89 protein-coding genes, 1 tRNA gene and 2 pseudogenes are annotated in these 115343 nt (G+C 60.9%); 50 read left to right on the forward strand and 42 right to left on the reverse strand.

The features are described 5' to 3' along the window. Positions 1–394: 394 nt before the first annotated feature. From aceA to JFT66_RS22200, 10 genes are all read right to left on the reverse strand, one after another. Complete coding sequence (gene aceA / locus JFT66_RS22155; RefSeq protein ID WP_034120253.1) at positions 395–1720, reverse strand: isocitrate lyase; 1326 nt, start codon at positions 1718–1720, stop codon at positions 395–397. A gap of 494 nt (positions 1721–2214) precedes the next feature. After that, positions 2215–2952 carry a secretin N-terminal domain-containing protein gene (locus tag JFT66_RS22160; RefSeq protein WP_153839300.1) on the reverse strand — a complete coding sequence of 246 codons (738 nt, stop codon included), beginning with the start codon at positions 2950–2952 and terminating at the stop codon, positions 2215–2217. Positions 2953–3182: 230 nt separating this feature from the next. Beyond that, positions 3183–3605 (reverse strand): GNAT family N-acetyltransferase, encoded by a 423-nt coding sequence (locus JFT66_RS22165; RefSeq protein ID WP_034120250.1) that lies wholly within the window; start codon positions 3603–3605, stop codon positions 3183–3185. Then, the gene (locus JFT66_RS22170; protein WP_034120248.1) at positions 3598–4764 is read right to left on the reverse strand and encodes a ribosomal protein uL16 3-hydroxylase; all 1167 of its coding nucleotides are present in this window, start codon (positions 4762–4764) and stop codon (positions 3598–3600) included. The genes JFT66_RS22165 and JFT66_RS22170 overlap by 8 nt, the downstream gene beginning before the upstream one ends. Before the next feature lie 83 nt (positions 4765–4847). After that, positions 4848–6218: an adenylosuccinate lyase gene (gene purB / locus JFT66_RS22175; RefSeq protein WP_034120246.1), complete on the reverse strand. Its 1371-nt coding sequence runs from the start codon at positions 6216–6218 to the stop codon at positions 4848–4850. 125 nt (positions 6219–6343) lie between these two features. Beyond that, complete coding sequence (gene hflD, locus JFT66_RS22180) at positions 6344–6967, reverse strand: high frequency lysogenization protein HflD (protein ID WP_017137510.1); 624 nt, start codon at positions 6965–6967, stop codon at positions 6344–6346. Next, the gene (gene mnmA / locus JFT66_RS22185) at positions 6964–8088 is read right to left on the reverse strand and encodes a tRNA 2-thiouridine(34) synthase MnmA (protein WP_198860158.1); all 1125 of its coding nucleotides are present in this window, start codon (positions 8086–8088) and stop codon (positions 6964–6966) included. The genes hflD and mnmA overlap by 4 nt, the downstream gene beginning before the upstream one ends. Before the next feature lie 59 nt (positions 8089–8147). Beyond that, complete coding sequence (locus tag JFT66_RS22190; protein WP_034120244.1) at positions 8148–8594, reverse strand: NUDIX hydrolase; 447 nt, start codon at positions 8592–8594, stop codon at positions 8148–8150. Between the two features lie 70 nt (positions 8595–8664). Further along, positions 8665–9882: a serine hydrolase domain-containing protein gene (locus tag JFT66_RS22195; protein ID WP_233097173.1), complete on the reverse strand. Its 1218-nt coding sequence runs from the start codon at positions 9880–9882 to the stop codon at positions 8665–8667. Between the two features lie 169 nt (positions 9883–10051). Continuing rightward, positions 10052–12277, reverse strand: a complete 2226-nt coding sequence (locus JFT66_RS22200) for an NADP-dependent isocitrate dehydrogenase (RefSeq protein WP_198860159.1) — start codon at positions 12275–12277, stop codon at positions 10052–10054. Between the two features lie 494 nt (positions 12278–12771). Between JFT66_RS22200 and icd the strand changes: the two genes are divergently transcribed. After that, positions 12772–14028, forward strand: a complete 1257-nt coding sequence (gene icd / locus JFT66_RS22205; RefSeq protein ID WP_034120241.1) for an NADP-dependent isocitrate dehydrogenase — start codon at positions 12772–12774, stop codon at positions 14026–14028. Between the two features lie 75 nt (positions 14029–14103). On the opposite strand, the gene cspD is transcribed toward icd, so the two are convergent. Then, positions 14104–14376, reverse strand: a complete 273-nt coding sequence (gene cspD / locus JFT66_RS30050) for a cold shock domain-containing protein CspD (protein ID WP_034120240.1) — start codon at positions 14374–14376, stop codon at positions 14104–14106. 218 nt (positions 14377–14594) lie between these two features. Between cspD and clpS the strand changes: the two genes are divergently transcribed. After that, positions 14595–14963 carry an ATP-dependent Clp protease adapter ClpS gene (gene clpS, locus JFT66_RS22215; RefSeq protein ID WP_005789091.1) on the forward strand — a complete coding sequence of 123 codons (369 nt, stop codon included), beginning with the start codon at positions 14595–14597 and terminating at the stop codon, positions 14961–14963. Between the two features lie 29 nt (positions 14964–14992). Then, entirely contained in the window at positions 14993–17263 is a 2271-nt protein-coding gene (gene clpA, locus JFT66_RS22220) for an ATP-dependent Clp protease ATP-binding subunit ClpA (protein WP_034120239.1), read from the forward strand. A 247-nt stretch (positions 17264–17510) separates the two neighbouring features. Here clpA and infA read toward each other — a convergent pair whose 3' ends face one another. From infA to aat, 3 genes are all read right to left on the reverse strand, one after another. After that, positions 17511–17729: a translation initiation factor IF-1 gene (gene infA / locus JFT66_RS22225; RefSeq protein ID WP_002553999.1), complete on the reverse strand. Its 219-nt coding sequence runs from the start codon at positions 17727–17729 to the stop codon at positions 17511–17513. 100 nt (positions 17730–17829) lie between these two features. Beyond that, positions 17830–18537, reverse strand: coding sequence for an arginyltransferase (locus tag JFT66_RS22230; RefSeq protein ID WP_034120238.1), 708 nt, complete (start codon positions 18535–18537; stop codon positions 17830–17832). A gap of 56 nt (positions 18538–18593) precedes the next feature. Next, positions 18594–19274, reverse strand: coding sequence for a leucyl/phenylalanyl-tRNA--protein transferase (gene aat / locus JFT66_RS22235; protein ID WP_034120237.1), 681 nt, complete (start codon positions 19272–19274; stop codon positions 18594–18596). Between the two features lie 499 nt (positions 19275–19773). Here aat and ftsK point away from each other — a divergent pair, with 499 nt between their 5' ends. From ftsK to cysG, 6 genes are read left to right on the forward strand one after another with little or no spacing between them, the layout of a single operon-like run. After that, positions 19774–22182 (forward strand): DNA translocase FtsK, encoded by a 2409-nt coding sequence (ftsK, locus tag JFT66_RS22240; protein WP_153839306.1) that lies wholly within the window; start codon positions 19774–19776, stop codon positions 22180–22182. Positions 22183–22236: 54 nt separating this feature from the next. Then, the gene (gene lolA, locus JFT66_RS22245) at positions 22237–22860 is read left to right on the forward strand and encodes an outer membrane lipoprotein chaperone LolA (protein WP_153839307.1); all 624 of its coding nucleotides are present in this window, start codon (positions 22237–22239) and stop codon (positions 22858–22860) included. Positions 22861–22883: 23 nt separating this feature from the next. Next, positions 22884–24206 carry a replication-associated recombination protein A gene (locus tag JFT66_RS22250; RefSeq protein WP_034120233.1) on the forward strand — a complete coding sequence of 441 codons (1323 nt, stop codon included), beginning with the start codon at positions 22884–22886 and terminating at the stop codon, positions 24204–24206. Further along, positions 24206–24580 (forward strand): fluoride efflux transporter CrcB, encoded by a 375-nt coding sequence (gene crcB, locus JFT66_RS22255; protein ID WP_034120232.1) that lies wholly within the window; start codon positions 24206–24208, stop codon positions 24578–24580. Before JFT66_RS22250 ends, crcB begins: the two co-directional genes overlap by 1 nt. 16 nt (positions 24581–24596) lie before the next feature. Next, complete coding sequence (gene serS / locus JFT66_RS22260; RefSeq protein ID WP_034120230.1) at positions 24597–25877, forward strand: serine--tRNA ligase; 1281 nt, start codon at positions 24597–24599, stop codon at positions 25875–25877. Continuing rightward, complete coding sequence (cysG, locus tag JFT66_RS22265) at positions 25878–27272, forward strand: siroheme synthase CysG (RefSeq protein WP_153870752.1); 1395 nt, start codon at positions 25878–25880, stop codon at positions 27270–27272. It abuts the gene before it with no gap. Between the two features lie 114 nt (positions 27273–27386). On the opposite strand, the gene JFT66_RS22270 is transcribed toward cysG, so the two are convergent. From JFT66_RS22270 to tusD, 6 genes are all read right to left on the reverse strand, one after another. Then, positions 27387–28382: a glutathione S-transferase family protein gene (locus JFT66_RS22270; protein ID WP_198860161.1), complete on the reverse strand. Its 996-nt coding sequence runs from the start codon at positions 28380–28382 to the stop codon at positions 27387–27389. A gap of 88 nt (positions 28383–28470) precedes the next feature. Beyond that, positions 28471–29472 carry a glycosyl transferase family protein gene (locus tag JFT66_RS22275; protein ID WP_198860162.1) on the reverse strand — a complete coding sequence of 334 codons (1002 nt, stop codon included), beginning with the start codon at positions 29470–29472 and terminating at the stop codon, positions 28471–28473. Further along, a complete protein-coding gene (locus JFT66_RS22280; RefSeq protein ID WP_034120224.1) occupies positions 29469–29804 on the reverse strand; it encodes a TusE/DsrC/DsvC family sulfur relay protein in 336 nt (111 codons plus the stop codon). Before JFT66_RS22280 ends, JFT66_RS22275 begins: the two co-directional genes overlap by 4 nt. Further along, positions 29801–30079 (reverse strand): sulfurtransferase complex subunit TusB, encoded by a 279-nt coding sequence (gene tusB / locus JFT66_RS22285; protein ID WP_034120223.1) that lies wholly within the window; start codon positions 30077–30079, stop codon positions 29801–29803. The genes JFT66_RS22280 and tusB overlap by 4 nt, the downstream gene beginning before the upstream one ends. Next, positions 30079–30429: a sulfurtransferase complex subunit TusC gene (tusC, locus tag JFT66_RS22290; protein ID WP_153870750.1), complete on the reverse strand. Its 351-nt coding sequence runs from the start codon at positions 30427–30429 to the stop codon at positions 30079–30081. The genes tusB and tusC overlap by 1 nt, the downstream gene beginning before the upstream one ends. Position 30430: 1 nt before the next feature. Then, the gene (tusD, locus tag JFT66_RS22295; protein WP_003192069.1) at positions 30431–30823 is read right to left on the reverse strand and encodes a sulfurtransferase complex subunit TusD; all 393 of its coding nucleotides are present in this window, start codon (positions 30821–30823) and stop codon (positions 30431–30433) included. A gap of 157 nt (positions 30824–30980) precedes the next feature. On the opposite strand from tusD, the gene JFT66_RS22300 reads away from it, so the two are divergent. Next, the gene (locus tag JFT66_RS22300; RefSeq protein ID WP_198860163.1) at positions 30981–32156 is read left to right on the forward strand and encodes a CaiB/BaiF CoA transferase family protein; all 1176 of its coding nucleotides are present in this window, start codon (positions 30981–30983) and stop codon (positions 32154–32156) included. 92 nt (positions 32157–32248) lie between these two features. Here the strand turns inward: JFT66_RS22300 and JFT66_RS22305 are convergent, their stop codons facing one another. Together JFT66_RS22305 and JFT66_RS22310 are read right to left on the reverse strand one after the other, a co-directional pair. After that, the gene (locus JFT66_RS22305) at positions 32249–32743 is read right to left on the reverse strand and encodes a SprT family zinc-dependent metalloprotease (RefSeq protein ID WP_153870748.1); all 495 of its coding nucleotides are present in this window, start codon (positions 32741–32743) and stop codon (positions 32249–32251) included. Between the two features lie 128 nt (positions 32744–32871). Further along, complete coding sequence (locus JFT66_RS22310; protein WP_005789070.1) at positions 32872–33474, reverse strand: Yip1 family protein; 603 nt, start codon at positions 33472–33474, stop codon at positions 32872–32874. A 283-nt stretch (positions 33475–33757) separates the two neighbouring features. Between JFT66_RS22310 and ttcA the strand changes: the two genes are divergently transcribed. Both ttcA and JFT66_RS22320 read left to right on the forward strand, forming a co-directional pair. Further along, entirely contained in the window at positions 33758–34582 is an 825-nt protein-coding gene (gene ttcA, locus JFT66_RS22315; RefSeq protein ID WP_034120217.1) for a tRNA 2-thiocytidine(32) synthetase TtcA, read from the forward strand. Between the two features lie 81 nt (positions 34583–34663). Beyond that, a complete protein-coding gene (locus JFT66_RS22320) occupies positions 34664–35335 on the forward strand; it encodes a DNA-3-methyladenine glycosylase I (protein WP_034120216.1) in 672 nt (223 codons plus the stop codon). A gap of 106 nt (positions 35336–35441) precedes the next feature. Here JFT66_RS22320 and JFT66_RS22325 read toward each other — a convergent pair whose 3' ends face one another. Genes JFT66_RS22325 through arsC form a run of 3 tightly spaced genes read right to left on the reverse strand, consistent with a single transcriptional unit; the run spans position 35442 to position 36806 of the window. Beyond that, on the reverse strand, positions 35442–35858 hold the full coding sequence (locus JFT66_RS22325; RefSeq protein WP_198860164.1) for a DUF2069 domain-containing protein: 417 nt from the start codon (positions 35856–35858) through the stop codon (positions 35442–35444). Further along, positions 35842–36456 (reverse strand): NAD(P)H:quinone oxidoreductase, encoded by a 615-nt coding sequence (gene wrbA / locus JFT66_RS22330; protein WP_198860165.1) that lies wholly within the window; start codon positions 36454–36456, stop codon positions 35842–35844. Before wrbA ends, JFT66_RS22325 begins: the two co-directional genes overlap by 17 nt. Next, complete coding sequence (gene arsC, locus JFT66_RS22335; RefSeq protein ID WP_198860166.1) at positions 36453–36806, reverse strand: arsenate reductase (glutaredoxin); 354 nt, start codon at positions 36804–36806, stop codon at positions 36453–36455. Before arsC ends, wrbA begins: the two co-directional genes overlap by 4 nt. 115 nt (positions 36807–36921) lie before the next feature. On the opposite strand from arsC, the gene JFT66_RS22340 reads away from it, so the two are divergent. Then, a complete protein-coding gene (locus JFT66_RS22340) occupies positions 36922–37383 on the forward strand; it encodes a TlpA disulfide reductase family protein (RefSeq protein ID WP_034120212.1) in 462 nt (153 codons plus the stop codon). Between the two features lie 141 nt (positions 37384–37524). Here JFT66_RS22340 and JFT66_RS22345 read toward each other — a convergent pair whose 3' ends face one another. The 4 genes from JFT66_RS22345 to JFT66_RS22360 all read right to left on the reverse strand — a co-directional run bounded on the left by JFT66_RS22345 (position 37525) and on the right by JFT66_RS22360 (position 42281). After that, the gene (locus JFT66_RS22345) at positions 37525–37929 is read right to left on the reverse strand and encodes an META domain-containing protein (protein ID WP_034120211.1); all 405 of its coding nucleotides are present in this window, start codon (positions 37927–37929) and stop codon (positions 37525–37527) included. After that, entirely contained in the window at positions 37926–38366 is a 441-nt protein-coding gene (locus JFT66_RS22350) for a hypothetical protein (RefSeq protein WP_034120210.1), read from the reverse strand. Before JFT66_RS22350 ends, JFT66_RS22345 begins: the two co-directional genes overlap by 4 nt. 71 nt (positions 38367–38437) lie before the next feature. Next, positions 38438–39427: a 2-hydroxyacid dehydrogenase gene (locus JFT66_RS22355; protein WP_198860167.1), complete on the reverse strand. Its 990-nt coding sequence runs from the start codon at positions 39425–39427 to the stop codon at positions 38438–38440. Between the two features lie 100 nt (positions 39428–39527). Further along, a complete protein-coding gene (locus tag JFT66_RS22360; protein ID WP_034120208.1) occupies positions 39528–42281 on the reverse strand; it encodes a response regulator in 2754 nt (917 codons plus the stop codon). Between the two features lie 205 nt (positions 42282–42486). On the opposite strand from JFT66_RS22360, the gene JFT66_RS22365 reads away from it, so the two are divergent. Next, positions 42487–43215, forward strand: a complete 729-nt coding sequence (locus JFT66_RS22365) for a response regulator transcription factor (protein ID WP_198860168.1) — start codon at positions 42487–42489, stop codon at positions 43213–43215. Then, a complete protein-coding gene (locus JFT66_RS22370) occupies positions 43202–44560 on the forward strand; it encodes a histidine kinase sensor domain-containing protein (RefSeq protein ID WP_198860169.1) in 1359 nt (452 codons plus the stop codon). Before JFT66_RS22365 ends, JFT66_RS22370 begins: the two co-directional genes overlap by 14 nt. 3 nt (positions 44561–44563) lie before the next feature. Here the strand turns inward: JFT66_RS22370 and JFT66_RS22375 are convergent, their stop codons facing one another. Then, positions 44564–45079, reverse strand: coding sequence for a DUF2062 domain-containing protein (locus tag JFT66_RS22375; RefSeq protein ID WP_034120205.1), 516 nt, complete (start codon positions 45077–45079; stop codon positions 44564–44566). A gap of 147 nt (positions 45080–45226) precedes the next feature. On the opposite strand from JFT66_RS22375, the gene JFT66_RS22380 reads away from it, so the two are divergent. The 8 genes from JFT66_RS22380 to murB all read left to right on the forward strand — a co-directional run bounded on the left by JFT66_RS22380 (position 45227) and on the right by murB (position 52071). Then, positions 45227–47440, forward strand: a complete 2214-nt coding sequence (locus JFT66_RS22380; protein ID WP_198860217.1) for a DNA internalization-related competence protein ComEC/Rec2 — start codon at positions 45227–45229, stop codon at positions 47438–47440. 109 nt (positions 47441–47549) lie between these two features. Further along, on the forward strand, positions 47550–48185 hold the full coding sequence (locus tag JFT66_RS22385) for a MotA/TolQ/ExbB proton channel family protein (protein WP_034120356.1): 636 nt from the start codon (positions 47550–47552) through the stop codon (positions 48183–48185). Then, positions 48182–48610 carry an ExbD/TolR family protein gene (locus tag JFT66_RS22390; RefSeq protein WP_034120201.1) on the forward strand — a complete coding sequence of 143 codons (429 nt, stop codon included), beginning with the start codon at positions 48182–48184 and terminating at the stop codon, positions 48608–48610. The genes JFT66_RS22385 and JFT66_RS22390 overlap by 4 nt, the downstream gene beginning before the upstream one ends. After that, positions 48610–49620: a tetraacyldisaccharide 4'-kinase gene (gene lpxK / locus JFT66_RS22395; protein WP_198860170.1), complete on the forward strand. Its 1011-nt coding sequence runs from the start codon at positions 48610–48612 to the stop codon at positions 49618–49620. The genes JFT66_RS22390 and lpxK overlap by 1 nt, the downstream gene beginning before the upstream one ends. Before the next feature lie 24 nt (positions 49621–49644). Next, positions 49645–49830 (forward strand): Trm112 family protein, encoded by a 186-nt coding sequence (locus JFT66_RS22400; protein WP_003174668.1) that lies wholly within the window; start codon positions 49645–49647, stop codon positions 49828–49830. Continuing rightward, a complete protein-coding gene (gene kdsB, locus JFT66_RS22405) occupies positions 49827–50591 on the forward strand; it encodes a 3-deoxy-manno-octulosonate cytidylyltransferase (protein ID WP_198860171.1) in 765 nt (254 codons plus the stop codon). Before JFT66_RS22400 ends, kdsB begins: the two co-directional genes overlap by 4 nt. After that, positions 50591–51055, forward strand: a complete 465-nt coding sequence (locus tag JFT66_RS22410; protein ID WP_034120194.1) for a low molecular weight protein-tyrosine-phosphatase — start codon at positions 50591–50593, stop codon at positions 51053–51055. The genes kdsB and JFT66_RS22410 overlap by 1 nt, the downstream gene beginning before the upstream one ends. Further along, positions 51052–52071 (forward strand): UDP-N-acetylmuramate dehydrogenase, encoded by a 1020-nt coding sequence (gene murB, locus JFT66_RS22415; RefSeq protein WP_198860172.1) that lies wholly within the window; start codon positions 51052–51054, stop codon positions 52069–52071. Before JFT66_RS22410 ends, murB begins: the two co-directional genes overlap by 4 nt. 72 nt (positions 52072–52143) lie before the next feature. On the opposite strand, the gene JFT66_RS22420 is transcribed toward murB, so the two are convergent. Beyond that, positions 52144–52815, reverse strand: a complete 672-nt coding sequence (locus JFT66_RS22420) for a Bax inhibitor-1/YccA family protein (RefSeq protein ID WP_198860173.1) — start codon at positions 52813–52815, stop codon at positions 52144–52146. Between the two features lie 152 nt (positions 52816–52967). Here JFT66_RS22420 and JFT66_RS22425 point away from each other — a divergent pair. The 4 genes and pseudogenes from JFT66_RS22425 (at position 52968) to JFT66_RS22430 (ending at position 55525) form a co-directional block, all read left to right on the forward strand. Further along, positions 52968–53058 (forward strand) — tRNA-Ser (locus JFT66_RS22425). A gap of 270 nt (positions 53059–53328) precedes the next feature. Continuing rightward, a pseudogene (locus JFT66_RS29895) lies at positions 53329–53442 on the forward strand (phage tail protein); the annotation flags it as partial. Positions 53443–53762: 320 nt separating this feature from the next. Next, positions 53763–53980, forward strand: a pseudogene (locus JFT66_RS29900) (hypothetical protein); the annotation flags it as partial. A gap of 291 nt (positions 53981–54271) precedes the next feature. Next, the gene (locus JFT66_RS22430; protein WP_034117661.1) at positions 54272–55525 is read left to right on the forward strand and encodes a ferric reductase-like transmembrane domain-containing protein; all 1254 of its coding nucleotides are present in this window, start codon (positions 54272–54274) and stop codon (positions 55523–55525) included. 244 nt (positions 55526–55769) lie between these two features. Here JFT66_RS22430 and JFT66_RS22435 read toward each other — a convergent pair whose 3' ends face one another. Further along, positions 55770–56789 carry an acyltransferase family protein gene (locus JFT66_RS22435; protein ID WP_153839322.1) on the reverse strand — a complete coding sequence of 340 codons (1020 nt, stop codon included), beginning with the start codon at positions 56787–56789 and terminating at the stop codon, positions 55770–55772. A gap of 320 nt (positions 56790–57109) precedes the next feature. Further along, on the reverse strand, positions 57110–57886 hold the full coding sequence (locus JFT66_RS22440; RefSeq protein WP_233097174.1) for a hypothetical protein: 777 nt from the start codon (positions 57884–57886) through the stop codon (positions 57110–57112). A gap of 250 nt (positions 57887–58136) precedes the next feature. Here JFT66_RS22440 and JFT66_RS22445 point away from each other — a divergent pair, with 250 nt between their 5' ends. After that, a complete protein-coding gene (locus JFT66_RS22445) occupies positions 58137–58553 on the forward strand; it encodes an Ivy family c-type lysozyme inhibitor (protein WP_153839323.1) in 417 nt (138 codons plus the stop codon). Between the two features lie 31 nt (positions 58554–58584). Next, a complete protein-coding gene (locus JFT66_RS22450; protein WP_198860175.1) occupies positions 58585–58773 on the forward strand; it encodes a LysE family transporter in 189 nt (62 codons plus the stop codon). A gap of 170 nt (positions 58774–58943) precedes the next feature. Here the strand turns inward: JFT66_RS22450 and JFT66_RS22455 are convergent, their stop codons facing one another. Genes JFT66_RS22455 through JFT66_RS22465 form a run of 3 tightly spaced genes read right to left on the reverse strand, consistent with a single transcriptional unit; the run spans position 58944 to position 61358 of the window. After that, positions 58944–59507, reverse strand: coding sequence for a hypothetical protein (locus JFT66_RS22455; protein ID WP_198860176.1), 564 nt, complete (start codon positions 59505–59507; stop codon positions 58944–58946). Positions 59508–59525: 18 nt separating this feature from the next. Beyond that, positions 59526–59888, reverse strand: coding sequence for a response regulator (locus JFT66_RS22460; RefSeq protein WP_198860177.1), 363 nt, complete (start codon positions 59886–59888; stop codon positions 59526–59528). 24 nt (positions 59889–59912) lie between these two features. Then, positions 59913–61358 carry an ATPase domain-containing protein gene (locus tag JFT66_RS22465; RefSeq protein ID WP_198860218.1) on the reverse strand — a complete coding sequence of 482 codons (1446 nt, stop codon included), beginning with the start codon at positions 61356–61358 and terminating at the stop codon, positions 59913–59915. Between the two features lie 187 nt (positions 61359–61545). Between JFT66_RS22465 and JFT66_RS22470 the strand changes: the two genes are divergently transcribed. The 5 genes from JFT66_RS22470 to JFT66_RS22490 all read left to right on the forward strand — a co-directional run bounded on the left by JFT66_RS22470 (position 61546) and on the right by JFT66_RS22490 (position 67192). Beyond that, on the forward strand, positions 61546–61980 hold the full coding sequence (locus tag JFT66_RS22470) for a hypothetical protein (protein WP_198860178.1): 435 nt from the start codon (positions 61546–61548) through the stop codon (positions 61978–61980). Continuing rightward, positions 61977–63437, forward strand: a complete 1461-nt coding sequence (locus tag JFT66_RS22475; RefSeq protein WP_198860179.1) for an ATPase domain-containing protein — start codon at positions 61977–61979, stop codon at positions 63435–63437. The genes JFT66_RS22470 and JFT66_RS22475 overlap by 4 nt, the downstream gene beginning before the upstream one ends. A gap of 10 nt (positions 63438–63447) precedes the next feature. Continuing rightward, positions 63448–64470, forward strand: coding sequence for a sensor histidine kinase (locus JFT66_RS22480; RefSeq protein WP_198860180.1), 1023 nt, complete (start codon positions 63448–63450; stop codon positions 64468–64470). A gap of 205 nt (positions 64471–64675) precedes the next feature. Then, positions 64676–64945 (forward strand): hypothetical protein, encoded by a 270-nt coding sequence (locus JFT66_RS22485; RefSeq protein WP_198860181.1) that lies wholly within the window; start codon positions 64676–64678, stop codon positions 64943–64945. 135 nt (positions 64946–65080) lie between these two features. Continuing rightward, positions 65081–67192, forward strand: coding sequence for a TonB-dependent receptor family protein (locus tag JFT66_RS22490; protein WP_198860182.1), 2112 nt, complete (start codon positions 65081–65083; stop codon positions 67190–67192). Between the two features lie 18 nt (positions 67193–67210). On the opposite strand, the gene JFT66_RS22495 is transcribed toward JFT66_RS22490, so the two are convergent. Continuing rightward, the gene (locus JFT66_RS22495; protein ID WP_198860183.1) at positions 67211–69037 is read right to left on the reverse strand and encodes a sigma-54-dependent Fis family transcriptional regulator; all 1827 of its coding nucleotides are present in this window, start codon (positions 69035–69037) and stop codon (positions 67211–67213) included. Positions 69038–69313: 276 nt separating this feature from the next. Here JFT66_RS22495 and JFT66_RS22500 point away from each other — a divergent pair, with 276 nt between their 5' ends. The 9 genes from JFT66_RS22500 to JFT66_RS22540 all read left to right on the forward strand — a co-directional run bounded on the left by JFT66_RS22500 (position 69314) and on the right by JFT66_RS22540 (position 78914). Continuing rightward, complete coding sequence (locus JFT66_RS22500) at positions 69314–70408, forward strand: ABC transporter ATP-binding protein (protein ID WP_153839328.1); 1095 nt, start codon at positions 69314–69316, stop codon at positions 70406–70408. Then, positions 70408–71505 (forward strand): ABC transporter ATP-binding protein, encoded by a 1098-nt coding sequence (locus JFT66_RS22505; protein WP_153839329.1) that lies wholly within the window; start codon positions 70408–70410, stop codon positions 71503–71505. Before JFT66_RS22500 ends, JFT66_RS22505 begins: the two co-directional genes overlap by 1 nt. After that, positions 71502–72368 (forward strand): carbohydrate ABC transporter permease, encoded by an 867-nt coding sequence (locus tag JFT66_RS22510; protein ID WP_005789024.1) that lies wholly within the window; start codon positions 71502–71504, stop codon positions 72366–72368. The genes JFT66_RS22505 and JFT66_RS22510 overlap by 4 nt, the downstream gene beginning before the upstream one ends. 10 nt (positions 72369–72378) lie before the next feature. After that, entirely contained in the window at positions 72379–73179 is an 801-nt protein-coding gene (locus tag JFT66_RS22515) for a carbohydrate ABC transporter permease (protein ID WP_198860184.1), read from the forward strand. A gap of 11 nt (positions 73180–73190) precedes the next feature. Further along, positions 73191–73463, forward strand: a complete 273-nt coding sequence (locus JFT66_RS22520; RefSeq protein ID WP_014718862.1) for a DUF2160 domain-containing protein — start codon at positions 73191–73193, stop codon at positions 73461–73463. A gap of 32 nt (positions 73464–73495) precedes the next feature. Then, entirely contained in the window at positions 73496–75238 is a 1743-nt protein-coding gene (locus JFT66_RS22525) for an ABC transporter substrate-binding protein (RefSeq protein WP_198860185.1), read from the forward strand. Between the two features lie 217 nt (positions 75239–75455). After that, complete coding sequence (locus JFT66_RS22530) at positions 75456–76835, forward strand: iron-containing redox enzyme family protein (protein WP_198860186.1); 1380 nt, start codon at positions 75456–75458, stop codon at positions 76833–76835. Positions 76836–76845: 10 nt separating this feature from the next. Next, positions 76846–77790, forward strand: a complete 945-nt coding sequence (locus JFT66_RS22535; RefSeq protein ID WP_153870724.1) for a methyltransferase — start codon at positions 76846–76848, stop codon at positions 77788–77790. A gap of 5 nt (positions 77791–77795) precedes the next feature. Further along, a complete protein-coding gene (locus JFT66_RS22540; protein ID WP_034117681.1) occupies positions 77796–78914 on the forward strand; it encodes a carboxylate-amine ligase in 1119 nt (372 codons plus the stop codon). A 10-nt stretch (positions 78915–78924) separates the two neighbouring features. Here JFT66_RS22540 and JFT66_RS22545 read toward each other — a convergent pair whose 3' ends face one another. Both JFT66_RS22545 and JFT66_RS22550 read right to left on the reverse strand, forming a co-directional pair. After that, the gene (locus JFT66_RS22545; RefSeq protein ID WP_034117682.1) at positions 78925–79356 is read right to left on the reverse strand and encodes a hypothetical protein; all 432 of its coding nucleotides are present in this window, start codon (positions 79354–79356) and stop codon (positions 78925–78927) included. Positions 79357–79490: 134 nt separating this feature from the next. Further along, on the reverse strand, positions 79491–80279 hold the full coding sequence (locus JFT66_RS22550; protein ID WP_198860187.1) for an AraC family transcriptional regulator: 789 nt from the start codon (positions 80277–80279) through the stop codon (positions 79491–79493). 85 nt (positions 80280–80364) lie between these two features. Here JFT66_RS22550 and JFT66_RS22555 point away from each other — a divergent pair, with 85 nt between their 5' ends. From JFT66_RS22555 to JFT66_RS22565, 3 genes are all read left to right on the forward strand, one after another. Continuing rightward, on the forward strand, positions 80365–81363 hold the full coding sequence (locus JFT66_RS22555) for a bile acid:sodium symporter family protein (protein WP_034117684.1): 999 nt from the start codon (positions 80365–80367) through the stop codon (positions 81361–81363). Between the two features lie 86 nt (positions 81364–81449). Then, positions 81450–81812, forward strand: a complete 363-nt coding sequence (locus tag JFT66_RS22560; protein ID WP_034117685.1) for a type 1 fimbrial protein — start codon at positions 81450–81452, stop codon at positions 81810–81812. A 111-nt stretch (positions 81813–81923) separates the two neighbouring features. After that, positions 81924–83114, forward strand: coding sequence for a sugar transporter (locus JFT66_RS22565; RefSeq protein ID WP_034117686.1), 1191 nt, complete (start codon positions 81924–81926; stop codon positions 83112–83114). 222 nt (positions 83115–83336) lie between these two features. On the opposite strand, the gene JFT66_RS22570 is transcribed toward JFT66_RS22565, so the two are convergent. Next, positions 83337–84281 carry an aliphatic sulfonate ABC transporter substrate-binding protein gene (locus JFT66_RS22570; RefSeq protein WP_198860188.1) on the reverse strand — a complete coding sequence of 315 codons (945 nt, stop codon included), beginning with the start codon at positions 84279–84281 and terminating at the stop codon, positions 83337–83339. 521 nt (positions 84282–84802) lie between these two features. On the opposite strand from JFT66_RS22570, the gene JFT66_RS22575 reads away from it, so the two are divergent. The 4 genes from JFT66_RS22575 to JFT66_RS22590 all read left to right on the forward strand — a co-directional run bounded on the left by JFT66_RS22575 (position 84803) and on the right by JFT66_RS22590 (position 112887). Further along, positions 84803–97726 (forward strand): non-ribosomal peptide synthetase, encoded by a 12924-nt coding sequence (locus tag JFT66_RS22575; protein WP_198860189.1) that lies wholly within the window; start codon positions 84803–84805, stop codon positions 97724–97726. Then, positions 97723–109050, forward strand: a complete 11328-nt coding sequence (locus JFT66_RS22580) for a non-ribosomal peptide synthetase (protein WP_198860190.1) — start codon at positions 97723–97725, stop codon at positions 109048–109050. The genes JFT66_RS22575 and JFT66_RS22580 overlap by 4 nt, the downstream gene beginning before the upstream one ends. Positions 109051–109773: 723 nt before the next feature. After that, positions 109774–110925, forward strand: coding sequence for a macrolide transporter subunit MacA (gene macA / locus JFT66_RS22585; protein ID WP_034119548.1), 1152 nt, complete (start codon positions 109774–109776; stop codon positions 110923–110925). A gap of 3 nt (positions 110926–110928) precedes the next feature. Next, positions 110929–112887 carry a MacB family efflux pump subunit gene (locus tag JFT66_RS22590; protein ID WP_034119549.1) on the forward strand — a complete coding sequence of 653 codons (1959 nt, stop codon included), beginning with the start codon at positions 110929–110931 and terminating at the stop codon, positions 112885–112887. A 204-nt stretch (positions 112888–113091) separates the two neighbouring features. Here JFT66_RS22590 and JFT66_RS22595 read toward each other — a convergent pair whose 3' ends face one another. Continuing rightward, positions 113092–113763 carry a response regulator transcription factor gene (locus JFT66_RS22595; RefSeq protein ID WP_198809816.1) on the reverse strand — a complete coding sequence of 224 codons (672 nt, stop codon included), beginning with the start codon at positions 113761–113763 and terminating at the stop codon, positions 113092–113094. Positions 113764–113993: 230 nt separating this feature from the next. Next, the gene (locus JFT66_RS22600; protein ID WP_153839339.1) at positions 113994–115238 is read right to left on the reverse strand and encodes a methionine gamma-lyase; all 1245 of its coding nucleotides are present in this window, start codon (positions 115236–115238) and stop codon (positions 113994–113996) included. Positions 115239–115343: the final 105 nt, after the last annotated feature.

Genomic DNA, 115343 nt, shown 5'->3' on the forward strand with positions numbered 1-115343 from the left:
GGGTCCGGGTGGCGAAAACGTAAGAAATACTCGTCGAATTGATTGTTTTTTGATCATTTGGCGAGTTTAAAAGTTGCGCTAGGTGGTATGCCGGGGAAATACATGGCTACTTCAGACCATCCCTAGGTCAATGTTTTGCGCAAAACCTTCAGGCTGATCACATTTCCCGGTGTGGGAGGGGGCTTGCTCCCGATTGCGGTGGGTCAGTAACTGAAGAGTTGACTGGCACACCGCAATCGGGAGCAAGCCCCCTCCCACATGTTGAGTTTTCATTGTGTCAGGGCAGGTTTTTTCCGTAGGCCAAAAAAACGCCCCGAACCAGTCGGGGCGTGATTGTTGTGCGGCACTGCGGTTAGGTCTTCCTTGGGGCCGCGGTGGCCGTGTGCTCAGTCGATCAGTGGAACTGCTCTTCTTCGGTCGAACCGGTCAACGCGGTCACGGACGAGGTGCCACCCTGGATCACGGTGGTCATGTCGTCGAAGTAACCGGTGCCCACTTCCTGCTGGTGCGCCACGAAGGTGTAGCCCTTGGAGGCGTCAGCGAATTCCTGCTCTTGCAGCTTCACGTAGGCGGTCATGTCGTTGCGGGCGTAGTCGTGCGCCAGGTTGAACATGCTGTGCCACATGTTGTGAATGCCGGCCAGGGTGATGAACTGGTGCTTGTAGCCCATTGCCGACAGTTCGCGCTGGAACTTGGCGATAGTCGCGTCGTCCAGGTTCTTCTTCCAGTTGAAGGAAGGCGAGCAGTTGTAGGACAGCAGTTGGTCCGGGTATTCCTTCTTGATCGCTTCGGCGAAGCGACGGGCCTCGTCCAGGTCGGGCTTGGCGGTTTCGCACCAGATCAGGTCGGCGTATGGCGCGTAGGCCAGGCCGCGGGCAATGGCTTGGTCCAGGCCGGCGCGGACTTTATAGAAGCCTTCCTGGGTGCGTTCGCCCGTCACAAACGGTTGGTCGTACGGGTCGCAGTCCGAGGTCAGCAAGTCAGCAGCGTTGGCATCGGTACGGGCCAGGATGATGGTCGGTGTGCCGGCAACGTCGGCCGCCAAACGAGCAGCGGTCAGCTTCTGTACGGCTTCCTGGGTGGGTACCAGTACCTTGCCGCCCATGTGGCCGCATTTCTTCACTGACGCAAGCTGGTCTTCGAAGTGCACGCCGGCAGCGCCTGCCTCGATCATGCTCTTCATCAGCTCGTAGGCGTTCAGTACGCCGCCGAAACCGGCTTCGGCGTCAGCCACGATGGGCGCGAAGTAGTCGATGTAGCCTTCGTCACCCGGGTTCTTGCCGGCTTTCCACTGGATCTGGTCGGCACGACGGAACGAGTTGTTGATGCGCTTGACCACGGTTGGCACGGAGTCCACCGGGTACAGCGATTGGTCGGGGTACATGGATTCAGCGGAGTTGTTGTCCGCTGCCACTTGCCAGCCAGACAGGTAGATCGCCTGGATACCGGCTTTCACCTGTTGCACTGCCTGGCCGCCAGTGAGGGCACCCATGCAGTTGACGAAATCTTTGTCGGGGCGGAAGGACGGCTTGGCACCTTGGGTGACCAGGTTCCACAGCTTCTCGGCGCCGAGTTTTGCAAAGGTGTGCTCAGGTTGGACCGAGCCACGCAGGCGGACGACGTCAGCAGCGGAATAAGCGCGGGTCACGCCTTTCCAGCGTGGGTTTTCAGCCCAGTCTTTTTCAAGGGCTGCAATTTGCTGTTCGCGTGTCAGTGCCATGGGGAAAAACCTCGTCGCGTCTTGTTTGAAGTATCCGTTTGCCAGCCCGGCATTCGTTGCCTGGGTAGGGTTGCTCGCTGACCAGAAGCTCAGGTGTTCAAGTCAAATCTGACGGAGAAGGGCGACGGGATGAACGATGGGGCTCAAGGGGGGAGTTGAGCAGGTAAGGGCGAACTGCGAACGGTCTTCGGGCGTCGTGGGCCTTTGTACGATCCATCAGTGTGTAGCCGGGCTACCTGGTTAGCTTCCGTCCCTCGGGACAACTTCGTTCCAGTCGCAACCAACGTCAAACACACCTTGTGGGCGGTACAGACACGAATCGGCTCAGGTGGGTAGCTTAGAGCGGCGATCCGAAGGCCCTTGCCAGGGCCCCTGATTAGCGGGAGCGAGGCCATCATGCCCATGCTTTTTTGGATCGTCAAATGTTTTGTAGTGCTTTTTTTAAAGCACTACATCTTTAGTCTAATGCGACTTGCCAGTCAGTTTTCGGTGCTTCAGTTCAGGGTGTCGACCTTGACCCGTAACGTCAGGTCATCACGGCCCTGAGTAGAGTAATTGCGGGTTGTAGAGGATTTATCGGCCTGGGTTTCGCGATTGATGCCGGCCAGGGGGATCCATTCGCCCAGGCGCCCGCTGACGGTTGTGTCGGTGCTTTGCACGTTCACTACATCGGGACGTTCCTGGCTCATGCGGTCACGGTTGGTACTGATGGCCAGGTGCACGGTCTCGCCGGTGACGCTGGCGGTCACGTAGAAGCCCTGGGTGACGTTGCGATACTGGGTCTGGTTCTGCAGGCGGCCATAGCTGTCTTGTTGGGTAGTGGTCAGCGGCACGCTCTGGCCGACCTGGATCAGCGCGGGCACACCTTCGCTGGCCTGGATCTGCTGGACGCCGCCATCGCGGCTGGCGGTGCCGTAGCTGATGATGCGGGTCTGGCTGTCGCCGCTGTTCTGTTGGTTGTTTTCATTGGTGTCGACGGTGATCAGCAGGCGTTTTGCCGGTGTGTCCAGTTGCGAGAGCAAGGTGCGCAAACCCTCGATCCTGGCTGGGTCAGCTTTAACAATAAGCTGGTTGCCGTAGGCGCTGACGGTGCCGTCCTTGCCGATGAAATTCTGCGCTACAGGTAGCAGGTCTGCACTCGTGCGGTTGCTCAGGTTAACGACTTCGGTGTCGGCAATGGCCGAAACGCTGGCGGTCAGGAGGAGGGCGGTGAGCAGGGTGCGTAGGGACATGTCCGTGATCTCTGCGAGTCATTTAGGCTTGATAGTGCCAGTTTGTCGGCCTGGCGGGTCGCAAGTTGAATCGTAGACGGCAAAATGCCCTGGCATGGCAGGGCATTTGTGGTGTTGCTGATAATGCTATCGGGAGCAAGCCCCCTCCCACCGTTGACCGCGTACATCCTTGGAATGTGGTCAAAATGTGGGAGGGGGCTTGCTCCCGATGGCGTCGACACGGCCTTGAATCAGTCCCCGCGCACCATATCCACATGCGGAATCCCGACTTCAAGAAACTCATCACTGACAATCTTGAAACCCAACCGCTCATAAAACGGCGCCGCATACACCTGCGCGCTGAGGAACTGTCTGGTCTGGCCACGTTGCTCGGCCACGCCAATCACCGTTTCCATCAGCTTGTCGCCAACCTTCAGCCCACGCCAGTCTTTGAGCACTGACACCCGGCCGATCTCGCCGCTGGGCAGCAGGCGCGCGGTACCGATCGGAAAGTCGCCTTCGAATGCAAGAAAATGCATGGCGCCGGCGTCGTCCGCGTCCCACTCAAGCTCAGCCGGAACCGATTGTTCAGCGATAAATACCGCTTCACGAATGCGCCGAATCTCGGCGATATCCTTTTGCCAGTCCGCGACACTTACGTGAATCTTATTCATCCGCAAACCCCAGGCTGCCTTGCTTGACCAGTTCGCACAGCAGGTCGCGGCCATCTTCGTCCGCCAGCCACTCGCCGAGGTTCTCGCTGTGCAGCGCATCGGCCGAGCACACCAGCTTCAGCAGTTCACGCAGTTTGCCTGGCAGGTAACGGCTCTGGCCGCTGGCGAACAGCAGTACGTCGTCGTCGACTTCGGACCAGGCCAGGCGGGCGCTTGGGTTGCGTACCAGGATCGCGCCGTCTTGCAGGCTGTTGATGAAGTCTTCTTCGCCCAGCTCTTCGCCAGCTACCATTTCCGGGTAGCGCGGCTCGGTCATGAACTGGCCGAACCAGGTCAGTAGCATGCGCTCGTCGCTCATGTGCTCGGCCAGCAGGCCCTTGAGGCGGTCGAGGGCGTCGCCCTGGATCTGATGCGGGTCGCTGACCGGCTGGGCATCGGCGTCGGTGTAGCGCTCTTCGTCGGTCAGGTACTGGCTGAGGAAGTCGGTGAAGTGGGTCAGCACTTCAGCGGCGCTTGGGGCGCGGAAGCCTACGGAGTAGGTCATGCAGTCATCTTCGGCAATGCCGAAGTGGGCCAGGCGCGGCGGCAGGTAGAGCATGTCGCCCGGTTCCAGCACCCATTCGGCGCTTTCTTCGAATTCGGCGAGGATGCGCAGGTCGGCGTGTTGCAGCAGCGGGCTTTCGGAGCTGCACATCTGGCCGATCTTCCAGTTGCGCTTGCCCTGGGCTTGCAGCAGGAACACGTCATAGTTATCGAAGTGCGGGCCAACGCTGCCGCCTGGTGCGGCAAAGCTGATCATCACATCGTCGATACGCCAGCTCGGCAGAAAGCGGAAGTGCTCCAGCAGCTCCGCCACTTCCGGCACGAACTGGTCGACTGCTTGCACCAGCAAGGTCCACTCACGCGCAGGCAGGGTGCTGAAGGCATCTTCGGCAAACGGGCCGCGACGCAGTTCCCACGGTCGTTCGCCGTGTTCGATCACCAGGCGCGACTCGACTTCTTCTTCCAGAGCCAGGCCCGCCAGTTCGTCGGCGTCGATCGGGCTTTCGAAATCAGGGATGGCCTGACGGATCAGCAGCGGCTTTTTCTGCCAGTAGTCGCGCAGGAATTCCCGTGCTGTGATACCGCCCAGAAGTTGAAGAGGAATATCAGGATTCATGTGTAACCTATTGAAAAAAAGCATTTTTCAGACTGGAATAAAAACGCCCGGCGCGGCCGGGCGTCTCAAAGGGTGCGCGATGATCAGATGCGCTTGGCTTGCTCTACAGCGTTGCCGATGTAGTTGGCCGGAGTGAGCAGTTTCAGCTCGGCCTTGGCGGCGGCTGGCATGTCCAGGCCGTCGATGAAAGTTTGCAGTGCTTCAGGGCTGATGCCCTTGCCGCGCGTCAATTCCTTCAGCTTCTCGTAGGGGTTTTCGATGTTGTAGCGGCGCATCACGGTCTGGATTGGCTCGGCCAATACTTCCCAGCACGCATCCAGGTCAGCAGCGATTTTCTGCTCATTGAGCTCCAGCTTGCTGATGCCTTTGAGGCTGGCTTCGTACGCGATCACGCTGTGGGCAAAGCCGACGCCGAGGTTACGCAGTACGGTGGAGTCGGTCAGGTCACGCTGCCAGCGGGAGATCGGCAGCTTGCTGGCCAGGTGCTGGAACAGGGCGTTGGCGATGCCGAGGTTGCCTTCGGAGTTTTCGAAATCGATCGGGTTGACCTTGTGCGGCATGGTCGACGAACCGATTTCACCGGCAATGGTGCGCTGCTTGAAGTAGCCCAGGGAGATGTAGCCCCAGATATCGCGATCGAAGTCGATCAGGATGGTGTTGAAGCGCGCAATGGCGTCGAACAGCTCGGCAATGTAGTCGTGCGGTTCGATCTGCGTGGTGTATGGGTTGAAGCCCAGGCCCAACTCGTCTTCGATGAAGGCGCGGGCGTTGGCTTCCCAGTCGATTTCCGGGTAGGCCGACAGGTGGGCGTTGTAGTTGCCTACGGCGCCGTTGATCTTGCCCAGCAGCGGCACGGCGGCGACTTGAGCGATCTGACGCTCCAGGCGGTACACCACGTTGGCCAGTTCTTTACCCAAAGTGGTCGGTGAAGCCGGTTGGCCGTGGGTGCGCGACAGCATCGGCACGGCGGCGAAACGGATCGCCAGCTCACGGATCGCTTCGGCGGTCTGGCGCATCAGCGGCAGCATCACGTCATCACGGCCTTCGCGCAGCATCAGGGCGTGAGACAGGTTGTTGATGTCCTCGCTGGTGCAGGCAAAGTGGATGAACTCGCTGACCTGGGCCAGTTCCGGCAGCTTGGCCGCTTGCTCTTTGAGCAGGTATTCGATGGCTTTGACGTCGTGGTTGGTGGTGCGCTCGATCTCTTTCACACGCTCGGCGTGCTCCAGGGAGAAGTTTTCCGCCAGGGTGTTGAGTACAGCGTTGGCTTCGGCTGAGAACGCCGGCACTTCGCTGATGGCGGGGTGAGCGGCCAGGCGCTGGAGCCAGCGCACTTCAACCAGTACACGAGCACGGATCAGGCCGTATTCGCTGAAAATAGGGCGCAGGGCCTGGGTTTTGCCGGCGTAGCGGCCGTCAACAGGGGAAACCGCAGTGAGCGAAGAGAGCTGCATGGGGTGTTCTCGGACAGTCGGGCAACGAAATGGGGCGCGTATCATACATGAAAAAATCCGCCGGTCCGTTGCCAACTGACCGGCGTATTACGCGTAACGGCTTGAAAAAGGCCTGCTGGTGCGACTTATTCGTTGCGCATCAACGGGTAAAGCTCTTTGAGCAATTTGCGTCGGCTGATCACCAGCTGCCAGCGATGACCGCCCAACTGGCGCCACAACCGCGCGGAGCGAATACCGGCCAGGAGCAGGGCGCGGATTTTCGAGGCGTTATTCGGTTGCTGCAAGTTGCGCATGTCGCCGTGTACCTGAATACGCTGGCGTAACGTACTCAAGGTGTCCTGATACAGCGCACCACAGGCGGCGATCACGTTTTCGTGGGCCGGGCCGAAGTGCTCTACCTGGGATTGGATCTGCGGCAGACGCTTGCCGATGGTCTCCAGCAGGTCGTCACGCTTGGCCAGTTGGCGCTCCAGGCCAAGCATCGACAAGGCGTAGCGCAACGGCTCGCGCTGCAAGGTGCTGGGGTCGCGCTCCAGGGCGCCGATCAATGCGCGATAACCTTCGCGCAGGGCCAGGTCGTCACCGCCGTAGACTTCCAGGGTGTCCTTGGGGTCGCGGATCAGCAGGCTGCCGAGCATGCAGGTCAGGCCGGCTTCAGTGACCTGGCCGGTCTTGGCGATCTTGTCCACCAGTACGGCGGCAAGAAACACACCGCCAAGGGCCGTCAATTGCTCCTGGGTCGGGCTCATGCCGGGTTGCTCCAGGCTTGCGCAACTTCGATCACGCCGCCGCCCAGGCAGATTTCGCCGTCATAAAACACCACGGATTGGCCTGGGGTGACCGCACGTTGCGGGTCATCGAAGGTGGCGCGGTAGCCGGTGGCGGTTTTTTCCAGGGTGCAGGGCTGGTCGCTCTGGCGATAGCGCACCTTGGCGGTCAGGCGGCGTGGCGTGCTCAAGTCGATCGGGTTGACCCAATAGATCTCCGAAGCGAGCAGGGCGCCGGAGAACAGCAGCGGATGTTCGTTGCCCTGGCCGACGACCAGCACATTGTTTTCCAGGTCCTTGACCAGCACATACCACGGCTCTTCACCTGCGTCTTTCAAGCCGCCAATGCCCAGGCCCTGGCGCTGGCCGATGGTGTGGTACATCAGGCCATGATGACGGCCGATGACTTCGCCTTCGGTGGTTTTGATTTCACCGGGTTGCGCCGGCAGGTACTGCTTGAGGAAGTCGCTGAAGCGGCGTTCGCCGATAAAGCAGATACCGGTGGAATCTTTCTTCTTGGCAGTGGCGAGGCCATGTTTTTCAGCGATCTTGCGCACTTCGGGCTTTTCCAGTTCGCCGACCGGAAACAGCGTCTTGGCGATCTGTTCACCGCCGACGGCATGCAGGAAGTAGCTCTGGTCCTTGTTCGGGTCCAGGCCCTTGAGCAGTTCGGTACGCCTATCGATATCGCGGCGGCGCACGTAGTGGCCAGTGGCGATCAGGTCGGCGCCGAGCATCATCGCGTAGTCGAGGAACGCCTTGAACTTGATCTCGCGGTTGCACAGGATGTCCGGGTTCGGCGTGCGACCGGCCTTGTATTCGGCCAGGAAGTGCTCGAACACGTTGTCCCAGTACTCGGCGGCAAAGTTGGCGGTATGCAGCTTGACGCCAATTTTGTCGCACACGGCCTGGGCGTCTGCCAGGTCGTCCATGGCGGTGCAGTATTCCGTTCCATCGTCTTCTTCCCAGTTCTTCATGAACAGGCCTTCCACCTCATAACCCTGCTCCATGAGCAGAACGGCGGAAACGGAAGAATCCACGCCGCCGGACATGCCGACGATGACGCGCTTCTTTTGTATGTCAGAAGGGGCTGGATCACGCATAGGGTTTCAACGGGTGTCTTGAAAAAGGACGCGATTCTATCAGGCCCAAGCCGCTAAGGCTAAAGAGAAGGGCGGATCAACTCGAGACTGTGGCGCTGGCCGGCCAGATAATCGTCGATACAACGGATAATCAGCTCGCTGCGCCAGTCATCGCGCACGGCCATCAGTTCGTCCCGGGTCAGCCAGCGGGCGCGGAGGATGCCGTCGTCGAGTTGATAGTCCGGGTGGTGTTTGAGTGCCTTGGCAATGAAGCAGACGCGTTGATAGGTCACGCCATTGCTGGGCGCGGTGTACAGGTAGATGCCGACAATGCCGGTGGCTTCGACGTCCCAGCCGGTTTCTTCGAGGGTTTCGCGCACGGCGGCTTCGGTCAGGGTTTCGTGCGGGTCGAGGTGGCCAGCGGGCTGGTTGAGCACGGCGCGGCCGCCCTTGAGCTCTTCGACCATCAGGAAGCGGCCGTTGTCTTCGACGATGGTGGCGACGGTGATGTGGGGTTGCCAGGTCATGGGGGCTCTCAAGCGATCAGTGGGGGCAGGCGCCCATCATACAGGGGCGCCTGCCGGGTTTTGCTGTCGGTTACCGAGCCGCCTTTGTAATGGCGTCAAACGCAGTCATATCGTCAATCACTTCGCCGCCCGTGGCCTTGGTTTGCGCTTGCCACACCACAATCACCACTTTCTGTGTGGGATTGATGTAGATGTATTGGCCGAAAATCCCGGCAGCAGTGAAGGCTTTATCCGCCTTGGAGGCGTCGGTCCAGGCCGGCCACCACATGGACGCAAAGTCACCGTACGCAGGATCGGTGCCGGTGGTTGCGCTGGCAAAATTCATCCAGTCTTTAGGCAGTATTTGCTTATCGCCGGCTTTGCCACCGCTGAGCACGAATTGCCCGAAGCGTCCGTAATCTTCAAGCGTTGCGCTGATGCCGCTGCCGCCCACTTCATTGCCGTTCGGGCCGTCGAGCCACCAGTTCGCATCGGTTTGCATGCCATAGGGCGCCCAGATTTTTTCGCTCAGGTACTGCGCCAGCGGCTTGCCCACCGCAGCGCTGACCAACTGGCCCAGGACCTGGGTCTCGCCGGTGCTGTAGTTGGTGCGGGTGCCTGGAGGGGCCGCGCTGGGCAGGCTCGCCATGAACTTGAGTGCGGAACCAGGGACTTGTTCGGTTTGCAGCTTGAGCATCATGCGGCGGTCTGAAGTGGGGTCGGCGTATTTCTCGCTCCATTTAACCCCGGAACGCATGGCCAATACCTGGCGTACCGTGGCCTGGTCGTAACCGCTGCCGGCCAGGGCGGGCAGGTAGTGGGTGACTTTGTCGTCAAGGCTTTTGATCGAGCCGTCCTGCAAGGCGGCGCCCACCAGGGTTGATGTGATGGATTTGGCCACCGACATCGACATCCAGCGGGTCGCCGGTGTGTTGCCTTTTTCGTAGCGTTCAGTAACGACTTGGCCGTCCTTGATCACCAGCAGGCCTGTTACCCGGTTGAGGGTGACGTAGTCGTCGAGGCTGTAGCGTTTGCCTTCATAGTCGAAGGTGACCGGGCCGAGCGGTTGGCTGCTGCGTGGCAATGGAAACGGGTGGCCGCCGGTTTGAATGGTGCGCACCGGGAACAAGCGATCAATGTTGCGGAAGGTGCTGACAGCGGCGTCAGGGCTGAGTTTGCCGTCATACATGGTTTGCACGTCGCCAATGGGCTCCTGCGCATGGGGGTAGGTGGGCGAATGGGTCGCGCAGGCGGTCAGCAAGGTTATCGCTGAGGCCCAGGCCAGTGCCTGGAAGTGAGCTCTTTGCATAAAACCTTCCTTATTTAGTGTTTATGAGTGGCTTGAGCCAAAACACAAAGCAAGACCTGCGCCCACCTACGGAAAAAAGCGTAAAAAAAATCCGGAGCCCTTTCGGATTCCGGATTTTCCTTCGGTGTGACGATCAGCCAGCAATCGTCACATCAACTGCCGAGAAGCATCACACCAGCGCAGCAATCGCCGCATTCAGCGTGTTGCTTGGACGCATGGCCTTGCTGGTCAGCTCTGGGTTCGGCGCGTAGTAGCCGCCGATGTCCACTGGCTTGCCCTGCACGGCGTTGAGCTCGGCAACGATGGTTGCTTCGTTCGCGGCCAGGGTTTTGGCCAGTTCGCTGAACTGCGCTTGCAGTGCCGTGTCTTCGGTCTGGGCGGCCAGGGCCTGGGCCCAGTACAGCGCCAGGTAGAAGTGGCTGCCGCGGTTGTCGATGTTGCCGACTTTACGCGATGGCGACTTGTTGTTGTCGAGGAACTGGCCAGTGGCCTGGTCCAGGGTCTTGGACAGTACCAGGGCTTTCGGGTTGTTGTACGTCACACCCAGATGCTCGAGGGACGCGGCCAGGGCCAGGAACTCGCCCAGGGAATCCCAACGCAGGAAGTTTTCTTCCAGCAGTTGCTGCACGTGTTTCGGCGCCGAACCGCCGGCGCCGGTTTCGAACAGGCCGCCGCCGTTCATCAGTGGCACGATCGACAGCATCTTGGCGCTGGTGCCCAGTTCCATGATCGGGAACAGGTCGGTCAGGTAGTCGCGCAGTACGTTACCGGTCACCGAGATGGTGTCCAGGCCCTTGCGGGTGCGCTCCAGGGTGAACTTCATGGCGTCGACTGGCGCCATGATGCGGATGTCCAGGCCGTCGGTGTTGTGGTCTTTCAGGTAGGCCTGAACTTTCTCGACCACGACGCCATCGTGGGCGCGCTGTGGGTCCAGCCAGAAGATGGCCGGAGTGTTGCTGGCGCGGGCGCGGTTGACGGCGAGCTTGACCCAATCCTGGATCGGCGCGTCCTTGGTCTGGCACATGCGGAAGATATCGCCGGCTTCGACTTTCTGTTCCATCAGCAGGTTGCCCTTGCTGTCGGTGACGCGGACTACGCCGTCAGCCTTGATCTGGAAGGTCTTGTCGTGGGAGCCGTACTCTTCGGCTTTCTTCGCCATCAGGCCAACGTTTGGCACGCTGCCCATGGTGGTTGGGTCGAAGGCGCCATTGGCCTTGCAGTCTTCGATGACCGCCTGGTAGATGGTGGCGTAGCAGCGATCCGGGATCACGGCCTTGGTGTCGTGCAATTGGCCGTCGGTGCCCCACATCTTGCCGGAGTCACGGATCATAGCGGGCATCGAGGCGTCGACGATCACGTCGCTCGGCACGTGCAGGTTGGTGATGCCTTTGTCGGAGTTGACCATCGCCAAGGCTGGGCGAGCGGCGTACACCGCCTGGATGTCTGCTTCGATCTGCGCTTGCTGGTCGGCCGGCAGGGCCTTGATGCGGGCGTACAGGTCGCCGATGCCGTTGTTCAGGTTGAAGCCGATCTGCTCAAGCACGGTGGCGTGCTTGGCCAGGGCGTCTTTATAGAACTCGGCAACGATCTGGCCGAACATGATCGGGTCGGAGACCTTCATCATGGTGGCTTTGAGGTGAACCGACAGCAGCACGCCTTGTTTCTTGGCGTCTTCGATTTCAGCGGCGATGAAGCTGCGCAGGGCTTTCTTGCTCAGCACGGCAGTGTCGATGATCTCGCCGGCCTGGACGCTGGTCTTTTCCTTCAGAACGGTGGTGGTGCCGTCCTGCGCAACCAGTGCAATTTTGACAGCGTCAGCGGCTTCGATCTGTACGGCTTTTTCGCTGCCGTAGAAGTCGCCATTGTTCATATGGGCAATGTGCGACTTGGAGTTGGCAGCCCAGGCGCCCATCTTGTGCGGGTGCTTGCGTGCGTAGTTCTTGACCGACAGCGGTGCGCGGCGGTCGGAGTTGCCTTCGCGCAGTACCGGGTTCACGGCGCTGCCCTTGACCTTGTCGTAACGTGCACGGGTTTCTTTTTCCGCGTCGGTGGTTACGGTTTCCGGGTAGTCCGGCAGGGCATAGCCCTGGGCCTGCAGTTCCTTGATCGCGGCTTGCAGCTGCGGGGTCGAGGCACTGATGTTAGGCAGCTTGATGATGTTGGCTTCAGGGGTAACGGCCAGGTCGCCCAGTTCGGCGAGGTGGTCCGCAACAGCCTTGGTGCCCAGTTGCTCGGGGAAGCTTGCGAGGATGCGCCCGGCGAGGGAAATGTCGCGGGTTTCCACGGCAATATCAGCGGAAGCGGTGAAGGCCTCTACGATAGGCAGCAGTGAATAGGTGGCGAGGGCTGGGGCTTCGTCGGTGAAGGTGTAGATGATCTTCGAGCGGGTGGGCATATTCGGATTAACTCTCTTCTTTGCTGAAAGCGTGCGCAGAAACTCGAGATGCGCCGGGTAGAGCGCGTTCGTTCAAAGTCATCCATGAGCGAAATGTCGATGTTTCTTCGCGGTGATGTTGGGTTGCATCAGTCGAGCGTCAAGCGGGTGGGCTATTGTAATAGTCCGGCTTTCTGGCGAAAGGCTACGTTCTAGAGCGGTCCGCCGTCGTGACTCTTTGGTCAGCGGCGGCATTATACATAGGTCGCTATGCTTACGCCGAGCCTTCATATAAAAGGAGGCTCGTCCATTGGTCTAAAGGTCGCAGGTGCGACGCTTGCGCGCAGGGCTGCGGGGTGTGCTCAAGATTGGCGCTTTTCCCTTTGCTTTCAGGCTTGTAGGCAACTAAATGTGCTGTTTTCGATGCAAATGAGTATGGTGCGAGGTTTCAGTCGCCATGTATCTGGAGTAGGCTCGGACGCAGCCAGATGTTCAATCCATAGATGGAGTTCAGCATGGGATACAAGAAGATTCAGGTTCCGGCAGTCGGCGACAAAATCACCGTCAATGCAGACCATTCTCTCAATGTTCCTGACCAACCGATCATCCCCTACATCGAAGGTGACGGTATCGGCGTCGACATCAGCCCGGTAATGATCAAGGTGGTCGACGCAGCTGTTGAAAAGGCTTACGGCGGCAAGCGCAAGATCTCGTGGATGGAGGTTTACGCCGGCGAAAAGGCTACCCAGGTCTACGACCAGGATACCTGGCTGCCCCAGGAAACACTGGATGCGGTCAAAGATTACGTGGTCTCCATCAAGGGCCCGCTGACCACGCCGGTCGGGGGCGGTATTCGCTCGCTGAACGTGGCCCTGCGCCAGCAACTCGACCTGTATGTGTGCCTGCGCCCGGTGCGCTGGTTCGAAGGTGTGCCTAGCCCGGTCAAGAAACCTGGCGACGTGGACATGACCATCTTCCGTGAGAACTCAGAGGATATTTACGCCGGCATCGAGTGGAAGGCGGGTTCCCCGGAAGCGATCAAGGTGATCAAGTTCCTCAAGGAGGAAATGGGTGTCACCAAGATTCGTTTCGACCAGGATTGCGGGATTGGCGTCAAGCCGGTCTCGAAAGAGGGCACCAAGCGCCTGGCACGTAAAGCCCTGCAATATGTGGTGGATAACGACCGCGATTCGCTGACCATCGTGCACAAAGGCAACATCATGAAGTTCACCGAAGGTGCCTTCAAGGAATGGGCCTACGAAGTGGCGGCTGAAGAGTTTGGTGCGACCCTGCTCGATGGCGGCCCGTGGATGCAGTTCAAGAACCCCAAGACCGGCAAGAATGTAGTGGTCAAGGATGCCATCGCCGACGCCATGCTCCAGCAGATCCTGTTGCGTCCGGCTGAATATGACGTGATCGCAACGCTTAACCTGAACGGCGACTACTTGTCTGATGCATTGGCGGCGGAAGTGGGTGGCATCGGCATCGCTCCAGGGGCCAACCTGTCCGATACTGTGGCGATGTTCGAGGCGACCCACGGCACGGCACCCAAGTATGCGGGCAAGGACCAGGTCAACCCAGGTTCATTGATCCTGTCGGCGGAGATGATGCTGCGCCATATGGGCTGGACCGAGGCGGCTGACTTGATCATCAAGGGCACCAATGGCGCGATTTCGGCCAAGACCGTGACTTACGACTTCGAGCGCTTGATGGATGGCGCTACGCTGGTGTCGTCGTCGGGCTTTGGTGATGCATTGATCAAGCATATGTAAGCAGGCAGAAAAAACCGGCTGCTCTGATGGCTCAGGGTAGCCGGCTTGGCTTTCAAGGCTTTGCTCGGTGGCTGATCAGGCCGTTTGCTTTTTTGGTTTTTGAGCTGGCGCTGCTGTTTTCCTAGCGTCTTCAGTGACGGCGGGCGCACTGATACCTACGGCATGCTTGCCCTTGGGGCCTTGAATAATTTCAAAGCTGACAGGCTGACCCGCTTTCAGAGTCTTGTAGCCATCCATCTTGATTGCTGAGTAATGCGCAAAAAGGTCTTCAGTCTTGCCGTCTTCATTAATGAAGCCGAAGCCCTTGGCATTGTTGAACCACTTGACCTTACCACTAGCCATTCCCATATCCCTCTGCACCAGACTCCATCACTGGAGTATCATCCTGTCTATCCGTCCTAACCCGAATAAATAAGGTTGACTGCGCGGACCTTTTTTACCCACTGTGGGTTCTATTGGTTGTAACACCGATTCGCCGATAGTCAAGGCGACCAGTCGGTCAGAGTTGAAATTCTGACAGGTCGCCCCCACCACTGTATTTGAACCACTGACGAACCTTTCTTTCCATGCATGCAAACAGCCAGATTCGACTAACATTCAATCAGGATCGCCCGGATCAGGAACATGACGACGACGGTTCTGCAGGCATTGCTGTTCAGGAGGCCAAGCCTGCTTTACAGGCGCCGCCGATGTACAAGGTGGTTTTGTTCAATGATGACTACACACCGATGGATTTCGTCGTCGAAGTGCTCGAGGTGTTTTTTAACCTGAACCGCGAGTTGGCGACCAAGGTAATGCTGGCCGTTCACACAGAAGGACGGGCAGTATGTGGAGTGTTTACCCGCGACATCGCCGAGACAAAGGCCATGCAGGTCAACCAGTACGCCAGGGAAAGCCAGCATCCGCTACTCTGTGAAATCGAGAAGGACGGTTAACGCCGACCACTTGGGTATGAGGTGAAGCTATGTTAAACCGCGAGCTCGAAGTCACCCTCAATCTTGCCTTCAAGGAGGCTCGCTCGAAACGTCATGAATTCATGACTGTCGAGCACCTGCTGCTGGCACTTTTGGATAACGAAGCTGCCGCCACCGTTCTGCGTGCGTGCGGCGCCAACCTCGACAAACTCAAGCATGACCTGCAGGAGTTTATCGACTCCACCACGCCACTGATCCCCGTGCATGACGAGGACCGCGAAACCCAGCCAACCCTGGGCTTCCAGCGGGTATTGCAGCGTGCTGTTTTCCACGTACAGAGCTCCGGTAAGCGTGAGGTCACGGGCGCCAATGTGCTTGTGGCGATTTTCAGCGAACAGGAAAGCCAGGCAGTGTTCCTGCTCAAGCAGCAGAGCGTTGCCCGTATTGATGTGGTCAATTACATCGCCCACGGTATCTCCAAAGTGCCTGGGCACGGCGATCATTCCGAGGGTGAGCAGGATATGCAGGATGACGAGGGCGGTGAGTCTTCTTCTTCGGGCAATCCACTGGATGCCTATGCCAGCAATCTCAATGAGTTGGCGCGCCAGGGGCGGATCGATCCGCTGGTGGGGCGTGAACTCGAGGTTGAGCGTGTAGCGCAGATCCTTGCTCGTCGTCGCAAGAACAACCCGTTGCTGGTGGGTGAAGCGGGCGTGGGTAAAACCGCAATCGCCGAAGGCCTGGCCAAGCGTATCGTCGACAATCAGGTGCCAGACTTGCTGGCCAACAGCGTCGTCTACTCCCTTGACCTGGGCGCCTTGCTCGCCGGGACCAAGTACCGTGGCGATTTCGAGAAGCGCTTCAAAGCGCTGCTCGGCGAGCTGAAAAAACGTCCGCAGGCGATCCTGTTTATCGACGAGATCCACACTATCATCGGTGCCGGTGCGGCATCCGGTGGCGTGATGGACGCCTCCAACCTGCTCAAGCCGTTGCTGTCGTCGGGTGATATCCGCTGCATCGGTTCGACCACGTTCCAGGAATTCCGCGGGATCTTCGAGAAAGACCGTGCCCTGGCGCGACGTTTCCAGAAAGTCGACGTGTCCGAGCCTTCGGTTGAAGACACGATTGGCATCCTGCGCGGGCTCAAGGGGCGTTTTGAAGCGCACCATGGCATCGAATACACCGATGAGGCCCTGCGTGCTGCTGCTGAGCTGGCGTCGCGCTACATCAACGACCGGCATATGCCGGACAAGGCCATCGATGTGATCGACGAAGCGGGCGCCTACCAGCGCCTGCAACCGGTCGAGAAGCGTGTGAAGCGCATCGACGTGCCGCAGGTCGAGGACATCGTGGCGAAGATCGCGCGAATTCCGCCCAAGCACGTCAACAGTTCCGATAAGGAGCTGCTGCGTAACCTGGAGCGCGACCTCAAGCTCACGGTATTCGGCCAGGATGCGGCCATCGATGCGCTGTCCACCGCGATCAAGCTTTCGCGTGCGGGCCTCAAGTCGCCGGACAAACCTGTCGGTTCGTTCCTGTTCGCAGGTCCGACCGGCGTCGGCAAGACCGAGGCGGCGCGGCAGTTGGCCAAGGCCATGGGTATCGAACTGGTGCGTTTCGACATGTCCGAATACATGGAGCGTCACACTGTGTCGCGCCTGATCGGTGCGCCTCCGGGCTATGTCGGCTTTGACCAGGGCGGTCTGTTGACCGAGGCGATCACCAAACAGCCGCATTGCGTATTGCTGCTCGATGAAATCGAGAAGGCTCACCCGGAAGTCTTCAACCTGCTGCTGCAGGTGATGGATCACGGGACCCTGACCGACAACAATGGGCGCAAGGCGGACTTCCGCAACGTGATCGTGATCATGACCACCAACGCCGGTGCCGAAACGGCTGCGCGGGCGTCGATTGGCTTCACGCATCAGGATCACTCTTCTGATGCCATGGAAGTGATCAAGAAGAGCTTCACGCCGGAGTTCCGCAACCGCCTGGATACCATTATCCAGTTTGGTCGCCTCAGCCATGAGGTCATCAAAAGCGTGGTGGACAAGTTCCTCACCGAGCTTCAAGCGCAGTTGGAAGACAAGCGCGTGCAGCTGGACGTGACGGAGGCGGCCCGCAGTTGGATCGCAGAGGGTGGCTACGATGCGGCAATGGGCGCTCGCCCAATGGCGCGTCTGATCCAGGACAAGATCAAGCGGCCATTGGCCGAAGAGATCCTGTTCGGCGAGCTCTCCGACCATGGTGGTGTGGTGCATATCGACCTGAAGGACGGCGAGCTGACCTTCGAGTTCGAAACCACGGCTGAAATGGCCTGATCGCTGTGCAGCAACAAGAAAAGGCGCCGAAAGGCGCCTTTTTGCTGACTTGAAACCTAATCGCCAAAACAATGCAGATCAAATGTGGGAGGGGGCTTGCTCCCGATGGCGGTGGTTCAGCAACAGATTAGTTGCTTGGCCCACTGCTGTCGGGAGCAAGCCCCCTCCCACAGGGATTTGTGTTGCTGGGGCAAATGCCACACACACAAAAACGCCCGGCATAACCGGGCGTTTTGTATTGACTTGCTTAGCGAGCGCGGTAAGTGATGCGCCCTTTGCTCAAGTCATAGGGCGTCAGCTCGACGCGCACTTTGTCACCGGTAAGAATACGAATGTAGTTCTTGCGCATCTTGCCGGAGATATGCGCGGTTACGACGTGCCCATTTTCCAACTCCACACGAAACATGGTGTTGGGCAGGGTGTCGACGACAGTGCCTTCCATTTCGAAGCTGTCTTCTTTCGACATGCAGTAAAGCCCTCGGTATCCAGTGAATGGCCCGGTGCAACTGCGCCAGGCAAAAGCGGCGTGCATTGTGCCCGAAAAAGGGTGTTTAAGCCAAGGGGTTCTAGTTAAGCGTGACCCATCTTTGATTAATCAGTAGCTCAATGGGCCGATATTGGGTCTTGTAGTTCATCTTTTTGCAGTTCTTGATCCAGTATCCGAGGTACACCGCCTCCAGTTCCTGGCGCAATGCTTCGCCTATTTGCCAAAGGATGGCAAAGCGTCCGAGGCTGCGGCGCTCCTCGGCCGGTTCATAGAAGGTGTACACCGCCGACAGGCCGTTGGGCAGCAGGTCGGTCACGGCTACGGCCAGCAGGCGGCCGTCGAGGCGGAACTCGTAGAAGCGCGAGAAGGGCAGGTCGCGTACCAGGAAGGTGGAAAACTGATCGCGGCTGGGCGGGAACATGTCGCCATCGGCGTGACGCTGTTCGATGTAGCGTTGGTAAAGATCGAAATATTCTTCACTGTACTGCGGCTTGGTGGCGGTTACCGTCAGGTCGGCATTGCGCTTGAGAATGCGTTTCTGGTTGCGGTCCGGCAAGAATTGCGCGACCGGGATGCGCGCCGGTACGCAGGCGTTGCAATTCTGGCAGTGGGGGCGGTACAGGTGGTCGCCGCTGCGACGAAAGCCCATCTCGGACAGGTCGGCGTACACGTGCACGTCCATCGGCTGGCTGGGGTCGAGGAACAGCGTGGTGGCCTGCTCGTCGGGCAGATAGCTGCAAGAGTGGGCTTGAGTGGCATAAAACTTCAAGCGCGCCAGCTCGGTCATGATCAACCCTCGGGGTAAGCTTTGAAATAAGTGTATGCCAGGTAGGCGAAAGTCGCCTAGGAAACCCACGGTCCAGAGCTGGGCTGGTCCAAATGTTTGCGCAGGAAGTCGGCGAAGTCATTGCGCGGTATGGCGCGGGCACCCAGGCTATGCAGGTGATCATTGGGCATCTGGCAGTCGATCAACACAAATCCCCAGGCTTGCAGCTGCCGGGTCAATGTGGCGAAGCCGAATTTCGAGGCGTTGTCGGCGCGGCTGAACATGGATTCGCCAAAAAACAACTGACCCATTGCCAGGCCATACAGGCCGCCCACCAGTTCGCCCTGGTCCCACACCTCGACGGAATGGGCATAGCCACGCTGGTGCAGCTCCAGGTAGGCATTCTGGATACCTTCGGTGATCCAGGTGCCATCCGCATAGGCGCGGGGCGCAGCACAGGCTTGGATGACGGCGGCGAAATCCTGGTCGAAGGTCACGGTATAACGCTGTTGGCGCAATAATTTGCCGAGGCTGCGGGAAACGTGCAGCTCGTTGGGGAAGATTACCGTGCGCGGGTCAGGTGACCACCAGAGGATAGGCTGGCCTTCGGAGAACCACGGAAAGCAGCCATGGCGATAGGCCTGGATCAGTCGTTCGGCCGACAGGTCGCCACCGGCGGCGAGCAGGCCATTGGGTTCGCGCATGGCCTTGGCCAATGGCGGGAAAGTCAGGGTGTCGCGTTGTAACCAGGTCAGCATGGCATCCAGGCTTATGGAAGGGGAGGGGAGTGGCAGGTAAGGCGCCTGCCCCGGGAGCCTTGATTATTGTCGACCCGGCGCCAGGGGGCCAGCCCGAATAGCTTGTCAGGCAGGATTAGCATGAGCGGGTGTTTCTGCAACTCTACGCATAAGGCGCGGTCGTAATCGGGTCTGGCGCATGCCGGCCATCCGCCAAGCTTGCCTGGATTGCTAAATACAGCTCATAAGCCTTTGTCAGCAAAGACAATGCATGCTCAAATTGAACAGGCTGTGACACATCAATTGTCTAGGCTGCCGGGCGAAGGGCAAGTGTGTGGCATCGCGCACGCAAACCCGTACAATGCGGCCATTATGGCGTTATCGCCATTTCACCTATCCATCACCCGGTGTTAAAAGTAGATTCAGCAACATTTGTTCATTTTTCAGCTGCTCGGGATAGAGCAGTAGTGTGTAGTCATTCAACAGATGGACGCGCTAAAGGCGCAGGAAAAGACCCGTTTTGAAGAAATCCGCCGCAGCACCTAAAGCAGCAGTCGTACCGGCCTGGCGCCAGCACCTGCATTACCGACTCAAGGAAGGCGCACTGATTGCCATCGGTGCCCTGTGCCTGTTCCTGATGATGGCCTTGCTCACTTATGGCAAGGACGATCCGGGCTGGAGCCATAACAGCAAGATTGATGATGTGCAGAATTTCGGTGGCCCCGTGGGTTCCTACAGTGCCGATATCCTGTTCATGATCCTGGGTTACTTCGCCTATATCTTCCCGCTGCTGCTGGCGATCAAGACCTGGCAGATCTTCCGCCAGCGTCATGAACCGTGGCAGTGGAGTGGCTGGCTGTTCTCCTGGCGCCTGATCGGCCTGGTGTTTCTGGTGCTGTCCGGTGCGGCGCTGGCGCATATTCACTTCCATGCGCCTACCGGCCTGCCGGCGGGCGCGGGTGGGGCGCTGGGTGAAAGTCTCGGCGACCTGGCACGCAGAACCCTGAATATCCAGGGCAGCACCCTGATGTTTATCGCGCTGTTCCTGTTTGGCCTCACGGTATTCACCGACCTGTCATGGTTCAAGGTGATGGACGTGACCGGCAAGATCACCCTCGACCTGTTCGAATTGTTCCAGGGCGCCGCCAACCGCTGGTGGGCTGCTCGTGTCGAGCGCAAGCAAATGGTTGCGCAGCTTCGCGAGGTGGACACTCGCGTCAATGAAGTGGTGGCCCCAAGCACCCCGGACCGGCGCGAGCAGGCCAAGGTCAAAGAGCGCTTGATCGAGCGCGAGCAAGCTCTGAGCAAGCACATGTCGGACCGCGAGAAGCAGGTACCGCCGGTGATCGCTCCGGCACCGCCCAAGGCCCCCGAACCCAGCCATCGCGTACAGAAAGAGAAGCAGGCTCCGCTGTTCATCGACAGCGCCGTCGAAGGCACCTTGCCGCCGATCTCGATTCTCGACCCAGCGGAAAAGAAACAACTCAATTACTCTCCGGAATCCCTGGCGGCTGTCGGCCATCTGCTGGAAATCAAGCTCAAGGAATTTGGCGTCGAAGTATCGGTGGACTCTATCCACCCCGGCCCGGTGATTACCCGTTACGAAATCCAGCCGGCCGCTGGTGTGAAAGTCAGCCGCATTTCCAACCTGGCCAAAGACTTGGCGCGCTCCCTGGCCGTGACCAGCGTGCGTGTGGTGGAAGTGATCCCGGGCAAGACCACCGTGGGTATCGAGATTCCCAACGAAGACCGCCAGATCGTGCGCTTCTCCGAAGTGCTGTCGACCCCGGAATACGACAATTTCAAATCGCCGGTCACCCTGGCCCTCGGCCATGACATCGGCGGCAAGCCGGTGATCACCGACCTGGCGAAAATGCCGCACCTGCTGGTGGCCGGTACCACCGGTTCCGGTAAGTCGGTGGGTGTGAACGCGATGATCCTGTCGATCCTGTTCAAGTCCGGCCCGGATGACGCCAAGCTGATCATGATCGACCCGAAAATGCTCGAACTGTCGATCTACGAAGGCATTCCGCACCTGCTGTGCCCGGTGGTTACCGACATGAAGGACGCCGCCAACGCCCTGCGCTGGAGCGTTGCCGAGATGGAGCGTCGCTACAAGCTGATGGCGAAGATGGGGGTACGTAACCTGTCGGGCTTCAACGCCAAGGTCAAGGAAGCCCAGGATGCCGGCACACCGCTGACCGACCCGCTGTACAAGCGCGAAAGCATTCATGATGAAGCGCCATTGCTGACCAAGCTGCCGACCATCGTGGTGGTGGTCGACGAATTTGCCGACATGATGATGATCGTCGGCAAGAAGGTTGAGGAGCTGATCGCCCGTATCGCCCAGAAGGCCCGTGCTGCGGGGATTCACTTGATTCTTGCGACCCAGCGTCCGTCGGTAGACGTAATCACGGGTCTGATCAAGGCCAACATCCCGACGCGCATGGCGTTCCAGGTCTCCAGCAAGATCGACTCGCGCACCATCATCGACCAGGGTGGCGCCGAGCAACTGTTGGGCCATGGCGACATGCTCTACATGCCGCCTGGCACCAGCCTGCCGATCCGCGTTCACGGTGCCTTCGTTTCCGATGACGAAGTACACCGCGTGGTCGAAGCCTGGAAACTGCGCGGCGCGCCGGAATACAACGATGACATCCTCGCCGGCGTCGAAGAGGCCGGCAGCGGCTTCGACGGTGGCAGCGGCGGTGGCGACGATGATGCTGAAACCGACGCGCTGTACGATGAAGCCGTGGCCTTCGTGCTGGAAAGCCGTCGCGCCTCGATCTCTGCGGTGCAACGCAAGCTGAAAATCGGCTACAACCGCGCCGCCCGCATGATCGAAGCCATGGAAAATGCCGGCGTCGTGACTGCCATGAACACCAACGGCTCGCGTGAAGTGATCGCCCCCGGGCAGATGCGCGACTGACTCCGAGCCGCGTGGCAACACGCGGCACGCCCTGACTACTCAATGAGGACTCCCATGCGCTTTATCCGCATGCTGTTGTTGCCGGCACTGGCCCTGACCGCCGTTTCGGCCCACGCTGACCCGGCTTCCGTCGCCAGCCTGAAGAACCTGCTGGACAAATCCCAGACCCTGACCGCGCGCTTCTCCCAGCTGACCCTGGATGCCGGTGGCACCCAGTTGCAGGAAACCGCCGGTGAAATGGCCGTGCAGCGCCCAGGGCTGTTCTACTGGCATACCGAAGGCAAGGCTGAGCAGACCATCGTTTCCGACGGCCAGAAAGTCACCCTGTGGGACCCGGACCTGGAACAGGCGACCATCAAAAAGCTGGATCCGCGCCTGAACCAGACTCCAGCGCTGCTGCTGTCGGGCGATGTGTCGAAAATCAACGACAGCTTCGAGATCACCTCCAAGCAGGCCAGCAACGTGATCGAGTTCACCCTCAAGCCAAAATCCAAGGACACGCTGTTTGACACCCTGTCCCTGTCGTTTGGCAACGGCGTGATCAACAACATGCGCCTGGTCGACAGCGTCGGCCAGCGCACCGATATCCTGTTTTCCGGGGTCAAGGCCAACCAGCCGGTGCCCGCATCCAAGTTCAAGTTCGACATCCCCAAGGGTGCCGACGTGATCCAGGAATAATCTAGAGGTTTCAAACGCTGCCCATGGATCTGTTTCGAAGTGACCCGATTGCCCAGCCACTGGCCGCGCGCTTGCGTTCGACCAACCTGGATGAGTACGTCGGTCAGGAACACCTGCTCGCTCGCGGCAAGCCTCTGCGCGAAGCCCTGGAGCAGGGTGCGCTGCACTCGATGATTTTCTGGGGCCCGCCGGGTGTGGGCAAGACCACCCTGGCGCGGTTGCTGGCGAAAGTTTCGGATGCGCACTTTGAGACGGTCTCGGCAGTGCTCGCCGGGGTCAAGGAGATCCGCCAGGCGGTGGAAGTCGCCAAGCAGCAGGCCGGGCAATACGGCAAGCGCACCATCCTGTTCGTCGACGAAGTGCACCGCTTCAACAAGTCGCAGCAGGATGCGTTCCTGCCTTATGTCGAAGACGGCACGCTGATTTTTATCGGCGCTACCACCGAAAACCCTTCGTTTGAATTGAACAACGCGTTGCTGTCACGGGCGCGGGTCTATGTGCTCAAGAGCCTGGACGAAGCCGCGATGCAAAAGCTGCTGCACCGCGCTTTGAGCGAAGACAAGGGCCTGGGTAAGCGCCAGTTGAGCCTCAGCGATGAAGGCTTCAAGATTTTGCTCACGGCCGCTGATGGCGACGGTCGGCGCTTTCTCAACCTGCTGGAAAACGCTTCTGACTTGGCTGAGGACGGCGGCGAGATTGGCGTCGAGTTGCTGCAAAGCCTGCTCGGCGATACGCGCCGGCGTTTCGACAAGGGCGGCGAAGCCTTCTACGACCAGATTTCCGCGCTGCACAAGTCTGTGCGCGGGTCCAACCCCGATGGTGCGCTGTACTGGTTTGCGCGCATGATCGACGGCGGTTGCGACCCGCTGTACCTGGCACGTCGCGTAGTGCGCATGGCCAGCGAAGACATCGGCAATGCCGACCCGCGTGCGCTGAGCCTGTGCCTGGCCGCCTGGGAGGTGCAGGAGCGCCTTGGCAGTCCGGAAGGCGAGTTGGCAGTGGCCCAGGCCATTACGTACTTGGCCTGCGCGCCGAAAAGCAACGCGGTGTACATGGGCTTCAAGTCGGCCCTGCGTGCGGCGGCCGAACATGGCTCCCTCGAAGTGCCGATGCATTTGCGCAATGCGCCGACCAAACTGATGAAGCAACTGGGCTACGGCGATGAATACCGTTACGCCCACGATGAGCCGGATGCCTATGCGGCCGGTGAAGACTATTTTCCCGATGAGCTTGAGCCGCTGCCGCTCTATCAGCCGGTGCCCCGTGGCCTGGAGCTGAAAATCGGCGAAAAGCTCAATCACCTCGCGCAACTCGATCGCCTCAGCCCCAGACAGCGGAGAAAGTAGTGCTCAAGACGATTCTTGCCGTGTCCGTTGCGGGCATCGCTGGTACATTATTGCGTTTCGCCACCAGCACCTGGGTCAGCGCCAATTGGCCGAAGCATTTTTATGCGGCGACCCTGGCGGTCAACCTGGTGGGCTGCTTGATTATCGGGCTGTTGTACGGCTGGTTCCTGTTGCGCCCGGAAGTACCGATTGAAATTCGGGCCGGCTTGATTGTCGGCTTTGTAGGCGGTCTGACGACCTTTTCATCCTTTTCACTGGATACGTTGCGCCTGCTGGAAAGCGGGCAGGCCCTGGTGGCCTTCGGGTACTTGGGCATCAGCGTATTCGGCGGGCTGCTCGCCACCTGGGCTGGCCTGTCCTTGACCAAACTTTGATAAACGAGAGACCGACATGCTCGATTCCAAACTGTTACGTAGCAACCTTCAGGACGTAGCGGACCGCCTGGCATCCCGTGGCTTTGCCTTGGATGTTGCGCGCATCGAAGCGCTGGAAGAACAGCGCAAGACCGTCCAGACCCGCACCGAAGCACTGCAGGCTGAGCGTAATGCGCGTTCCAAATCCATCGGCCAGGCCAAGCAGCGCGGCGAAGACATCGCGCCGTTGATGGCAGATGTCGAGCGTATGGGCACTGAGTTGTCCGACGGCAAGATCGAGCTGGAAGGCATTCAGACCGAGTTGGACTCGATCCTGCTGGGCATTCCGAACCTGCCCCACGAATCCGTGCCGGTGGGTGAAGACGAAGACGGCAACGTTGAAGTGCGCCGTTGGGGCACGCCGAAAACCTTCGATTTCGACATCAAGGACCACGTGGCCCTGGGCGAATTGACCGGTGGCCTGGATTTTGAGACCGCCGCAAAAATGTCCGGCGCACGCTTTGCCTTGCTACGCGGCCCGATTGCCCGCATGCACCGTGCACTGGCGCAGTTCATGATCAACCTGCACACCGGCGAACACGGTTACGAAGAAGCCTACACCCCGTACCTGGTTCAGGCGCCGGCGCTGATGGGCACCAGCCAGCTGCCGAAATTCGAAGAAGACCTGTTCAAGATCAGCCGCGACGGCGAAGCCGACCTGTACCTGATCCCGACTGCCGAAGTGTCGCTGACCAATATCGTCGCAGGCGAAATCCTCGACGCCAAGCAGTTGCCGTTGAAGCTGGTTGCCCACAGCCCATGCTTCCGCAGCGAAGCGGGCGCGTCGGGCCGCGACACCCGGGGCATGATCCGTCAGCACCAGTTCGACAAGGTCGAGATGGTCCAGGTGGTAGAACCGTCGACTTCCATGGAAGCCCTGGAAGGCCTGACCGCCAACGCCGAACGTGTGCTGCAACTGCTGGAGCTGCCGTACCGCGTCCTGGCGCTGTGCACTGGCGACATGGGCTTCAGCGCCGTGAAGACCTACGACCTCGAAGTGTGGGTGCCGAGCCAGGACAAGTACCGCGAGATTTCGTCGTGCTCCAACTGCGGTGATTTCCAGGCCCGTCGCATGCAGGCGCGTTTCCGCAACCCTGAAACCGGCAAGCCGGAACTGGTGCATACCCTTAACGGTTCTGGCCTGGCTGTAGGCCGTACCCTGGTGGCCGTGCTGGAAAACTACCAGCAGGCTGACGGATCGATCCGTGTACCTGAGGTGCTCAAGCCGTACATGGCGGGCGTTGAGGTCATCGGCTAAATGGAATTTCTGCCGCTGTTTCATAACCTGCGCGGCAGTCGTGTGTTGGTCGTCGGTGGCGGGGAGATTGCCTTGCGCAAATCCCGGCTGCTGGCCGACGCCGGTGCATTGCTGCGGGTGGTTGCTCCCCAGATCGAAGACCAGTTGCGTGAGTTGGTCCTGGGCAGTGGCGGGGAACTGATTTTGCGCGGTTATCAGGAGGCCGACCTTGACGGTTGCACCCTGATCATCGCAGCGACCGACGATGAACCGCTGAACGCGCAAGTGTCCAGTGATGCCAAGCGTCGTTGTGTACCGGTCAATGTGGTCGACGCGCCCGCCTTGTGCAGCGTGATCTTCCCGGCGATTGTCGACCGTTCGCCCTTGGTGATTGCGGTGTCCAGTGGCGGCGATGCGCCGGTACTGGCGCGCTTGATCCGTGCCAAGCTGGAAACCTGGATTCCCTCCACATACGGCCAGTTGGCCGGGTTGGCGGCGCGTTTTCGTGCCCAGGTCAAAGGTTTATACCCGGATGTGCAGCAGCGCCGCGCGTTCTGGGAAGAGGTGTTCCAGGGCCCGATTGCCGACCGCCAGTTGGCCGGGCAGGGCGACGAGGCTGAGCGCCTGTTGATCGAAAAGGTCAACGGTGCACCACCGAACGCGCCGGGCGAAGTTTACCTGGTGGGCGCTGGGCCGGGCGATCCGGACCTGTTGACCTTCCGTGCCCTGCGTTTGATGCAGCAAGCCGATGTGGTGTTATACGACCGCTTGGTGGCGCCGGCGATTCTCGAGCTGTGCCGTCGTGATGCCGAGCGCGTGTATGTCGGCAAGCGTCGCGCTGACCACGCCGTGCCGCAAGCCCAGATCAACCAGCAACTGGTGGACCTGGCCAAGCAAGGTAAGCGCGTGCTGCGGCTCAAGGGTGGCGACCCGTTCATCTTTGGCCGGGGTGGCGAAGAGATCGAGGAACTGGCGGCCCATGGCATCCCGTTCCAGGTGGTGCCTGGGATAACCGCTGCCAGTGGGTGCGCGGCCTATGCCGGGATTCCCCTGACTCATCGCGACTATGCGCAGTCGGTGCGTTTTATCACTGGGCATTTGAAGAATGGGACGTCGGACCTGCCCTGGCACGACCTGGTGGGGCCCTCGCAGACCCTGGTGTTCTACATGGGCTTGATTGGCTTGCCGATCATCTGCGAACAGTTGATCAAGCATGGTCGCTCGCCGGACACGCCAGCGGCGCTGATCCAGCAGGGCACCACGTCGAACCAGCGGGTGTTTACCGGCACGCTGGCCGACTTGCCGCGCATGGTGGCGGAGCATGAAGTGCATGCGCCGACATTGGTCATTGTGGGTGAGGTGGTGGTGCTGCGCGAAAAACTGAAGTGGTTTGAAGGCGCACAATCCCAAGTGTGAACCTTAAAAGCATCGGAAGCAAGCCCCCTTCCACATTTTGACTGTATTCACAAATCGAAATGTGGGAGGGGGCTTGCCCCCGATGAGGCCATTAAATACAACCCATCTCTTGAATTACTTCCAGACCCCCTTACCCCTCAACCGCTGACGATCGTGCTCTGCATCAAACCGCTGCAACGGCCCCTTCGGCACAATCCCCGTCGGATTGATTGTGCGGTGGCTGGCATAGTAATGCCCCTTGATGTGCGCGAAATCCACCGTCTCGGCCACCCCCGGCCACTGGTACATCTCCCTCAACCAATTCGACAGGTTCGGATAATCCGCAATCCTGCGCAGGTTGCATTTGAAGTGGCTGTAATACACCGCATCAAAGCGAATCAGCGTGGTGAACAGCCGCACATCGGCTTCGGTCAGATATTCGCCGGCCAGGTAACGGTGGTTGGCCAGATGCTGTTCCAGAGTGTCCAGCTCGGCAAACACATCATCAAAGGCACTTTCATAAGCCTGTTGCGAAGTGGCGAAGCCTGCGCGGTACACCCCGTTGTTCACGGCGGGGTAAATTCGTTCGTTCAACGCGTCGATGGTCGCGCGCAGCGGCTCGGGGTAGAAGTCCAGGGTATTGCCGGTCAATTCGTTGAACGCGCTGTTGAACATGCGGATGATCTCCGCCGATTCATTGCTGACGATACGTTTGAGCTTTTTGTCCCACAGCACCGGTACGGTGACGCGCCCGGTGTAATCAGCGGTATCGGCGGTGTAGCGTTGGTGCATGAAGTCGAAACCGTCGAGTTTGTCACCGCTGGAGCCGTGGGCCTTGTCGAAGGTCCAGCCGTTTTCCAGCATCAACCAACTGACTACCGAGACGTCGATCAAGCTTTCCAGGCCTTTGAGCTTGCGCAGGATCAAGGTGCGGTGCGCCCAGGGGCAGGCGAGAGAGACATAGAGGTGATAGCGACCGGCCTCGGCCTGGAAGCCGCCTTCGCCGCTGGGGCCAGGCTGGCCATCGGCAGTCACCCAGTGGCGGCGTTGTGCCTGTTCCCGTTGGAAAGCGCCGTCTGCGCTACTTTCGTACCACTGGTCTTTCCAATGTCCTTCGATCAGTAAACCCATGACTGGCTCCTTGGCTGATAAGCGTTGGAGCCCAGTCTAAAGGCATGAGTTCGAACTAAAAGCGCAAAGACCGGGCGTGAATGATCGATTAAATCGATTTATCCCGCGCATCCCAGTATTGCTGGGCCAATTCGAATGCCTGTTGCCGTGAGTGATCGAGGCCGCGCAAGGCCAGGGCCATGGTGGCGATCAGGGCCAGCTGCGGGTAGCTGTCCTCGACGTCGCCGCGCCATAGCGCCTTGAGGTGCTCAGGCTCAAGCACCGCTGGCTTGACGTGACGCTGGGCGGAGAGGGCGGGCCACTCTTCGTCCCAGCTCTGGCCGCCCGTAGTGCCATACAAGTGGCTGAGGGTGTCGGGGTTGATCTCGATCTCGCCGCCGTCGCCCTTGACCACAATCACATTGTCACCGAGCAGCCCGCTGGCATCGCGATGCACGCCCTGGTAACCCGGGTGGAAAATGCTTTGCAGGCCGCAGCGCGCATTCAGCGGGTTGAGCAGCCGCGCCAGGGAGTGGATAGGCGAGCGCAGGCCGAGGGTGTTGCGCAGGTCGATCATGCGTTGCAGTTGTGGAGCCCAGTCGCCCAGTGGGATAAACGCCAGGTTGCCGTGCTCGAAGGTGGATTGCACCTGCTGCCAATTGCGGCACAACGGGATCTGTAAAGTGTCCAGCAGTTGCTCGGTGTACAACCGGCCGGCGGTGTGGGCGCCGCCGCCGTGCATCAGGATGCGCACGCCGTTTTGTGCCAGGCATTTGGCCGCCAGCAGGAACCACGGCAGGTGGCGTTTCTTGCCAGCGTAGGTCGGCCAGTCGATATCCACGTTCAACGTCGGTGCGTTCAGGCGTTCGCGTACCGCTTCGGTGAAACCGGCAAGTTCTTCCGGGCTTTCTTCCTTGTGGCGCAGCAGCATCAGGAACGCGCCGAGCTGGGTGTCCTCGACCTTTTCGTCGAGCAGCATGCCCATGGCTTCCCGGGCTTCCTCGCGGGTGAGGTTGCGCGCGCCGCGCTTGCCTTTGCCGAGGATGCGCACGAACTGCGCAAAGGGATGCTCTTCAGGCGTTGCGAGGGTCAGTGGGGCAAAGTCGGTCATAAGCAATTCGTCGGCCTGGGCAGGCCCGCCAGCTTGGCGGCGAGTTTGGCGGGAGTGCCGTTGAACAGTTTATTGAGGTGCAGGCTGTTGCCCTTTTCCGGACCCAGCTTCAGGGCGGTGTACTTGATCAGTGGGCGCGTGGCAGGAGACAGCTGGAATTCGGCGTAGAACTGGCGAAGCAATGTGAGGATTTCCCAGTGATCCGGGGTCAGTTCCAGGGCTTCGGCGGCGGCCAGGGCATCTGCCACTTCGTTGGACCAATCATTCAGGTCGACGAGGTAGCCGTCCTTGTCCAGCTCCAGGGCGCGAGCGCCTACGGTCAGGGTGTTCATAGCCAGGTGTTGACCTTGTCATAGTCGATCGACAGTTGCACGAAACCCGGGTAGTCCACGCTGTCGGCCCAGTCGGGCAGGGGCAAATTGCGCGCCTGCATGTCTTCGGCCAGCACAAACACCTTTACGCCTTTGGTTTGCAGGGTAGGGCTGTGCAAGCCGTAGGCACCATCGCCGCACAGCAGGATCGCGTCGTTGCTGCCACACAGGCGCAGGCAGCTGTCGAGGCGGCTATCGGTAAACGGGGAGTGGGACAGCACATGTAAAGTCGACATCAGAGGGTTATCACCTGGTCGTAGCGGTCAATCAGCCTGGAAATTTCTTCATTACCCAGAGACTCGGCGATGCTGGGCACAGTGAGCCCGCGCTCCGCCAGGCTATGGCTGCAAGCGAACACATCCTCGATGCCAAACAGCCCCAAGGCCTGCAGGTTGGCACCGAGGTCCTTTTGCTGCACGGCCTTGGCGTCCTGGTGCGGTGCCAGTTGGAACACGCCGTCGTCGAGGAACAGCAGGCCAATGGGCAGATCAAACGCGCCACCGGCCAGTACGATATCCAGCGCTTCCCGCGCACTCGGCCCGGACCATGGGGCCTGGCGGCTGATTACCAATAAGGATTGGGACATGTCACGGCCCTCCAAAACAGATCAGGCGGTCGGCGTCCTGGATCGCGTCATGCAATTGTCCCAGGCCCGACAACGCCCAGGGTGCCTCCAGGTTGACCGCACTGCGTTGATAGCGCGCGGCTTCCTCGGCGTTAAGCACGCCACGGCGCAAGGCGGCGGCGATGCACACCACGCCGTCGAGCTGGTGCTGGCTGACGAACTCGCGCCATTGGCGCGCAATGTCTTGTTCATCCTGGGGCGCAACGATGTTATTGGACGCGCTGTACACGCCATCCTGATAAAAAAACAGCCGCACAATCTCGTGCCCGCCGGCTAACGCCGCCTGGGCGAACAGTAGGGCGCGGCGCGAGGAGGGCGCGTGGGCGGCGCTATACAGTGCAATCGCGAACTTCATGGAACACTCTGCCAACAAACGTGGGCCAATCATAAAGCCGCCGCCGCGAAAAAGCCCGCCGTGATCAAAACGGTCACTGTGGATGATCGTTCTGACGATTGCCGGTAAGCGCCAGGCTGCCTAGTCTGTGGCTATTCGCAACCCAGATGGAGTCCCCATGTCAGGTCCCTTGGCGTCCCTTAAAGTGCTGGATTTTTCCACCTTGCTACCCGGCCCGTTTGCCTCCTTACTGCTGGCGGACATGGGCGCCGAGGTGCTGCGCATCGAATCGTCTGCGCGCATCGACCTGTTGCGTGTATTGCCGCCCCATGACCGCGGCACGTCGGCAAGCCACGCGTACCTCAATCGCAACAAGCGCAGCCTGGCCCTGGATCTCAAGCAGGCCGAGGCGGTGGAGATCGTGCGTGAGTTGGTCAAGGGCCATGACATCCTGCTCGAACAGTTTCGGCCCGGGGTCATGGAGCGCCTGGGCCTGGGTTACGCGGCGTTGAAGGCGATCAATCCGCGGCTGATTTACGTGTCGATTACCGGCTACGGCCAGACCGGCCCTTATAAAGACCGCGCCGGGCACGATATCAACTACCTGGCGTTGGCCGGCGTGGCCAGCCACACCGGGCGCCGGGACAGCGGGCCGTTGCCGTTGGGCGTGCAATTGGCGGATGTGGCGGGCGGTTCGCTGCATGCGGTGGTGGGCTTGCTGGCGGCGGTGATTGCCAGGCAGCAGAGCGGGGTGGGGCAATACCTGGATGTGAGCATGACCGATTGTTCGTTCAGCCTGAACGCCATGGCCGGCGCCGGTTACCTGGCCTGCGGGGTGGAGCCCGAGCGGGAGAACCATGTGCTCAATGGCGGGAGTTTCTACGATTACTATCGGACCCGCGATGGGCGCTGGATGTCAGTGGGAAGCCTGGAACCGGGGTTTATGCAGCAGTTATGCGTGGCTCTGGGGCGGCCGGAACTGGCGGTGCACAGCGTGAAGCCTGAGCAGCAGGCAGTGCTCAAGCAGGCCCTGCAGGTGGAATTCGAGAAGTGCAGCTTTGATGAACTATGTGAATTGTTTGCCGGGGTGGATGCGTGTGTGGAGCCGGTATTGAGCCTGAGTGAAGCCGTGGAGCATCCACAACTGAAGGCTCGTGAGCTGGTTAGCCAGGTGCCGAGGGGTGATGGCTCGAGCCAGGCGCAGATTGCCTGCCCGTTGAAGTTTTCCGAGGGGTTGCCAGCGCCGAGGCATATCGGTGCAGCGGTGGGGGCGCACAGTGATGAGGTGCTGGCGCAATTGGGGTTCAGTGCTCAGCGGATTGCGGATTTGCGGCAGGCCAGGGTTGTTGGGTGACTGTTCTGATGCCATCGGGAGCAAGCCCCCTCCCACACTTGAAATGTTTTCACCGATTAAATGTGGGAGGGGGCTTGCCCCCGATGAGGCCCTTATTCCACCCGAGTTTGTCCGGTAAACACCAAGGTCTGCCGACATCGACGACACAAATACCGCCGCCCCTGGTTCACCAAGCCATGGCGCTGCGCCGAAAACGGAAAATCACTGTCTGCACACGGGCAGCGGTAGATATAGCGGGTCACCTGCCGGCGCTTGATTTCATAGGTGTGGCAACGATCCGGCGGCAGTTCATAAACGCCGCGCATGATCAACTGCCATTCCTCGCCATGGGGCTGGATACGCTCGCCGAACAATTGGTGGGCAATCAGATGCGCCACTTCGTGAGCCACGGTTTGCTTGAGAAAGTGTTGGCTGTTTTCACGGTACAACTGAGGGTTGAAGCGCAGCAGGTTCTCGTGCAAATGCGCGACACCGGCCTTCTGGCCCCGCAGCTTGAGGCTGACCTGGGGGCGTTTGAAGCTTCGTTTGAAAAAGGATTCGGCTTGCAGGAAACAATCTTCGACGCGGGTATTGAGTTGCTCGGGCATGCTGTACATATCTCCAGAGAGGCCCAGTATGCCGCAAAACCGGGTGTTTCCGAATCTGTCAGGCGCCGAATGGTCATGCATAACGCACAAAGCCACCTTGCGGTGGCCTTGCCTGCGGGTTTATCCGTTCAGTTGGTGTAGATCGGCCCTACGCCCAGGCCCCAGACGATCACGGTGAAAGCCATGATCGCGACCAGTACAACCAGGCCCACGGCCAGCACCGAGCTGGAAAACAGAAAACCTTCGTCCGGGTCGATACTCATGAAGGTCGGCAGCCCCACATACAGCAGGTACACCGTGTAGCAGATCGCCGCCGTGCCCACGACCATCCCCAGCCACATATGCGGGTAGAGTGCCGCCAACCCGCCGACAAACAAGGGTGTAGCGGTGTAGGTGGCAAAGGCCACGCAGCGGGCCATGCTTGGGCTGGCATCGTAGGTGCGAGCCATCCAGTGGATAAACGCCCCCATCACCGCCACACCACCGAGCATGGCGGCGTAAGACATGAGGGTCATCCATAGCGCGCTTTCCTGGGTCAGCATGACCGGGGCACGGTTGCCGATGACCCAGCCAACCTGGGTGGTGCCGATAAAGGCGGATACGGCGGGGATCGCCGCGAGAATCAGGGTATGAGTGAGGTACATGTGGCCGATGCTTTCTTCTTTATCGCCACGGATTTCCCGCCATTCCTGGTCGGGATGGGTAAAAAGCCCCACGACGTGATGGATCATGCCAGTCACTCCTGTCGTTATTACCATCGCCCCCCATCGGAGCGCCCACCGGCCAAATGGCCTGAAAGGTCTGGATAGATGTGTGCGACCTCAAGTCGCAGTATAGGAAGTGATGACCGGAATAACCGTAAGGCCTTTAGAGCAAATTGCGCTGTAAACCCTGGGCTTAATCGCGGTGAGGTCTGTCGATTGGAATGCTGCCACCTCTCACATTGAATGTGGGTACTCGACCTCGCTAAAATACCCGGCTTTTCGTCACACACCTTCAGTGGATCCAAGCGCCATGGGCACTCTTACGGTCAACCAGAACAAACTGCAAAAACGCCTGCGTCGCCTGGCCGGTGAAGCGGTCGCCGATTTCAACATGATCGAAGACGGCGACAAGGTCATGGTCTGCCTCTCCGGCGGCAAAGACAGCTACACCATGCTCGACGTGTTGTTGCACCTGCAAAAGGTTGCGCCGATCAAGTTCGAGATCGTGGCCGTCAACATGGACCAGAAACAGCCAGGCTTCCCCGAGCACGTGCTGCCGGCTTATCTGAAAGAACTGGGCATCGAGTACCACATCGTCGAGAAAGACACCTACTCGGTGGTCAAGGAGCTGATCCCGGAAGGCAAGACCACCTGCTCGCTGTGCTCGCGCCTGCGCCGTGGCACGCTCTATACCTTTGCCGACGAAATCGGCGCGACCAAGATGGCCCTGGGGCATCACCGCGATGACATCGTCGAGACCTTCTTCCTCAATATGTTTTTCAACGGCTCCCTCAAGGCTATGCCGCCCAAGCTGCGTGCCGATGACGGGCGCAACGTGGTGATCCGCCCGCTGGCGTATTGCAACGAGAAGGACATCCAGGCCTATTCCGACTTCAAGCAATTCCCGATCATCCCCTGCAACCTGTGCGGCTCCCAGGAAAACCTGCAGCGCCAGGTGGTCAAGGACATGCTGGTGGACTGGGAGCGCAAGACCCCTGGGCGTACCGAAAGCATCTTCCGCAGCCTGCAAAATGTCATCCCGTCACAGTTGGCCGACCGCAACCTGTTCGACTTCACCAGCCTGAAAATCGATGAGACGGCCGCCTCGCGTTTCGTCAATGTAGTGAACCTCTGAGCCTCATCAAGGCTCTAGTACACGGCGCTTGCGGGCGCCGTTTTCAATTTCAATCCCAGAATTCAACTGCCAGGAGAGGGCATGCGCGATTACAAGTGGCTGCACGAATATTGTCTGAACCGCTTCGGTTCGGCGGCCGAGTTGGAAGCCCATCTGCCTGTGCCCAAGACCCCGGCGCAATTGCGCAAGATTACTGATGACCGCTACCTGTCGACCTTGGCGCTGCGGGTGTTTCGCGCTGGCTTGAAGCACAGCGTGGTCGATGCCAAGTGGCCGGCGTTCGAGCAGGTGTTTTTCGGCTTCGACCCGGAAAAAGTCGTGCTGATGGGTGCCGAGCACCTGGAGCGCCTGATGCAGGACACGCGCATCATTCGCCACCTGGGCAAGCTCAAGAGTGTGCCGCGCAATGCGCAGATGATCCTCGATATCGAGCAGGAAAAGGGCAGCTTTGGTGCGTTTGTCGCCGATTGGCCGGTGACCGATATTGTCGGGCTATGGAAATACCTGAGCAAGCACGGCCACCAGTTGGGTGGGCTGTCGGCGCCACGGTTTCTGCGGATGGTGGGCAAGGATACGTTTGTGCCGAGCTATGACGTGGTGGCAGCGTTGAACGCACAGAAGATCGTCGACAAGGCACCGACCAGCCTGCGGGACTTGGCGACGGTGCAGGGCGCGTTCAACCAGTGGCATGCCGAGAGTGGGCGGCCGATGTGCCAGTTGTCGATGATGTTGGCGTATACGGTGAATCATTGAGACCGAGGTGATTCCTTCGCGAGCAAGCCCGCTCCCACATTCGACCGCATTCCAAAGGATGTATGCGGACAAATGTGGGAGCGGGCTTGCTCGCGAAGACGGACTTTCAGGCCCCCGGGGCTTCAGCCAACCGCCGATTCAACTGATGCCGCCAGCGCGCATACAGCAGCGCCGTACAAAACACCGCCAGGCTCGCCAGCATCTCCAGCACCCCGAACCACTGGCGGTTCGGATCGTACGCCGCCAGTGCGCCCTTGATGAAATACAGGTTCACCACAAAGCACATCCACGAATGCCCGCGGGCACTGCCGATGATCATCCCTGGCGCCAGCACCAGCAGCGGCACCAGTTCGATCAGCAGGATCACCCATGGGCGCGCCCCGTGCAGATCGGCGATGAACAGGTAGTACACGCACAACAAGCCCACCAGGCTGAAAAACGCCAGCAGGCTCAGTGCGCGTGCAATCTTGACCCGTGGTTCCAGCCACGCCTGGGATGGCAGGACCTTAGGCTTCCTGGCCACGGCCGTTCTCCAGCAGCGTGGCGGTCTTGGCCAGGCGCAGGCCTAGGGCCCGGCACAGGGTGATTTCATGTTGATCGAGCATGCGCTTGCCGTCAGGCCCGGAATGGTGGCTGGCGCCATATGGCGTGCCGCCGCCCTGGGTGTTGAGCAGCGCCTGCTCGCTGTAGGGCAGGCCGGTGATCAGCATGCCGTGGTGCAACAGCGGCAGCAGCATCGACATCAGCGTTGTTTCCTGGCCGCCATGCAGGCTGGCGGTGGAGGTGAACACGCCGGCAGGCTTGCCGACCAACGCGCCGGTGAGCCACAGGTTACTGGTGCCGTCGAGGAAGTATTTGAGCGGCGCGGCCATATTGCCGAAGCGGGTCGGGCTGCCCAGGGCCAGGCCCGAGCAGTGCTTCAGGTCATCCAGGCTGGCATACAGCGCACCTTCGTCGGGAATGCTCGGCGCCACGGCTTCGCACTCGGTGGAAATCGCCGGCACTGTGCGCAGTCGTGCTTCCATGCCGCCTTGTTCAATGCCCCGGGCAATCTGCCGGGCCATCTCGCTCACCGCGCCGTTGCGGCTGTAATACAACACCAGCACATAGGGCGCGCTCACGGCAGGATCTCCAGCACATTCTCGGGCGGGCGGCCAATGATGGCTTTAGTGGTGGTTTCCAGGATCGGGCGCTCCATCAGCTTGGGATGGGCTGCGATAGCGGCCATCAATTGCGCTTCGCTGAGGCTGGCGTCGGCCAAATCGAGGGTTTTGTATTCGTCTTCGCCCGTGCGCAGCAATTGGCGTGCGCTGATCCCCAGTTTTTTCAGCAGGGCCTTGATTTGCGCTGCATCGAGTGGGGTTTCCAGGTAGCGCACCACCGTTGGGGTGAGGCCGCGAGCTTCAAGCAGTTCGAGCGCACCGCGGGATTTCGAGCAGCGCGGGTTGTGATAAAGCGTCAGATCGGTCATGTGCGGGTCGCATCTTGCGTAAGGTGGCAGGTATTCTACCTGCGCTGGCGCCTGTCCTTAAACCGTAAGAGGCGATAGGTCGCAGCCCATGTTCATTTTTGCAAAGGAATACCCCATGACAAGGCGACTGATCGGTGCATTGGCGATCATCACAACCCTGCTGCTCAGCGGCTGTGGTAACGATTACGGCGTTGACCAATATGGCCAGAAAGTGGCGGCCGAACGCTTGGACAAGCAGTGGCTGGTGGTCAACTACTGGGCCGAATGGTGTGGCCCGTGCCGCACGGAAATCCCCGAGCTCAACGCGCTGGCCGAGCAAGTGAAAGGGCAGGGTGTGGGGGTGTTCGGGGTCAACTTCGACAATGTGCAGGGTGAAGAGCTGAAAGCTGCCAGCGACAAGCTGGGGATCAAGTTCACGGTACTGGCCCAGAACCCGGATGGGATCTTCGAGATCCCGCGCAGCGAGGCATTGCCGGTGACCTACATCATTGATGACAAGGGTAAGGTGCGGGAGCAATTGATGGGTGAGCAGACGGCGGAAGGTGTGTTGGCCAAGCTTAAAGCCTTGCGCGGCTGACAGACTTGTCCCCAGTCAAATGTGGGAGGGGGCTTGCTCCCGATAGCGGTGTGTCAGCCAGCACCTGTAGTGCCCGGCACACTGCCATCGGGAGCAAGCCCCCTCCCACATTTAGATCCAGTCAATCCCGAAAGTGGGATATCAGCCTTCTTCAAGCCACAAGCGAATCGGCTTGCCCTCGGCCGGCCAGAACCGCGTCTGTTCGATCGGCGAGATATCCCAGCGCTGCACGCCTTGCAGGGCCTGGAAGAAGCGATGCTCCTGCTCCATCAGGGCTTCGGCGCAGAGTTTGCGCGTGCTGCCGAGCTGACCGAAGCTGAGCTTGTCGCCCTCGACGGTGTACGGCGCGAACCAGTGGTTGCAGCCGCCGTTGCCATAGGCACGGCCATCTGCGCCGAGCGTGACGGTCAGGTGCGCGTAGTCCATCAGCGGCCGCTCACCGATCCACTCCACCACGTAGCTGTGGTCGCGCTCGAGCTTCGCGCCATCCGCCGCGCAGCCCGTCAGGCCCACACCGATTGCGGCGAGCAGCAACGCGCCTTTCATTGTGCGGCCTGCTGGCATTTCGGGCAGCGGTGCTTGTCGCCTTCGCTGGCCCAGCCGAGTTCTTTGATGCGTGCGTTGGCGGCCGGTTGCAGCGGTTCTTTGGTCAGCTTGGTTTCCACCGCGAATTCAAATTCGAGCACGGCGTCGCAGCTGTCGCAATTGGCCTTCCAGGTGTGAATCTCCAGTTCGCCAAACTTCGGCCCCTGGGCCATGGCGACCCATTGGCCAGCCGGGCGGATGGAGTAGCGCGCGTCACCTTCTACGGTCAGGCGCATAGACAGGGTTTTACTGCCGCGCAGGGTGACGATCAGGACGTCGCCATGCTTGATCGAACCACCGTTGCCGGTGACCTGGTAGCGGCCCGGCACCAGGGCGCGGCATTCGATCAGGGTGTGTTGCGGGCTCAGCAAGCTGAAGCGGAAATCGTGTTCGGCCATGGATCCTCCAAATAGGCGCGGCATCCTATCACGGGTGCCGGCCTATCATGAGCCTGGTATGTGACCGCTGATCATCCCTCGACCAGGTTCTGCGCCCGGCCATTGGCCCATGCTGCAATGTTGGCCAGCGTGGTGCCAGCAATGGCCGCCAGGGCTTCGCGAGTGAGGAACGCCTGGTGTGCGGTGATGATCACGTTGGGGAAGGTCAGCAGGCGGGCGAGTACGTCGTCTTGCAGGGGCAGGTCCGAGCGGTCCTCGAAAAACAGCTGGGCCTCTTCCTCGTACACATCCAGCCCCAGGTAACCCAACTGGCCAACCTTGAGCGCTTCGATCAGCGCCGGGGTATCGACCAGGCCACCGCGGCCGGTATTGATCAGCATTGCGCCGGGCTGCATCTGCGCCAGGGAACGGGCATTGATCAGGTGCTTGCTGTCAGCGGTCAGAGGGCAGTGCAGGCTGATGATCTGCGCCTCGGCCAGCAAGTCGGGGAGGCTCACATAGCGGGCTCCCAGGGCCTGCACCTGCGGGTTGGGGAAGGGATCATAGGCCAGCAGCTGGCAGCCGAAGCCGGCCATGATTTTGGCGAAGGTCGCGCCGATCTGCCCGGTGCCGACCACGCCGACGGTTTTGCCGACCAAATCGAAACCGGTGAGCCCGTGCAGGCTGAAATCACCGTCGCGGGTACGGTTGTAGGCACGGTGCAGGCGGCGGTTGAGGGCCAGGATCAGCGCCACGGCGTGTTCAGCTACGGCGTGGGGCGAATACGCGGGCACGCGCACGATGATCAGGCCCAGGCGTTTGGCGGCTGGCAAGTCGACATGGTTGTAGCCGGCCGAGCGCAGCGCAATCAGGCGCGTGCCGCCCTTGGCTAACTGCTCCAGCACCGGTGCACTGAGGTCATCGTTGATAAAGGCGCAGACCACTTCGTGATGTTCGGCCAGGGCAACGGTGTCGAGGTTGAGGCGGGCGGGTTGGAATTGCAGTTCCAGACCTGTGGGGAGAGGTTCGCCGAGGAAGCTGTCGCGGTCGTAGGTTTGGCTGCTGAAAAGAATGACGCGCATTAAAAAGGCTCCCTGCAATTTACAAGTTGAAATGCTGACTGAATATGGGAGGGGGCTTGCCCCCCCCCACATTTTGATTGGTGTTGTCCATAGAATTGCGTCAGGCGCTGACTCTGGCTTCACTGGCCAATCGCGCAATCGCCATGTCCAGTTCATCCAGCGCCGCCATGGCCTTGGCATCATCCTGCTTGAGCAGGGTTTCGGCGCGTTGGCAGGCTGCACGCAGTTGTGGCACGCCGCAGTAGCGCGTGGCGCCGTGCAGGCGGTGCACGCGTTCGATCAGGGCGTGGTTGTCATTGGCTTCACGGGCGAGCGTAATCGCCAGGCGGTCGGCTTCCAGAGAGGCCAGCAGCATGGCAAGCATATCGGCGGCCAGGTCGGCCTTGTTGGCGGCCAGGCGCAGGCCTTCCTCGTGGTCGAGCACCAGCAGTTGCACGCCCTGGGCCAGGCCATCGTTGACGCGCTCCGGGCCTTGGTTGCGCAGGGCCAGGCCGGTCCACTTCAACACCACCTGGGCCAACTGCCGCTCACTGATCGGCTTGGTCAGGTAATCGTCCATGCCGCTTTGCAGCAGGGCACGTTTTTCGTTGGCCATGGCATGGGCCGTGAGGGCGACTACCGGCAGCGGCGTGCCGTGGCGTTCGCTTTCCCACTGGCGGATCGCCTCGGTGCTTTGGCGCCCGTCCATGCCGGGCATTTGCACGTCCATTAATACGAGGTCGAAGGTTTCCTGCTTCACCGCATCGATGGCCGCATAACCGCTTTCCACCGCCTGCACCTTGGCGCCCATGTCTTCCAGCAGGGTTTGCACCAGCAACAGGTTGGCCGGGTTGTCGTCCACACACAGCACTCGCGGCGCACGGCTGGACAGCGGCTCGCCCGGTTCGCTGCGCGAAGGGCGTGGGCTGATCAGGTCGGCCAGTGAGCGGCGCAACTTACGTGTACAGGCGGGTTTGGCCTGCAACTGGCTGTTGGGGTTGGGCACCGATTGGTTGAACAGCATCTGCTCGGTGGTCGGGCACAGCACCAGGACCTTGCAGCCCAGGTGTTCAAGGTCCCACAAATGCTGGTTGAGGCGCTCGGGCGGAATGTCATTGGCGGTGACGCCGAGCACGGCCAGGCTGATCGCCTGTTCGGTCTGGTGCGCACTGGTAATGCCGTTGGTCAGGCTTTCCAGGCTGTTGAACGGTGTGACTTCCAGGCCGCAGTCTTCCAACTGATGTTGCAGGGCCTGGCGCGCCAGTTCGTGGTTCTCCAGCACTGCCACACGGCGCCCCAGCAGCGGCGGGGCGGGCAGGTCTTCAACGTCATCGCGGGTCTTGGGCAGGTTCAGGCTGATCCAGAACTCCGAGCCTTCGCCCGGTGTGCTGTCGACGCCGATTTCGCCGCCCATCTGCTCGATCAAGCGCTTGGAGATCACCAGGCCCAGGCCGGTACCGCCAGGCTGGCGCGACAGCGAGTTGTCGGCCTGGCTGAAGGCCTGAAACAGCGCGCGTACATCCTGGTTGGACAGGCCGATGCCGGTGTCTTGCACACTGATGCGCAACTGCACGCTGTCTTCCTGTTCGTCCTCGATCATCGCCCGGGCAACGATGGTGCCTTCGCGGGTGAACTTGATCGCGTTGCTGATCAGGTTGGTCAGGATCTGCTTGAGGCGCAGAGGGTCACCCACCAACGCCAGCGGCGTGTCGCGGTACACCAGGCTGACCAGTTCGAGCTGCTTGGCATGCGCGGCGGGGGCGAGGATGGTAAGGGTGTCTTGCAGCAAGTCCCGCAGGTTGAAGGGCACGCTGTCGAGTACCAGCTTGCCGGCTTCAATCTTCGAGAAATCGAGGATCTCGTTGATGATGCCCAACAGGTTATCGGCGGACTTTTCGATGGTGCCCAGGTAATCCAGCTGGCGCGGCGACAGTTCGCTTTTTTGCAGCAGGTGGGTAAAACCGAGGATACCGTTGAGCGGCGTGCGGATCTCATGGCTCATGTTGGCCAGGAACTCCGACTTGATGCGGCTGGCCTCCAGGGCCTCCTTGCGTGCCAGGTCCAGCTCGATGTTCTGGATCTCGATGGTTTCCAGGTTCTGGCGCACGTCTTCGGTGGCCTGGTCGATGCTGTGTTGCAGCTCTTCCTGGGCATTTTGCAGGGTTTCGGCCATGCGGTTGATGCCCGACGCGAGCTGGTCCAGTTCCTGGCTACCCAGCAGTGGCAGACGTGTTTCCAGGTTACCGTCCTTGAGCTGGGCCACGGCCTGTTTGATTTTGCCAATGGGCGAGTTGATGCTGCGGCTGATGCGCAGGGCGAGGGCAGCGGTACCCATCAGGCCGATGGCGATCAACAACAGGCTGGCGAACAGGCTGCGGTAGCCGCGCAGCAACATGCCGTTGTGGGACAGCTCCACCTCGACCCAACCCAGCAGGCGGTCAGACTCATCTGGGATGAGGTCGCCCGCCAGGTTGCGATGGCGGCCAAATACCGGCAGCAGGTAGCGAGTGGCGTCGTTGCCGGTGCGTTGCAACAGGTGCGAACTGTTGCCGGTGGGCGGCTGGTTAAGCATGGTCGGGCCGGCGTGGGCCAGGGACGAACGGTCTGGAGCCAGAAATGACACGGCACGCACGTCCGGTTGCTCCAGGGATTGGGTGGCGATGCGCTCCAGCAGGTCGGTGTTCTTGTGGCCCAAGGCGGGCGCTACCAGCGGCGCCAATTGTTCGGCGATCATTTCGCCGCGTTGCAGCAACTGGCTCTGCAACTCCGACAGTTGCATCCAGGTGAAATAGCCTCCCAATAACAGGGCCATCAGGCTGGTCGGTAATAAGGTCAGCAACAGTACGCGGCCTTTTATCCCCATTCTTCTAAGCACGCCACTCTCCTGCTACCACGTTGTTATCAATTATCCACGCAGGCATCCGGCCCGCGCCACCTGCGCAGTGTAGCCATTTGCACGGCCTGGAATCTTGCAAATTAATGACATACCGCAATCTTCGGGCCATTCGGCGCCGGGTGGCGATTGCCTGTAACCATTTAATCTTGAATAATCAGTGATTGAGAATGACTTGCAGACGCTAATGACTCCCGCAACAGTTGGCCTACCCACTATCCTGACCATTGAAGATGACCCTGTCCTGGGGGCCTACGTGCATGAGCAGCTCGGCCGCAGTGGTTTCCAGGTGACGTGGTGCCAGAACGGTCAGCAGGGCCTGCAAATGGCCCGCGACCAGGCGTTCGACCTGGTGTTGATGGACATCCTGTTGCCGGGGTTGGACGGGCTGTCGATTCTCACCCATTTGCGCCAGAGCCATGCCATGCCGGTGATCCTGATGTCGGCGCTCGGCGCCGAAGCCGATCGTATCAGCGGCTTTCGCCTGGGGGCCGATGACTACTTGCCCAAACCGTTCAGCATGGTTGAACTGCGCGTGCGCATTGAAGCGATCCTGCGCCGCGTTGCCCTGGATCGCCGGCCTGAACCGCCGCGCCCAGTGGTGCGAGAGGATGTGCGGGTATTGCATTTCGATGATGAACGCTGTGATGTGGCCTGCCAGGAACAGTGGGCGGGGCTGACGCGCAGCGAATACCGCTTGCTGGAAACCCTGCAGCGCAATGCTGAAGAAGTCCTCAGCAAAGCTTTCCTGTATCAGCACGTGCTGCAGCGCGGTTATGCGCCCCATGACCGCAGCCTCGACATGCACGTCAGCCAGATTCGCCGCAAGCTCAAGGCCATCGGCTATGCCGAGCGCGAAGTACGCACCGTGTGGGGCAAGGGTTATGTGCTGAGCGGTCCTGATGCAGGGCTTTGAGCGATTGCCCGGCAAACACTCGTTGTTCTGGAAGTTGGCCTGCCTGTTGATCGCCTTCTGTTTGCTGATGATTTGGCTCAGTTGGTCGTGGGGCCGCTACATGGAGCAGCAGAGCGCGTACCTGTCGGACAAATCGCGGGAGATTCTCAGTGGTTACGCCGCAGGCGCAGAGCTGGCGTGGAGCACACAAGGCAGCGCCGGCGTGGATGCCTGGCTGCAACTGATGGCCAAGCGTGAAACCACTTGGGTCGGCGTGATCGGTAACGACCTGCAATCCCTCAGCAGCACGCCTCTGAGTGACAAGGAAAGCCAGCGCCTGACCTTTTTGCGCGGGTTGGATTGGCCGGTCAGCCGGCATGTCATAGGTTTACCCTGGATGAAGGTGCCGTTCCCGGTTGACCCTGGCGTGGGATCGCTGGTGATCGAACTGCCGCAGCGCTTTATGCCCGGGCGCTATCAACTGTTCTGGCGGGTGGTCACCAATGGCGTGATCCCGGGCCTGTTTACCCTGTTGCTGTGCATTGGCCTCTATCGGCTGCTGATCATGCCTCTCAATCAATTACGTGAGCAGGCCAATGCCTGGCGTGCGGATCAATTGAATACGCGCATGTCCCGGGATGCGACCAGTCGTCAGGACGAGCTCGGCGAACTGGGGCGTGCCTTTGACCATATGTCCGAACGCTTGCAGGGCACGGTGCGTTTGCAACAGCAGTTGCTGCGCGACATGTCCCATGAATTGCGCACACCTTTGAGCCGCCTGCGGGTGGCCTGCGACAGTGAGCAAGACCCGGCCAGGCTGCGTGAGCGCCTGAGTCGGGAAATCGACGCCATGCAGCGCCTGGTGGAAGACAGCCTGCAACTGGCTTGGCTCGACAGTGAAACAGCGCCGCTGCCCCAGGAAGACATTCAGCTCCAGGCGTTGTGGGACATGTTGCGAGAAAACGCTTGTTTCGAAAGCCACTGGCCGGCGTCGCGCTTGCCGTGCTTATTGCCGGCGGACAGTTGGGTGCGCGGCAACCTGAATGCATTGGCCCAGGCCCTGGAAAATATCTTGCGCAACGCCATACGCCATTCCCCCGACGATGGCTCAGTGCAACTTGACGGGTGTCGAGAGGGGGACTATTGGCATATCTGGCTGGAGGATCAGGGCGGCGGTATTGATGAGCGGGATTTGGAGCGCATCTTTGCGCCCTTTACCCGCTTGGACGGCTCGCGGCCCGGCGATGGTGGTTTCGGCCTGGGGCTGAGCATTGCCCGCAACGCCGTGCAGCGCCAGGGCGGGCGCTTATGGGCGGAAAATACCGGGCAGGGCTTGCGGGTGCATCTGCGCTTGCTGGCGTGTTAACACTCAGCGCCGGCGCAATTTGCGTTTTTTCCACTGGTGCGCAACCCACCAGCGCCAGTACGCCATGGTCAGGCAATAAGCCAACGCCCCCAATACCAACCCCAATACCACCGAACCCAGCAGGAACGGCTGCCACAGCGTGCTCAACTGGCTGCTGATCCATTCCCAGGTCAGGTCGTCGGGCAGGCTGCGCGGCGGTACGTTCATCAACCAGGCGCCGGTCATGTAGGTACAGAGGAACACCACCGGCATGGTGATCGGGTTGGTCAGCCACACCAGGCTCACGGCGATCGGCATATTGCCGCGCACCGCAATGGCCAGGACCGCGGCGAGCAACATCTGGAACGGAATCGGTATAAACGCCGCGAACAACCCCACGGCCATGGCGCGTGCCACTGAGTGCCGGTTCAGGTGCCAGAGGTTCGGGTCATGCAGCAAGGTACCCAAAAACTGTAAGGACTTATGTTCCCTGATATGGGCGGGATCTGGCATGTACCGTTTGAATAAGCGCCGGGGCATAAGGGTTCCAGGTCAGTTTGAGGGGCAAGTATGCCCGGATTCTATAAACAGAAAATTCAGACTTTGTGACAAAACATCATAGGCGCTGTCGGTCGCCCGGCTAAGACTGAGTGGATCACTGAAAAAGGATGATCCATGAAAACAGGGATGTTGGCGTTGGCGCTGGGCTTGCTTGCGTTGCGTTGGTTACCGGCACTGGCGCCTGGCGCTGGGTTACTGGCAATGCTGGTACTGGCCTTGATGTTATTGCCTTTTCGCACCTATCCCTTGGCGTTCTTCCTGGTGGGTTTGAGCTGGGCCTGTATCAGTGCGCAGTGGGCGCTGGATGACCGTTTGCAACCGGCGCTGGACGGGCAAACGCGCTGGGTGGAAGGGCGTGTAATCGGCTTGCCGCAAAAGACCGGCACGGGAGTGCGCTTCGAACTGGCCGACAGTCGGTCGCGCAATGCGCGGCTACCCAAGCGCATCCGCGTGTCTTGGCATGCTGGGCCAGCGGTAAACAGCGGAGAGCGCTGGCGTCTGGCATTGACGCTGAAGCGGCCTGCCGGCTTGCTCAATTTTCATGGCTTCGACTACGAAGCCTGGCTGCTGGCCCAGCGTATCGGCGCCACAGCGACAGTAAAGGACGGTGAGCGCCTGGCGCCGGCCCGCAATGCCTGGCGTGATGCTGTTCGCCAGCGGTTGATGGCTGTGGATGCGCAAGGCCGCGAAGCGGGGCTGGCGGCGTTGGTACTGGGCGATGGCTCCGGGCTTGCGCCTGAAGATTGGCAGGTGCTGCAGGGTACGGGCACGGTGCATCTGCTAGTGATTTCCGGGCAGCACATAGGCTTGTTGGCGGGGTTGCTCTACGGCCTGATCGCTTTGTTGGCCCGCTATGGTTGCTGGCCCCGAACCTGGCCGTGGCTGCCGTGGGCGTGTGGTTTAGCGTTTACCGGGGCGCTGGGTTATGGACTGCTGGCGGGGTTCGGCGTGCCGGTGCAGCGGGCCTGTGTCATGGTGGGCTTGGTATTGCTATGGCGTTTGCGCTTCCGTCATTTGGGTGTCTGGTGGCCGTTGTTGCTTGCGTTGAATGGCGTGCTGGTGCTTGAGCCCTTGGCCAGTTTGCAGCCGGGGTTCTGGTTGTCGTTTGCGGCCGTCGCAGTGCTGGTGCTGGCATTCAGCGGGCGCCTGGGGCCGTGGAGCGTCTGGCAGGCATGGACCCGTCCCCAGTGGTTGATCGCCATTGGCTTGTTTCCCATTTTGCTCGCGCTGGGTTTGCCCATCAGCCTCAGCGCACCCGTGGCCAACCTGTTTGCCGTGCCGTGGATCAGCCTGGTGGTGCTGCCTTTGGCGCTGCTGGGTACATTATTGCTGTGGGTGCCATTGGCCGGCGACGGTTTGCTTTGGTTGGCGGGTGGCGCGCTGGACGGGTTGTTCAAGGGCCTGACGCTGCTCGCTGTGCGACTGCCTGCCTGGATACCGGCCGAGGTGCCTTTGGGCTATTGGCTGGTGAGCCTGGCCGGCGCGGTTATTTTGCTATTGCCCAAGGGGCTGCCGTTTCGGTTGCTGGGTTGGCCCATGCTGTTGTTGGCGGTGTTTCCACCCAGGGAGTCGATACCTCACGGGCAGGTAGACGTGGTGCAGCTGGATGTCGGTCAGGGGCAGGCCCTGATCCTGCGCACTCGCCATCACACCTTGCTCTACGATGCCGGGCCCCGGGCAGGGCCCGTCGACCTGGGCGCACGGGTCGTCTTGCCGGCGTTGAAAAAGCTCGGGGTAGGGCAGTTGGACATGATGTTGCTCAGTCACGCCGACGCCGATCACGCTGGCGGTGCAGCGGCGGTGGCCCGCGGGCTGTCCGTCAAGCGCGTGGTGGGTGGCGAAACCGAGGGCTTGCCACGGTTTCTTGATACCCAGCCCTGTGCCAGTGGCGAGCGGTGGGAATGGGATGGCGTGTCATTTGAACTGTGGCAGTGGGCGGGTGCGATTGATGGCAATCCGAGATCCTGCGTATTGCAGGTCGAGGCCAATGGCGAACGCTTGCTGCTCACCGGCGATATCGATCGCGCCGCCGAACAGGCATTCCTGGCCTCGCCGCTGGCGGTACCCACCGATTGGCTGCAGGCCCCGCACCATGGCAGCCGCAGTTCTTCGTCCTGGCCCTTCCTGCAGCGGCTGGCGCCGACATCGGTGCTGATTTCCCGTGGGCGCAGCAATGCGTACGGCCATCCTCACCCACAGGTAATGGCGCGCTATCAGGCACTGGGCAGCCGGGTTTATGACAGCGCTGAGCAGGGTGCCGTGAGCCTGCGTTTGGGTGCGTTCCAGGCACCTACTGTTGCGCGCAGTCAACGCCGTTTCTGGCGCGAACCGTTACCGTAATCCGGCGTTACCAAAGACTTGGGCCTGCGATAGGCGGGCCTGTAGCCGACGAACCCCGCTGCCGAACCTATATGGTAAAGTGGCGCACTTTTTCGAGGGGGCATTCACTGTGTGGGAATTGGTCAAATCCGGCGGCTGGATGATGTTGCCGATCATTCTGAGCTCCATCGCCGCACTCGGCATCGTTGCCGAACGCCTGTGGACCCTGCGCGCCAGTCGCGTTACCCCCGAGCACCTGCTGGGGCAGGTCTGGGGCTGGATCAAGAACAAGCAGCTCGACAAGCAAAAGCTCAAGGAGCTGCGCGCCAATTCGCCGCTGGGTGAAATCCTCGCTGCCGGCCTGGCCAACTCCAAGCATGGCCGCGAGATCATGAAAGAGTGCATTGAAGAAGCGGCTGCCCGGGTTATCCATGAGCTGGAACGCTACATCAATGCCCTCGGTACTATCGCCGCCATGGCGCCCTTGCTCGGTTTGCTCGGGACGGTGCTGGGCATGATCGATATCTTCAGCTCGTTCATGGGCTCGGGCATGACCACCAACGCGGCGGTATTGGCCGGGGGCATCTCCAAGGCCTTGATCACCACGGCAGCAGGCCTGATGGTGGGTATTCCCTCGGTGTTCTTCCATCGCTTCCTGCAACGTCGCATCGATGAGCTGGTGGTCGGCATGGAGCAGGAAGCCATCAAGCTGGTGGAAGTGGTGCAGGGAGACCGTGACGTGGACCTGGTTGAGGGCAGAGCGTGAAATTTCGCCGCAAGCAACGGGAAAATGTCGATATCAACCTTGCATCGTTGATCGACGTGGTGTTTATCCTGCTGCTGTTTTTTGTCGTGACCACCACCTTCACCCGAGAAACCCAGCTGCGTGTCGACTTGCCTGAAGCGGTGAGCGGTTCGCCTGCCGAAGACCAGCAGGTCAAGCAACTGGATATCGCCATCAGCGCTGATGGCGTGTTCTCGGTGAATAACCAGTTGCTGGCGAAGAATGACCTCGCCAGCCTGATGGAGGCGTTGCAGAAGGAGTCCGGTGGTGACACCCAACTGCCGCTCTCCATCAGCGCTGACGGCAAGACGCAGCATCAAGCCGTGATCACCGCCATGGACGCTGCCGGCAAGCTCGGTTTCAGCCATTTGCGCATGACCACCGTCGAGGCGGCGGGCCCGCCCTGATGGCCATGTCCGATCGTTTGCTCAAGGCCTGGTACGAGGGCCATCCGGCATTGGTATTGTTGCGACCGCTGGAATCCCTGTATCGCCGGGTGGTGCAACGTAAGCGTGACCGCTTCGTGGCGGGCGAGGGCGAGATTTATCAATCGCCGGTGCCGGTGGTGGTGGTCGGTAATATCACCGTTGGAGGTACCGGCAAGACGCCGTTGATCCTGTGGTTGATCGAACACTGCCGGCGCAGCGGTTTGCGCGTGGGCGTGGTCAGCCGTGGCTACGGTGCCAAGCCGCCTCAGTTTCCGTGGCGAGTCGAGGCCAGCAACAGCGCCGAGGTGGCTGGCGACGAACCCTTGCTGATCGTGCAGCGCAGCGGCGTAGCGTTGATGATCGACCCCGACCGCAGCCGTGCGGTAAAGGCCCTGCTTGCCAGCGAACCGCTAGACCTGATCCTTTCCGACGACGGCTTGCAGCATTACCGCCTCGCCCGCGATCTCGAACTGGTACTGATCGATGCCGCCCGCGGCCTGGGCAATCGCCGTTGCCTGCCGGCCGGGCCGTTGCGCGAGCCGGTGGAGCGCCTGCAGAGTGTCGATGCGCTGCTCTATAACGGTGCCGGTTCGGACCGTGAAGATGGCTTTGCCTTCCGCTTGCGGCCCACCGCGCTGGTCAATCTGCACAGCGGCGAGCGCCAGCCGGTCACGCACTTTCCGATGGGCCAGCAGGTGCATGCAGTCGCCGGTATTGGCAATCCACAACGTTTCTTCAATACCCTTGAAACGCTACACTGGCAGCCGATACCCCATGCTTTTGCCGACCACGCGCCCTATAGCGCCGAGGTCTTGGATTTTACGCCGTCATTGCCGCTGGTCATGACCGAAAAGGACGCGGTGAAGTGCCGCGCCTTTGCCCAGCCCGACTGGTGGTACCTTGCGGTGGATGCGGTACCGTCGCCGGCGTTTGTCGCCTGGTTCGACACGCAGCTGATGCGTCTGCTGCCCAACCGTCTCTTGCCTTAAAACGCTTCTTTCCAGGAAACATTCATGGACACCAAACTGCTCGACATCCTCGCTTGCCCGATCTGCAAAGGCCCGCTCAAGCTCAGCGCCGACAAAACCGAGCTGATCAGCAAAGGTGCCGGCCTGGCTTACCCTATCCGTGACGGCATCCCGGTCATGCTCGAAAGCGAAGCCCGTACCCTGACCACCGATGAGCGCCTGGATAAATGACCACCGCCTTTACCGTTGTCATTCCCTCGCGCTATGCCTCGACGCGCCTGCCGGGCAAGCCGCTGCAAATGATCGGCAACAAGCCGATGATTCAGCTGGTGTGGGAACAAGCGTGCAAAAGCAGCGCCGAGCGGGTGGTAGTGGCCACCGATGACCCGCGAATTATCGAGGCGTGCAAAGGTTTTGGTGCCGAAGCGGTACTGACCCGCGAAGACCATAATTCCGGCACCGATCGCCTGGCCGAAGTCGCCACCAAGCTTGGCCTGGCGCCCGACGCTATCGTGGTGAACGTGCAAGGCGACGAGCCGTTGATCCCGCCGGGCGTCATCGACCAGGTCGCCGCCAACCTGGCGGCCCATGGTGAAGCGCGCATGGCGACCTTGGCCGAACCGATCGAAGACATCGAGACGCTGTTCAACCCAAATGTGGTGAAAGTGGTCAGTGACATCAATGGCCTGGCACTGACCTTCAGTCGTTCGACCTTGCCTTGGGCGCGGGATGCCTTTGCCAAGAGTCGCGATATATTGCCGGAGGGTGTGCCGTATCGCCGCCATATCGGCATCTACGCCTATCGGGCCGGCTTCCTGCATGATTTCGTCAGTTGGGGCCCGTGCTGGCTGGAAAACACGGAATCCCTGGAGCAACTGCGTGCCCTGTGGCACGGCGTGCGCATCCATGTAGGCGATGCTCTGGAAGCGCCGCCAGCGGGTGTCGACACCCAGGAAGACCTCGATCGCGTCCGTCGCCTGCTGGGCGCCTGATGGAAGTCCTGTTTGTATGCCTGGGCAATATCTGCCGCTCGCCAACCGCTGAAGGCGTGCTGCGCTATAAGCTGCGCGAAGCAGGCTTGGCCGGCCAGGTTGAGGTGGCGTCTGCCGGCACCGGCGAATGGCATATCGGCAACCCGCCGGACCAGCGCAGCCAACGTGCGGCGCTGGAGCGTGGTTATGACTTGTCGTCCCAGCGTGCCCAGCAGGTCTCCCGCGCCGACTTTGCGCGTTATGACCTGATCCTGGCCATGGACCACAGCAACCTGCGCAACCTCAAGGCCATGCAGCCGGGGCAGGGCAAGGCGGAACTGGATTTGTTCCTGCGTCGCTTTGACGGCGAAGTGGACGAGGTGCCAGACCCATACTATGAAGGTGAGCAAGGTTTCGAACGGGTCCTGGACCTGATCGAGCGCGCCTGTGATTTATTGGTGATCGAATTGAAGGGGCGGTTATGACCTTGCAGGTGCTTGCGCAGGTATCGCTCAAGCCGTTCAACAGCTTCGGCATCGACGTGCGCGCTCAATTATTTGCCGAGGCCCACAGTGATGCGGATGTTCGCGAGGCGCTGGCCTACGCCGCTGCACAGGCGGTGCCGCTGCTGGTGATCGGTGGCGGCAGTAACCTGCTGCTGACCCAGGATGTTGCTGCCCTGGTCGTGCGCATGGCAACCCAAGGTATTCGCGTGCTGCACGATGATGGCGTGCACGTGGTCGTCGAAGCCGAAGCGGGCGAAGCCTGGCATCCGTTTGTACTGTGGAGCCTTGAACACGGCTTCTGCGGCCTGGAAAACCTCAGCCTGATCCCTGGCACGGTCGGTGCGGCGCCGATGCAGAACATTGGTGCCTATGGCGTGGAGATCAAGGATGTGTTTGCCGGCCTCACCGCCCTGGATCGCCAGACCGGCGAGCTGCGGGATTTCAGCCTGGACGAATGCAGGTTTGCTTACCGTGACAGCCTGTTCAAGCATGAAGTCGGGCGTTGGCTGATCCTGAGGGTACGCTTTGCACTCAGCCGCGCCAGCCATCTGAAGCTCGACTATGGCCCGGTGCAACAGCGACTGTCCGCGCAGGGCATCACCGACGCTACACCCAGCGATGTGAGCCGGGCAATTTGCAGCATTCGCCGTGAAAAACTGCCCGACCCGGCGGAGCTGGGCAACGCCGGCAGCTTCTTCAAGAACCCACTGGTATCCCAAGCCCTCGCTGCAGAACTGCAAAGCCAGTATCCGGACCTGGTGGCCTACCCTCAGGCCGATGGGCAATTGAAACTCGCCGCTGGCTGGCTGATCGACAAGGCGGGCTGGAAAGGCTTCCGTGATGGCGATGCGGGCGTGCATAAGCTGCAGGCACTGGTGCTGGTCAACTATGGTGCAGCGACGGGCCGCGAGATTGCCAACCTGGCGCGACGTATCCAGCAGGATATAGCCACGCGCTTCAAGGTAGAGCTGGAAATGGAGCCCAACCAGTACTGACCTTTCATCAGGCCTGAAAATGAAAATGCCCCGTATCTCGCGATACGGGGCATTTTTTATTGCGCTAGCCGATCAGTCGTCGCGGCTCATGATGCCGAAGATCTGCAAAAGGCTGACAAACAGGTTGTAGATCGATACATACAGGCTGACGGTCGCCATGATGTAGTTACGCTCACCACCGTGGATGATGGCGCTGGTCTGGAACAGGATGCACACCGAGGAAAACAGCACAAAACCCGCGCTGATCGCCAGTTGCAGGCCGCTGATCTGGAAGAACATGCTGGCAACCACTGCCGCCAGCAACACGAAGAAGCCTGCAGTGATGAAACCACCCAGGAAGCTCATGTCCTTGCGGCTGATCAGCACGTAGGCCGACAGGCCACCAAATACCAGGGCCGTCATGGCAAACGCCGAACTGACCACTTCCGCACCGCCGGCCATGCCGAGGTAACGGTTGAGGATCGGGCCGAGGATAAAGCCCATGAAGCCGGTCAAGGCAAACGCCGACACCAGGCCCCAGGCCGAGTCGCGCAGCTTGTTGGTCAGGAAGAACAGACCATAGAAGCCGATCAACACGACAAAGATATTCGGGTAACCGACGTGCATCTGCTGGGCCACGTACGCCATTACACCGCTGAATGCGAGGGTAAGGGCGAGCAGGCCGTAGGTGTTGCGCAAGACGCGGCTGACTTCAAGCTGCTCAGCCTGCGCGTTACCATTCACTGCGTAATTCTGTTCGCGCATGGCGACACTCCTTCAGTTTTGAAACGTTCAGTCGCAAAGATCATAACAGACGCCCTGTAACTAGCGATGCAGAGAGTTTGACAGTGTGTTTCATTCGGGTATTATGGCGCCCGCTGACACCGGATGGGCTACTATAATCCTGTGATGCACAAGGGAAATTGGCAGAGTGGTTGAATGCACCGGTCTTGAAAACCGGCGAACGTTAATAGCGTTCCCAGGGTTCGAATCCCTGGTTTCCCGCCAAGATTCACACGAAAGCCCCGCGATTGCGGGGCTTTTGCGTTTCTGGGGTCTGGCTTTGGCTGACTTGTATTTGCTCGGCGTTCCATAACTATTATGGAAGTGTTCCAGAACCTTTTTTATTTTGAAGGCTTCGCTGTGGCGCCGAGACTCCTGTAAACGCGCTTTGCGATCTCCTGGTTACTATGCCCAAGTAGCAGGCTGGCCTCGCCGATATCTACGATCTGAAATCTCGCTGACTAATTTGCCCAGGCTATTTTCCCCTTCCTCTGTACGCACCCGGATGCGACCAGCAGGCCGCCACCGCACGACCTGAAGATGTGCGAGGCTACGGCCTTGCCCTGGCATATCCCGTCGTGGCCCGAGGGCGACTTGCGGACGATCACATCGATGCCGGAAATGCTACATTCCCGCCAAGCCAAATGGGGAGCGACATGAGGATTTTGATACCGGCGGTCGCGGTAGCGTTAGCGATGATGGCAGGGTGCGCTGTATCCAAAAGCGCTGCCCATCATGCCGAACCCGCTTCAGATACTCAGGAGTGCGTGACGTACCGAGCCATGATGACAGCTCCGATGGAACCAAGGGCTCATGAGCGGCTGAGATTGGCTTGCGACATCTCTAGGTCAACGGTGGGCTCGAAATAGCTTGGAAGCGTATTTGAAGCGCCAACTCTCCTGTATCGACATGACAAAGCCCGGCAAATTGCCTCTTTCGTCTTCTGCCTGTCGTCCGCTGCCATGCTAGGGCTTGGTGTGCTGCTTGCCAGTTACGAATGGCTGTTCAACGCGGTGAAGTTCATCGGTGCCGGTTATTTGTTCTATCTCTGATCCTTACCTCGATCTTCATGGCATTGTCGATGTCATCTCTAAGCATATATGCCGCGCTCGCCTCCCGAGCTAAGGAGCTTGTAGCTCCACCAGCGAAACGTTCAAGGCAAGAAAAAGCCATCACTCCTGCCACTATCAGAACTTCAGGAGTACCCGATGCAACCTCTACTCCTTCATTTATTTGCGGCAACCCGCTCACCGACTCCGCTTCCTAAGACCGCTTTGGTGAGCTAAATCGTGCAGGTCCGGGATGATTAAAATGTTCTCCAAAGGTATGACCTGGGTCATACCCCGATTTCGGCAGTCTGCTAGCGTATCCGGCCGCTGAAGCGCTCAGGGAGGATCAGTTCGGCCTACACACCATATTGATGACTGGAGCATTCACGGTGAAGAGCTGGCACTGCATAATTGGTATCTTGGTGGTTACTACACTAACGCTGCTGATTGAAATACCTATTGATACTTGGCTTACATCGGCAACTCTCAGCCTGATACTTGGAACTTGCGCGTTGGTCTATATGGCTGCTTCCTGCCTGATGGCCAGTCGCTGGGGTGTAATTGAGAGTCTATTCGGCGGCCTGGACCGGGTCTATGAATCGCACAAATGGCTAGGCATCTGGGCACTCGTATTTGCCACTTATCACTTTGTGTTCAAGGCAAATCTGGACGTTTGGAACAGCGTCCCTATCCTGGAGTTGCCAAAATATTGGACACGACTAGTGCGCCAGTTGAGCTATGTAGCTTTAGGCCTCATCGTATTACTTGCGCTGAATCGCAATATTCCTTACAGCTTATGGCGGTGGTGGCACAAGCTCTCGGGACCCTTGTTTCTTGTCGTGATCTTGCATTGGCTTAGCTTCAAATCGCCGATCACTTTGTTCAGCCCCTCAGGTATCTGGTTGGCGCTGTCCTGCGGGCTGGGTGTGTTAGCGGCCCTCTACAAACTGATTTTTTACCCATTTCTCGCACGTGCTGGTGAGTACAAGGTGACAGCAGTCAATAGGGAAAATAGGGCGCTGCATTTGACGCTGGAACCAACCCATAAGGGGTTTGAATTCAGCGCTGGGCAGTTTGCTTTTCTGGCAATGCAGCAAAAAGGCTTGCGTGAGCCTCACCCGTTCACAATAGCGAGTGCTGGCGGTCAAAATGGGCAGGTTGAGTTCATAATCAGAGGGCTTGGGGATTACACCAAAAAGCTGTGTGAGTGCGCGAAAGTCGGAATGCTGGCCACTCTATACGCCCCTTATGGGAAATTTAAACGGGCCTCTCAGGCCGAGCGGGAAATTTGGATCGGCGCAGGTGTAGGGATTTCCCCCTTCATTTCCTGGTTGCAAGATCCGAATGGCAAAGACTTCGAAAAGGTAACCTTGGTCTATTGCTTCACGCCCTCGCGCGCCTTTCCACCTTCCGAAGAGTTGGAAAGCATGACCGCAAAGCGTGGCGCGCAATTTGTTCGTAATACAGGTGGCACTGAGCAGTTGGCTGAAACCTTGCGTGAGGCGGTCGCTCAAACCGAGCCCCACCAGATTCATGTAAGTTTTTGCGGCCCGAAAGGCCTACTGCACAAGGTGTATGAACTTATGGCAATCAATCGGATTCCGAAAGCTAATCTTCACTTCGAGCTTTTCGAGTTTCGTTGATTCGATAAAGTGCCTAATACAACTCACGTTACTTGGCTTTTCCGCCCACATTCACACGAAAGCCCCGCGGTTGCGGGGCTTTTGCGTTTCTGGGGTATGGTTATGCCGGGCTATTAATGGCTGACCATTTCCGCATCATTTCGGGCAGTTGCCGCAACGAGTTGCGCGAAGCGGTCATCTGGTCGGTTGAACGATCTCGCCAACACGTCGATAAACCGTCTCGGTTAAGGTACCAGCATTCGCATCAGGTCACAGGATCGGTGACCTTCATTGCTCTGAGCCTATTCTTGGCAAGTTGTGAGATGGGTTTCTCTATCAACGTGAAACTTGCCCACGAAACCGCAGCAATCGTTACCGTAATCAGTACGAAGGTTGTCCACGTAGCCAGGCCAGCTACCTGCTGAAACCTGAGCCCAAAGCAAATTACAAGCACGTGGCATAGGTAGGTCGAATAGGACCAGTCACCGAGTTTTGATAGGAAACCTATTCGACTGAACAGACGTTCCTGAGAGATCGCAGCTATCAGTATCATGGCGCAAGGTAAGCCGTTACCATAAGGGTCGTGATTGATTGGGGAGTTTACTGAGATTCTCCAGAACGCTACGGCGATCATAGACACGGCTACCACTAAAGGAATACGTGTTACATACCCTTTCTGGTAAAGCAGGGCGATACCTATGCCAAAAAGAAACTCATAGACGATTCGGTTTTTGAAGAAAATGAAGTCTCCACCCAAGGCAGGCAGGAAAGCTTGCATTAGCAATACCCCCGCGACGATTGCAACAACTCTTAATCGCACTGGAAGGTAAAGGGCCAAAAAGAATATGACGTAAAATGCCATTTCGTAATTTAGGGTCCATCCCATGGTGACCACCGGATACAGGCCGATTCCCGAGGGGTTTTGTGCGGGTATGAAAAATAAACTCTTTAGTAGAAATACCGGTTCGTACATTGTTAGGGGCACTATGCCTGGCACAATTAATAATGTAGCGACGGTGGCCAATGTAAATGACCAGTAGGCTGGGGCAATACGCGCCAGTCGATGTAAGGCAAAAATGCCGGGCGATTGGTGTTTTTGTGATGCGGACAGATATATTACAAATCCACTAATTACGAAAAATAAATCGACGCCTACAGCACCGTATTTATATAGCGCTACGGAAACTGGATCTGTAAGTGAGAATTTGAATGCGACCTGCATGTAGTGATGAAAGACCACAATCCATGCGGCCAAAGCTCTTAAAGTCTGTATTGAGTTGAGCATGAATGCAGCCGTCTAAAAAAATTGAGTATACCCAAATCTTTGCTATTGGACGGCTATCACATAGGTCAGACCTTCGTATCAGTGATTTTCCGTAGTTCGCCGATCAATCGCTGATTTCCCCTGAACACGTGTTCGCGCTGGTCCGTCAGTATGTCCACGGATCTGTAATTGAGCGTGCCAGAAGGCTCGGCACTCACGGATTACAAGCGCTCCAGCGCCGCCTTGAGTTCCTTTGCCGAAATGGCCTTGTCGAGCGATTGTACAAAAGCCCCGCGATTGCGGGGCTCTTGCGTTTCTGGGGTTTGGTTATGCCAGGCTATTTAGGCAGTGGGTCTAACCCGGAAAGCCAGGAACACTGGGCCGAATGGGAAGGTGCTGACTTCCAGCTCATCTAGTGGGTTAAGCGTGCGCGTGCGGCCACCAGCGTTGCTGTAGATCATGTGGCTGCTCGATACGGCGATGTTGATCTTGCCGGCGGCCGCCTGGATTAGAGTCACCTTGAACCCTTCAGTCACGTCATCACCAATTGTGAGCGTGACGTCTGTATCGCTGATGACCAGGATCGACTTGCCAGAGTCCGCCATGGTCAGTGGTCTGCTGCCGGTGATAGAGACGTTGGGGTGCACGTGTCCACCGGCGTGGTAGCTGACCATCCTGGGGTCGGCAAAGACCCGGGCGAAAGAGCCGACATAATTCACACTGGCGCGCATGTCATCAAATTGCTCGACCACATAAGTACCGATGCTGCCGGAGACTTCCCCGTTGGGATCCAGAACCCATTTGCGTCCAACCATCAGCCCGATCTGGGTGTTGGCACGTACCCCTGCACGCATTTCTTCGAGAAACAGCTGACTGATCTGACCACCGCCTTTACCCTGGACATAGGTAAACCGTGCAATGGAGTGGCTGTCTCCAGTAGGGCTACCCTGGGAGGTGTCGACCGTGTAGTCGACAAAGTCTGCCGAGACGGTGGTGGTCGTTGTGTTGGCGTTTGGCGCCCAGGTGAAGTCCAAGACCCTGCCGGTTTTGACCTGCTCTAGGGAAGTGGTGGTCTGTGAGGTAGTCGTAGAGCCTGACTGCTTCAAATCATCGTTCATGATACTCATCCGTAAGTGAAGTGCGTATTTGAGTGCGGGTCGAAATGCCCCGAAGCGTATGACCGCCGTCATAACGCCACTATCTTTATCTGCGGCCATAATCCCGGGAGGGCTACCGCCTGGTTTCAGACTCCTGGGATAGGTGAATATCGAAACTTCCAAGGTGGTGTCCTGTCCGAGCTTTCATACCTGCTTTTAAGTTCAGCCTGCGAAGAAGCGGATGAGAAGTCACCAAGATGGAGTAATTCGAATGAAAATAGTGAGCCTTTCAACTCTGGCGGGTGCCTCCCTGATGCTGGTGGTTGGAGGCGCTTGCGCTGAGCAGTATCTACCTGAGATTGCCAGCAAAGCGCCTTACAAAAAAGCCTACGCAGAGATGCTCAGTTATCCAACCTGGGTCAGCAAAGCTCAGGGCACAGCCTCGCCAGTCGAGAAGGTTTCGGCTGAGGGCAAGAGTTTCACGGTAGGCCATATGTGCAAGCCGCATGATTGTGCAGACAACCAGCTAATCGTGGTCTTTAACGCAGATGGAACGAAGTCCTGGGGGTTGCTCGCGACTCGTCCAGCGGATGGAGAGGCGTTCAGTAAGCAATTACTCGGTAATCCCGACAGTGTGGTCCAGGGGCTATTGAACAAGTCGTTTTCTGATAACAATCCCGAAGATTGATGAGCGTGTAGCGACATGCAGGTGTTTCGTAATGGCGCCAATCCGATTGGGGGTGATCCGGCAAGCCATCCTGGTGAATCTGCTTGACCCCAAGCTGTCGATCTTTTTCTTGGCCTTCCTGCCACCATTCATCGGTCACAGCGAGGAGCATCCCACACTGCTCAAGCTGCAACTCTCAATCATCTTCATGGCAATGACGTTCGTGGTGTTCACAGGCTAAGGAGTGTTTGCGGCGGGCGCTCGCGGCCGCATTCGTCTCTTGGGATGGCGGCTGCAACCGATAGCGTGGGGAAGGCAAGCAACATAACGAATATAAAGGTGCGTCCGTTCCTTTGATATCTCCTGAAAAGCTATAAAGTCGTCGGTTTCAATAGCGTCGACCGACTGGATTCAGCAGTTGAACACCGGCGCATAACGCTCTTCGCGCTTTTTGAAGTGAATAGGCGCCATGGGGATTTTTTCACCGTTGACGAAGATATCCGGAAAAGTCAGCGTGAAGTCGTCCATTTCGCCGTTACCCAAGGGCGTGCCCTTACTGTAGGGCGTGGATATTTTCTTGGGGTCGAACCCAGTTTTTAACTGCGCAATACTAACTTGATAAGTTTGACCTGAAGCCAGTTTCACGGTCACCTCAGGCGAGGCCGCACTCACCCAAAGCGACGTGGCGGCGTTGCCCGGATGCGGTTTATACAGCCGGCCGAACAGGCGAAGTTCCGTGTCGGATGTCTTCACATTACCTGGCCAACTCGGTGTACCCGACGGGGCCACATACACCAGCACGTGAACCCAGTTAAGCTCCTCGGACAGTGGCGTAAAACTCATTGCAGCGTGTGCACCCGGGCAAGTTCGTGAGAGTAGGGCGTTCTGGCCAGCCGGCGATTCCGGGTGCAGATAGGGCTCCGTACTGCACCCCGCGGCTAGTGCCAATAGAGAACACAGGAGGTACTTGTTCATCACGCATTTTCCTTTGCGTCAATTCGCAGCGAGAAGACGTCTAACAGTGGCAAGGATCGTATCAATGTTGAATGGCTTATCCAAAACCGCATCAAACAAATCCGATCTTTCCATACCCAGGTGCGCTTGCGCTCCGCTGATCAAGATGATCGGCAAGTGATTAACGGCAGGCAAGGCGCGCACGGCATTGGCGAATTCGAGGCCGTCCATGACAGGCATCATGAAGTCGGTGATGATCAGGGCTGGCCGTTCTCGCTCAAGCACCTCGAGTCCTTTTTGGCCATTGCTGGCCTTCACCACCATGAAGCCTTCATCCTCCAGCGCATAGCCGAGAATATCAGCGATCAAGTATTCGTCGTCGACGACCAGGATAGTGGTCATGTGAATTCAACCTGAATCAATGACTTAGGAAGATGAACCGTGCAGCGCTGTAGGAGTGGGAACTGGCGGTTCATTGCTTGAAGCCTTTTTCAGATCAACGTCTTGGTCACGGATGACCACTTCAAATCGCGAAGGGTCATAAGAGCTATCTCTTACTTTAAGAATGGAAATAGTCCGGCTTAGTTCAGAGTGATTCTCGAAGAAGCGCATAAGCATCAGGTTGTCGACGATGCTGGAGAGATCAGAGTTCGGCGAGCTGACCTCGGAGCCAAAAAGATCACGCATCTCCCAGGACGCAAACACGGTCACGCCCCTGGAGCGCAGTTCGTTCATCAGCGCACTGTAAAAGTCAGTGATCCGGGCAGGGCTCGTGGAAACCCGCGTCATGCCGCTGAGGCTATCGATGAATAAACGCTTGATCCCTTTTTCTTCGACGATGCTCAGCAGTCGTGCGCCCAGCCCGTCTAGAAGACCTTCGGTGGTAGGTTGCCAGGTGATGCTCAACGCCCCGCTTTCTTCCATGCCCTTGATATCGATACCCAGAGATTGGCCTTTCAGGCGTAACCGCTCCGGGCTTTCATAGAAGCCAAAATGCAGCCCCGGTGATTGCACCGTCGATTCGCTCAGGAATTTGAGCCCCAGCGTGGTCTTGCCAATTCCAGAGGGGCCCATGACCAACGTCACGCTGGAACTGTAAAGGCCCCCGCCCAATATGGTGTCCAATGAACCTATGCCACTGGCGATGCGCGTCATATCAGCGCTGTCGGGTGCGGACGGGTGGCTGTAGAGGCTTTCCAGGCGCGGATAAACCACCAAGCCCTTTTCAGTGATTTCACACTCGTGAAGCCCAGTCAGCGCCGCGCTGCCACGGGTTTTACGCAGTTGAATACGACGCGCCGAGCGAGTGCCATACAGCTCTTCGCCCAACTCAATGACGCCGTCAACCATGGTGTGCTCGGGGCTGCCGTCATCCAGCCGTGAACTGGTGAGAAACAATACGGTGCATCCAGCAAATGCGGCGTGCCCTTGCAATTCCGAGATGAACTTCTTCGTGTCGATAGGCGAGTCGGCTTTAGAGCGCGCGTTGAGCAAGCCGTCCACCACCATGACCGTGGCCTTCTGACGGCTGATCTCGCGCCTTAGTAGTTTGACGACTTCATCCAGGCCTTCATTTTCCAGGGTGTCAAATGCGCTGACGAACTGGATTTCGGCTCCTACCAGGGCTGAGTCGAAAAAGCTCAAGGTCGACAGGAATTGAAAAAGACGGTCGTGGGATTCGGCAAGCAGTGTGGCAACCAGGACCCGGCCTCCATTGCGCGCATGATGGAAGCCAAGTTGGTTGGCGAGAATCGTTTTGCCAGATCCCGGACGGCCCTGAACAATGTAGGAAGCACCTGAGACAAGCCCTCCTTTAAGCAGAGCATCCAGGCCTTCTATTCCACTTTGAAGGCGATTTAACTTTTCCACAATGCGACCCTGATCTGAAAAAACACGCGGTTAAACCGAATGTGTAGGATGCTAACGCCATTTCTGTGCTGGAGCTATCGACACTTCTGCAACGGATAAAATCAAATTACCGCCGCGCTCTAACGATTGAGTCTCTACGACTCGCCATAGGGTGTACTATCAAATTCTGCCCATCAGAAATTAGTTAGCCATGTCCGCGCTAAACGAAGAGAGCCGCCAGATCGTAGCGTCTCTGGCGCAACGGGTTGGCCCTAATGCTGATACTGCAAGGATCGCGCAAGCGATTGTCTCGACCTTGCAGGCTATTGACGCAGCCCTTACCCCCATCATTGGTCAGCAGGGGGTAACCGCGCTTTATCGACGCAGCCTTCATCTGTGCGCTACCCGGCACCCGCGCGTGGCCCACCTGTCTGAACGCGTGCAAACCTCGCTGGATCTGAAAGCGCTTGATTCTGTACTTGTTACAGAAAGCGAAGCAGACGCCTTGTTGTTTGGTGAAGTGATGCTGACCACCTTTTACGAACTGCTCACTACGCTGATCGGGCCCTCGCTCACCGCACGCTTACTTCGCGACGTGTGGACACCTTCTTTGAGCGACACATCTGCGCAGGAAAATTCGCCATGAACACCAAAGTGACTATCAATCGCCTGGCCACCGGAGTTCCAGGGCTGGACGAGGTGCTGGGCGGGGGATTGCCGGAGTTTTCGTTCAACCTTATCGCCGGCCCGCCTGGCTGTGGCAAAACCACCCTGGCGCATCAAATGATGTTTGCCTTGGCGACACCCGAGCGCCCGGCACTGTTTTTCACCGTGCTCGGCGAGCCGCCGTTGAAAATGCTGCGCTACCAACAGCAATTCGACTTTTTTGACAGTGAAGCCATCAATCAGTCGATCCGCTACATCAACCTGGCCACTGACACCCTGGCTGGGGATTTGGATGAAGTGTTACGCCGTATCGTTGCTGAGGTTGAGGCCCACTCTCCGGCGCTGGTGTTTGTCGACTCGTTCCGTTCAGTGGTGCTGGCGAGCCAGACACAGGACAACCCCAACAATAACTTGCCGCAGTTCGTTCAGCAGTTGGGCATGTTGATGACCACTTGGCAGGCAACCACCTTCCTGATTGGCGAATACTTCAGCGAAACCGACACCAATCCGATTTTCACTGTGGCCGATGGCCTGATCTGGCTGCGCCAGAGCGTTCAGCGCAACTCCATGGTGCGCAAGATGGAAATCATGAAGATGCGCGGCCAGCCGACGTTACCGGGGCTGCATACCTTTCGCATCGCCACCTCGGGCATCCGGGTGTTTGCGCCGGCGCCACTCAATCCGGTTGAACCACCCCCTAGGTCTGCGATGCAGCGCCTGAAAATGGGTGTGCCACAACTCGACGAGATGCTCGGCGGCGGCTTGCCCCGTGGCTACTCCCTACTGGTGGCCGGCCCATCGGGTTCGGGCAAAAGCATTCTCGCTGCGACGTTCCTCGCCGAGGGCGCTCGCAATGGCGAGACCGGGGTGATAGCGGTATTTGAACAGCGCCCCAATCGCTCTCAGAACGCCATCCTCGCGGGTTTGATTCAGGGCGGTAAGGTCGGTTTGGTCGATAGCCGTGCGCCGGACTTGTCCATCGATGAAATCGTCCAGTTGCTGTTGAGCGAGATCACCCGGCTGAACGCCACCCGCGTGGTGATCGATTCGCTGTCAGGCTTCGAACTGGCGCTCGCGCCGACCTTCCGCGAAGACTTCCGTGAGTCGTTGTCGCGCATGGTTACCGCCCTTACCAGCGCAGGGGTTAGCGTGTTGATGACGTCCGAGCTGGAGGACCGCTACACCGATCTGCGCTTCAGTCCTTACGGTACGGCATTTCTCACCGACGCAATTATCGTCCAGCGCTATATTGAAGTGGAGAGCCGTTTGCTGCGGATCATGGCGGTGGTCAAGGTGCGGGCTAGCGCTCACTCCGACGAACTGCGGCTGTACCGCATCGACGATGACGGCGTGCAGATCGGAGAGAGGTTGCCGGATAAAGAGGGGTTGCTAGGGGGACGACCTACCCAACAGCGTACGGTCACATTCCAGGGATGAGCGAAATATCATGAGTGAGGCTGACGGCAAGAATAAGCAAGCGATTGCCACCGCAGCACGCGAGCTGTTCCTTCTCGGCCAGAAAACGGTCGCAGCGCGTGCGGTGCTCGCATCGGTGCACAAGGAGCTTAACCAAGCCCATAGCCAACTCCTCGATAATTTGCAGGTCGAGCAACTGATTGAAGCCAACCAGCAGTTGGTGCTCGCCATTCTTTCGGCGCAGTCGGAGGCTGAAAATCCGAAGATCGCTCAGGCCGAGCAGCAAATGTACCTTGAGATGCGCGAGGCCAATGAGCAATTGGTCATAGCCGCGCTTAGTGCACAAGACCTGCAGGTTGCGGCGGAGGATGCGCTGAAGCAGCAACGCAACTTCCTCAACCTGGTGGCCCACGAACTGCGAAACCCTCTCACGCCCATTAGTCTGATTGCTGGCAGGTTGGTACGAGTGCCGAGCGAAGAGTTGCCGCGCATGCAGATGCTGATAGAGGGGCAGGTGAAGCAGATGTCGCGGCTGGTTGAAGACTTGCTCGACATTGCCCGCGCCAGCACGGGCAAGTTTCATCTTGATTGCCAGCGTGTCGATCTGGCTCAGATCATCCTTGAGGCAATAGAAACCTGCACCCCGGTGATGGTCGCTCACCACTTACATTTCAGCGCGCAATTGCCAGAGCGTGCGTTGATGGTCTATGGCGATTCGGCACGCCTCACTCAAATTCTCGGCAATCTTCTAGGCAACGCAGCCAAGTACACGCCGGTGGATGGCGCAGTCACCTTTACGGTCACCGCCGACGCCGATCAACTTCACATTCGAATCTGCGATACCGGTATCGGTATAACGGCCGACGCGCTACCGTTCATCTTTGACCCCTTTGTGCAGGATGTTCACGCGGTTGGTTTCAATGGGGCAGGCCTGGGCATTGGTCTGACGGTCGTGCGTGAGTTGATCGCAGCCCACGGCGGCACAGTGACCGGTACAAGCCAGGGGGCCGGGAAGGGAAGCGAGTTTAGGGTAACGTTGCCCTTGATCCATTAAATGTTTATTGGATGATAGAACCGACAATTACCGCGGAGTCGGTGCGCTGATGCGCTGGCACGCGACTCGGCAACGCGCATAAATAGACCAATCGGTGCGGTGTTTCCCTTTCCTCTGTAGGAAGCGGCCTATCTTGCCTCCCAGTGCTTGAAACGCTTCCCTGCGGGCAATAGCCTCGGATTTTTCTTAAACACGAGGCCCTACCTTGGGTAAACGAAAAACGGTTTGGCCCACGGATCGCGAAATCCGTTTGCGGTTTATCCTCTTTGCGGTGATCGACGCCGCGACTGTACAGGGCGTCTCTGCCGAATTGCTGTTGGCGGCGCACAAGCTGCTGCGCGACTCGCCTTCGCAAAGCCAGTTGCGCGATGCCTTGAACGATATCCTGGCCACCGACGAAATGTACGGTTTCCGCTTTCCGGCAGGGTCGGAGGCGGATGATCTGATGCGGGCGTTGGCAGCGGCGGACGGCTAAATCGGGTTCGATACTGTTTTGCAAGCGTCCTGGTCCGTCAATAAGGCGTGACCTGACGGGCGTGCCTGCCTTCCCATCACTGTTCGCGTGGTGGGCCAGGCCTGTCACGTTCCCGAATTCCAAGGACCTGCCCCAATGCTGCTGCGCCAACCCCCGTTCCTTTTTGCCGCCCTGGCCTTCAGCTCGTTGGTACAGGCCGAAGGCCTGCAATTGGCGCCGGTCGAAGTCACCACCACTGAGGCCAGCGCCGGCGAAATCGCCCAGGCTCAGCTCCAAAGCGTGCCCGGCGGCACCAACTTCATCGATATGAACAGCGTGCAACAGGGGCGGGTCAGCAGTAACGAGGATGTCTTCAAGTACCAGGCCGGGGTGTATGCCAAGGCGGCGAATAATGAAGGGGTGAAATTGTCCATTCGCGGCTCGGGCCTGAACCGCAGCCCCGGTGCCCATGCCTCCGGCTTGTACGAAATGTTCGACGGCCTGCCGCTTACCGGCCCGGGCGGCACGCCCTATGAACTCAAGGACCCGCTGTGGCAGAGCCGGGTGGAAGTGCTGCGCGGCGCCAATGGCTTCGATCAGGGCGCGTTGGCCTTGGGCGGCTCGGTCAATTACGTCACCCGCACCGGCTACGATGCGCCCAAGCTGCAAGTACGCTACGAGGCCGGTAGCCGCGGCTATACCCAGCGCGAAATCAGTTCGGGCCAGGTGCTGGGGGATGCCGACTACTACATCAGCCTCACGGATTCGGCCTCCGACGGCTATCAGCATCAAAGCGCCGGCACCGGCAAGGGCATCGCCGCCAACTTCGGCTACCGTTTCAACCCGGACCTGGAAACGCGCTTCTACTTGCGTTACCGCGAAACCACCAACGATTCCCCCGGCAAGCTCACGCGCTACCAGATCAGCCATGACCCGCGTGCCGCCAACAGCCTCAACGCTGCCCGCGATTCAAAACGCCTGCAACCGGGCTCTACCTGGATTGCCAACAAGACCACCTTGCAACTGGATGACGCCTCAAGGGTCGAGGTCGGGCTGGCCTATCACGACTACCCCATGGACCTGCGCGAAGGCACCAATCGCCTGAAAGTCGCCTACACCGATATCAGCGGCACCCTGAACTACATCCGCCAGGACAGCCTGTTCGGCCATGCCAGCAAAACCACCGTCGGCCTGCGCACCACCCAGGCGATGCCGAACAATGGCGCCTCGGAATACGTACGCACCCCCGCTGGCAATACCGCCACCTATGCCCCCGGCACCAAAACCCGTGATTACAGCTACCTGGGTTCCGACACCGTGCTGCATGTAGGCAACGAGCTGGAACTGGTAGAGGACCTGTGGCTGACCACCGGCCTCGCTGCGATCTACACCCGCCGTGAAACCCAGGTAACTTACCCCGACGGCCAGGCACCGGTCAGTCAACATGACTGGGACTACGCACCGCGCATCGGCCTGCGCTACGACTTCACCGCGCAATTGCAGCTATACACCAACCTGAGCCGCTCGGTAGAGCCGCCGCACGCCTGGTCGATGATCTGGGGCTCCAACAAGTACTTTACAGCTGGGCCTGCGAATGGGTTGGCACGCGAAGGCGTCAGTCTGAAGAACCAGACCGCCACCACCCTGGAAATCGGCGGACGCGGTGAAGCCTGGCTCGGCCAGTGGGACCTGGCACTCTACCGCTCCGAAGTACGCCACGAGCTGCTCTCCGTAGAAACCCAGGCCCAGACCGCCAACAGCAGCGCCATCATCGCCGAATCCAATGCCAGCCCCACCGTGCACCAAGGCGTGGAACTGAGCCTGCTCAGCCCTCTATGGGACGGCGGCCGCAGCGGTAGGCTCGACCTGCGCCAGGCCTATACCTTCAGCGACTTCCACTACCGCAACGACGACCGTTTCGGTGGCAACACCTTGCCTGGCATTCCCAAGCACTACTACCAGGCGCAAGTGCGCTACAGCCATCCGACGGGTTTCTACACCAGCCTCAACACCGAGCACGCCTCGCGGATCGCGGTGGACTACGCCAATTCCTACTACGCTGCGGCCTACACCACCCTCGGCGCCACGTTCGGCTACGACGCACCCAAACAGGACTGGCAAGCCTGGGTCGACCTGCGCAACCTCACTAACCGTCGCTACGCCAACACCGTGACACCGGGTTACGACGACAAAGGCATGGATGCGGCACGCTCCACCCCCGCAGATGGACGTGGCATCTACACCGGCGTGTCGTGGAGCTGGCGTTGATGGGCATTCCGCGCTAGATCAGCCTTCCTGCTGGCGCAGGCGCTTGTACAGGGTGTTGCGGCTCACCCCCAGCTCCCGCGCCAAGAGGGAAATATTCCCGCCGACGGCTTGCAGGCGTTGGCTCAGGTCGAGGCTTTCATCCAGGCGATCCGGGCCGCATGGCGGCGCCACCGCATTCAAATCCACAAAAAAATCATCGGGCAGATGTTCCGCGCGAATCGGCTGCTCTTCGGCCATCGCCAACGCTACCTGCAACACGCTGCTCACCTGGCGCAAATTCCCCGGCCACGGGTGCTGTTCGAACAACGCCAGCACCTCGGCACTCAGCCCGGCCCACTGGGTCGGCTCACGATGTTGCTGCCACAGTTGCTGGAACAACGCCTGTTTGTCGGTGCGCTCGCGCAACGGCGGTAGCTCCAGGGTCAGGCCGCCGATGCGGTAGTACAAATCCTCACGAAAGCGCCCGGCCTGCACCAACTCCCGCAGCGCCCGGTTGGTCGCCGAGATGATGCGCAAGTCCACCGGGAACACCTCACTGCTGCCCACTGGCTGCACGCAACGCTCTTGCAACACGCGCAACAGGCGGGCCTGGGTCGGTAGTGGCATATCGCCGATCTCGTCGAGAAACAGCGTGCCCTTGTCAGCCTTGCGGATCAGGCCGATGCTGCCTTTCTGATTGGCGCCGGTGAAGGCGCCTTTTTCGTAGCCGAACAGTTCCGATTCCACCAGCTCAGCGGGAATTGCCGCGCAGTTCACCGCGATAAAAGCCTGTCGGCTGCGGGAGCTGGCCTGATGCAGGGCTTTGACGAACACCTCTTTGCCCACGCCAGTCTCGCCATGGATCAGCAATGGAATGTCTTTTTCCAGCAGGCGCTCGGCTTGGCGCACGGCTTTCTCCACGCGCGCATCGCCAAAATGCAGGGTCTTGAGGTTGAGCGAGGTCGGCGTTGGCGCCGGCGCCGGCGTCGGTTCATTGAACACCCGCGCTTGCACCGGCATCTGTTTGGGCCGTTTCAACAGGCACTGGAACCGGTTGCGTCCTGCCGCCTGCAACGAGAACGGCAAGCCTTCCGGCTGGTTGAGCAACTCCAGCAACGACACCTTGAACAAACGGTCGATCATCACCCGCGACAGGCTGATGCCCAGCAGGTTATCCGCACGCCGGTTGGCCGACAGCACCTGGCCGGTTTCATCAAAGATCAGCAGGCCGGCCCACTGGCTGTCGAGGTTGCTCAAGCCGGTGTTGAACGTCAGTTGAAAGTGTTCGCCGCGAAACAGGTTGAGGATCAGCCGGTTTTCCACGGTCTGGCTCATCATCTTCACCATGCCGAGGGTGTGGGAGGGCGGCAGGTAGCTGTCGCTGGACACGTCCAGCACGGCGATGATTTCGCGCTGGGCATCGAAGATAGGCGCTGCTGAGCCGGTCATGAAGCGGTTGGCCTTGAGGAAGTGTTCGTCGTGTTCAATATGCACGGCCTGAGCACAGGCCAGCGCGGTGCCGATGGCGTTGGTGCCGCTGGAACGTTCCATCCAGCTGGCGCCGGGGCTGAAACCGCGGGCCAGCCCGGGTTCGATAAACCGCTGGGTGCCCCACGAAGTCAGGACCTGACCCTGATTGTCGGCCAGCATGATCAGGCAGTTGGAATTGCTGAGGATGTTTTCATAGTAGGGCAGCACTTCCTGCTGGGTGGTCTGCACCAGTGAGTGTTGGCTTTCCAGCAGTTGGCGAATGCCTTCGGCGGGCAACTGGTCAAAGCTGGGGGCGCTCTGGTGATCCAGGCCAAAGGCGCGGCAACGGCGCCAGGAATCCTGGATAAGGGTGTCGTGAGCCAGTGGTTCGGCCATGGTGCGACCTTCGTTTTTATTGTTATCGGGCGTGCACAATTCAACTATTGGAATGGGTTCAAGCCCCCTCCCACATTTTTATCCTGTGTTGGTCATGAGAGTGTTGTTCAGAACTGTTCATTGTCAACCCCGACAGTGTTCAGTTGTTCAGCCAGATTGTTCACGCCTGAACATCACGATTAACCCATTTCCTTGCGCATCAAGCGCTTGCGTTTTTGGCACGAAACTCGCTCTGACACCTGGCCAGATTCACTCCAATAATAAAAAGGGCGTGTCATGTCATTGACCCTGGAACATGTCTCCCGCGTTGTCGACGGCCAAACCTGGATCGACGATGCCAACCTGCGTTTCGAAGCCGGCTCCTTCAACGTCTTGCTCGGCCGCACCCTGTCCGGCAAGACCAGCCTGATGCGCCTGATGGCCGGCCTGGACAAGCCTGACAGCGGGCGCATCCTGATGAACGGTGTGGATGTCACGCAAAAACCGGTGCGCCTGCGCAACGTGTCGATGGTCTACCAGCAGTTCATCAACTACCCGACCATGACCGTGTTCGAAAACATCGCCTCGCCGTTGCGCCAGGCCGGTGTATCCAATGAGCTGATCCAGAGCAAGGTACTGGAAACCGCCAAGATGCTGCGCATCGAGAAATTCCTGCAGCGCCATCCACTGGAACTGTCCGGTGGCCAGCAGCAACGGACTGCCATGGCCCGTGCCTTGGTGAAGGATGCCGAACTGATCCTGTTCGATGAGCCGCTGGTCAACCTGGACTACAAATTGCGCGAAGAACTGCGTCAGGAAATGCGCGAACTGTTCAAGGCGCGCCACACCATCGCCATTTACGCCACCACCGAGCCCAATGAAGCGCTGGCCCTGGGTGGCACCACCACCATTCTTCACGAAGGCCGGGTGATCCAGAGCGGCAAGGCCGCCGAGGTCTATCACCAACCGCAAACCGTGCTCGCCGCTGAGCTGTTCTCCGAGCCGCCGATCAACCTGATGCCAGGGCGTATCAGCGGTAATGAAGTGAGCTTCGCCAACTGTGTACATTTCCCGCTCAACGTCGACCTGCGTCCCATCGGCGAAGGCGAATTCCGCTTTGGCGTGCGCCCCAGCCATATCAGCCTGGTGCCAAGCAACGACGATGACCTGGAGCTGGCGGTAACCGTGGAAGTCGCCGAGATCAGCGGTTCGGAAACCTTCCTGCATGTGCGCAGCGAACATTTCCTGCTGGTACTGCACCTGCCGGGGGTGCATGAGTACGACGTCGACGCGCCGATCCGCGTGTATATCCCCACCCATAAACTGTTTGTGTTCGATGGCCAGGGCCGTTTGGTCCAGGCCCCCGGGCGCCGTGTCGCGAGGGTTGCCTGATGGCCGAGATCCACTTGCGCAACCTGGCCCATAGCTACAGCCCTACGCCCACTGGGCCTGAGGACTACGCCATCAGGGAAATGAACCATGTATGGGAGCAGGGCGGTGCCTACGCCTTGCTCGGGCCGTCGGGCTGCGGCAAGTCCACGCTGCTCAATATCATTTCCGGCCTGCTCAGCCCCTCCGAAGGCCAGGTGTTGTTTGATACCCAGGTGGTCAACGACCTCACCCCGGAGAAACGCAACATCGCCCAGGTGTTCCAGTTCCCGGTGGTGTACGACACCATGACAGTGTTCGACAACCTGGCCTTCCCGCTGCGAAACCAGGGTATGGCCGAGGCGAAAATTCACAGCAAGGTGCAGGAAATCGCCGAAGTCCTCGACCTGCAAAACCTGCTGAGCAAAAAAGCCCGCAACCTCACCGCCGACGAAAAACAGAAAGTCTCCATGGGCCGTGGCCTGGTGCGCGACGACGTCTCGGCGATCCTGTTCGACGAGCCGCTGACGGTGATCGACCCGCACCTGAAATGGAAGCTGCGGCGCAAGCTCAAGCAGATCCACGAGCAATTCAATATCACCATGGTCTACGTCACCCACGATCAACTGGAAGCCTCCACGTTCGCCGACAAGATTGCGGTGATGTACGGCGGGCAGATCGTGCAGTTCGGCACACCACGTGAATTGTTCGAGCGGCCAAGCCACACCTTTGTCGGCTATTTCATCGGCAGCCCTGGGATGAATCTGATCGAAGTGCAGGCCAAACCCGGCGGCGTAGGGTTTGCCAACACGCTGCTGCCGTTGTCCGAGGCGTTGCAGCAACGTATCCATGCAACCGACTGCAAAAAACTCCAGGTCGGCATCCGCCCGGAATTTATCCATGTGTGGGACGAGTACAACCCTGACGCTCTGCAAGCGGATGTCGTGCATGTGGAAGACCTCGGTACCTACAAGATCATGACCCTCAACCTCGACGGCGCCACGCTCAAGGTGCGCCTGGCTGAAGACAAGCCGGTGCCGCAGGGCAGGGCGTCGATCAGCTTCCCCGCGCAATGGCTGATGCTGTACGCCGACGATTACCTGCTGGAGGTGGCGCCATGAACAAGGTGCAGAACAACAAGGCCTGGTGGCTGGTGTTGCCGGTGTTCCTGCTGGTGGCGTTCAGTGCGGTGATCCCGATGATGACCGTGGTCAACTACTCGGTGCAGGACATTTTCGACCAGTCCAGCCGCTACTTCGTCGGCGCCGACTGGTACAAGCAAGTGCTGCTCGATCCTCGCCTGCACGACTCCTTGCTGCGCCAGTTCATCTATTCGGCCTGTGTCTTGCTGATTGAAATTCCGCTGGGTATCGCCATCGCCTTGACCATGCCCACGAAGGGCCGCTGGTCCTCGCTGGTGCTGATTATCCTCGCCATTCCGCTGCTGATTCCGTGGAACGTGGTCGGCACCATCTGGCAGATTTTTGGTCGTGCCGACATCGGCCTGCTGGGTTCGACCCTCAACGCCATGGGCATCAGCTACAACTATGCGGCCAACACCATGGACGCCTGGGTCACCGTGCTGGTGATGGACGTGTGGCACTGGACCTCATTGGTGGCGCTGCTGTGCTATTCCGGCTTGCGCGCCATTCCGGACGTGTACTACCAGGCCGCGCGGATTGATCGCGCATCGGCCTGGGCAGTGTTCCGACATATCCAGTTGCCGAAGATGAAAAGCGTGCTGCTGATCGCGGTGATGCTGCGGTTCATGGACAGCTTCATGATCTACACCGAGCCCTTCGTGCTCACCGGTGGCGGGCCGGGTAACGCCACCACCTTCTTGAGCCAGACGCTGACCCAGATGGCCGTAGGCCAATTCGACCTGGGCCCGGCGGCGGCGTTTTCCCTGGTGTACTTCCTGATCATCCTGTTGGTGTCCTGGCTGTTCTACACCGCCATGACCCATTCCGACGCCAACCGCTGAGGCCGCCAACATGAGCAAGCGCAAGCTTATTCCGTTACTGATTTATATCCTGTTCCTGCTGGTACCGATCTACTGGCTGCTGAACATGTCCTTCAAGAGCAACATCGAAATCCTCGGCGGTCTGACCCTGTTTCCCCAGGATTTCACCTTGGCCAACTACAAGGTGATCTTCACTGACCCGAGCTGGTACACCGGCTACCTCAACTCGTTGTATTACGTGAGCCTGAACACGGTGATCTCCCTGAGCGTGGCGCTGCCGGCGGCCTATGCGTTCTCGCGCTACCGCTTCCTGGGTGACAAGCACCTGTTCTTCTGGCTGCTGACCAACCGAATGGCGCCCCCGGCAGTGTTTTTGCTGCCGTTTTTCCAGCTGTATTCATCCATTGGCCTGTTCGATACGCACATCGCCGTGGCCCTGGCCCATTGTTTGTTCAACGTGCCGTTGGCGGTGTGGATCCTCGAAGGCTTCATGTCCGGTGTGCCCAAGGAAATCGACGAAACCGCCTACATCGACGGCTATAGTTTCCCCAAGTTCTTTGTGAAGATTTTTATCCCATTGATCGGCTCCGGCATCGGCGTCACGGCGTTTTTCTGCTTTATGTTTTCCTGGGTCGAACTGCTGCTGGCGCGCACGCTGACCTCGGTCAACGCCAAGCCCATCGCGGCGGTGATGACGCGCACGGTCTCGGCCTCTGGCATTGACTGGGGCGTGCTGGCAGCGGCGGGGGTGTTGACCATCCTGCCGGGCATGCTGGTGATCTGGTTTGTTCGTAACCACGTGGCCAAGGGCTTTGCCCTCGGCCGGGTCTAGAGGAATCAATGATGGAATGGATGGCCTGGACCACCCCCACCGCGCTGTTCTTTGGCGGCATCGCCCTGATCCTGGCGGGTATGACCACCTGGGAACTGCGTTCGCCGAGCATCCCCCGGCGCGGGTTGCTGCCGATCAGCACCACCCGTGGTGATCGCTTGTTTATCGGTCTTCTCGGCAGCGCCTACCTGCATTTGCTGGTGATCGGCGTTACCGACTGGAGCATCTGGGTGGCGTCCGCGCTCTCCCTGGTATGGCTGTTGAGTGTGATGCGTTGGGGCTAGTGCCCTTATGAATAAACAACCAGGAGGTCTCTATGTTGAATAAGAACAATAAGCTGCGACATAGCATTTCATTGGCCGCCGTACTGGCCCTCAGCGGTTTGAGCGCTTCGGCCTGGGCTGATGCGTACGAAGATGCCGCGAAAAAATGGATCGGCAGCGAGTTCAAGCCTTCCACCCTTACCGAAGCCCAACAGCTCGAGGAGTTGAAGTGGTTTATCAAGGCGTCGGAACCGTTCCGTGGGATGAAGATTAACGTGGTGTCGGAAACCCTCACCACCCACGAGTACGAATCCAAGGTACTGGCCAAGGCTTTCAGTGAAATCACCGGGATCAAGCTGACCCACGACCTGCTGCAGGAAGGCGACGTGGTGGAGAAGCTGCAAACCCAGATGCAGTCTGACAAGAATATCTACGACGGCTGGGTCAACGATTCCGACTTGATCGGTACGCACTTTCGCTATGGCAAGACTGAATCCATCACCGACCTGATGGCCAACGAAGGCAAGGACTTCACCTCGCCAACCCTGGACCTCAAGGACTTTATCGGCCTGTCCTTCACTACCGCCCCCGACGGTAAGGTCTACCAGTTGCCCGACCAGCAGTTCGCCAACCTCTACTGGTTCCGCGCCGACTGGTTCGAACGCCCGGAGCTGAAAGCCAAGTTCAAGGAAAAATACGGCTACGACCTCGGCGTACCGGTGAACTGGTCGGCTTATGAAGACATCGCCAAGTTCTTCAGCGAAGACGTCAAGGAAATCGATGGCAAGCGCATCTATGGGCACATGGACTACGGCAAGAAAGACCCGTCCCTGGGCTGGCGCTTCACCGATGCCTGGTTCTCCATGGCCGGCGGCGGCGACAAGGGCTTGCCCAACGGTTTGCCGGTGGACGAGTGGGGCATTCGTGTAGAGGACTGCCACCCGGTGGGCTCCAGCGTGACCCGCGGTGGCGATACCAACGGCCCGGCCGCGGTGTTCGCCACGCAGAAATACGTGGACTGGATGAAAGCCTACGCGCCACCTGAAGCGGCCGGCATGACCTTCTCCGAATCCGGCCCGGTGCCGTCCCAGGGCAACATCGCCCAGCAGATCTTCTGGTACACCGCATTTACCGCTGACATGGTCAAGCCGGGCTTGCCGGTGGTGAATGCCGACGGTACGCCCAAATGGCGCATGGCGCCGTCACCCGTCGGGCCTTACTGGGAAAAGGGCATGAAGAAGGGTTATCAGGATGTAGGTTCCTGGACCTTCCTCAAGTCCACGCCCGAGAAGCAGAAACTTGCGGCGTGGCTCTACGCGCAGTTCGTCACCTCGAAAACCGTGTCTTTGAAGAAAACCATCGTTGGCCTGACGCCGATTCGTGAGTCCGATATCAACTCCCAGGCCATGACCGACATGGCCCCCAAGCTCGGTGGCCTGGTGGAGTTCTACCGCAGCCCGGCTCGCACCGAGTGGTCGCCGACCGGCACCAACGTGCCGGACTACCCACGCTTGGCGCAGCTGTGGTGGAGCAACATCGCCGCCGCCGCCAGCGGCGAGAAAACCCCGCAACAGGCGTTGGACAACCTGGCCAAAGAGCAGGACGCGATCATGACGCGCCTGGAACGCTCCAAGGTGCAACCGGTGTGCGGGCCTAAGATGAACCCCGAGCGTGACGCCCAATACTGGTTCGATCAGCCGGGTGCGCCGAAGCCGAAACTGGCCAACGAGAAACCTAAAGGCGAAACCGTGAACTACAACGACCTGCTCAAGCAGTGGGAGGCGGCGCGTAAATAGTTCAGCGGGATGTGGTGAATGTGGGAGGGGGCAAGCCCCCTCCCACATTTGGACCTGCGTTGTGCCGTCAATGACCGCTTATCCACCCCAACCCAACCTCATTTGAATTTTTCGCACATCCCAATGCTCTGCATTTTAGAAGCGCACGCTGTTGAGCGCTCTTGCGGGCCGCCTTGTGGGCAGGCCTGGTATATCGGACTTTGCGGAAACTGCCATCATGACGCTTCTTACAGCGCTGTCGGGCCAGCCGGCCTCCATCACTCCATCGGCTCACGGCCCCTATCAGGGGCTTTATCAACAGCTCTATGGTGAAGGCCATGGCGCTGAAGAAGCCGCGCGTAACTTCCTGCAAGCGCAATTGGCCCAGGTTCGCGAGGCTGCCTGTGAATTGCCCGACCTGCCCGAGCAATTGCCGGCCTGGGTCGAACAGCGATGCGCGGAGGTGGCCCAGGCCTATGCCGATTACCTTGAGCAACGCCAGCAAGGCCAGCCACGGCAGTATTTCCAGAACAAGGCCCATGCGTTGTATTTTTTGCAACGCGTGGCGCCGACCAAGCAGGTCGACGGCGCTTGGCTCAACGGCTTGCTGCGTTACTGGCATGACCCGCGTTTCGATGGCCTGCTCACGACCTATCTGGAAGAGTTGGGTGACGGCGAAGCCGCGCAGAACCACGTGGTGATCTACCGCAAATTACTCAGCGAGCACGATGCCGACAGCGAAGCCGGCATAAAGGATGAGCATTACCAACAAGGCGCACTGCAATTGGCGCTGGGCTTGTGCGCCGAAGAATTCCTACCGGAGATCATTGGCTTCAACCTCGGCTACGAGCAGTTGCCCCTGCACCTGTTGATTACCGCCTACGAGCTGAGCGAGCTGGGTATCGACCCTTATTACTTCACCTTGCACGTCACCATCGATAACGCCAGCAGCGGCCACGCGTGCAAGGCGGCGCAATCGGTGCTGAGCCTGTTGCCACTGGGCGAGGGCAGGGCGGATTTCTACCGCCGCGTGGCCGAAGGGTATCGCCTGAATGATCTTGGCCCGGGCACCACGGCTGTCATCCAACAGTTCAACCTGCATGGCGAAGTGGTGGCGATGCTTGAACGCAAACGCACCTTCGGCCAGCACATGCATTCGGACTATTGCCGCTTCGAAGGCCAGACCGTCAACCAATGGCTGGCCAAGCCGGGACAGATCGGCGATTTCCTCAAGGCCCTGGAAGACAAGGGCTGGATCAAACACAACCAAGACCCCGCCGACAGCCGTTTCTGGCAGTTGATCGAGGGCGCGGGCGCAGCGATGTTCGGCGTGTTCAGCGGCTACGAAAAACAATTGCTGCATGATTGGATCGCCGGTGACTGGACCAGCAGCGAACGCGTGCCGCCCGTACGGCCAGGACGCGGCAGCCGATTTTCTCGCGAACAGCATCGCCCGGCAGACCCCGATACCCAGGCCCTGGTGGATTCGCTGTGTAGCCTGCCCGATGAGCAGCAGCTCAATGCGCTGATCCCGTGGATGTCGGCGCGCCGTCACTGCACGCCCGCAGGGTTGTACGCGACCCGCCGCTTTATCCAATTGCGCGCGCGTCTGCGCTAAGGAATTCGTCATGTCTGCACAACAGCTCGCTGATCGTGCCTTGTTGAACCTGGGCCGGGGGTTGAAGGAGAGTGGTTACCGCTTTATCACGCCGACGCCCTTGACCCATGAGCGCGTTTACCGACGCTTGGCGACGCCGCTGGCCAGGAACATTCGCGATGTATTCGGCTGGTCGATGCCGTTCGACCACGACCTGTTGCCCGAGGCATTTCGCGAAGAATTGCAGCAAACCGATGTGATCGAAAAGCACGGGGCGTTATGGCGCAGTACGGTGCGTTGGTCGAGCATCGACGAGCTGCTGTTCGCCCATTCGCCATACCCTACGGTGCAAGCGGACGCGGTGTTCTTCGGCCCCGATAGCTACCGTTTTGCCCAGGTGATCGAAGCCCATCTGCAACAGCGTTTCGAACCGCTCACGCGCGCGGTGGATATCGGCTGTGGTGCCGGTGTCGGCGCGCTGGTAGTTGCTCGGGCACGCCATGACGCTGAGGTGCTGGCGGTGGATATCAATCCTCGTGCCCTGCGCATGACCGCGGTGAATGCCGAGCTGGCGGGGCTTGGTAACGTCAGCGTTTATCACAGTGATGTACTGGCCGGCGTCGAGGGTCAATTTGACCTGATCGTTGCCAACCCGCCCTATATGAATGATGACCGCCAGCGCGCCTATCGCCATGGCGGCGGCGTGCTGGGTGAGCAGTTGTCGGTACGTATCGTCAGCGAATCCCTCGGGCGCCTGGCCCTTGGCGGTAGCCTGGTGCTCTACACCGGCGTGGCGATGGTGGCGGGCGGCGATCCATTCCTGGAGGCGGTCAAGCCGCTGTTGGGCAACGACGCCTATGGCTGGACGTACCGCGAACTGGACCCCGACGTCTTCGGTGAGGAACTCGACAAACCGGGTTATGAACGTGTGGAGCGCATCGCTGTGGTCGCGCTCTGCGTCACCCGGCTGCGCTGAAGTCCATGCTCACCTTCGGTATCGAAGAGGAATATTTGCTCACCGACCTGCACACCCGCCGGATGCTCAATGAGCCGTCGGCGGCAGTGCTGGCGGCCTGTCGCGCTGCGATCGGCGGCGGCTTCGCGTATGAGATGTTCCAGGGGCAAATCGAAGCCGCTTCACCGGTGTTCACCACCAGCGGCGAGGCAGCGGATTACCTGGCGACGGTGCGCGGCAATCTCGCGAAATCCCTGGCTGAATTCGGCCTCGGCTGTGTGTGTGCCGGCAGCCATCCCCTGGCCGATTGGCGCGAGCAGCGGCCAACCCCCCAGGCGCATTTCCAGCAGTTGTTCGACGATATTCAGTACGTGGCGCGGCGCAGTGTGCTGTGCGGGCTGCACGTGCATGTGCAGGTGCCGCAGACCCTGGACCGCATCGCCGTGATGAACCAGGTGTCGCCGTGGCTGCCTCTACTGTTACTGCTCAGTTGCTCCTCGCCATTTTGGGATGGCGCGCCCAGCGGCTTCATGAGCTATCGCCAGGCCGCTTGCGATGAGTGGCCGCGCATGGGCGTGCCGGAACATTTTGCCGATTGGAGCGAGTACCTGCATTATCTCGCCGTGCTGCAGCGCATAGGCGCGATCAAGGCAGATGGCAACGGCTGGTGGGGCATTCGCCCGGCGGCGCGTTACCCAACCCTTGAACTGCGCATGACCGACGCCTGCCCGCGGCTGGCGGATGCGTTAGCCCTCGCCACGTTGTTTCGGGTGATGGTCACCCACGCCTGCGCCCTGGAGCGCCCCGGCGCCCGGTTCAGCGCCCAAGCGCGCTGGCTGCTCAAGGAAAATCGCTGGCAGGCCAAACGCTACGGTGCAGCGGGCAACTTTGCGGTGGATGACACTGGCGCCATGGGCAGCGCGGAACACTGGCTGCAATGCGCCCGCCAGGAGTTTGCTGCCACCGCCGAGGCGATGGGCGAGCCGCAGCTTTTCGCTACCCTTGAGGCGCTGCTGCGGCGCGGCAACAGCGCGACTGAGCAATTGCGCTGGCATGCCCAAGCGCAGGCCGATGGTGTCGATGAGCTGGGTAGCCTGCGCCGCGTAGTCGACCAACTGTTGGCCCAGAGTCGCGGCGACCATTGACGCGCTGCGGTCAGGCCATGGCTTGTGGCTGAATACGCAACTCACCGTCCACGTCCTTGACCAACCCACTGGCCACGAACAATGGCGCAAGGCGCTTATGCAACTGCGGCTCGACAAACTCCTTGACCGTGTCCAGCACCAACACACCACTGAGCGGCAGCTCGACCTTGGTGTACGACAACCATGCCTTCTTCAACGCCATCAACACATCACTGCCTGCCGTCGAAGCGAAGCGGCGGTGCATAGGCTTACCGTCGAAGTTGAACGTGTGCTGGAACTCATAGCCGCTTTCATCACCGCCGCTGGCAGCGCACCGTACGCAGGTGCACGGGCCGTCGCCGAAGGCGTTGCGCAGATAAGCGTTGAAGTCCACCACGGGCTTGAGTGACAGGCGTTTATCGACCTCGAACAGGTCCCCGGTCATTTTTTCGTCAGTGTTCAACGTCCATTTCCTCGCAGGTCGGTGGCGGTATTTCAAAGCGCAGCACGATACCAGCCGAGCGTCGGTTTGTATCTGGCTATGAAACGCAGTTGAACGTGTGGGAGGGGGCTTTTAACCTTCACTGCACCTGAGGATCAGCGGAAAAATTCACCCGGCGTCGCCTCAAACTGCTGGCGAAACGCATTGATAAACGCCGACGTCGATTCATACCCACACCCCAACGCCACATCCGTCACCCGCTCACCTTGCTCCAGGGCGGGCAGGGCGCTCAACAGTCGCAGGCGCTGGCGCCATGCGCGGAATGTCAGCCCGGTGTCACTCAGGAATACGCGACTGAGGGTTTTTTCGCTGACCCCCAGCTTGCGGCTCCAATCCCCCAGCGTAGTTTGCTGCTCGGGGTGCAGGTTCAGGCTGCGATAGATCTGCCGCAGCCGCGGGTCATGGGGCAACGGCAACATCAAGTCGACTTGGGGCGCGGCGGCGAGTTGGTCGAGCAGCACCTGGGCCAGGCGCCCATCCGGCCCATCCTCGGCATAGGCCACCGGCAGCTCGCTGAAACTGCGGATCAACTCGCGCAACAGGCTACTCACCTCCAGCACCTGGCAACGCTCGGCCGCCCAGGCGGTAACGCTGCAATCGAGGTACAAACTACGCATTTCCGTATGGGGCGAACTGAATACCCGATGAGGCACGCCCGCCGGGATCCATACCGCGCGCTGCGGTGGTGCGACGAAACGGCCGACGCTGGTCTGGATCTCCAGCACCCCGGAAATCGCATAGGACAACTGCACCCACGGGTGGCTGTGCCGTCGCGTCAGCGCCCGATTGGGCAACGATTCGGTACGCCCATACACCGGCCGTGGCAGGCTGGTAAGCCCGGGCACACTGCGCCGGACGGCTTTTTCATGTCCTTTAGGCGGCATTTACTGGCTCATTGGCGTTAGTCGGTAACAGGCCGTTACGTTAGAGTCGCCACGATGTTCTTGGCAACCCCTGGAAGATTTGCTTATGACCCGCCCGCGCTTTCTACCCGACAACTTCACCCTGACCCTGATCGCCACGGTGATCCTCGCCTCAGTGCTGCCGGCCAGCGGCCAGACTGCCGTGGCGTTCGGCTGGGTCACCAACCTGGCCATCGCGCTGCTGTTTTTCCTGCACGGCGCCAAGCTGTCACGCCAAGCCATCGTTGCTGGTGCCGGCCACTGGCGCCTGCACCTGCTGGTGTTCAGCCTGACCTTCGTGCTGTTCCCACTGCTGGGCCTGGCGCTCAAACCGGTGCTGTCACCGCTGATCGGCAAAGACCTGTACATGGGCATGCTCTACCTCTGCGCCTTGCCGGCCACGGTGCAATCGGCGATTGCCTTCACGTCCCTGGCCCGCGGCAATATCCCGGCGGCGATTTGCAGCGCGGCGGCGTCAAGCCTGTTCGGTATCTTCCTGACACCGTTGCTGGTCGCGTTGCTGCTCAATGTGCAAGGTGATGGCGGCTCCACCGTCGACGCGATCCTGAAGATCAGCGTGCAGTTGCTGCTGCCGTTCATCGCCGGGCAAGTCGCCCGCCGTTGGATCGGTGACTGGGTCGGTCGCAACAAGTCCTGGCTGAAATTCGTCGACCAGGGCTCGATCCTGCTGGTGGTCTACGGCGCATTCAGCGAAGCGGTCACCGAAGGTATCTGGCACCAGATCCCGTTGTGGCAACTGGGCGGTCTCGTCGTGGCCTGCTGCGTCTTGCTCGCGCTGGTGCTGGTGGCTTCCCTGTTGCTGAGCAAGGCGTTCGGTTTTAACCAGGAAGACCGCATCACCATCCTGTTCTGCGGCTCGAAGAAAAGCCTGGCCACCGGCGTGCCCATGGCCCAGGTGTTGTTTGCCGGGGCGAGCATGGGGGTGCTGATACTGCCGCTGATGCTGTTCCACCAGATCCAATTGATGGTGTGTGCGGCGTTGGCCCAGCGTTACGCCCAGCGACCGGAAAGCATCCCCGAGTTGATGGGGCAGGTGGATCCGTGATCCACCTCTCATTCGCAGACAAATAAGCTCAAGTTAACCGCCACGCCGACGACTACCTTCTTACTAACCCAAGAAGGAGTGTCGGCATGAACGTTGGTCATATTTCGGTAGTGACAGGCCTCCTTTGCCTGTGGGCAAGCACCTGCGGCGCGGCGCAGACAGTGGGGCAGGGGACCATCAGGTTCACCGGCTCCATCGTCGAGTCGGGGTGCAGGACAAATGCGCGCAGCGGCTCCGTGATGGAGCTGACCGGCTGTGCCAGCACCAGTCGCGGCAGCCGCTTCGATGTACGCAGTGTGGCACCCGTGGCCAGCGTCAATGCGGCCCATGTGCGGCTGGTGGCGGACACCGGAGAGGGGCGCTATTACGACCAGCGCTACCTGCTGGTCGACGACGCCGGCGAGCCCATTCAGTCGGGCAACTACGTGATCACCATGACCTCGCCATAGTGCCGGGGCGACGATCCGCATCAACAGCGACCGGAGAAACCTATAGAATGCTCGGCGGCGGCGCTTGTCCTGGGTGGCCGCTCGATCATCGCCAGAGTACCTCGCCCGCCAATGAGCCTTTCTACCGCAACCCCCCAAGCCAACTGGCAACCGGTCATCGCCCTCGCGCTGGCCGCGTTTGTGTTCAATACCACCGAATTTGTGCCTGTCGGGCTGCTCAGCGCCATCGGCGCCAGCTTTGACATGCCCGTGGCCAGCGTCGGCCTGATGCTCACCATCTATGCCTGGATCGTGTCCCTGACCTCGCTGCCGGTGATGCTGCTGACCCGCAACGTCGAACGGCGCAAATTACTCATCGTGCTGTTCGGCCTGTTTATCGCCAGCCATATTCTCTCCAGCGTTGCTACCAGCTTTGGCCTGTTGATGGTCAGTCGCGTCGGCATCGCCTTGGCCCATGCCCTGTTCTGGTCGATCACCGCCTCGCTGGCCGTTCGCCTGGCGCCGGAGGGCAAGCAGGTCCAGGCGCTTGGGCTATTGGCCACGGGCACATCCCTGGCGATGGTGTTGGGCATTCCCTTGGGCCGCCTGCTTGGCGAGGCCATGGGCTGGCGTACCACCTTCCTGGTGATCGCCGCGTTCGCCGCCGCCCTGGTGTTCTGGCTGGCGCGCACCTTGCCGCCACTGCCCAGCCAGAACTCCGGCTCGCTGCGCAGCCTGCCGCTGCTGTTCAAGCGCCCGGCACTGGTGGCGCTGTACGTGCTTACCGCGATGACCGTCACTGCGCAATTCACCGCCTACAGCTACATCGAACCCTTTGTCGAAGGCGTTGCCGGGCTGGGTGGCAGTGCGGTGACGTTGATCCTGCTGGTGTTCGGTGGTGCCGGTATCATTGGCTCGTTGTTGTTCAGCCTGGTGCATCGCTTCAATCCGCACCTGTTCGTGATCGGCGCAGTGTTTATCCTCGCCGCGTGCCTGGCACTCATGCTGCCGTTGAGCGGCGCTGAGTCTTACCTGGTGGTGCTGAGCATTTTCTGGGGCATGGCGATCATGGGCTTTGGCCTCGCCATGCAGTCCAAGGTACTGGTGCTGGCGCCGGACGCCACCGATGTGGCGATGGCGATGTTTTCCGGGATCTACAACATCGGCATCGGCGGCGGCGCGTTGATGGGCAGTTGGGTCGGCAGCCATTTCGGCTTCGCCTGGATCGGCGCGGCGGGTGGGTTGCTGGCGGCGCTGGCGTTGGTGGGGTATTGCCTGGCGATTCGGCGGTTTGGGCAGGGTGTGCCGCGCACGCCAAGCTGATTGGCGAGTATTCAGCGGGTGACTGCAAGCTAAATGTGGGAGGGGGCTTGCTCCCGATGAGGGAGTATCAGCACACACATCTATGGCTGATACTCCGCCATCGGGAGCAAGCCCCCTCCCACATTTCAGACCGAGTTCGATTTCATGCCACCGGAATCAACGGACCCGCTTCGATGAAAGGGGCGGGGCGTGTTGTACCACTTCCCGCCGGCCTTGTTTACCCTAGGGTTGCCAGGTCTGCACCGCCTTGGCATCCACCGCCTTGGGCAACAGCCCCGCCTTGAAGAACGCATCGGCAATCTTTTGCTGCTCCCCCAGTTGCTCAAGCGTCACCGGCTGCACCAGATAACTGCGGTGCGCATTGGCGGCCTCCACCGTCGCCGGATCGAGGTTGCCCCACAACGGGCCCAGCACTTTTGCCGCGTCTTGCGGATGAGCTTTCACCCATTGTCCGGCTTTTTCCAATTCTGCATACACCACCTTCAGCACCTCGGGATGAGCCTGGGCGTAAGGCGTACCGGTCAGGTAATAACGCTTGTAGCTCGCCAACCCGCTGCCGTCCGCCAGGGTGCGGGTCGGCAGTTGCCGCTGCACGCTGGTGAGGAAAGGCTCCCAGGTGACCCAGGCATCCACCTTGTTGTTTTCAAAGGCGGCGCGGCCGTCAGCGGGGGACAGATAGGCCGGTTGGATATCGGCAAACGCCAGGCCGGCTTTGTTCAACGCGGCGATCAATAAATAGTGAGTGCCGGCGGCTTTGGTCACGGCGATTTTCTTGCCCTTGAGGTCCGCCAACTGCTGGATCGACGAGTCCTTGCGCACCACGATGGCCTGGGCGGAGGGCGAGGGCGCTTCCTGGGCAAAGTAGGTGAGCTGGGCCTGGGCTGCCTGAGCAAAGATCGGCACGGTATCGGCCACATCGGCGCTGATATCCACGTTGCCGACGTTCAGTGCCTCCAGCAATGGCAAGCCGCTGGGGAACTCGTGCCAGCTCACCTCGATGTGGTCGGCCTTCAGGGCTTTTTCCAGGGTTCCTTGGGTTTTGAGCAGGGTGATCAGGGTCGAGGATTTCTGGTAACCGATGCGCAGGGTTTGCTGGGCTTGGGGGCTCAAGGCGACAGAAAAGGCCAGCAATCCTAATACAGCGGCGAGAGGGCGACGAAGGGACATGTGGGCGCTCGATTTTCAACGGAATGGCCCGAAGCATAAGGTTCTGAAAACCATTCGATAAATACTCTTTCGATCTGAGCTTAAGGTTACTTGAGGCCCTGTCAGCCAGGTCGGGGCCGTGAGCAATCACCCGTTGGGCAGAATCGATGCATATCTAATGTGGGAGGGGGCTTGCTCCTGATAGCGGTGGGTCAGATATAGATTAATTGACTGACCCACCGCCATCGGGAGCAAGCCCCTCTCACAGGTGTGACATGGGCGGTCATCGCCGCGGTACTGGTAAAACTCAGATAAGTTGAAAGCCAGCGAGTAAAAACGGGAACCCTCCCGCCCGATACTTGTCCCCGGTTCCCATGTCACCCCCCACCCCGCAAATCCCTTAATTTTCCAAGCCTGCCGGAAGCCCCTCCTGGCCCCCGGCTGCGCCCGCTATTTTTTCCTGGGCGCCCAGCACTGCCGATCCAAGCGGCAACTGAATACGGACATTCTCTTCAACCGTGATATATCAGGCAGGTTACCCCATGCAGTTCAGCGACTTACTGGCAGCGATCTCCACTCACGCGATCCGTCTGCAAACTGAAGAAGGCGACCTGATCATCCTCGGCGATGACGAAGCCTTGGATGACACGCTCTGGGACCAATTGATCGCGCACAAACCCCGGCTGCTCCAGCTGGTCGCCGAGCATGGCGGTGACTGGCTGAGCCCGGCCTATCGCATCACCCCGGACATGTTGCCGCTGGTCAACCTCGACCAGCCAGCCATCGACCGTATTGTCGCGGCGATCCCCGGCGGTGCGGCGAATGTGCAGGACATCTATCCCTTGGCGCCGCTCCAGGAAGGCATGCTCTACCACCACCTTTCGGCGGCGCAGGGCGACCCCTATGTGCTGCACGCACAGTTCGTGTTCGACAGCCGTTCACGCCTCGACGCTTTCGCCCAGGCGCTGCAATGGGTGATAGACCGCCACGATATCCTGCGCACTTCCATGGTGTGGGAACGCCTCGACGAACCCCTGCAAGTGGTGTGGCGCAAGGCCCGATTGGCCTGCGAAGAAGCCCGCTTCGACAGCGGCGACCGTCTCGCCCAGTTACTCGCCCGCTATGACGCCCGCACCTACCGCATGGACCTGGGCCAGGCACCGCTGCTGCGTTTGGTGTTCGCAGACGACCCGGCCAACCAGCGCGTGGTGGCGATGCTGCTGTTCCACCACACCATCCTCGATCACACCGCCCTGGACCTGGTGCGCCATGAAATCCAGCGCTACCTGGCCGGTGAGCAAGCCCAGGCCGCTGCGCCGGTGGCGTTTCGCAGCTACATCGCCCAGGTGCGCCATGGGGTCAGCGAGCAGGCCCATGAGGCGTTCTTCCGCGACATGCTCGCGGATGTCGATGAACCGACCTTACCCTTCGGCCTGCAGGATGTGCAGGGCGACGGCCAGGGCATCGACGAAGCGCGCATTCCCGTCGACAACAGCCTCAGTCGCCGCCTGCGCAGCTTGGCGCGGCCGCTGGGAGTGAGCGTGGCAAGCCTGATGCACCTCGCCTTGGCGCGGGTGTTGGGCGTGGTCTCCGGTCGTGAGACGGTGGTGTTCGGCACCGTGATGCTCGGCCGCATGGGCGCAGGCGAGGGCGGTGAACGGGCCTTGGGCATGTTCATCAACACGTTGCCGCTGCGGGTGGATGTTGGCGGGCAAGGCGTGCGCGCCGCCGTCAAGGTCACCCACGAACGCCTCACCCGTTTGCTCGATCACGAGCATGCCTCCCTGGCGCTCGCCCAGCGTTGCAGTGGCGTGGCGGCCCCCACGCCGCTGTTCAGCGCGATGCTCAACTATCGCCACAGTGCCGCCACCGACATGGCGGCGGTGATCGAGGTCGCCGAAGGCATCCAGGTGCTGGGCGCCGAGGAGCGCACCAATTACCCGCTGACGGTCAACGTCGATGACCTGGGGGAAGACTTTGCCCTGACGGTGATGGTCGATGCGTCCATCGACGCGCAACGGGTCGCCGGCTACCTGCATACGGCCCTGGAAAGCCTGGCCGACGCCCTTGAGCAGCGACCGGATATGCCGCTGCGCGGCCTTAACATCCTGCCGGAGGCTGAACGCCACACCCTGCTGCACACCCTGAACTACTGCGCCACGCACTACGCCGACACCGCGCTGATCCACCAGCAAGTCGAAACTCACGCCGCCGCCCAGCCCGAAGCCATTGCGGTGCGCTTTGAGCAGCAACGCCTCACGTACCGCCAACTCAACGAACGCGCCAACCAGGTCGCCCATGCGCTGCTGGTCCAGGGCGTGGCGCCGGACAGTCGCGTGGCGATCTGCGTGGAGCGTGGCCCGCAGATGATCATCGGCCTGCTCGGCATTCTCAAGGCCGGCGCCGGCTACGTGCCGATTGATCCGGCTTACCCGCAGGAACGCATTGCCTACACCCTGGCCGACAGCCAACCCGTGGCCGTGCTGGTGCAGGCCAACACCCGGCATCTGGTCGGTGAGCTGGCGCAGGTAGACCTGGACAACCTCGGCCAGGCGTCCATCCTCAACCCACGCTTGCACCTGAGCCCGGCCAACCTTGCCTATGTGATCTACACCTCCGGCTCCACCGGCCAACCCAAGGGCGTGATGATCGAACACCGCCAGGTGGCGCGCCTGTTCAGCGCCACCCGGCAGTGGTTCGGGTTCAACCAGCATGATGTGTGGGCGCTGTTCCATTCCTTCGCCTTCGATTTTTCCGTGTGGGAAATCTGGGGCGCGCTGATGCACGGCGGCCAGTTGCTGATCGTGCCGCAACTGGTCAGCCGCTCGCCGGATGAGTGTTACGCGCTGCTTTGCGACGCCGAGGTGAGCATTCTCAACCAGACGCCGAGCGCGTTCCGTCAATTGATCGCCGCCCAGGGCCACAGCGCTCAGTCGCACTCGCTGCGCCAGGTGATTTTCGGCGGTGAAGCCCTCGAACCGGGCATGCTCAAGCCGTGGTACGCGCGGGCGGTGAACGCCGGTACGCAGCTGGTGAACATGTACGGCATCACCGAAACCACCGTGCATGTGACCTATCGTGCGCTACAGGCGGCGGATGCCCAATTGGTTGGGGTCAGCCCGATTGGCGTGCGCATTCCCGACTTGCAGCTCTACGTATTGGATGAACAGCGCGAGCCCCTGCCGCTGGGTGTGGTCGGCGAGTTGTACGTGGGCGGCGCCGGGGTGGCGCGCGGTTACCTGAACCGCGAGGCACTCAACGCCGAACGCTTCCTCGCTGACCCGGCCACCGGCCTGCGCATGTACAAGACCGGCGACCTCGGGCGCCTGTTGGCCGATGGCAGCGTCGAGTACCTGGGGCGTAACGATGACCAGGTCAAGATCCGCGGTTTCCGGATCGAGCTGGGTGAAATCCAAGCACACCTGGCCAGCGCCAGCGGCGTGCGCGATGCGGTGGTGATTGCCCGTGAAGATGTGCCGGGTGACAAGCGCCTGGTGGCCTACGTGATCACCGAGGGTGAACCCAGCGTCGCCGCCTTGCGCGACCATTTGCTGCTGAGCCTGGCCGAGCACATGGTGCCCAGCGCCTTCGTGCGCCTGGATAAGCTGCCGCTGACCACCAACGGCAAGCTCGACCGCAAGGCCTTGCCCGCCCCGGATGCCGACGCCTTGGCCCGGCGCGCTTATGCGCCGCCCCAGGGCGCGGTGGAAAACGCCATCGCCACGATCTGGCAGGAGCTGCTCAAGCTCGAACACGTGGGCCGCGACGATAACTTCTTCGAGCTGGGCGGGCATTCACTGCTGGCGGTCAAGCTGATCGAGCGCATGCGCCAGGTCGAGCTCAGCGCCGACGTGCGCGTATTGTTCGGCCAACCCACGTTGGCGGCCCTCGCGGCGGCGGTGGGCGGGCAACGGGAGGTACAGGTCCCGGCCAATCTGATTGAAGAACACAGTGAGCAGATCACGCCGGGCATGCTGCCGCTGGTCGAACTGGACCAGGCGGCCATCGATCACATCATCCAGGCCGTGCCCGGTGGCGTGGCCAACGTGCAGGACATCTACGGTCTTGCCCCGTTGCAGGCCGGCATTCTCTACCATCACCTGGCAACCACCGACGGCGACCCCTACGTGTTGCAGGTGCAGTTGCGTTTCAACGACCAAGGCGCCGTGGATGGTTTTATCCAGGCGTTGCACAGCGTGATCGAGCGCAACGATATCCTGCGCACCGCTATCCTCTGGGAGGGCCTGGAGGAGCCGGTGCAAGTGGTGTTGCGCCAGGCGCCGCTGGCCGTCGAGCGCATGGACAGTCAGGGCACCGATGCCCTGGCGCACCTGCAACAGCGCTTCGACCCACGCCACTATCGCCTGGACCTGTCCCGTGCCTCGCTGATGCGCCTGGCCTATGCCGAAAAGGCGGGCGGCTTCGTCGGCATCCTGCTACTGCACCACATCCTGCTCGACCATACGGCGCTGCAAGTGCTGGTCGAAGAAATGAGCGCCAGCCTGAGCGGCAACCGTGCGCAACTGCCTGACGCGGTGCAGTACCGCAATTACGTGGCCCAGGCGCGTCTGGGGCTCAGCCAGGCGCAGCACGAAGCCTTCTTCAGCGAGATGCTCGGTGATATCGACGAGCCGACGCTGGCTTTCGGCTTGCAGGACGTGAATGGCGACGGCAGCGGCATCCATGAAGCCCGCTTGCCGCTGGAACCGGCGCTCAATCTGGGCCTGCGTGAACAGGCGCGGCAACTGGGCGTGAGCACCGCGAGCCTGGTGCACTTGGCCTGGGCGCAGGTGCTGGGCCAAGTGTCAGGCCAGCAGGAGGTGGTGTTCGGCACCGTGCTGCTGGGGCGCATGCAGGGCGGCGAGGGCGCCGACCGTGCGCTGGGGATGTTCATCAATACCTTGCCGCTGCGGGTCAGCCTGGGGGCCGTCGGCGTACAAGCCGGTGTGCGCGCCACCCATGCACGCCTGGCGCAACTGCTCGGTCACGAGCATGCCTCGCTGTCCCTGGCCCAACGGTGCAGCGGTGTACCGGGCTCGCTGCCGTTGTTCAGCACCTTGCTCAACTACCGCCACAGCGCGCTGGATGAAGCGCCGGGGGATAGTCCCTTTGTCGCGTTCGGTATCCAGATCCTCAGCTCCGAAGAGCGCAGCAACTACCCGCTGGTGCTCAATGTCGATGACCTTGGCACAGGCTTCACCCTTACCGTGCAAGGCGTCGCCGAGCTGGATGTGCAACGGGTGGGCGACTATATGCTTACCGCGCTGCGCAACTTGGTGAGCGCGCTGCAACAAGCGCCGACCACCGCGTTGCACAAGGTCTCGATTGTGCCGCCCGCCGAGCGCCGGCAACTGCTGCAGGGCTTCAATGCCAGCGCCCGTGAATACCCGTCGCAGCTCACCGTCGCCCAATTGTTCGAAGCCCAGGTACTGGCTCGGCCTGAGGCGATAGCGCTGGTGCACGGCCAACGGAGCCTGAGCTACCGCGACCTCAATCGCCGCGCCAATCGCTTGGCCCATCACTTGATCAGTCGTGGCGTGCAGCCGGGTGAACCGGTGGCCCTGGCGCTGCCGCGCTCCATCGACCTGATCGTCAGCCAATTAGCCGTGCTCAAGTGCGCGGCCGTGTACGTGCCGCTGGACGTCAACGCGCCGCTCGAGCGCCGGACCTTCATGGTGCAGGACAGCGGCGCCCGCCAAGTGCTCGAAAACCTGGCCGAGCTGGACCTGGAGGATCTGCCGGCGGATAACCCCGGGCTGACCCAATCCGCGCAGGACGTGGCGTACATCATGTACACATCTGGTTCCACCGGCACGCCCAAGGGGGTGTTGGTGCCCCATCGCGGTATCACGCGCCTGGTGATCAATAACGGCTATGCCGATTTCAATGCCAGCGACCGTGTGGCCTTTGCTTCCAACCCGGCGTTCGACGCCAGCACCATGGATGTGTGGGGCGCGCTGCTCAATGGCGGGCAAGTGCAGGTGATCGACCACGCCACCTTGCTCGACCCGTTGGCATTCGGTGCCGAGCTCCAGGGCGCGACGGTGCTGTTCGTCACCACCGCGCTGTTCAACCAGTACGTGCAACTGATCCCCGCGGCCCTGGCCGGCCTACGCATCCTGCTGTGCGGCGGTGAGCGTGCCGACCCGGCGGCGTTCGGCAGCTTGTTGGCGCGGGCACCGGCGCTGCGCCTGGTGCATTGCTACGGGCCGACCGAAACCACCACCTACGCGACTACCTATGAAGTGCGCGAAGTCGGCACGGATACGGACAGCGTGCCGGTGGGGCGCCCCATCTCCAACACGCAGATCTATGTACTCGATGCGCAGTTGCAACCGGTACCGCTGGGCATCACCGGTGAAATCTGCATCGGTGGCGATGGCGTCGCCAAGGGCTATTTGAATCGCCCGGAGTTGACTGCTGAAAAGTTCGTCAGCAACCCCTTTGTCGAGCAGCCGGGGGCGTTGATGTACCGCACCGGTGACTTGGGACGTTGGTCGGTGGACGGCCTGCTGGAATGCCTGGGACGCAATGACGACCAAGTGAAGATCCGTGGCTTCCGCATCGAACTGGGTGAGATCGAGTCGCGCCTGGCCAACTGCCCGGGTATCCAAGAGGTCGCCGTGCTGGCCAGGGAAGACGTGCCGGGGGACAAACGCCTGGTGGCCTATTTCACCTGGGCCGATACAGACTTGGGTATTGACCAGGTACACGCCTACCTGCAAGGCCAACTGCCGGACTATATGCTGCCGTCGGCCTATATGCCGTTGGCAAGCCTGCCCTTGACCAACAACGGCAAGCTCGATCGCAAAGCCTTGCCGATACCGGACCAGGCGGCCTTGCTAAGCCGCGGCTACGAAGCCCCCCAAGGCGAGGTAGAAACCCTGCTGGCGCAGATCTGGCAGGACGTGCTCAAGCTCGAACGCGTCGGGCGTCACGATCATTTCTTTGAACTGGGCGGGCATTCGTTGCTGGCGGTGAGCCTGATCGAACGCATGCGCCAAGTGGGCCTGAGTGCGGATGTGCGGGTGTTGTTCAGCCAGCCGAGCCTGGCGGCGTTAGCGGCAGCCGTTGGCAGCGGCAGAGAAATCGTGGTGCCCGCCAATGGCATCCCCGCAGGTTGCACACAGATCACGCCGTCGATGCTGAGCCTGGTGCAACTAGCCCCGGATGCCATCGCGCGTATCGTCGCCAACGTGCCGGGTGGCGCGGCGAATGTGCAGGACATCTACCCGCTGGCGCCTTTGCAGGAAGGCATTCTCTACCACCATATCAGTGCCGAGCAGGGCGACCCGTACCTGCTGCAATCGCGCATGGCATTTGACAGCCTCGAACGTTTGCACGGGTTCATGGGCGCGCTGCAACAGGTGGTGGCGCGTCACGATATCTTGCGCACAGGCGTGGTCTGGGAGGGGCTGGACAGCCCGGTACAAGTGGTGTGGCGCGAGGCCCGGCTGGTCGTGCAGGAGGTGCATCTGGACCCGGCCGACGGTGGCATCATCGAACAACTGCATGCACGCTTCGATGCCCGGCACTACCGTCTGGACATCACCCAGGCACCATTGCTGCGCATGGTCTATGCCCAAGACCCGGTGCTTGACCGAGTCGCGGCGATCCTGTTGTTCCACCACCTGGCGTTGGACCATACTGCCATGGAAGTCGTGGGTCAGGAGATGCGTGCCTGCATGCTCGACCAGGCGAGTGCCTTGCCCGAGGCAGCGCCGTTTCGCAACTACGTGGCTCAGGCGCGACTGGGCGTCAGTGTGGCCGAGCATGAGCAATTCTTCCGCGAGATGCTCGCCGATGTCGATGAGCCAACCTTGCCGTTCGGCCTGCAGGATGTGCAGGGTGATGGCCGCGCTATCGAAGAGGCCGGGTTGCAACTGGGTACCGAGCTGGCACAGCGGGTACGCCAGCAGGCACGACAACTGGGTGTCAGCGCCGCCAGCCTGATGCACCTGGCCTGGGCCCAGGTATTGGGGCTGGTGTCCGGCCGCGATGACGTGGTGTTCGGCACGGTATTGATGGGCCGTATGCAAGCTGGCGACGGCGCGGACCGGGCGCTGGGGATGTTCATCAACACCTTGCCGCTGCGGGTCGATGTGGCGGCCGCTGCCACGGCGGCGGTCAAGGCGACCCACGCACGCTTGAGCGCCTTGCTCGGCCATGAACATGCCTCGTTGGCCCTGGCCCAGCGCTGCAGCGGTGTGCCGACCAGCACGCCATTGTTCAGCGCCTTGCTCAATTACCGCCACAGCAACCCCGGCGAAATGGCGCGTGACGGCCATGGCATCTGGGAAGGCGTGCAACTGCTCGGTGGTGAGGAACGCAGCAACTACCCGCTGACCCTGAGTGTGGATGACCTGGGCGCAGGCTTCGGCCTGAGCGTGCTGGCGCTGCCGCAGATCGGTGCACAACGCCTGTGTGATTACATGCACAGTGCCGTGGCACAGCTGGTCGCGACCTTGGAGAGTGCCCCGCACCACGCCCTCAACCAACTGCCCATCCTGCCAACCGCCGAGCGCGAAACCCTGCTGCGCGAATTCAACGCCACGGCCCATGATTTCCCCCGTGGCCAGACCGTCCACGGCGCGTTTGAGGTGCAGGCCGAGCGCCAACCCCACGCGATTGCCGTACAGCAAGGCAGCGATGTACTGACCTATCAGCAACTCAATCAACGTGCCAACCAGTTGGCCCACCACCTGCTCGAACTCGGCGTGCAGCCGGATGACCGCGTGGCGCTGTGCTGCCGTCGCGGCCCGCAGATGCTGGTGGGGCTGCTGGGCATTCTCAAGGCCGGCGCGGGCTATGTGCCGATTGATCCGGCGTACCCCGCCGAGCGTATCGCCTACCTGTTGCAGGATAGCGCCCCGGTGGCGGTACTGGCCGAGACCAGCACCCGTGACCTGCTGGGGCCGGTGGCGATGGTCGACTTGCATGACCCCCGTTGGCAGCACCACGCCGTCAGCAATCCGCAGGTAGCCACGCTGACCCCGGCGCACCTGGCCTACGTGATCTACACCTCCGGCTCCACCGGCCAGCCCAAGGGCGTGATGGTGGAACACCGCACGGTGGAAAACCTCGTTCACTGGCATTGCGAAGCCTTTGGCCTGAATGCTGTGAGCCACACCAGCAGCGTCGCCGGTTTTGGTTTTGATGCGATGGCCTGGGAAACCTGGCCGGCCTTGTGCATCGGCGCGACCCTGCATCTGCCGCCCGCCGAAGTGGGCAATGAAAACCTCGATGAACTGTTGGCCTGGTGGCTGGCGCAGCCGCTGGATGTGAGCTTCCTGCCCACGCCAGTGGCCGAATACGCGTTCAGCCAGCCGTTGCAACACCCGACCCTGCGCATCCTGCTGATCGGCGGTGACCGCCTGCGTCAGTTCACCCAGGAGCGGCGCTTTGCGGTGATCAACAACTACGGCCCCACCGAAGCCACGGTGGTCGCTACTTCCGGTCGCGTGCGCGCCTGGCAGGCGTTGCATATCGGCAGGCCCATCGCCAATGCCACCAGCTACGTACTGGATGCACAACAGCGCCCGGTGCCGGTGGGCGTGACCGGTGAGCTGTATGTGGGCGGCAGCGGCGTGGCGCGGGGTTACTTGAATCGCCCGGACCTGACTGCCGAACGCTTTCTGCAAGACCCGTTTAACGAAGGACGCATGTACCGCACGGGCGACCTGGTGCGCTGGTTGCCCGATGGCAACCTCGAGTACCTGGGCCGCAACGATGACCAGGTGAAAGTGCGCGGTGTGCGCGTGGAACTGGGCGAAATCGAAAGCCGCCTCGCCGCACTCGATGGCGTCGAGCAAGCCGTGGTGCTGGTGCGCGAAGGCCGCCTGCTGGCCTGGTTCACCGAGCAGCGAACGCTGGATATCCAGGCGTTGCGTGCACAACTGCATGCTCAGCTTCCCGATGCGCTGGTGCCGGTCGCCTACATGCGACTCGACCTGCTGCCCCTGACCGCCAACGGCAAGCTGGACCGCAAGGCGCTGCCGGATCCCGACCAGTGCGCCTTGCTCAGTCGCGATTACCAAGCCCCGCAAGGCGAAGTCGAAACCGCCCTGGCGCGCATCTGGGCCGAGGTATTGCAGGTGCAGCAGGTGGGTCGCCATGACCACTTCTTCGAGCTGGGCGGCCATTCATTGCTGGCCGTCAGCCTGATCGAACGCATGCGCCAGGCCGGCCTCAGCGCTGATGTGCGCGTATTGTTCAGCCAGCCGACCCTGGCCGCGCTGGCGGCCGCCGTCGGCAGTGGCCGCGAAGTGCAGGTGCCGGCCAACCGCATCAGTGCCGACTGCCAACGCATCACCCCGGACATGCTGTCCCTGGTCACGCTGGATCAATCGACCATCGACCAAGCGGTCGCCCAGGTGCCCGGCGGCGCCGCCAACGTACAGGATATCTACCCGCTGGCGCCGCTGCAGGAAGGCATTTTCTACCACTACCTCACTGCCGAGCAGGGCGACCCGTACCTGCTGCAATCGCACCTGGCGTTTGACAGTGTGGAGCGCCTGCAAGCCGTTGTCCGGGCGCTGCAACAGGTGATCGACCGCCATGACATCCTGCGTACCGCAGTGGTGTGGGAAGGCCTGGCGCAACCGCTGCAAGTGGTGTGGCGCAAGGCTGCATTGAGTGTGCAGGAGCTGCATCTGCAAGGCGACGTACTCGCCGGCCTGCATGAGCGGTTTGACGCGCGACGCTATCGCCTGCCGGTCAGCCAGGCGCCGCTGATCCGCCTGATGTACGCCCAGGACCCAACCCACCAACGCGTGGTGGCGGTGTTGCTCTACCACCATATTGCCCTGGACCACACCGCGTTCGATGTGGTGCTGCGCGAGATGCAGGGCTACCTGCTGGGCCACGGCGTGCCCACCGCCGCGCCGATGCCGTATCGCAACTATGTGGCCCAGGCGCGGTTGGGCGTCAGTGAGCAGGAACATGAAGCGTTCTTCCGCGCCATGCTCGCTGATGTCGATGAACCTACGCTGCCGTTCGGTTTGCAGGATGTACGTGGCGACGGGTTCGATATCCAGGAACACAGCCTGCGCCTGGACAGCGACCTCAACCGTCGGCTGCGCGCCCAGGCGCGCCTGTTGGGCGTCAGTACCGCCAGCCTGTTTCACCTGGCCTGGGGGCAGGTGCTGGCGGCCACTTCGGGCCACCAGCGGGTGGTGTTCGGCACCGTGCTGGTCGGCCGCATGCAAGGCGGCGAGGGCGCTGATCGGGCGCTGGGGGTGTTTATCAATACCTTGCCATTGCGCCTGGACATCGATGACCAGGGCGCCCGCGCCGCCGTGCGCGCCACCCATGCGCGGCTTACTGAGTTGCTTGGCCATGAGCACGCCTCCCTGGCCCTGGCCCAGCGTTGCAGCGGCGTGGCGGCACCGGCGCCGTTGTTCAGCTCGATGCTCAACTATCGCCATCGCGGCGCCGCCACCCGTTCGCCGGATGCGCATCTGGCGTGGGAAGGCATGCAGACCCTGGTCAATGACGGGCGCACCAACTACCCGCTGACCTTGAATGTAGACGACCTGGGCGACGGCTACGCGATCACCGCGTTGGCCCAGGTGGATGCGCAGCGGGTCTGCGGGTATATGCAGACCGCGTTGTCCGGTTTGGTCGAAGCGTTGGAGCAAGCACCCAGCCATGGGTTGAATCGCTTGCCGGTCATGGGCCCCGAGGAGCGCCATAAACTGCTGGTCGAGTTCAACGCCACCGCAGTGGGCTACAACCTCGACCAGACCCTGCACAGCCTGTTCGAAGCCCAGGTACTGCGCACGCCACAGGCCGTGGCGGTGAAGGCGGGCGAGCACTCGTTGAGCTACCTGCAGCTCAACGAGCGCGCCAACCGCCTGGCCCATCACCTGCGGGAGATGGGCGTGCAGCCCGACTCGCGGGTGGGGATCTGCGTGGAGCGCGGCCTGGACATGGTCATCGGCCTGTTGGCCATCCTCAAGGCCGGCGGCGGTTATGTGCCGCTGGACCCGGCCTACCCGCAAGAGCGCCTCGCCTACATGCTGCAAGACAGCGCGCCGGTGGTGGTGCTGGCCCAAGGCGCTACCCGTGCCTTGTTGGGTGACGTGGCGCTGATCGATCTCGACCACAGCACCTGGCACCAGCAGCCGGCCACCAACCCACACGTGCCGGGCCTCACCGCCCGGCACCAGGCCTACGTGATCTACACCTCCGGTTCCACCGGCCAGCCCAAGGGCGTGATCAACGAACATGCCGGGGTGGTCAACCGCCTGTTGTGGATGCAGGACGCCTATGGCCTCCAAGCCGACGACGCGGTGTTGCAGAAAACCCCGTTCAGCTTCGACGTGTCGGTGTGGGAGTTCTTCTGGCCGCTGTTCACCGGCGCACGCCTGGTGATGGCGCGCCCGGGTGGGCACAAGGAGCCGGCGTACCTGTGCGAGGTGATCGAAGCAGAACAGATCACCACCTTGCACTTCGTGCCGTCGATGCTCGATGTGTTCCTCGCCCACGGCGATGTCAGCCAGGCGGCCGGCCTTGTGCGGGTGATGTGCAGCGGTGAGGCGTTGCCGGGCAGCCTGGTGCGCCGCTTCAAGCAGCAACTGCCGGGCATTGGTTTGTACAACCTGTATGGCCCCACCGAAGCGGCGGTGGACGTGACCGCGTGGAACTGCGCACGCCCGGACGTGCCGGACAACACGCCCATCGGCAAGCCGATTGCCAACACGCGCCTCTACGTACTGGATGGGCAGTTGCAGCCGGTGCCCCTGGGCGTGGTCGGTGAGTTGTTTATCGGCGGTGTGCAAGTGGCGCGGGGTTACCTGAACCGTCCTGAGTTGACGGCCGAACGCTTCCTCGATGACCCCTTCAGCCCAGGGCGCATGTACCGCACCGGTGACGTGGGCCGCTATTTGCCCGACGGCACTATCGAGTATCTGGGACGCAACGATGATCAGGTCAAGATCCGTGGCCTGCGCATCGAACTGGGGGAAATCCAGGCGCGGCTGGTCGAGCATCCGGCAGTCAAGGAAGCGGTGGTAGTGGCTCGCGAAGAACGGCTGGTCGCCTACTACACCGGCGTACCGACCGACATCGAGAGCTTGCGCGCCCAGCTGTTGCAACACCTGCCGGACTTCATGGTGCCAGCGCTGTTCGTGCACCTGGACGCATTGCCACTGAGCCCCAACGGCAAGCTCGACCGCAAGGCCCTGCCCGCACCGGGCATGGACGCGCTGAGGGTGCGTGAGTACGAGGCGCCCGAAGGTGATACCGAGATTCTGCTGGCCCGGCTCTGGGCCGAGCTACTCAAAGTGGAGCGGGTAGGCCGGCATGACAATTTCTTTGAATTGGGCGGGCACTCGCTGCTGGCCGTGAGCTTGATCGGGCGCCTGCGCCAGGAAGGCATGGAAGCCGATGTGCGGGCGTTGTTCGAACAACCGACCCTGGCCGGCTATGCCGCAATGACCGAACGAATGGAGATCGTCCTGTGAGCCTCTTCGAGCTGTTGGCAACCCTGAAAACCAAGGACGTGCAACTGGCGCTCAAGGGCGAACAGTTGGCGGTAAACGGCAACAAGCAAGCTCTGAGCGACCCGGCGATATTGGCCGCCTTGCGCGAACACAAACCGGCGCTGATCGAGTTGATCAAGGCCGGTGAATACTTGGCGACCAAGGCTGGCGATGTGGCGGTGCCGGCCAATGGCATTCCGGCCGGGGCTGAACGCATCACCCCACAGATGTTGACCCTCTCGAGCCTGAGCCAGGACGAGATTGAACGGATCGTCGCCACCGTGCAGGGCGGTGTGGCGAATATCCAGGATATCTACCCGCTGGCGCCGCTGCAGGAAGGCATCCTGTTCCACCATGTCAGCGCCGAGCGAGGCGACCCCTACGTGATGCAGTCGCAGTTCGCCTTCGACTGCCTGGAACGTTTCGAGGCGTTCGCCCAGGCCCTGCAACGCGTCATGGACCGTCACGACATTTTGCGTACCGGGGTGGTCTGGGACGGCCTGGCACAACCCTCGCAAGTGGTGTGGCGCCAGGCATGCCTGCCGGTGCAAGTCTTGACGCTGGACCCGGCCGACGGCGAAATCGCCGGGCAACTGCATGACCTGTTTGATGCCCGCCACTATCGCCTCGACGTGACCCAGGCGCCGCTGCTGCGCCTGGTGCGTGCTGAAGACCCGGCCAACCAGCGCATCGTCGCCACCTTGTTGTTTCATCACATGGCTTTGGACCACAGCGCCCTGGAAGTGGTGTGCCATGAAATGCAGGCGTGCCTGTTGGGGCAGGGCGCCGCCCTGGGCCAGGCCGTGCCGTTTCGCAACTATGTGGCGCAGGCGCGGCTGGGCATCAGCGAGCGGGAGCATGAACGTTTCTTCCGGCAGATGCTCGGCGATATCAGTGAGCCGACCTTGCCGTTCGGGTTGCAGGACGTGCAGGGCGATGCCCGCGGCATTGCCGAAGTCAGCCTGCCGTTGGCGCCACAGCTTGCACGGCGTTTGCGGGTGCAGGCCCGCCAACTCGGCGTGAGCGCCGCCAGCCTGTTCCATATGGGCTGGGCCCAGGTGCTGGGCGTGTTGGCCGGCAAGGCCCAAGTGGTGTTCGGCACCGTATTGATGGGGCGCATGCAGGGCAGTCATGACACCGACCGCGCCCTGGGCATCTTCATCAACACCTTGCCGTTTCGCGTGGATGTGGACGCCCAGGACGTGCGCAGCGGCGTCAAGGCCACCCACGCACGCCTGACCACCTTGCTGCGCCATGAGCATGCAGCCCTGGCCCTGGCCCAGCGTTGCAGCGGCGTGATCGCGCCCACGCCGCTGTTCAGCGCGCTGCTCAACTACCGCCACAGCGCACCCGCCGCCAGTGCCGAGGCCGTGTCGGCCTGGCAGGGCATCGCCGCACTGCGCGCCGAGGAACGCACCAACTACCCGCTGACCCTGAGCGTGGACGACCTGGGCGAGGGCTTCGGCCTGAGCTTGCTGGCCAACACCCTGGTCGACCCTCAGCGCGTGTGTGCCTACCTGCAAACCGCGCTGGAAAACCTCGTCACCGCGCTGGAGCAAGCACCCCACACCGCGCTTAACCAGCTCTCGGTGGTGCCCGTCGCCGAACAGCGCCTGTTGCTGGAGCAGTTCAACACCACTCACGCGCTGTTTCCCCAAGGCACCACGCTGCATGGCCGCATCGAAGCCCAGGCGGCACTCACGCCGGATGCCATTGCCGCTGTGCACCAGGGCCGGCAACTGACCTACGCCGAACTCAACCAGCAAGCCAACCTGCTGGCCCATCACCTGCTGGCGTTGGGGGTCAAGCCCGATGACCGCGTGGCCATCGTTGCGCGGCGCGGCCTCGACACCCTGGCCGGCTTGCTGGCAACCCTCAAGGCCGGTGCCGGTTATGTGCCGGTGGACCCGTCCCACCCAGCCGAGCGGCTGCACTACTTGCTCAGCGACAGCGCGCCGGTGGCGGTGCTCACCCAACACGCCTTGCTGGGGCGCCTGCCCGAGCTTGACGTGCCGGTGATCAACCTCGACCGTTTCACCTGGCAGCACCATACGGCGAGCAACCCCAAGGTCGCCGTCGGCCCCAAGCACCTGGCATATGTGATCTACACCTCCGGCTCCACCGGCTTGCCCAAAGGCGTGATGGTGGAGCACCACACCGTTGCCAACCTGGTGGACTGGCATTGCAGCGTCTTCGATCTGCGTGCCGGGCGGCACACCGCCAGCGTCGCCGGTTTCGGCTTTGATGCGATGGCCTGGGAAGTGTGGCCGGCGCTGTGTGTGGGTGCCACCCTGCACCTGCCGCCGGCCCACGACGGCGCTGAAGATATCGATGCATTACTGGCCTGGTGGTGCGCGCAGCCATTGGACGTGAGCTTCCTGCCTACGCCGGTAGCCGAATACGCGTTCAGCCAGAACATTGAGCACCCGACCTTGCGCACCTTGCTGGTCGGCGGCGATCGCTTGCGCCAGTTCGGGCGGGCGCAGCGCTTTGAGCTGATCAACAACTATGGCCCCACCGAAGCCACGGTGGTGGCAACCTCCGGCAAGGTCGAGGCGGGCCAGCCGTTGCATATCGGCAAGCCCATCGCCAATGCCACGGTGTATGTGCTCGATGAACAGCAGCGTCCGGTGCCGCTGGGGGTGGCCGGCGAGCTGTACGTGGGCGGCAAGGGCGTGGCGCGCGGTTACCTGAACCGCCCGGAGCTGACCGCCGAGCGCTTTCTGCGCGACCCGTTCAACCCGGGGCGTATGTACCGTACCGGCGACTTGGTACGTTGGCTGCCGGACGGCACGCTCGACTATCTGGGCCGTAATGACGACCAAGTGAAAATCCGTGGCGTGCGTATCGAGCTGGGCGAGATCGAAACCCGGCTCAACCAATTGCCGGGCATCCTGGAGGCAGTGGTGCTCGTGCGTGAAGAACGGCTGGTGGCCTACTTCACTGAAAACCCGCAACTCGATGCGCTGACAGTGGCGCAGATCCGCGCTCATCTGGTGGCGCATTTGCCGGACTCCATGGTCCCCGTCGCCTTCATGAAACTCGACGCGCTGCCGCTGACCACCAATGGCAAGCTCGACCGCAAGGCCCTGCCGGCGCCGGACATGGCGGCGGTGTTTACCCGCGAATACGCCGCGCCCCAGGGCGAGATCGAAGGTGTGCTGGCGCAGATCTGGGCCGATGTGTTGCAGGTGGAACGGGTCGGGCGGCGTGACCATTTCTTTGAGTTGGGCGGGCACTCACTGCTGGCGATGCGCATGGTCTCCCAGGTTCGCCAGCGGCTGGGGGTCGAACTGGCGCTGGGCGACTTGTTTGCCAACGCCGAACTGGCGGCGGTCGCCGAGCTGCTGGCCCAGGCCGGGCGCAGCACCTTGCCGGATATCCTGCCGGCCAATCGCGATGACGACGTGCCGCTGTCGTTCGCCCAGCAACGCCTGTGGTTCCTGGCGTTGATGGAAGGTGCCAATACCGCCTACAACATTCCCATCGGCCTGCGTTTGCGTGGGCAGTTGCATGTGCAGGCGCTGCAACGGGCCTTGGCACGCATCGTCGCGCGGCATGAAACCCTGCGCAGCCGCTTTGCCCAGAATGGTGATCAGGCCCAGGTGCTGATCGTACCGGCCGAGGCGTTGCAGGCCCTGCAAGTGCAGGACCTGCGCCGCCACCCGCAACCCCAGCAAGCCCTGGACGCCTTGATCCATGGCGAAGCCTCGGCGCCGTTCGACCTTGAACGTGGCCCGTTGCTGCGCGGGCGCCTGGTGGTGATGGCCGACGATCACCATGTGCTGTTGCTGACCCTGCACCATATCGTCTCCGACGGCTGGTCCATGGGCGTGCTGACCCGCGAGCTGATGGCGCTGTACCAAGCCTTCAGCCACGGCCACGCCGACCCGCTGCCGCCCTTGCCGATCCAGTACGCCGACTTTGCCGTGTGGCAACGCCTGTGGTTGAGCGGCGAAGTGTTGCACCGCCAAAGCACCTATTGGCAGCAGGCCCTGGCCGGTGCGCCGGCGTTGCTGACCTTGCCCACCGACCGCCCGCGCCCGGCGCAGCAGGACTACGCCGGCAGCAGCGTCGAAGTGCGCCTGGATGAACGCCTCACGGCCGGGCTCAAGGCCTTGAGCCAACGCCATGGCAGCACGTTGTACATGACGTTGATGAGTGCCTGGGCCTCGCTGCTCGCGCGCCTGTCCGGCCAGCAGGACGTGGTGATCGGCACACCGGTGGCCAACCGCACGCGTACCGAGGTGGAAGGGCTGATCGGCCTGTTCGTCAACACCCTGGCGCTGCGTATCGACACCTCCGGCGAGCTGAGCACCGAGGTGTTGTTGGCGCGGGTCAAGGCGCTGACCCTGGCGGCCCAGGCCCATCAGGACCTGCCATTTGAGCAAGTGGTGGAAATCACCCGCCCGCCGCGCAGCCTGGCGCATAGCCCGCTGTTCCAGACGTTGCTGAGCTGGCAGGACAGCAGCGCGCCGACGCTGGCGCTGGGCGACCTGGCCCTGGAAGGCATTGTCGAGAACAGCCACTTTGCCAAGTTCGACCTGTCGTTGAACCTGGGGGAAGTGCAGGGCAGCATCCTCGGCGCGCTGGAATATGCCGTGGCGCTGTTCGATGAGTCGACAATGCAGCGTTACGTCGGCTACTTCACCCGCGTGTTGCAGGCCATGGTCGCTAACGACCAGGCGGTGCTGGAGCATGTGCCGCTGGTGGATGAGCACGAGCGTCAGCAATTGCTGGTCGATTTCAACGACACCGCCGTGGCTTACAACCTCGACCAGACCTTGCACGGGCTGTTTGAAGCCCAAGTACTGCGCACGCCAGATGCGACGGCCCTCACGGCCGGTGAACAGCAACTGACCTATGCCGAACTGAACGCCCGCGCCAACCAACTGGCCCATCACCTGCAAGCCCTCGGTGTGCAGCCGCAGGCGCGGGTGGCGATCTGCGTGGAGCGTGGCCTGGACATGGTCATCGGCCTGTACGCCATTCTCAAGGCTGGCGCCGCCTATGTGCCGGTCGACCCGGCGTACCCGTTGGAGCGTATCGCCTACATGCTGCAAGACAGCGCACCGACGCTGGTGCTAGCCCAAGGCAGCACCCTGGGTTTGCTGGGCGCAGTGCCGGTGATCGATCTGGATCAACCCACCTGGCAGCACCAGCCCACCGGCAACCTTGATGTGGCCAGCGTGGCCGCCTACGTGATCTACACCTCCGGTTCCACCGGCCAGCCCAAGGGCGTGATCAACGAACACCCTGGGGTGGTCAACCGCCTGCTGTGGATGCAGGACGAATACGGGCTCACTGCCGGCGATACGGTCTTGCAGAAAACCCCGTTCAGCTTCGACGTGTCGGTGTGGGAATTCTTCTGGCCATTGTTCACCGGTGCACGCCTGGTCATGGCGCGCCCTGGCGGGCATAAAGACCCTGAGTACCTGTGCCAGGTGATTGCGGCGGAGCGCGTCACCACCTTGCATTTCGTGCCGTCAATGCTCGATGTGTTCCTTGCCCATGGCGATGTCAGCCAGGCGGCCGGGCTGGTGCGGGTGATGTGCAGCGGCGAAGCCCTGCCGGGCAGCCTGGTGCGGCGCTTCAAGCAGCAACTGCCGGGCATCGGCTTGTACAACCTGTATGGCCCCACTGAAGCAGCGGTGGACGTGACCGCGTGGGACTGCGCAGGCCCTGACGTGCCGGACAACACGCCCATCGGCAAGCCGATTGCCAACACCCGCCTGTACGTGCTGGACGGGCAGTTGCAGCCAGTGCCGTTGGGGGTAGTGGGTGAATTGTTTATCGCCGGTGTGCAGGTGGCGCGGGGTTACCTGAACCGTGCCGATCTCACCGCCGAGCGTTTCCTCGATGACCCGTTCATGCCGGGGCGCATGTACCGCACCGGTGACCTGGGCCGCTATTTGCCGGACGGTACTATCGAATACCTAGGACGCAATGATGATCAGGTCAAGATTCGTGGCCTTCGCATCGAATTGGGAGAAATCCAGGCCCGCCTGAGCGAGCACCCAGCCGTCCAGGAAGCCGCGGTGATTGCCCGCGAGCAGCGCCTGATCGCTTACTACACCGGCACATCGACCGAAATTGAACATCTGCGCGCCCATCTGCTGCTGCACCTGCCGGAATTCATGGTGCCGGCCAGCTTCGTGCATTTGGACGCTTTACCCCTGAGCCCCAACGGCAAGCTCGACCGCAAGGCGTTGCCAGCGCCGGGCCTGGATGCCTTGGTGGTGCGCGAGTACGAGGCGCCCCAGGGCGATACGGAAATCACCCTGGCCGCGTTGTGGGCCGAGTTGCTCAACGTGGAGCGCGTGGGCCGCCACGATAACTTCTTCGAGCTGGGCGGCCACTCATTGTTGGCGGTCAGCCTGATGGGGCGTCTGCGCCGCCTGGGCTTGTCGGCGGATGTGAAGGTGCTGTTTGGTCAACCGACCTTGGCTGCGCTGGCAGCGGCCTTGGGTGGCGGGCGTGAAGTGGCGGTGCCGGCCAATGGCATTGCTGCCGACTGCGTGCAGATTACCCCGGACATGCTGGTGCTGATCGACCTGGACCAAGCCGCTATCGAGCGCATCGTTGCCAACATCCCCGGGGGCGCTGCGAATGTGCAGGACATCTACCCGCTGGCGCCGTTGCAGGCCGGCATGCTGTATCAGCATCGCGCCGTACAGGGCGGCGACGGCTATGTATTGCAGGCGCAGTTTGCCTTTGACAGCCGCATGCGCCTGGACGCTTTCGCCCGTGCATTGCAGGCGTTGATCCAGCGCCACGACATCCTGCGCTCATCCTTCCACTGGGACGGGCTGGAAGAACCGGTGCAGGTAGTGTGGCGGCACGCCTCGTTAAGCGTTGAAAACGGACCGCTGCCGTCACGCCTGGACCTCGGCCAGGCACCGTTGATGCGACTGGTGTACGCCGAGGAACCGCAGCGGGTGGTGGCGACGTTGCTGTTCCACCATCTGGTGATGGACCACATCGCCCTGGAGATTCTGCAGCGTGAAATGCAGGCGTTCCTGTTGGGCGCCGAGGGCACGTTGGCTGCGCCAGTGCCCTATCGCAACTACGTGGCCCAGACCCGTTTGGGCGCGGATGATCACGCGGCGTTTTTCCGTGAGATGCTCGCTGATATCGACGCACCGACCGAGGTTCCCCGTCTCGGCGCCGATGACCATGCGCAACTGAGCCTTGACCTGACGTTGAGCCGGCGCCTGCGCAGCCAGGCTCGCCAAGCGGGCGTCAGCGCCGCCAGCCTGATGCACTTGGCCTGGGCCCATGTGCTGGGTAAGGTCTGCGGCCGCCAACAGGTGGTATTCGGCACGGTGATGCTGGGTCGCCTGCAAGGCGGCGAAGGCGCCGAGCACGCCATGGGCGTGTTTATCAATACCTTGCCGCTGCGCGTCGACCTGGGTGAACGCTCGGTGTTGACGGCACTGCGCGCCACCCATGGGCGCCTGACCCAACTGCTCAGCCATGAACATGCGCCCCTGGCGTTGGCCCAGCGTTGCAGCGGCGTGCCAGTGGCGACGCCGTTGTTCAGCGTGTTGTTCAACTATCGCCACAGCGCAGCCCAGGCCGGTGGCGTGGCGGCGGCGTGGCAGGGTATCGAGTTGCTCAAGGCCGAGGAACACACCCATTACGGCGTGGCGGTAAGCGTGGATGACCTCGGTGAAGGCTTCAGCCTGACGGCCATGGGGCAGGGCGCCCGGCGTTTGTGCGGCTACCTGGAGATCGCGCTGACGCAACTGGTGCAGGCGCTGGAAGGCAACCGCGACATCGCCATCAGCCGTTTGCCGATCCTGCCTGAGGCTGAACGCCAGCAACTGCTTGAGGGCTTCAACGCCACCGCCCGCAGGTTCCCACATGAACATACCGTGCAGCGTTTGTTCGAAGCCCAGGCCCATGCACGCCCAGACGCCGTGGCGGTGGTGCACGGCGAGCAACGGCTTAGCTACGGCGAACTCAATAGCCGCGCCAACCGCCTGGCCCATCGTCTGCTCGACCTGGGGGTGCGCCCCGGCGACAACCTGGCGATCCTGCTGCCGCGTTCGCTGGAGTTGCTGGTCGGCCAACTGGCTATCCTCAAATGCGCCGCCGCCTATGTGCCGCTGGACATTCACGCACCGCCCGAACGTCAGGGCTTCATGTTGCAAGACAGTGGTGCGGCCTGGCTGTTGACCCGCAGCGATGCCGCCTTTGAAGGTGGGGCACGCCGCCTGGACCTGGACACCCTGGCCCTCGACCCGCAACCGAGCCACAACCCGGACTTGTCGCAGCCCTCGGACAGCGTGGCGTACATCATGTACACCTCCGGCTCCACCGGCACGCCCAAGGGGGTACTCGTGCCCCATCGCGGCATCACGCGCCTGGTGCTCAACAACGGCTATGCCGATTTCAATGCCAGCGACCGCGTGGCCTTCGCTTCCAACCCGGCGTTCGACGCCAGCACCATGGACGTCTGGGGGCCGTTGCTCAACGGCGGCCAGGTGCAGGTGATCGACCATGCAACCTTGCTCGACCCGGCGGCCTTCGGCGTGGCCTTGCAAGGCGCCACGGTGCTGTTCGTCACCACTGCGCTGTTCAACCAGTATGTGCAACTGATCCCCGAAGCCCTGGCCGGCTTGCGCATTCTGCTGTGCGGCGGCGAGCGTGCTGATCCGGCGGCGTTCCGCAGCCTGTTGGCGCAGGCACCGGCACTGCGCCTGGTGCATTGCTACGGGCCGACCGAAACCACCACCTATGCCACCACCTATGAAGTGCGCGAGGTCGGCACGGATACGGGCAGCGTGCCGGTGGGGCGACCCATCTCCAACACGCAGATCTATGTGCTCGATGCGCAGTTGCAACCGGTACCGCTGGGCATCACCGGTGAAATTTGCATCGGTGGCGAGGGCGTCGCCATCGGCTATTTGAATCGCCCTGAGCTGACCGCCGAAAAGTTCGTGCAAGACCCGTTCAACCCCGGCGCGTTGATGTACCGCACCGGCGACCTCGGGCGCTGGACGGCCGACGGATTGCTGGAGTGCATCGGGCGCAATGACGACCAAGTGAAGATCCGTGGTTTTCGCATCGAGCTGGGTGAGATCGAAGCCCGGCTGGCGACGTTCGGCCCCATCCAGGAAGCCGTGGTGCTGGCCCGTGAAGACGTGCCGGGGGACAAGCGCCTGGTGGCGTATTTCACCTGGGCGGGCGACCCCGTCGGCATCGAGCAGGTGCGTGCTTACCTGCACGCGCAATTGCCGGACTACATGGTGCCGTCCGCTTATGTGGCGCTTGAGCAACTGCCATTGACGGCCAATGGCAAGGTCGACCGTAAAGCCTTGCCGGTGCCTGCCTGGGAAGCCTCGGCCAGCGGTACGTTCGAAGCGCCGGCCGATGCCCTGGAGCAGACCCTGGCCCAGCTCTGGGGCGAGGTGTTGAAGCTCGATCAAGTGGGGCGGCATGACAGTTTCTTCGAACTGGGCGGGCATTCGCTGTTGGCGATTCGCCTGGTCAACCTGCTCGACGAGGCCGGGTTGCCGGTGGCGCTGGCCGAGTTGTTCCAGCACGCCAGCGTGGCCTCGGTCGCGGCGCTGCTGCGTCAGCGCGGCGATGCAGCGCTGCCTGACACAACGGTGATCACCGTGCGCAGTAGCGGCTCCCAGGCGCCGTTATTCCTGGTGCATGAGTTCAGCGGCCTGGACGTGTACTTCCCGGCGCTGGGCCAGCACCTGCCCGGCGATTATCCGATCTATGGCCTGCCAGGCCTGGCGCTTGGCGAGGCGCACCTGGACAGCATGGAGGGCTTGGCGGCGCGCATGGTCGGGTTGATCCGCGAGAGACAGCCTCACGGCCCGTACCGGGTAGCGGGCTGGTCCTTTGGTGGCGTGCTGGCCTATGAAATCGCCATGCAACTGCTGGGGCTGGATGAGGCCGTGGCATTCCTCGGCTTGATCGACAGCTACGTGCCGCGCATGACCGATCAGGGCAAGGCGCGCTGGAGCGGGCCGGATGCGCTCAAGCGGCATCTACTGTTGCAGTGCACGGCGTATTGGAATTCACAGGGAGGTGTGGATGAGCTGGCAAGCCTTGAACAACTGGAGGCACAGATTGGACAGCTGGACTTTGCGGCTCTGCTGCAACGCTGTCGCGATGAAGGTTTGCTATACGCGCAAATGGCGGCGGCGACGGACGCGGACCTGTTGAGCTTCATCCAGCGGGAAGTCGGGCATGGGCATGCGTTGGCCCACTACAGCCTGTTCCCGCTGCCGATTCCGGTGCACCTGTTCAGCGCCGAGCAACGTCCTACCGAGCTGTCGCGGCGCAGTGTGGCACTGGGTTGGGACGCTGCCTTGGCGCCTGGGCAACTGCGCCAGGTGCAAGTGCCGGGGGATCACCAGAGCATGATGCAGGCGCCGCATATCCAGGGGCTGGGCCGGGCGATGACGGTGGCGCTGGCGGCGAGTACGCCGGTCAGTTGCGCGGTGCATCAACCGTTGTTGCGTATCCAGAGTGGTCGCGTGGGGCATGCACCGGTGTTCTGCATACCGGGGGCCGGGGACAGCGTGACCGGGTTTGTGGGCTTGAGCGAAGCGCTGGGGCGTGACTGGCCGCTGTTTGGCTTGCAGCCACGCGGCCTGGATGGCGAGGCGGTGCCTCATAGCCAGGTTGAGGCGGCGGCGCAGTGTTATCTGGCGGCGTTGGAGCAGGAATGCCCGCACGGGCCGGTGCACCTGGTCGGGCATTCGTTTGGGGGCTGGATCGCGCTGGAGATGGCGCTGCGCTTGCAGGCGATGGGGCGTGAAGTGGGGTCGTTGACGGTGATCGACAGTGAGGCGCCGGGGCGTGGCGGCAAGCCGTACACGTCAACGGCGGCGTTGTTGCGGTTGATTGAGGCGATGCAGTTGGCGGCCGGGAAGTCGCTGGGGATTGATCCGCTTGATTTCGCCGGACGCGATGAAGTGGCGCAGCGACAGTGGTTGCATGCGGGGATGGTCGGTGTCGGCTTGATGCCGGCGCGTGCAGCTGTGGATGCGATGGATGGGCCGGCGCGCACTTATGCGGCGGCGTTGCGTACGGTTTATCGGCCGCAGGCGCGGTACAGCGGGGTGGTGCGGTTGGTGTTGGCGCAGGATCCGGCACTGGATGCGGCGGGGAACCAGCGTGAGCAGGGGTTGATGATCGAGGGGTGGCGGCGGCAGGGGAGTGGGTTGGAGGTTTGGTATGGCGGGGGGAATCATTTCACCTTGCTCAAGGAGCCGAATGTGTTGGGGTTGGCTAAGTGGTGGGTTGAAGGTGTTGGGGTTCGGGAGGTGGTTTCGTGAGTGGGGGCATATCCGTTGCTGCGGTAACGGCGACTTATGGTTCCGCTCTTACAGCGGGTCACTTTTGGAAAGGCCCAAAAGTAACCAAAAGGCCTTCGCCCCACCACTCGGCACCTCGCCTAGGCTCGGTGTGCCCGAACGCAGGCTTTGGAGCGTGGGCCGCCGCAATGGGCCATCCCTGGCCCAGTGCGGCTAACCCGGCGTCCTGCCGGGTTGCCCACGCTCCAAAACCTGCGTTCGGCCAGCGTGGTTTAACGGGGCGATTCCAGATCAAAAGCAAAGCGCGGCGGCCTTATAGCCGACCGGTTGGTGAGGCCGGGTACCGTAAGAAATGTGGGAGGGGGCTTGCCCCCGATAGCCATGGGTATTTACACCGCCTTGTAGTGGCCGCCGGTAACCACGATACGAAGCGAGCCGCTCTTGATCTTGCTCTGCTTTTGATCTCAGGCGGCCCCCCAAATCCATGTCGGATTACGGGCACACCGAGCCTAAGCGAGGTGCCGAGTGGTGGGGCAAGAGCCTTTTGCTTACTTTTGGGCTTTTCAAAAGTGAGCCGCTGTAAGAGCGGAACCCATAGCAGCCGTTACCGCAGCAATGGATATGTACTCGGTCTGATCCAACATTCTGGTCGGCTGTCAGGCCGCCATCGGGAGCAAGCCCCCTCCCACATTGTAAGCCGCGTTCACCCGGGTAACGGATTTGTACTCAATCAAGAAGCCCACTATGCAAACGTCTAAATTCCGCAAAATCGGCATACTTGCAGTCTTGGCCATAACCATCGGCCTGGTCATTTACACCGTCCAGGCCCCGGCCGACGCCCCCCAATACCTAACCGCCACCGCCGAACGCGGCGATATCGAAAACGCGGTATTGGCCACCGGCCTGCTCGAAGGCATCAAGCAAGTCGACGTTGGCGCCCAGGTCTCCGGCCAGCTCAAGTCGCTGAAGGTCAAAGTCGGCGACAAGGTGAAAAAGGGCCAGTGGCTGGCCGAAATCGACCCGTTGATCCTGCAAAACACCCTGCGCAAAGCCCAGGTCGATGAAGAGAACCTCCAGGCCCAACGCCGCGCCACGGCGGCCCAGCTCAGGCAGGCCAAGTCAGTGTACGAACGCTACAAGGGCCTGCAGGTGGATGAATCCGTGTCGCGTCAGGACTTCGAAGATGCCGAATCGAGCTTCCAGGTGCAGCAAGCCAACCTGCTGTCCCTGGATGCGCAGATCAAAAGCGCGCACATCCAGATCGACACCGCCAAGGTCAACCTGGCCTACACCCGTATCAACGCGCCCATCGATGGCGACGTGGTGGGCATCGTCACTCAGGAAGGCCAGACCGTGATCGCCAGCCAGTTGGCGCCGGTACTGCTCAAGCTGGCGGACCTGGACACCATGACCGTCAAGGCCCAAGTCTCGGAAGCCGATGTGATTCATATCAGCCCTGGCCAGCAGGTGTACTTCACCATCCTCGGCGAGGCGGATAAACGCTATTACGCCAAGCTGCGCGGCACTGAGCCGGCGCCGCAGAACTTCCTCGAAACCCAGACCGCCGGCACGCCCAAGCAGAACACCGCGGTGTTCTATAACGCGTTGTTCGACGTGCCCAACCCCGACCACCGCCTGCGCATCGCCATGACTGCCCAGGTGCGCATCGTGCTCGACACCGCCCAGGCCGCGCTGATGGTGCCGGTAGCGGCGCTGGGGGCGCGTAATGCTGATGGCAGCTACTCGGTGCGCGTGCTGGATGCCAAGGGCAAGGCGGTAGCGCGTAACGTCAAGACCGGTATCAATAACAACGTCAAGGTGCAGATTCTCGACGGCCTGGTCGAGGGCGACAAGGTGGTGATCGGCGACGCCACGCCTGCCGTGGCGGGGAACTGAGCCATGACCCAACCCCTGCTGGAACTCAAGGGCATCACCCGCAGCTTCATGGCCGGCGAGCGTGAATTCATTGCACTCAAGGGCATCGACCTGACCATTCATGCCGGGGAAATGCTCGCGATCATCGGCGCCTCCGGGTCGGGTAAATCGACCCTGATGAACATCCTCGGCGGCCTGGATTACGCCACTGCGGGCAGCTACAAGATCAACGGCATCGAAACCCGCTCCCTGGGCGATGAGCAACTGGCAGAGCTGCGGCGCGATTACTTCGGCTTTATCTTCCAGCGCTACCATTTGCTCGCGCACCTGAGCGCATTGCACAACGTGGAAATGCCGGCTATCTACGCAGGCTTACCGCAGAGCCAGCGTCACAGCCGTGCGAGTGAGCTGCTGGCACGCCTGGGCCTGTCGAGCCACACCAGCCACCGTCCGAGCCAGCTGTCCGGCGGGCAACAGCAGCGGGTGAGTATTGCGCGGGCCTTGATGAACGGCGGCGAAGTGATCCTCGCCGACGAACCCACCGGCGCCCTCGACACCCACAGCGGCAAGGAAGTGATGCGCATCCTCGCCGAGCTGCACGCGGCCGGGCACACGGTGATTATCGTCACCCATGACCCCAAGGTCGCAGCCAATGCCCAGCGTATCGTCGAGGTGTGTGACGGCGAGATCATCAGTGACAAGGCCAATGACAGCGCCGACCTGGAATTGCCCAGTGAAGCGCCGATCGAGCCCAGGCGCAGCGGTGCGCGGCGCCTGGTGGCGAGCCTGGGGTTGTTCAAGGAAGCCTTCAACATGGCCTGGGTGGCGCTGATTTCCCATCGCATGCGCACCTTGCTGACCATGCTCGGCATCGTCATCGGCATCACTTCGGTGGTGTCGATCTCGGCCATCGGCGAGGGGGCCAAGCGCTATGTGCTCAAGGACATCCAGGCGATCGGTAGCAACACCATCGATATCTTTTCCGGCACCAGTTTTGGCGACAGTCGCGCGTCGGCCATCGAGACCTTGATGCCCTCGGATGTGGACGCGTTGAACCAGCTGTATTACGTCGACAGCGCCACGCCGGTGGTGGGTCGCAGCCTGCTGTTGCGCTTCGGCAATATCGACCTGGATGCCCAGGTCAATGGGGTGAGCGATCGCTACTTCAAGGTCAAGGGCCTCAAGCTCGAAGCCGGCATAGCCTTCAGTGAAAGCGATGCGCGGCGCCAGGCCCAGGTGGTGGTGATCGATCACAATACCCGGCACCGATTGTTCGGGCCGAACATCGACCCACTGGGCCAGGTGATCCTGGTGGGCAACCTGCCGTGCACGGTGATCGGGGTGACGGCGGACAATAAAAACATGTTCGCCGCCAGCAAGGCGCTGAACGTGTGGGTGCCCTATGAAACCGCGGCGGGGCGTCTTCTGGGCCAGCGCCATCTGGACAGCATCACCGTGCGCATCAAGGACGGCCAGCCGAGCAAGGTGGTGGAAGACAACGTCAACAAGCTCATGCTGCAACGGCACGGCACCAAGGACTTCTTCACCAACAACCTCGACAGCATCATGCAGACGGTGCAGAAAACCAGCCGTTCCCTGGCGCTGCTGCTGTCGTTGATCGCGGTGATTTCATTGTTGGTGGGCGGCATTGGCGTGATGAATATCATGCTGGTGTCGGTCACCGAGCGGACCCGCGAAATTGGCATCCGCATGGCCGTGGGTGCACGCCAGTCGGATATTCGCCAGCAGTTCCTGGTAGAGGCGGTGATGGTGTGTTTGATCGGCGGGATCATCGGGATCTCATTGTCCTACGCCATCGGCTATCTGTTTTCGCTGTTTGTGAAGGAATGGGAAATGGTGTTTTCCGTGGGTTCGATCATTACCGCGTTTGCCTGTTCAACGTTGATCGGCATTGTGTTTGGGTTTGTGCCGGCGAGGAATGCGGCGCGGTTGGACCCCATAGAGGCGTTGGCTCGGGACTGATCCACGACCGGCCGATGACGCTCAAATGTGGGAGGGGGCTTGCCCCCGATGGCGGTGGGTCAGTCACAGATGTGTTTACTGACACTCCCTCATCGGGAGCAAGCCCCCTCCCACATTTGGATAGCGGTGCATCAGTTGGATAGTCGTTGGCTGTCAGGCCGCCACAGGGGCAAGCCCCCTTCCACAATTTTGATCTACGTAGGCTTAAGCGCTTGTGGCGTCTTCAGTGGAATACATCCACCGCAACAACGAATGCCGCCCACTGATCCCCAGCTTGATTGCGGCGCGCTTGAGGTAGCTCTCGATGGTGTTGACCTTCAACGCCAACTGATCAGCCAGCTCCGGCGCGGTGCGCCCGGCCAGCAGGCCAACGCACACCTCCAGTTCACGGTTGGACAGGGTCATCCCCGATTGCACCAGGCGCTCCTGGATACGTCGGCGCAGGGTTTCGAGGCCCTGGTGTTCCGGCACTGCCGGCGGGTTGTCCTGGCGGCATGGCTGGATCGCGGTAATGTGCTTTTCCACCATGGGCAGCAACAGCGTGGAAAAATCCTCGAGCATGCTGCGCTCCTGGGCGGAAAAGCTGTCGGATTGGTGCGAGCGGTACACCGACAGCACGTAGCGCACATCGTCCTTGCGGCGCGTGAGGTGCAATTGTGCGGCGGGTTGCTCTGCACCCAGGGCCGCTACCGAATCGGTATAGACCGGGCTGATCTTGCGGCGGCTGTGGCCTTCGCTGCTGACTCGCAGTTGGGTGATATGGGTGGCGTCCACTGCCAGTTGGGTGAGGATGAGGTCATGCAGCATGCGTGGGAAGTGGCGGCTGCCGGTGCTGGCGATGACCTTGCCTATATGTGGGAACAGGTGTGAGTTCATCAGTTCGTCCATGAGTTTGGAGTGCAGGTATCCAGCCTTATAGCGACGGGAGTTAAGAAGCTAACCAGTGTGAATAACCCGCAGTGATAATGCTTCCCGCCGCAACCATGCTAGTACAGGCTGGCGAAAGGAGGGGGATCCAATCTGCAAAAAAACCAGATTAAAACGGCTTAACGGTGACCGGATCCGTCCGACCACCGTAGAGGGAAAAATAACCCGGCGTTTAGGCGTTATCTCACAGCATGGGTCACCGTCGCGCGCTGACGCACTGGCGAACGGCCGCACTTGGCCAGGGCTTGTTGCACATCGGCCAACAGGTCGGCTACATCTTCAAGCCCTACTGACAAACGCACCAAACCTTCACTGATACCGTGCTGCGCGCGTTGCTCGGGCGTATAGGTTGAGTGAGTCATGCTCGCCGGGTGTTGGGCCAGTGACTCGGCATCCCCAAGGCTCACGGCGCGGGTGAACAGTTGCAGTGCATTCATGAAGCGCCGGCCCATCTCGATTCCGCCCTTGAGTTCAAAGGCAATCATGCCGCCGGGCAGTTTCATCTGGCGGTTCGCCAGTTCGTACTGGGGGAAAGACCGCAGTCCAGGGTAGGTCACCCATTGCACCGCCGGGTGCGCTTGCAAGGCTTCGGCCACTGCCTGGGCGCTGCTGCAATGACGGTCCATGCGCAGGGCCAGTGTCTTGAGGCCGCGCATCAGCAACGATGCATCCTGGGGCGACATCACCGCGCCGGTCAGGTCCTTGAGCCCCTGCAGGCGAATGCGCTGCGCCAGGGCCTGGTTGCTCACGGCGATGCCCGCGGTGATGTCGCCATGGCCGCTGAGGTATTTGGTGGCCGAGTGCACCACCACGTCCGCGCCCAGCTCCAGCGGACGTTGCAGGTAAGGCGTGCAGTAGGTGTTATCGACCACCACGGTGATATTCGGTTGTTGATGGGCAAGCCTGGCCACGGCGGCGATATCGATCAGGCGCAGGTTGGGGTTGGCCGGGGTTTCGCAATAGATCATGCGGGTGGCCGGGGACAGAGCTGCTTGCAGGGCGGCCAGGTCGGTCAGGTCGACATGCCGTACCTTGATGCCGAATTCGCCAATGCCGTGGTGCAACAGGGCGAAGGTACAGCCATAGAGTGTCTGGCTGACGATGATCTCGTCGCCTGGGCGCAACAGGGTCCAGAACGTCGCCGCAATCGCGCCCATGCCGGAGCTGAACGCCACCGCGGCCTCGCCGTTTTCCAGGGTGGCCATGCGCGATTCCAGCAGGGCCAGAGTCGGGTTGGAAATGCGCGTATAGAAGTGGCCGCTGGCTTCACCGGCGAAGCAGGCAGCGCCATATTCGGCGGTGGGAAAGGCGAACGTGGCCGACAGGTAGATCGGCGGTACGAGGGCGCCGTGGTGATCCTGAGGGTCGTAACCGTGGTGTATGGCGCGGGTAGAAAAGCCGAATGTGTTGTGTTTATTGTTCATGTCGGGCGCTCCTTATTTCCTACAATGCTATGCTCATAACCGCAGATGAACCTTGCAAAAGATGCTGGGAAAAGCCGCGTTTGTGGATCAAACACCGATAAAAAT

The sequence above is a fragment of the Pseudomonas sp. MF6755 genome, from assembly GCF_016405635.1.
GTDB lineage: Bacteria > Pseudomonadota > Gammaproteobacteria > Pseudomonadales > Pseudomonadaceae > Aquipseudomonas > Aquipseudomonas haemolytica.

Coding starts and splice junctions, on each gene's coding strand:
- aceA (WP_034120253.1), bottom strand. CDS start 1,720: ATGGCACTGACACGCGAACAGCAAATTGCAGCCCTTGAAAAAGACTGG.
- JFT66_RS22160 (WP_153839300.1), bottom strand. CDS start 2,952: ATGTCCCTACGCACCCTGCTCACCGCCCTCCTCCTGACCGCCAGCGTT.
- JFT66_RS22165 (WP_034120250.1), bottom strand. CDS start 3,605: ATGAATAAGATTCACGTAAGTGTCGCGGACTGGCAAAAGGATATCGCC.
- JFT66_RS22170 (WP_034120248.1), bottom strand. CDS start 4,764: ATGAATCCTGATATTCCTCTTCAACTTCTGGGCGGTATCACAGCACGG.
- purB (WP_034120246.1), bottom strand. CDS start 6,218: ATGCAGCTCTCTTCGCTCACTGCGGTTTCCCCTGTTGACGGCCGCTAC.
- hflD (WP_017137510.1), bottom strand. CDS start 6,967: ATGAGCCCGACCCAGGAGCAATTGACGGCCCTTGGCGGTGTGTTTCTT.
- mnmA (WP_198860158.1), bottom strand. CDS start 8,088: ATGCGTGATCCAGCCCCTTCTGACATACAAAAGAAGCGCGTCATCGTC.
- JFT66_RS22190 (WP_034120244.1), bottom strand. CDS start 8,594: ATGACCTGGCAACCCCACATCACCGTCGCCACCATCGTCGAAGACAAC.
- JFT66_RS22195 (WP_233097173.1), bottom strand. CDS start 9,882: ATGCAAAGAGCTCACTTCCAGGCACTGGCCTGGGCCTCAGCGATAACC.
- JFT66_RS22200 (WP_198860159.1), bottom strand. CDS start 12,277: ATGCCCACCCGCTCGAAGATCATCTACACCTTCACCGACGAAGCCCCA.
- icd (WP_034120241.1), top strand. CDS start 12,772: ATGGGATACAAGAAGATTCAGGTTCCGGCAGTCGGCGACAAAATCACC.
- cspD (WP_034120240.1), bottom strand. CDS start 14,376: ATGGGAATGGCTAGTGGTAAGGTCAAGTGGTTCAACAATGCCAAGGGC.
- clpS (WP_005789091.1), top strand. CDS start 14,595: ATGCATGCAAACAGCCAGATTCGACTAACATTCAATCAGGATCGCCCG.
- clpA (WP_034120239.1), top strand. CDS start 14,993: ATGTTAAACCGCGAGCTCGAAGTCACCCTCAATCTTGCCTTCAAGGAG.
- infA (WP_002553999.1), bottom strand. CDS start 17,729: ATGTCGAAAGAAGACAGCTTCGAAATGGAAGGCACTGTCGTCGACACC.
- JFT66_RS22230 (WP_034120238.1), bottom strand. CDS start 18,537: ATGACCGAGCTGGCGCGCTTGAAGTTTTATGCCACTCAAGCCCACTCT.
- aat (WP_034120237.1), bottom strand. CDS start 19,274: ATGCTGACCTGGTTACAACGCGACACCCTGACTTTCCCGCCATTGGCC.
- lolA (WP_153839307.1), top strand. CDS start 22,237: ATGCGCTTTATCCGCATGCTGTTGTTGCCGGCACTGGCCCTGACCGCC.
- JFT66_RS22250 (WP_034120233.1), top strand. CDS start 22,884: ATGGATCTGTTTCGAAGTGACCCGATTGCCCAGCCACTGGCCGCGCGC.
- serS (WP_034120230.1), top strand. CDS start 24,597: ATGCTCGATTCCAAACTGTTACGTAGCAACCTTCAGGACGTAGCGGAC.
- cysG (WP_153870752.1), top strand. CDS start 25,878: ATGGAATTTCTGCCGCTGTTTCATAACCTGCGCGGCAGTCGTGTGTTG.
- JFT66_RS22270 (WP_198860161.1), bottom strand. CDS start 28,382: ATGGGTTTACTGATCGAAGGACATTGGAAAGACCAGTGGTACGAAAGT.
- JFT66_RS22275 (WP_198860162.1), bottom strand. CDS start 29,472: ATGACCGACTTTGCCCCACTGACCCTCGCAACGCCTGAAGAGCATCCC.
- JFT66_RS22280 (WP_034120224.1), bottom strand. CDS start 29,804: ATGAACACCCTGACCGTAGGCGCTCGCGCCCTGGAGCTGGACAAGGAC.
- tusB (WP_034120223.1), bottom strand. CDS start 30,079: ATGTCGACTTTACATGTGCTGTCCCACTCCCCGTTTACCGATAGCCGC.
- tusC (WP_153870750.1), bottom strand. CDS start 30,429: ATGTCCCAATCCTTATTGGTAATCAGCCGCCAGGCCCCATGGTCCGGG.
- tusD (WP_003192069.1), bottom strand. CDS start 30,823: ATGAAGTTCGCGATTGCACTGTATAGCGCCGCCCACGCGCCCTCCTCG.
- JFT66_RS22300 (WP_198860163.1), top strand. CDS start 30,981: ATGTCAGGTCCCTTGGCGTCCCTTAAAGTGCTGGATTTTTCCACCTTG.
- JFT66_RS22305 (WP_153870748.1), bottom strand. CDS start 32,743: ATGCCCGAGCAACTCAATACCCGCGTCGAAGATTGTTTCCTGCAAGCC.
- JFT66_RS22310 (WP_005789070.1), bottom strand. CDS start 33,474: ATGATCCATCACGTCGTGGGGCTTTTTACCCATCCCGACCAGGAATGG.
- ttcA (WP_034120217.1), top strand. CDS start 33,758: ATGGGCACTCTTACGGTCAACCAGAACAAACTGCAAAAACGCCTGCGT.
- JFT66_RS22320 (WP_034120216.1), top strand. CDS start 34,664: ATGCGCGATTACAAGTGGCTGCACGAATATTGTCTGAACCGCTTCGGT.
- arsC (WP_198860166.1), bottom strand. CDS start 36,806: ATGACCGATCTGACGCTTTATCACAACCCGCGCTGCTCGAAATCCCGC.
- JFT66_RS22340 (WP_034120212.1), top strand. CDS start 36,922: ATGACAAGGCGACTGATCGGTGCATTGGCGATCATCACAACCCTGCTG.
- JFT66_RS22345 (WP_034120211.1), bottom strand. CDS start 37,929: ATGAAAGGCGCGTTGCTGCTCGCCGCAATCGGTGTGGGCCTGACGGGC.
- JFT66_RS22350 (WP_034120210.1), bottom strand. CDS start 38,366: ATGGCCGAACACGATTTCCGCTTCAGCTTGCTGAGCCCGCAACACACC.
- JFT66_RS22355 (WP_198860167.1), bottom strand. CDS start 39,427: ATGCGCGTCATTCTTTTCAGCAGCCAAACCTACGACCGCGACAGCTTC.
- JFT66_RS22365 (WP_198860168.1), top strand. CDS start 42,487: ATGACTCCCGCAACAGTTGGCCTACCCACTATCCTGACCATTGAAGAT.
- JFT66_RS22370 (WP_198860169.1), top strand. CDS start 43,202: ATGCAGGGCTTTGAGCGATTGCCCGGCAAACACTCGTTGTTCTGGAAG.
- JFT66_RS22375 (WP_034120205.1), bottom strand. CDS start 45,079: ATGCCCCGGCGCTTATTCAAACGGTACATGCCAGATCCCGCCCATATC.
- JFT66_RS22380 (WP_198860217.1), top strand. CDS start 45,227: ATGTTGGCGTTGGCGCTGGGCTTGCTTGCGTTGCGTTGGTTACCGGCA.
- lpxK (WP_198860170.1), top strand. CDS start 48,610: ATGGCCATGTCCGATCGTTTGCTCAAGGCCTGGTACGAGGGCCATCCG.
- JFT66_RS22400 (WP_003174668.1), top strand. CDS start 49,645: ATGGACACCAAACTGCTCGACATCCTCGCTTGCCCGATCTGCAAAGGC.
- kdsB (WP_198860171.1), top strand. CDS start 49,827: ATGACCACCGCCTTTACCGTTGTCATTCCCTCGCGCTATGCCTCGACG.
- JFT66_RS22410 (WP_034120194.1), top strand. CDS start 50,591: ATGGAAGTCCTGTTTGTATGCCTGGGCAATATCTGCCGCTCGCCAACC.
- murB (WP_198860172.1), top strand. CDS start 51,052: ATGACCTTGCAGGTGCTTGCGCAGGTATCGCTCAAGCCGTTCAACAGC.
- JFT66_RS22420 (WP_198860173.1), bottom strand. CDS start 52,815: ATGCGCGAACAGAATTACGCAGTGAATGGTAACGCGCAGGCTGAGCAG.
- JFT66_RS22435 (WP_153839322.1), bottom strand. CDS start 56,789: ATGCTCAACTCAATACAGACTTTAAGAGCTTTGGCCGCATGGATTGTG.
- JFT66_RS22440 (WP_233097174.1), bottom strand. CDS start 57,886: ATGAACGATGATTTGAAGCAGTCAGGCTCTACGACTACCTCACAGACC.
- JFT66_RS22445 (WP_153839323.1), top strand. CDS start 58,137: ATGAAAATAGTGAGCCTTTCAACTCTGGCGGGTGCCTCCCTGATGCTG.
- JFT66_RS22450 (WP_198860175.1), top strand. CDS start 58,585: ATGGCGCCAATCCGATTGGGGGTGATCCGGCAAGCCATCCTGGTGAAT.
- JFT66_RS22455 (WP_198860176.1), bottom strand. CDS start 59,507: ATGAACAAGTACCTCCTGTGTTCTCTATTGGCACTAGCCGCGGGGTGC.
- JFT66_RS22460 (WP_198860177.1), bottom strand. CDS start 59,888: ATGACCACTATCCTGGTCGTCGACGACGAATACTTGATCGCTGATATT.
- JFT66_RS22470 (WP_198860178.1), top strand. CDS start 61,546: ATGTCCGCGCTAAACGAAGAGAGCCGCCAGATCGTAGCGTCTCTGGCG.
- JFT66_RS22475 (WP_198860179.1), top strand. CDS start 61,977: ATGAACACCAAAGTGACTATCAATCGCCTGGCCACCGGAGTTCCAGGG.
- JFT66_RS22480 (WP_198860180.1), top strand. CDS start 63,448: ATGAGTGAGGCTGACGGCAAGAATAAGCAAGCGATTGCCACCGCAGCA.
- JFT66_RS22490 (WP_198860182.1), top strand. CDS start 65,081: ATGCTGCTGCGCCAACCCCCGTTCCTTTTTGCCGCCCTGGCCTTCAGC.
- JFT66_RS22495 (WP_198860183.1), bottom strand. CDS start 69,037: ATGGCCGAACCACTGGCTCACGACACCCTTATCCAGGATTCCTGGCGC.
- JFT66_RS22500 (WP_153839328.1), top strand. CDS start 69,314: ATGTCATTGACCCTGGAACATGTCTCCCGCGTTGTCGACGGCCAAACC.
- JFT66_RS22505 (WP_153839329.1), top strand. CDS start 70,408: ATGGCCGAGATCCACTTGCGCAACCTGGCCCATAGCTACAGCCCTACG.
- JFT66_RS22510 (WP_005789024.1), top strand. CDS start 71,502: ATGAACAAGGTGCAGAACAACAAGGCCTGGTGGCTGGTGTTGCCGGTG.
- JFT66_RS22515 (WP_198860184.1), top strand. CDS start 72,379: ATGAGCAAGCGCAAGCTTATTCCGTTACTGATTTATATCCTGTTCCTG.
- JFT66_RS22520 (WP_014718862.1), top strand. CDS start 73,191: ATGGAATGGATGGCCTGGACCACCCCCACCGCGCTGTTCTTTGGCGGC.
- JFT66_RS22525 (WP_198860185.1), top strand. CDS start 73,496: ATGTTGAATAAGAACAATAAGCTGCGACATAGCATTTCATTGGCCGCC.
- JFT66_RS22530 (WP_198860186.1), top strand. CDS start 75,456: ATGACGCTTCTTACAGCGCTGTCGGGCCAGCCGGCCTCCATCACTCCA.
- JFT66_RS22535 (WP_153870724.1), top strand. CDS start 76,846: ATGTCTGCACAACAGCTCGCTGATCGTGCCTTGTTGAACCTGGGCCGG.
- JFT66_RS22540 (WP_034117681.1), top strand. CDS start 77,796: ATGCTCACCTTCGGTATCGAAGAGGAATATTTGCTCACCGACCTGCAC.
- JFT66_RS22550 (WP_198860187.1), bottom strand. CDS start 80,279: ATGCCGCCTAAAGGACATGAAAAAGCCGTCCGGCGCAGTGTGCCCGGG.
- JFT66_RS22555 (WP_034117684.1), top strand. CDS start 80,365: ATGACCCGCCCGCGCTTTCTACCCGACAACTTCACCCTGACCCTGATC.
- JFT66_RS22560 (WP_034117685.1), top strand. CDS start 81,450: ATGAACGTTGGTCATATTTCGGTAGTGACAGGCCTCCTTTGCCTGTGG.
- JFT66_RS22565 (WP_034117686.1), top strand. CDS start 81,924: ATGAGCCTTTCTACCGCAACCCCCCAAGCCAACTGGCAACCGGTCATC.
- JFT66_RS22570 (WP_198860188.1), bottom strand. CDS start 84,281: ATGTCCCTTCGTCGCCCTCTCGCCGCTGTATTAGGATTGCTGGCCTTT.
- JFT66_RS22575 (WP_198860189.1), top strand. CDS start 84,803: ATGCAGTTCAGCGACTTACTGGCAGCGATCTCCACTCACGCGATCCGT.
- macA (WP_034119548.1), top strand. CDS start 109,774: ATGCAAACGTCTAAATTCCGCAAAATCGGCATACTTGCAGTCTTGGCC.
- JFT66_RS22590 (WP_034119549.1), top strand. CDS start 110,929: ATGACCCAACCCCTGCTGGAACTCAAGGGCATCACCCGCAGCTTCATG.
- JFT66_RS22595 (WP_198809816.1), bottom strand. CDS start 113,763: ATGAACTCACACCTGTTCCCACATATAGGCAAGGTCATCGCCAGCACC.
- JFT66_RS22600 (WP_153839339.1), bottom strand. CDS start 115,238: ATGAACAATAAACACAACACATTCGGCTTTTCTACCCGCGCCATACAC.